This window comes from Gilvimarinus algae (assembly GCF_030518215.1).
Classification (GTDB): domain Bacteria; phylum Pseudomonadota; class Gammaproteobacteria; order Pseudomonadales; family Cellvibrionaceae; genus Gilvimarinus; species Gilvimarinus algae.
On the sequence record NZ_JAULRT010000059.1, the window covers coordinates 57,672 to 173,014 of the forward strand.

The 115,343-nt window shown below is 55.6% G+C and carries 106 protein-coding genes and 1 pseudogene (2 of these 107 cut by a window edge); 59 read left to right on the forward strand and 48 right to left on the reverse strand.

Translation table 11 applies throughout. The features are described 5' to 3' along the window. From ftsZ to QWI16_RS11615, 6 genes are all read left to right on the forward strand, one after another. Positions 1-592, forward strand: partial view of a cell division protein FtsZ gene (ftsZ, locus tag QWI16_RS11590; protein ID WP_302713303.1) — the 3' portion only. It extends 566 nt beyond the left edge of the window; the window shows 592 of its 1,158 coding nt (coding positions 567-1,158); its start codon lies off the left edge, out of view; it ends in the stop codon at positions 590-592. Between the two features lie 280 nt (positions 593-872). Next, positions 873-1,784, forward strand: a complete 912-nt coding sequence (gene lpxC, locus QWI16_RS11595) for a UDP-3-O-acyl-N-acetylglucosamine deacetylase (RefSeq protein ID WP_302713305.1) — start codon at positions 873-875, stop codon at positions 1,782-1,784. Positions 1,785-1,954: 170 nt separating this feature from the next. Beyond that, complete coding sequence (locus QWI16_RS11600; protein ID WP_302713307.1) at positions 1,955-2,887, forward strand: M23 family metallopeptidase; 933 nt, start codon at positions 1,955-1,957, stop codon at positions 2,885-2,887. Positions 2,888-2,982: 95 nt separating this feature from the next. After that, positions 2,983-5,718 (forward strand): preprotein translocase subunit SecA, encoded by a 2,736-nt coding sequence (secA, locus tag QWI16_RS11605; protein ID WP_302713309.1) that lies wholly within the window; start codon positions 2,983-2,985, stop codon positions 5,716-5,718. A 14-nt stretch (positions 5,719-5,732) separates the two neighbouring features. Continuing rightward, positions 5,733-6,953 (forward strand): bifunctional glutamate N-acetyltransferase/amino-acid acetyltransferase ArgJ, encoded by a 1,221-nt coding sequence (gene argJ, locus QWI16_RS11610; protein WP_302713310.1) that lies wholly within the window; start codon positions 5,733-5,735, stop codon positions 6,951-6,953. Beyond that, positions 6,934-7,902 carry a Nudix family hydrolase gene (locus QWI16_RS11615; protein WP_302713311.1) on the forward strand — a complete coding sequence of 323 codons (969 nt, stop codon included), beginning with the start codon at positions 6,934-6,936 and terminating at the stop codon, positions 7,900-7,902. Before argJ ends, QWI16_RS11615 begins: the two co-directional genes overlap by 20 nt. A gap of 1 nt (position 7,903) precedes the next feature. Here the strand turns inward: QWI16_RS11615 and yacG are convergent, their stop codons facing one another. From yacG to pilB, 5 genes are read right to left on the reverse strand one after another with little or no spacing between them, the layout of a single operon-like run. Beyond that, the gene (gene yacG / locus QWI16_RS11620; RefSeq protein ID WP_302713312.1) at positions 7,904-8,089 is read right to left on the reverse strand and encodes a DNA gyrase inhibitor YacG; all 186 of its coding nucleotides are present in this window, start codon (positions 8,087-8,089) and stop codon (positions 7,904-7,906) included. Continuing rightward, complete coding sequence (gene coaE / locus QWI16_RS11625; RefSeq protein ID WP_302713313.1) at positions 8,086-8,709, reverse strand: dephospho-CoA kinase; 624 nt, start codon at positions 8,707-8,709, stop codon at positions 8,086-8,088. Before coaE ends, yacG begins: the two co-directional genes overlap by 4 nt. A 6-nt stretch (positions 8,710-8,715) precedes the next feature. Further along, the gene (locus QWI16_RS11630; RefSeq protein ID WP_302713314.1) at positions 8,716-9,570 is read right to left on the reverse strand and encodes a prepilin peptidase; all 855 of its coding nucleotides are present in this window, start codon (positions 9,568-9,570) and stop codon (positions 8,716-8,718) included. 6 nt (positions 9,571-9,576) lie between these two features. Further along, positions 9,577-10,848: a type II secretion system F family protein gene (locus QWI16_RS11635; RefSeq protein WP_302713315.1), complete on the reverse strand. Its 1,272-nt coding sequence runs from the start codon at positions 10,846-10,848 to the stop codon at positions 9,577-9,579. A 3-nt stretch (positions 10,849-10,851) separates the two neighbouring features. Beyond that, positions 10,852-12,561, reverse strand: coding sequence for a type IV-A pilus assembly ATPase PilB (gene pilB, locus QWI16_RS11640; protein WP_302713316.1), 1,710 nt, complete (start codon positions 12,559-12,561; stop codon positions 10,852-10,854). A gap of 485 nt (positions 12,562-13,046) precedes the next feature. On the opposite strand from pilB, the pseudogene QWI16_RS18785 reads away from it, so the two are divergent. From QWI16_RS18785 to QWI16_RS11680, 8 genes and pseudogenes are all read left to right on the forward strand, one after another. Continuing rightward, positions 13,047-13,155 (forward strand): annotated as a pseudogene (locus tag QWI16_RS18785) (prepilin-type N-terminal cleavage/methylation domain-containing protein); the annotation flags it as partial. A 370-nt stretch (positions 13,156-13,525) separates the two neighbouring features. Beyond that, positions 13,526-15,262 carry a DCC1-like thiol-disulfide oxidoreductase family protein gene (locus QWI16_RS11650; RefSeq protein WP_302713319.1) on the forward strand — a complete coding sequence of 579 codons (1,737 nt, stop codon included), beginning with the start codon at positions 13,526-13,528 and terminating at the stop codon, positions 15,260-15,262. 59 nt (positions 15,263-15,321) lie between these two features. Then, complete coding sequence (locus QWI16_RS11655; protein ID WP_302713320.1) at positions 15,322-17,175, forward strand: hypothetical protein; 1,854 nt, start codon at positions 15,322-15,324, stop codon at positions 17,173-17,175. A 76-nt stretch (positions 17,176-17,251) separates the two neighbouring features. Continuing rightward, positions 17,252-19,117 (forward strand): hypothetical protein, encoded by a 1,866-nt coding sequence (locus tag QWI16_RS11660; RefSeq protein ID WP_302713321.1) that lies wholly within the window; start codon positions 17,252-17,254, stop codon positions 19,115-19,117. Beyond that, the gene (locus QWI16_RS11665; protein WP_302713322.1) at positions 19,114-19,974 is read left to right on the forward strand and encodes a glycosyltransferase family 2 protein; all 861 of its coding nucleotides are present in this window, start codon (positions 19,114-19,116) and stop codon (positions 19,972-19,974) included. The genes QWI16_RS11660 and QWI16_RS11665 overlap by 4 nt, the downstream gene beginning before the upstream one ends. 115 nt (positions 19,975-20,089) lie before the next feature. Next, positions 20,090-21,343, forward strand: a complete 1,254-nt coding sequence (locus QWI16_RS11670; RefSeq protein ID WP_302713323.1) for an oligosaccharide flippase family protein — start codon at positions 20,090-20,092, stop codon at positions 21,341-21,343. A gap of 15 nt (positions 21,344-21,358) precedes the next feature. After that, entirely contained in the window at positions 21,359-22,882 is a 1,524-nt protein-coding gene (gene asnB, locus QWI16_RS11675; RefSeq protein WP_302713325.1) for an asparagine synthase (glutamine-hydrolyzing), read from the forward strand. After that, positions 22,876-23,292, forward strand: a complete 417-nt coding sequence (locus QWI16_RS11680; RefSeq protein WP_302713327.1) for an FAD synthase family protein — start codon at positions 22,876-22,878, stop codon at positions 23,290-23,292. The genes asnB and QWI16_RS11680 overlap by 7 nt, the downstream gene beginning before the upstream one ends. Before the next feature lie 30 nt (positions 23,293-23,322). On the opposite strand, the gene QWI16_RS11685 is transcribed toward QWI16_RS11680, so the two are convergent. From QWI16_RS11685 to nadC, 4 genes are all read right to left on the reverse strand, one after another. Then, the gene (locus QWI16_RS11685; protein WP_302713329.1) at positions 23,323-24,483 is read right to left on the reverse strand and encodes a CDP-glycerol glycerophosphotransferase family protein; all 1,161 of its coding nucleotides are present in this window, start codon (positions 24,481-24,483) and stop codon (positions 23,323-23,325) included. A 10-nt stretch (positions 24,484-24,493) separates the two neighbouring features. Beyond that, positions 24,494-25,642: a glycosyltransferase family 4 protein gene (locus tag QWI16_RS11690; RefSeq protein ID WP_302713331.1), complete on the reverse strand. Its 1,149-nt coding sequence runs from the start codon at positions 25,640-25,642 to the stop codon at positions 24,494-24,496. Then, the gene (locus QWI16_RS11695; protein WP_302713333.1) at positions 25,629-26,948 is read right to left on the reverse strand and encodes a nucleotide sugar dehydrogenase; all 1,320 of its coding nucleotides are present in this window, start codon (positions 26,946-26,948) and stop codon (positions 25,629-25,631) included. The genes QWI16_RS11690 and QWI16_RS11695 overlap by 14 nt, the downstream gene beginning before the upstream one ends. A 107-nt stretch (positions 26,949-27,055) precedes the next feature. Continuing rightward, positions 27,056-27,928 carry a carboxylating nicotinate-nucleotide diphosphorylase gene (gene nadC, locus QWI16_RS11700; RefSeq protein WP_302713334.1) on the reverse strand — a complete coding sequence of 291 codons (873 nt, stop codon included), beginning with the start codon at positions 27,926-27,928 and terminating at the stop codon, positions 27,056-27,058. 279 nt (positions 27,929-28,207) lie between these two features. Between nadC and QWI16_RS11705 the strand changes: the two genes are divergently transcribed. From QWI16_RS11705 to QWI16_RS11720, 4 genes are all read left to right on the forward strand, one after another. After that, on the forward strand, positions 28,208-30,580 hold the full coding sequence (locus QWI16_RS11705) for a DUF1631 domain-containing protein (RefSeq protein ID WP_302713336.1): 2,373 nt from the start codon (positions 28,208-28,210) through the stop codon (positions 30,578-30,580). Between the two features lie 164 nt (positions 30,581-30,744). Continuing rightward, the gene (gene ampD / locus QWI16_RS11710; protein WP_370659927.1) at positions 30,745-31,317 is read left to right on the forward strand and encodes a 1,6-anhydro-N-acetylmuramyl-L-alanine amidase AmpD; all 573 of its coding nucleotides are present in this window, start codon (positions 30,745-30,747) and stop codon (positions 31,315-31,317) included. 39 nt (positions 31,318-31,356) lie between these two features. Then, entirely contained in the window at positions 31,357-32,259 is a 903-nt protein-coding gene (gene ampE / locus QWI16_RS11715) for a regulatory signaling modulator protein AmpE (protein WP_302713338.1), read from the forward strand. A gap of 13 nt (positions 32,260-32,272) precedes the next feature. Further along, positions 32,273-32,755 (forward strand): YajQ family cyclic di-GMP-binding protein, encoded by a 483-nt coding sequence (locus tag QWI16_RS11720; protein WP_302713339.1) that lies wholly within the window; start codon positions 32,273-32,275, stop codon positions 32,753-32,755. Here the strand turns inward: QWI16_RS11720 and cysZ are convergent. From cysZ to gatC, 5 genes are read right to left on the reverse strand one after another with little or no spacing between them, the layout of a single operon-like run. Further along, positions 32,745-33,497 carry a sulfate transporter CysZ gene (cysZ, locus tag QWI16_RS11725; protein ID WP_302713340.1) on the reverse strand — a complete coding sequence of 251 codons (753 nt, stop codon included), beginning with the start codon at positions 33,495-33,497 and terminating at the stop codon, positions 32,745-32,747. The two genes, QWI16_RS11720 and cysZ, sit on opposite strands and share 11 nt — an antisense overlap. Then, complete coding sequence (locus QWI16_RS11730; RefSeq protein WP_302713342.1) at positions 33,498-33,794, reverse strand: PA4642 family protein; 297 nt, start codon at positions 33,792-33,794, stop codon at positions 33,498-33,500. It abuts the gene before it with no gap. After that, complete coding sequence (gatB, locus tag QWI16_RS11735) at positions 33,791-35,254, reverse strand: Asp-tRNA(Asn)/Glu-tRNA(Gln) amidotransferase subunit GatB (RefSeq protein WP_302713654.1); 1,464 nt, start codon at positions 35,252-35,254, stop codon at positions 33,791-33,793. Before gatB ends, QWI16_RS11730 begins: the two co-directional genes overlap by 4 nt. Beyond that, positions 35,255-36,709 (reverse strand): Asp-tRNA(Asn)/Glu-tRNA(Gln) amidotransferase subunit GatA, encoded by a 1,455-nt coding sequence (gatA, locus tag QWI16_RS11740; protein ID WP_302713344.1) that lies wholly within the window; start codon positions 36,707-36,709, stop codon positions 35,255-35,257. It lies immediately after the preceding gene. 52 nt (positions 36,710-36,761) lie between these two features. Further along, positions 36,762-37,049, reverse strand: coding sequence for an Asp-tRNA(Asn)/Glu-tRNA(Gln) amidotransferase subunit GatC (gatC, locus tag QWI16_RS11745; protein ID WP_302713345.1), 288 nt, complete (start codon positions 37,047-37,049; stop codon positions 36,762-36,764). 336 nt (positions 37,050-37,385) lie between these two features. Between gatC and QWI16_RS11750 the strand changes: the two genes are divergently transcribed. The 6 genes from QWI16_RS11750 to QWI16_RS11775 all read left to right on the forward strand — a co-directional run bounded on the left by QWI16_RS11750 (position 37,386) and on the right by QWI16_RS11775 (position 45,959). Then, entirely contained in the window at positions 37,386-38,420 is a 1,035-nt protein-coding gene (locus tag QWI16_RS11750) for a rod shape-determining protein (RefSeq protein WP_302713347.1), read from the forward strand. A 98-nt stretch (positions 38,421-38,518) separates the two neighbouring features. Beyond that, positions 38,519-39,352: a rod shape-determining protein MreC gene (gene mreC / locus QWI16_RS11755; RefSeq protein ID WP_302713656.1), complete on the forward strand. Its 834-nt coding sequence runs from the start codon at positions 38,519-38,521 to the stop codon at positions 39,350-39,352. A 3-nt stretch (positions 39,353-39,355) separates the two neighbouring features. Beyond that, positions 39,356-39,853, forward strand: coding sequence for a rod shape-determining protein MreD (gene mreD / locus QWI16_RS11760; protein ID WP_302713348.1), 498 nt, complete (start codon positions 39,356-39,358; stop codon positions 39,851-39,853). An 8-nt stretch (positions 39,854-39,861) separates the two neighbouring features. Then, entirely contained in the window at positions 39,862-40,464 is a 603-nt protein-coding gene (locus tag QWI16_RS11765; RefSeq protein WP_302713349.1) for a Maf family protein, read from the forward strand. A gap of 52 nt (positions 40,465-40,516) precedes the next feature. After that, entirely contained in the window at positions 40,517-41,986 is a 1,470-nt protein-coding gene (gene rng, locus QWI16_RS11770) for a ribonuclease G (RefSeq protein ID WP_302713351.1), read from the forward strand. A 52-nt stretch (positions 41,987-42,038) separates the two neighbouring features. Then, positions 42,039-45,959 carry a YhdP family phospholipid transporter gene (locus QWI16_RS11775; protein ID WP_302713353.1) on the forward strand — a complete coding sequence of 1,307 codons (3,921 nt, stop codon included), beginning with the start codon at positions 42,039-42,041 and terminating at the stop codon, positions 45,957-45,959. A 2-nt stretch (positions 45,960-45,961) separates the two neighbouring features. Here QWI16_RS11775 and yjgA read toward each other — a convergent pair whose 3' ends face one another. The 12 genes from yjgA to QWI16_RS11835 all read right to left on the reverse strand — a co-directional run bounded on the left by yjgA (position 45,962) and on the right by QWI16_RS11835 (position 54,484). Further along, positions 45,962-46,471: a ribosome biogenesis factor YjgA gene (yjgA, locus tag QWI16_RS11780; protein WP_302713355.1), complete on the reverse strand. Its 510-nt coding sequence runs from the start codon at positions 46,469-46,471 to the stop codon at positions 45,962-45,964. Between the two features lie 2 nt (positions 46,472-46,473). After that, entirely contained in the window at positions 46,474-46,749 is a 276-nt protein-coding gene (locus QWI16_RS11785; RefSeq protein ID WP_302713357.1) for an HPr family phosphocarrier protein, read from the reverse strand. After that, positions 46,750-47,628: an RNase adapter RapZ gene (gene rapZ, locus QWI16_RS11790; RefSeq protein ID WP_302713359.1), complete on the reverse strand. Its 879-nt coding sequence runs from the start codon at positions 47,626-47,628 to the stop codon at positions 46,750-46,752. It abuts the gene before it with no gap. 21 nt (positions 47,629-47,649) lie between these two features. After that, positions 47,650-48,099, reverse strand: a complete 450-nt coding sequence (ptsN, locus tag QWI16_RS11795; RefSeq protein WP_302713361.1) for a PTS IIA-like nitrogen regulatory protein PtsN — start codon at positions 48,097-48,099, stop codon at positions 47,650-47,652. 5 nt (positions 48,100-48,104) lie between these two features. Continuing rightward, entirely contained in the window at positions 48,105-48,395 is a 291-nt protein-coding gene (gene hpf, locus QWI16_RS11800) for a ribosome hibernation-promoting factor, HPF/YfiA family (RefSeq protein ID WP_302713363.1), read from the reverse strand. Between the two features lie 81 nt (positions 48,396-48,476). After that, a complete protein-coding gene (locus QWI16_RS11805) occupies positions 48,477-49,988 on the reverse strand; it encodes an RNA polymerase factor sigma-54 (RefSeq protein ID WP_302713365.1) in 1,512 nt (503 codons plus the stop codon). Positions 49,989-50,139: 151 nt separating this feature from the next. Continuing rightward, the gene (gene lptB / locus QWI16_RS11810; RefSeq protein ID WP_302713367.1) at positions 50,140-50,865 is read right to left on the reverse strand and encodes an LPS export ABC transporter ATP-binding protein; all 726 of its coding nucleotides are present in this window, start codon (positions 50,863-50,865) and stop codon (positions 50,140-50,142) included. 1 nt (position 50,866) lies between these two features. Beyond that, complete coding sequence (gene lptA, locus QWI16_RS11815; RefSeq protein WP_302713369.1) at positions 50,867-51,388, reverse strand: lipopolysaccharide transport periplasmic protein LptA; 522 nt, start codon at positions 51,386-51,388, stop codon at positions 50,867-50,869. Next, entirely contained in the window at positions 51,375-51,953 is a 579-nt protein-coding gene (gene lptC / locus QWI16_RS11820) for an LPS export ABC transporter periplasmic protein LptC (RefSeq protein ID WP_302713371.1), read from the reverse strand. The genes lptA and lptC overlap by 14 nt, the downstream gene beginning before the upstream one ends. 2 nt (positions 51,954-51,955) lie before the next feature. Then, positions 51,956-52,492, reverse strand: coding sequence for a KdsC family phosphatase (locus tag QWI16_RS11825; RefSeq protein ID WP_302713373.1), 537 nt, complete (start codon positions 52,490-52,492; stop codon positions 51,956-51,958). Positions 52,493-52,505: 13 nt separating this feature from the next. Next, on the reverse strand, positions 52,506-53,474 hold the full coding sequence (locus QWI16_RS11830; RefSeq protein ID WP_302713374.1) for a KpsF/GutQ family sugar-phosphate isomerase: 969 nt from the start codon (positions 53,472-53,474) through the stop codon (positions 52,506-52,508). A 47-nt stretch (positions 53,475-53,521) separates the two neighbouring features. Beyond that, positions 53,522-54,484 carry a calcium/sodium antiporter gene (locus QWI16_RS11835; RefSeq protein WP_302713375.1) on the reverse strand — a complete coding sequence of 321 codons (963 nt, stop codon included), beginning with the start codon at positions 54,482-54,484 and terminating at the stop codon, positions 53,522-53,524. A 168-nt stretch (positions 54,485-54,652) separates the two neighbouring features. Between QWI16_RS11835 and QWI16_RS11840 the strand changes: the two genes are divergently transcribed. From QWI16_RS11840 to QWI16_RS11865, 6 genes are all read left to right on the forward strand, one after another. Then, positions 54,653-55,273, forward strand: a complete 621-nt coding sequence (locus tag QWI16_RS11840; protein WP_302713376.1) for an MlaC/ttg2D family ABC transporter substrate-binding protein — start codon at positions 54,653-54,655, stop codon at positions 55,271-55,273. Between the two features lie 103 nt (positions 55,274-55,376). Beyond that, the gene (locus QWI16_RS11845) at positions 55,377-55,619 is read left to right on the forward strand and encodes a BolA family protein (RefSeq protein WP_302713377.1); all 243 of its coding nucleotides are present in this window, start codon (positions 55,377-55,379) and stop codon (positions 55,617-55,619) included. Between the two features lie 10 nt (positions 55,620-55,629). Continuing rightward, positions 55,630-56,892: a UDP-N-acetylglucosamine 1-carboxyvinyltransferase gene (murA, locus tag QWI16_RS11850; RefSeq protein WP_302713379.1), complete on the forward strand. Its 1,263-nt coding sequence runs from the start codon at positions 55,630-55,632 to the stop codon at positions 56,890-56,892. A gap of 11 nt (positions 56,893-56,903) precedes the next feature. Then, positions 56,904-57,539, forward strand: a complete 636-nt coding sequence (gene hisG / locus QWI16_RS11855; RefSeq protein WP_441294562.1) for an ATP phosphoribosyltransferase — start codon at positions 56,904-56,906, stop codon at positions 57,537-57,539. A gap of 47 nt (positions 57,540-57,586) precedes the next feature. Then, the gene (gene hisD / locus QWI16_RS11860) at positions 57,587-58,879 is read left to right on the forward strand and encodes a histidinol dehydrogenase (protein WP_302713381.1); all 1,293 of its coding nucleotides are present in this window, start codon (positions 57,587-57,589) and stop codon (positions 58,877-58,879) included. Between the two features lie 114 nt (positions 58,880-58,993). Next, the gene (locus tag QWI16_RS11865; RefSeq protein ID WP_302713383.1) at positions 58,994-59,608 is read left to right on the forward strand and encodes a LysE family translocator; all 615 of its coding nucleotides are present in this window, start codon (positions 58,994-58,996) and stop codon (positions 59,606-59,608) included. 40 nt (positions 59,609-59,648) lie between these two features. On the opposite strand, the gene QWI16_RS11870 is transcribed toward QWI16_RS11865, so the two are convergent. Next, entirely contained in the window at positions 59,649-60,791 is a 1,143-nt protein-coding gene (locus QWI16_RS11870) for a trypsin-like peptidase domain-containing protein (protein WP_302713385.1), read from the reverse strand. Between the two features lie 31 nt (positions 60,792-60,822). Then, positions 60,823-61,317, reverse strand: coding sequence for a Z-ring associated ZapG family protein (locus tag QWI16_RS11875; RefSeq protein WP_302713387.1), 495 nt, complete (start codon positions 61,315-61,317; stop codon positions 60,823-60,825). Positions 61,318-61,451: 134 nt separating this feature from the next. Here QWI16_RS11875 and QWI16_RS11880 point away from each other — a divergent pair, with 134 nt between their 5' ends. The 16 genes from QWI16_RS11880 to QWI16_RS11955 all read left to right on the forward strand — a co-directional run bounded on the left by QWI16_RS11880 (position 61,452) and on the right by QWI16_RS11955 (position 78,269). After that, positions 61,452-62,123 (forward strand): alpha/beta hydrolase, encoded by a 672-nt coding sequence (locus QWI16_RS11880; protein ID WP_302713389.1) that lies wholly within the window; start codon positions 61,452-61,454, stop codon positions 62,121-62,123. Then, a complete protein-coding gene (gene zapE, locus QWI16_RS11885; protein ID WP_302713391.1) occupies positions 62,120-63,226 on the forward strand; it encodes a cell division protein ZapE in 1,107 nt (368 codons plus the stop codon). The genes QWI16_RS11880 and zapE overlap by 4 nt, the downstream gene beginning before the upstream one ends. A gap of 159 nt (positions 63,227-63,385) precedes the next feature. Further along, positions 63,386-63,814 carry a 50S ribosomal protein L13 gene (rplM, locus tag QWI16_RS11890; RefSeq protein ID WP_302713393.1) on the forward strand — a complete coding sequence of 143 codons (429 nt, stop codon included), beginning with the start codon at positions 63,386-63,388 and terminating at the stop codon, positions 63,812-63,814. A 14-nt stretch (positions 63,815-63,828) separates the two neighbouring features. Continuing rightward, positions 63,829-64,221 carry a 30S ribosomal protein S9 gene (gene rpsI / locus QWI16_RS11895; RefSeq protein WP_302713395.1) on the forward strand — a complete coding sequence of 131 codons (393 nt, stop codon included), beginning with the start codon at positions 63,829-63,831 and terminating at the stop codon, positions 64,219-64,221. 267 nt (positions 64,222-64,488) lie between these two features. Next, on the forward strand, positions 64,489-65,082 hold the full coding sequence (gene petA / locus QWI16_RS11900) for a ubiquinol-cytochrome c reductase iron-sulfur subunit (protein WP_302713397.1): 594 nt from the start codon (positions 64,489-64,491) through the stop codon (positions 65,080-65,082). Position 65,083: 1 nt separating this feature from the next. Beyond that, a complete protein-coding gene (locus QWI16_RS11905; protein WP_302713399.1) occupies positions 65,084-67,135 on the forward strand; it encodes a ubiquinol-cytochrome c reductase in 2,052 nt (683 codons plus the stop codon). A 61-nt stretch (positions 67,136-67,196) separates the two neighbouring features. Then, complete coding sequence (locus QWI16_RS11910) at positions 67,197-67,835, forward strand: glutathione S-transferase N-terminal domain-containing protein (protein WP_302713401.1); 639 nt, start codon at positions 67,197-67,199, stop codon at positions 67,833-67,835. Between the two features lie 62 nt (positions 67,836-67,897). Then, positions 67,898-68,293, forward strand: a complete 396-nt coding sequence (locus QWI16_RS11915; RefSeq protein ID WP_302713403.1) for a ClpXP protease specificity-enhancing factor — start codon at positions 67,898-67,900, stop codon at positions 68,291-68,293. 157 nt (positions 68,294-68,450) lie between these two features. Then, complete coding sequence (locus QWI16_RS11920; protein ID WP_302713405.1) at positions 68,451-69,068, forward strand: Yip1 family protein; 618 nt, start codon at positions 68,451-68,453, stop codon at positions 69,066-69,068. A 190-nt stretch (positions 69,069-69,258) separates the two neighbouring features. After that, the gene (locus QWI16_RS11925; protein WP_302713407.1) at positions 69,259-70,227 is read left to right on the forward strand and encodes a PstS family phosphate ABC transporter substrate-binding protein; all 969 of its coding nucleotides are present in this window, start codon (positions 69,259-69,261) and stop codon (positions 70,225-70,227) included. Between the two features lie 130 nt (positions 70,228-70,357). Beyond that, positions 70,358-72,637 (forward strand): ABC transporter permease subunit, encoded by a 2,280-nt coding sequence (locus tag QWI16_RS11930; RefSeq protein WP_302713409.1) that lies wholly within the window; start codon positions 70,358-70,360, stop codon positions 72,635-72,637. A 21-nt stretch (positions 72,638-72,658) separates the two neighbouring features. Continuing rightward, the gene (gene pstA, locus QWI16_RS11935) at positions 72,659-74,326 is read left to right on the forward strand and encodes a phosphate ABC transporter permease PstA (RefSeq protein WP_302713411.1); all 1,668 of its coding nucleotides are present in this window, start codon (positions 72,659-72,661) and stop codon (positions 74,324-74,326) included. Between the two features lie 139 nt (positions 74,327-74,465). Continuing rightward, positions 74,466-75,236 carry a phosphate ABC transporter ATP-binding protein PstB gene (pstB, locus tag QWI16_RS11940; protein WP_302713661.1) on the forward strand — a complete coding sequence of 257 codons (771 nt, stop codon included), beginning with the start codon at positions 74,466-74,468 and terminating at the stop codon, positions 75,234-75,236. 59 nt (positions 75,237-75,295) lie between these two features. After that, positions 75,296-76,015 carry a phosphate signaling complex protein PhoU gene (gene phoU, locus QWI16_RS11945; protein ID WP_302713663.1) on the forward strand — a complete coding sequence of 240 codons (720 nt, stop codon included), beginning with the start codon at positions 75,296-75,298 and terminating at the stop codon, positions 76,013-76,015. A gap of 127 nt (positions 76,016-76,142) precedes the next feature. Next, positions 76,143-76,697 carry a thioredoxin family protein gene (locus QWI16_RS11950; RefSeq protein ID WP_302713412.1) on the forward strand — a complete coding sequence of 185 codons (555 nt, stop codon included), beginning with the start codon at positions 76,143-76,145 and terminating at the stop codon, positions 76,695-76,697. A gap of 3 nt (positions 76,698-76,700) precedes the next feature. Next, positions 76,701-78,269: a mechanosensitive ion channel family protein gene (locus QWI16_RS11955; protein ID WP_302713414.1), complete on the forward strand. Its 1,569-nt coding sequence runs from the start codon at positions 76,701-76,703 to the stop codon at positions 78,267-78,269. A gap of 42 nt (positions 78,270-78,311) precedes the next feature. Here the strand turns inward: QWI16_RS11955 and purD are convergent, their stop codons facing one another. From purD to QWI16_RS12005, 10 genes are all read right to left on the reverse strand, one after another. Next, the gene (gene purD / locus QWI16_RS11960) at positions 78,312-79,598 is read right to left on the reverse strand and encodes a phosphoribosylamine--glycine ligase (protein WP_302713415.1); all 1,287 of its coding nucleotides are present in this window, start codon (positions 79,596-79,598) and stop codon (positions 78,312-78,314) included. 71 nt (positions 79,599-79,669) lie between these two features. After that, positions 79,670-81,247 carry a bifunctional phosphoribosylaminoimidazolecarboxamide formyltransferase/IMP cyclohydrolase gene (purH, locus tag QWI16_RS11965; protein WP_302713416.1) on the reverse strand — a complete coding sequence of 526 codons (1,578 nt, stop codon included), beginning with the start codon at positions 81,245-81,247 and terminating at the stop codon, positions 79,670-79,672. A 100-nt stretch (positions 81,248-81,347) separates the two neighbouring features. Next, on the reverse strand, positions 81,348-81,650 hold the full coding sequence (fis, locus tag QWI16_RS11970) for a DNA-binding transcriptional regulator Fis (RefSeq protein WP_302713417.1): 303 nt from the start codon (positions 81,648-81,650) through the stop codon (positions 81,348-81,350). Then, positions 81,647-82,636, reverse strand: a complete 990-nt coding sequence (dusB, locus tag QWI16_RS11975; protein ID WP_370659928.1) for a tRNA dihydrouridine synthase DusB — start codon at positions 82,634-82,636, stop codon at positions 81,647-81,649. Before dusB ends, fis begins: the two co-directional genes overlap by 4 nt. Positions 82,637-82,835: 199 nt before the next feature. Further along, entirely contained in the window at positions 82,836-84,149 is a 1,314-nt protein-coding gene (locus tag QWI16_RS11980; protein ID WP_302713419.1) for a DUF3426 domain-containing protein, read from the reverse strand. Between the two features lie 88 nt (positions 84,150-84,237). Continuing rightward, complete coding sequence (prmA, locus tag QWI16_RS11985) at positions 84,238-85,119, reverse strand: 50S ribosomal protein L11 methyltransferase (protein ID WP_302713421.1); 882 nt, start codon at positions 85,117-85,119, stop codon at positions 84,238-84,240. Positions 85,120-85,161: 42 nt separating this feature from the next. Beyond that, positions 85,162-86,505, reverse strand: a complete 1,344-nt coding sequence (gene accC, locus QWI16_RS11990) for an acetyl-CoA carboxylase biotin carboxylase subunit (protein ID WP_302713423.1) — start codon at positions 86,503-86,505, stop codon at positions 85,162-85,164. Between the two features lie 35 nt (positions 86,506-86,540). Beyond that, a complete protein-coding gene (gene accB, locus QWI16_RS11995) occupies positions 86,541-86,999 on the reverse strand; it encodes an acetyl-CoA carboxylase biotin carboxyl carrier protein (protein WP_302713425.1) in 459 nt (152 codons plus the stop codon). A 39-nt stretch (positions 87,000-87,038) separates the two neighbouring features. After that, positions 87,039-87,479, reverse strand: a complete 441-nt coding sequence (gene aroQ / locus QWI16_RS12000; RefSeq protein ID WP_302713427.1) for a type II 3-dehydroquinate dehydratase — start codon at positions 87,477-87,479, stop codon at positions 87,039-87,041. Positions 87,480-87,814: 335 nt separating this feature from the next. Further along, entirely contained in the window at positions 87,815-89,614 is a 1,800-nt protein-coding gene (locus QWI16_RS12005; protein WP_302713428.1) for a protein-disulfide reductase DsbD family protein, read from the reverse strand. A gap of 218 nt (positions 89,615-89,832) precedes the next feature. Between QWI16_RS12005 and QWI16_RS12010 the strand changes: the two genes are divergently transcribed. The 6 genes from QWI16_RS12010 (at position 89,833) to QWI16_RS12035 (ending at position 96,290) form a co-directional block, all read left to right on the forward strand. Continuing rightward, positions 89,833-90,543, forward strand: coding sequence for a hypothetical protein (locus QWI16_RS12010; protein WP_302713429.1), 711 nt, complete (start codon positions 89,833-89,835; stop codon positions 90,541-90,543). Positions 90,544-90,553: 10 nt separating this feature from the next. Next, complete coding sequence (locus QWI16_RS12015; RefSeq protein ID WP_302713431.1) at positions 90,554-91,015, forward strand: copper chaperone PCu(A)C; 462 nt, start codon at positions 90,554-90,556, stop codon at positions 91,013-91,015. Positions 91,016-91,029: 14 nt separating this feature from the next. Then, positions 91,030-92,094: a DUF2333 family protein gene (locus QWI16_RS12020; RefSeq protein ID WP_302713433.1), complete on the forward strand. Its 1,065-nt coding sequence runs from the start codon at positions 91,030-91,032 to the stop codon at positions 92,092-92,094. 13 nt (positions 92,095-92,107) lie between these two features. Then, complete coding sequence (locus QWI16_RS12025) at positions 92,108-94,471, forward strand: DNA polymerase II (protein WP_302713435.1); 2,364 nt, start codon at positions 92,108-92,110, stop codon at positions 94,469-94,471. Positions 94,472-94,722: 251 nt separating this feature from the next. Next, positions 94,723-95,124 (forward strand): SMI1/KNR4 family protein, encoded by a 402-nt coding sequence (locus QWI16_RS12030; RefSeq protein WP_302713437.1) that lies wholly within the window; start codon positions 94,723-94,725, stop codon positions 95,122-95,124. Positions 95,125-95,240: 116 nt separating this feature from the next. Beyond that, positions 95,241-96,290 carry an SPM autocatalytic domain-containing protein gene (locus tag QWI16_RS12035; protein WP_302713439.1) on the forward strand — a complete coding sequence of 350 codons (1,050 nt, stop codon included), beginning with the start codon at positions 95,241-95,243 and terminating at the stop codon, positions 96,288-96,290. Between the two features lie 44 nt (positions 96,291-96,334). Here the strand turns inward: QWI16_RS12035 and QWI16_RS12040 are convergent, their stop codons facing one another. The 7 genes from QWI16_RS12040 to QWI16_RS12070 all read right to left on the reverse strand — a co-directional run bounded on the left by QWI16_RS12040 (position 96,335) and on the right by QWI16_RS12070 (position 104,914). Further along, positions 96,335-98,461 carry an FG-GAP repeat protein gene (locus QWI16_RS12040; RefSeq protein WP_302713441.1) on the reverse strand — a complete coding sequence of 709 codons (2,127 nt, stop codon included), beginning with the start codon at positions 98,459-98,461 and terminating at the stop codon, positions 96,335-96,337. 153 nt (positions 98,462-98,614) lie between these two features. After that, positions 98,615-100,501 (reverse strand): hypothetical protein, encoded by a 1,887-nt coding sequence (locus tag QWI16_RS12045; RefSeq protein WP_302713442.1) that lies wholly within the window; start codon positions 100,499-100,501, stop codon positions 98,615-98,617. Positions 100,502-100,629: 128 nt separating this feature from the next. Continuing rightward, a complete protein-coding gene (locus QWI16_RS12050; RefSeq protein ID WP_302713443.1) occupies positions 100,630-101,196 on the reverse strand; it encodes a PA14 domain-containing protein in 567 nt (188 codons plus the stop codon). Further along, complete coding sequence (locus tag QWI16_RS12055) at positions 101,196-102,701, reverse strand: phospholipid carrier-dependent glycosyltransferase (RefSeq protein ID WP_302713444.1); 1,506 nt, start codon at positions 102,699-102,701, stop codon at positions 101,196-101,198. The genes QWI16_RS12050 and QWI16_RS12055 overlap by 1 nt, the downstream gene beginning before the upstream one ends. Before the next feature lie 147 nt (positions 102,702-102,848). Continuing rightward, complete coding sequence (locus QWI16_RS12060; RefSeq protein WP_302713446.1) at positions 102,849-104,012, reverse strand: glycerol-3-phosphate dehydrogenase/oxidase; 1,164 nt, start codon at positions 104,010-104,012, stop codon at positions 102,849-102,851. 9 nt (positions 104,013-104,021) lie between these two features. Next, complete coding sequence (locus QWI16_RS12065; RefSeq protein ID WP_302713448.1) at positions 104,022-104,465, reverse strand: DUF2214 family protein; 444 nt, start codon at positions 104,463-104,465, stop codon at positions 104,022-104,024. Positions 104,466-104,587: 122 nt separating this feature from the next. Next, positions 104,588-104,914: a DUF1820 family protein gene (locus QWI16_RS12070; RefSeq protein WP_302713450.1), complete on the reverse strand. Its 327-nt coding sequence runs from the start codon at positions 104,912-104,914 to the stop codon at positions 104,588-104,590. A 173-nt stretch (positions 104,915-105,087) separates the two neighbouring features. Here QWI16_RS12070 and miaB point away from each other — a divergent pair, with 173 nt between their 5' ends. The 5 genes from miaB to lnt all read left to right on the forward strand — a co-directional run bounded on the left by miaB (position 105,088) and on the right by lnt (position 110,503). Beyond that, entirely contained in the window at positions 105,088-106,449 is a 1,362-nt protein-coding gene (gene miaB, locus QWI16_RS12075) for a tRNA (N6-isopentenyl adenosine(37)-C2)-methylthiotransferase MiaB (protein ID WP_302713452.1), read from the forward strand. Positions 106,450-106,581: 132 nt separating this feature from the next. Beyond that, on the forward strand, positions 106,582-107,613 hold the full coding sequence (locus QWI16_RS12080; protein ID WP_302713454.1) for a PhoH family protein: 1,032 nt from the start codon (positions 106,582-106,584) through the stop codon (positions 107,611-107,613). A gap of 1 nt (position 107,614) precedes the next feature. After that, positions 107,615-108,121, forward strand: a complete 507-nt coding sequence (gene ybeY / locus QWI16_RS12085) for an rRNA maturation RNase YbeY (protein WP_302713456.1) — start codon at positions 107,615-107,617, stop codon at positions 108,119-108,121. After that, positions 108,118-108,972: a CorC family transporter gene (locus QWI16_RS12090; protein WP_302713457.1), complete on the forward strand. Its 855-nt coding sequence runs from the start codon at positions 108,118-108,120 to the stop codon at positions 108,970-108,972. Before ybeY ends, QWI16_RS12090 begins: the two co-directional genes overlap by 4 nt. Continuing rightward, entirely contained in the window at positions 108,959-110,503 is a 1,545-nt protein-coding gene (gene lnt / locus QWI16_RS12095) for an apolipoprotein N-acyltransferase (protein WP_302713459.1), read from the forward strand. The genes QWI16_RS12090 and lnt overlap by 14 nt, the downstream gene beginning before the upstream one ends. Before the next feature lie 170 nt (positions 110,504-110,673). Here the strand turns inward: lnt and QWI16_RS12100 are convergent, their stop codons facing one another. After that, positions 110,674-111,582: a DUF2971 domain-containing protein gene (locus QWI16_RS12100; protein ID WP_302713460.1), complete on the reverse strand. Its 909-nt coding sequence runs from the start codon at positions 111,580-111,582 to the stop codon at positions 110,674-110,676. Positions 111,583-111,802: 220 nt separating this feature from the next. Between QWI16_RS12100 and QWI16_RS12105 the strand changes: the two genes are divergently transcribed. Continuing rightward, a complete protein-coding gene (locus tag QWI16_RS12105; RefSeq protein WP_302713461.1) occupies positions 111,803-112,819 on the forward strand; it encodes an aspartate carbamoyltransferase in 1,017 nt (338 codons plus the stop codon). A 6-nt stretch (positions 112,820-112,825) separates the two neighbouring features. Here the strand turns inward: QWI16_RS12105 and QWI16_RS12110 are convergent, their stop codons facing one another. Beyond that, positions 112,826-114,088, reverse strand: coding sequence for a diguanylate cyclase domain-containing protein (locus QWI16_RS12110; RefSeq protein WP_302713463.1), 1,263 nt, complete (start codon positions 114,086-114,088; stop codon positions 112,826-112,828). Between the two features lie 93 nt (positions 114,089-114,181). Then, positions 114,182-114,586, reverse strand: a complete 405-nt coding sequence (locus QWI16_RS12115; protein WP_302713464.1) for a YchJ family protein — start codon at positions 114,584-114,586, stop codon at positions 114,182-114,184. Between the two features lie 129 nt (positions 114,587-114,715). Here QWI16_RS12115 and QWI16_RS12120 point away from each other — a divergent pair, with 129 nt between their 5' ends. Beyond that, a protein-coding gene (locus tag QWI16_RS12120; protein ID WP_302713667.1) for a 1-acyl-sn-glycerol-3-phosphate acyltransferase crosses the window boundary here: on the forward strand, positions 114,716-115,343 show its 5' portion. The gene runs 542 nt beyond the window's last position; the window shows 628 of its 1,170 coding nt (coding positions 1-628); its start codon is at positions 114,716-114,718; its stop codon lies beyond the right edge, outside the window.

The following is a 115,343-nucleotide window of genomic DNA, read 5'->3' on the forward strand; positions in this document are numbered from 1 at the left end:
GTTGCAGGGCGCTGTGCAGGGGATTGCCGACCTGATTATCCGCCCGGGTATGATCAACGTCGACTTTGCCGATGTACGCACTGTGATGTCGGAGATGGGTATGGCGATGATGGGTACCGCTCATGCGCGCGGTGAAAATCGCGCTCGAGAGGCCGCCGAAGCGGCGATTCGCAGTCCGCTGCTTGAAGACGTCAATTTGCAGGGCGCTCGCGGCATTCTGGTTAACATCACCGCCGGTATGGACCTGTCGCTGGGTGAGTACGGTGAAGTGGGTGAAACCATCGCCGAGTTCTCCTCCGACGATGCCACAATAGTGGTGGGAACCGTTATCGACCCCGAGTTGTCGGATGAGCTGCGCGTCACCGTTGTTGCCACCGGCCTGGGGGCCGCCGAGCAAATGGCCAAGGCCCCGACCAAAGTGGTGGTAGACAACACTCGCCGCTCTGATGGGCAGGTGGACTACGCGGCTCTGGATCGCCCCACCGTTATGCGTAACGGTTCGGGTGGTCAGGCAGCCGCTGCGGCACCCGCCGCAGACCGGGACATGGAGTATCTGGATATCCCGGCGTTTCTGCGCCGTCAGGCGGATTGATGCTGGCAGGTCCGGGTCACCCGCCGTGCGTGTCAGCGGTGGCGGGTCGGCCTGGCGCTGTTTTGGCTATTTGCACCAGAGTTGGGCGATAAACGCGCAATAACTGGTGGACTTCGCGTTTTTTTGCTATAGTCCGCCGTTTTATACAGCCGTATTTCGGGCGATGTCGCTGTGCCGTGCGTTCGCTGGGCCCATGAGGCCGTAGTGCTGGCAAATGAGAAGTCACGCCTGCCCAAAAAGATGTTTGTCCAAACCATCGATAGTAGAGCCAAATTCAACAATGATCAGACAGCGTACGCTTAAAAATGCCATTCGCGCCACCGGCGTCGGCCTGCACACCGGCCAAAAAGTCTATTTAACTCTTTTGCCAGCCGCCGTGGATACCGGCATTATTTTCCGTCGTGTGGATCTCGATCCTGTGGTGGAGATTGAGGCCAAGGCGGAAAATGTCGGTGACACCACCCTCTCAACCAGCTTGGTTAAGGATGACGTCAAGGTGTCGACTGTTGAGCATTTGCTCTCGGCGATGGCTGGCCTAGGTATTGATAACGCGATCGTTGAGGTCAGCGCGCCCGAAGTCCCCATTATGGACGGCAGCGCCGGGCCATTTGTGTTTTTGATCCAGTCCGCAGGCATTCAGGAGCAGGCTGCAGCGAAGAAGTTTATCCGTATCAAGCGACCAGTGACGGTCGAGGACGGTGATAAATCTGCCAGTTTTATTCCCTTTGACGGCTTTAAGGTGACCTTCTCAATCGAGTTTGATCACCCTGTGTTTCAAGGGCGCGCCCTTGAAACCTCAGTAGACTTCTCCAGCACCTCCTTTGTGAAAGAGGTCAGTCGTGCTCGGACCTTTGGTTTTATGCACGAAATCGAGTATTTGCGCTCCAAGGGGCTCGCAAAAGGTGGCAGCGTGGATAATGCCATTGTCGTGGATGAGTATCGGATTCTCAATGAAGACGGCCTGCGCTATGAGGATGAGTTTGTTAAGCACAAGGTATTAGACGCCATTGGCGACTTGTACTTGCTGGGCAACAGCCTGATTGGTGAATTTAAAGCGCATAAGTCAGGTCATGCGCTCAATAATAAGTCCCTGAGGCAGTTGATTGCCCAGCCGGACGCCTGGGAAGTGGTGACTTTCGACGACGAAACGGCTGCCCCTATCTCCTATATGAAGCCGCTACTGGCGGTTTAAAACGATAAAATTCAGGCCTGCAGATTGTACTCTGCGGGCCTTTTTACTATAGTTGGCGGAATTTCCTGCGATTTAGTCGCTATAAAAATTGAGTCTGGTTATACATTCAGACCTTAAAAATGCTAGTTAGTTAGCACTTATTAACGGGTGATTCAGCTAAAATTCGCGGTATGAAGATCATTCTGGTCAGCAAGCGTCACGGTCACGCGCGCAGCATTACGCTGGGCGGCTGGACCCGTGCGGTCTTGTCAGTGTGCATTCTCGGTCTGCCGGCTGTTGCCGGTGTGCTCGGGTATCACCTACTGGTAGCTCAAGCGGGCCATGAGATGTTCACCGCCGAATCGCGTCGGGCTTGGGAAGTCGCCCTTGCCGAACAAAAAGAGCAGGTAACCGAGAGCCGTAAGCGTGCACGGGCCGAGGTGGCGGCGCTGACCCTCAAAGTGGCTGAACTGCAGGCCAGGCTGGTGCGCCTGGATGCTTTGGGCGAGCGCCTGACTACCATCGCCAAGCTCGATTCCGGTGAATTTGACTTCAGCCAAAGTCCGGCAGTGGGTGGCCCCGAAGGCGATGCCTTGGGAGAGGCCTATTCTCCCCCTGACTTTCTTACCGCTATCGATGAGCTCTCCCGCCAGATTGAAAATCGTGAGCAGCAGCTCGAAACCCTAGATACCCTGCTGGTCAATCGCCGACTAAAAGAAGACATCTTCGTGGCCGGCCGACCGGTAGAAAAAGGTTGGATGTCATCCCGCTTCGGCCGACGAACGGACCCTTTTACGGGTAAGGTTGCCTGGCACGGCGGTGTAGACTTCGCAGGCAAGGACGGCTCCAATATCATAGCCGTAGCATCCGGGGTGGTAACTTGGTCGGGCGATCGCAGCGGCTACGGGCAGATGGTTGAAATCAGCCACGGTAATGGATTCAGCACTCGCTATGCCCACAACAAGGAAAACTCCGTCGATGTGGGCGATGTGGTAAAAAAAGGTCAGGTAATCGCCCTGATGGGCTCGACCGGCCGCTCGACGGGGCCGCACGTGCACTTCGAGGTGTACAAAAATGGCCGAGCGGTAGACCCCTCTTCGTACATTCATCGCACCCTGCGATAGTTCCTCTCCCTGACTTTCCGACTCTGTGAGTCTCCCGCAGCGTAGCTTGGCTTTGTTGCGGTTGCGTCTTTTGATGTTTTCTATGGATTAATACGATGTTAGGCAAGATTACCAAACTGGTTCTGGGTTCAAAAAACGATCGCGTTCTCAAAAGGATGCGCAAAACAGTCGCGCGCATTAACGCTCTCGAGGAGCAGCTACAGGCGCTTCCCGACGAACAGCTAGCGGCAAAGACCGCTGAGTTTCGCGAGCGCTACCAGGGCGGAGAAACACTGGATGCTCTGCTGCCGGAGGCCTTTGCTACTGTGCGCGAGGCCAGCCGGCGTACTTTAGGCATGCGTCATTTTGATGTTCAGTTGATCGGTGGTATGACCCTGCACGAAGGGTGTATTGCCGAAATGCGCACCGGTGAAGGTAAAACCCTGATGGCGACCCTGCCATGTTATCTGCGGGCAATCACCGGCCTGGGTGTTCATATCGTTACGGTCAACGATTACCTGGCCAGTCGTGATGCCGCCTGGATGCAGCCTCTATACGCCTTTCTCGGTATGACCGTAGGCGTCATTCAGTCAGGACAGGACCCTGCAAGTAAGCGCCAAGCCTACCAGGCCGATGTGACCTATGGCACCAACAATGAATACGGTTTTGACTACCTACGCGATAACATGGCCCTGTCGAAAGCAGACAAGGTGCAGCAGCCTCTGCATTTTGCCGTTGTCGATGAGGTTGACTCTATCTTAATTGACGAGGCGCGCACGCCTTTGATCATTTCCGGACCGACGCAAAACAGCTCGGAAATGTATCAGCGCATGAACAAGCTGATCGGCAGTCTGTCCCGTCAGAATGAGGGCGAGGACGATGGCGACTACTATGTCGATGAAAAGAGTCGCCAGGTGGAATTGACCGAGCAGGGTCACCAGCATGTGGAAGAGTTGTTAATTCAGTCGGGCTTGTTGTCCGATGAAGACAGCCTCTACTCCGCGGTAAACTTGAGCCTACTGCACCATGTGAATTCAGCGCTGCGTGCTCACGCGCTTTTTCATCGTGATGTCGAGTACATTGTGCAAAACAATGAGGTGGTGCTGATTGATGAGCATACCGGGCGCACCATGCCCGGGCGGCGCTTGTCAGAAGGCCTTCATCAGGCGATTGAGGCCAAAGAGGGCGTTCGCATTCAAAGCGAAAGCCAAACCTTGGCATCGACCACCTTTCAGAACTACTTCCGGCTCTATCCAACCCTGTCCGGTATGACGGGTACGGCGGATACCGAAGCGTTTGAGTTTCGCGAGATCTACAGCCTGGATGTGGTGGTAATCCCTACCAATCGGCCGACGCAGCGCGAGGACAAAAACGATCTGGTATACCTTTCCATCGAAGAAAAATTTGATGCGATTGTCCGGGATGTTGAAGAGTACCGAAGCAATAATGCTCCAATATTGGTGGGTACGGCCTCTATTGAAACATCCGAGGAGATGTCCAAACGCCTGAAAAAGGCCAAGATTCCCCATCAGGTTCTTAACGCTAAGTACCACGAAAAAGAGGCCGAAATTATTGCACAAGCAGGCCGCCCCGGTGCGGTGACCATCGCCACCAATATGGCCGGTCGCGGTACGGACATTGTGCTGGGTGGTAATTGGGAGGCCGAAGTCGCGCAGTTGGAGAATGCGACTCCCGAGCAGGTTGAGAAAATCAAAGCAGACTGGAAGCTACGTCATGAAACCGTTTTGCAAGCCGGTGGCTTGCATATTATCGGTACCGAGCGACATGAATCCCGCCGAATTGATAATCAGCTGCGCGGTCGCGCCGGTCGCCAGGGGGATCCGGGTGTGACCCGTTTTTACCTCTCCCTGGAAGATAACCTGATGCGGATTTTCGCCTCAGACCGCGTGCGTAACTTTATGCAGGCGCTCGGCATGGACAAAGGCGAGGCCATTGAGCATCGCATGGTAAATAATGCAATCGAGAAAGCTCAGCGCAAAGTTGAAGGGCGCAATTTCGATATCCGCAAACAGTTGCTTGAATTTGATGATGTGGCCAACGACCAGCGCCAGATCGTATATCATCAGCGCAATGAGTTACTTGAGGCGGAAGATATTTCTGAGACGATTACCAATGTGCGCGCGGATGTGGTGGATGATCTAGTCAGCGCTCATGTGCCGCCTCAGTCTATTGAAGAGCAGTGGGATATCACCGGCCTTGAAAAGCAAATCGAGGCAGATTTCGGGTTGAAGCTGCCTGTGCAGCAATGGCTCGATGAAGACGACAATCTGCACGAGGAGAGCTTGCGCGCGAAAATCCTGGCGGAAGTGCAGGGCGCCTATGACGCCAAGTGCGAGCGTATTGGCGGCTCTGTCGGTGATGCCAATGCCATGCGGGAAATCGAGCGGCAAATTATGCTGCAGGTTCTCGACAATGCCTGGAAAGAACAGTTGTCCAGCATGGATCATCTACGCCAAGGGATTAACCTGCGTTCCTATGCCCAGCGCAATCCAAAGCAGGAGTACAAGCGCGAGGCCTTCTATTTGTTCCAGGAAATGCTGCAAACGGTAAAACGCGAATCGATCAACCTTTTGGCGCGCGTGGAGCCTGTGACCCGCGAGCAAATGGAAGAAATGGAGCGCCGTCGTCGTGAAGTTGAAGAACGCTCGCGCCAGCAAATGCAGCTTCAGCACGAGCAGGCGTCTGCCATGGGCGAGCAGGCCCAAGCCCCAGAGCCGGGACAGCCAGGGGCCTCGCCCTACACTCGAGATGGCCGCAAGGTCGGACGCAACGATCCGTGCCCCTGTGGCTCGGGTAAAAAGTTCAAGCAGTGTCACGGGACGTTAAGTTAACAGAGAGCACAAACATGGCCGTAGGTGATTACCCTTTCCCTGAAATGCCGGCGATTGCCGGCGTTGCTATTGGTGTTGCTGCCGCTGGTATAAAAAAGCCGGGCCGTAACGATGTTTTGTTGTTTGCCCTGGCTGATAAAGGCTGTGCGGCGGGGGTGTTTACTAAAAATGCCTTTTGCGCTGCACCGGTGACGATCTGCCGTGAACATCTGGGCGCCGAGAAGACGCGCTACCTAGTGATCAACTCCGGGAATGCCAATGCCTGTACGGGCGAGCAGGGCCGCGTGGATGCGCTGACGGTTTGTTCCGCTGTGGCAACTGCTGGTGGTGCGCAAACTGCACAGGTGTTGCCGTTCTCTACGGGGGTTATTGGAGAGCCTCTGCCTGTCGGAAAAATTGAGGCGGTGATTCCTGCACTCTTTGACAGTTTGCAGGAGTCAAATTGGGAGGCTGCCGCTCGAGCGATTATGACGACCGACACTCGCCCTAAAGGAGCTACACGACAAGTGGATATTGAAGGGGTGACGGTCACGGTCAACGGTATCAGCAAAGGTGCTGGTATGATCAACCCAAATATGGCGACGATGCTCGGTTTTATCGCGACTGACGCTGCGGTGGAACAGGCTGCTCTGCAGGGGATTGTGCGCGAAGCCGCGGGACTCTCGTTTAATCGCATAACGATTGACGGCGATACCTCGACCAATGATGCCTGTGTCATCATGGCCTCAGCCGAGGCGGGCAATCCTGTGATCAGTGACACTCGATCGGCGGCGTTTGAGAGCTTAAAGCAGGCGGTGACGGAAGTGTGTACCGAGCTGGCACAGATGATTGTGGCCGACGGGGAGGGCGCCACCAAGTTTGTCACTGTGGATGTCACCGGCGGTGCCAGCCATGATGAATGCCTTAAAGTGGCCTACGCCGTTGCGCACTCGCCCCTGATCAAGACCGCGCTTTTCGCTTCAGACCCAAACTGGGGGCGCATTGTCGCTGCGATTGGCTACGCCGGAGTGGAAGATCTTGATCCTACAACGGTAACCGTCCATCTGAATGATGTGTTGATTGTTAAAAACGGCGGGAGGGCCTCTTCTTACACCGAGGCCCAAGGCCAGGCCGTCATGAGCGGTGATAGGATCGGCATTTACATTGATCTTGGGCGGGGTGATTGCCGCGAGCTGCTCTGGACCACAGATTTGTCGTATGAATATGTGCGAATAAATGCCGACTATCGCACCTGAGCGCGCGAAAACAATTCATGTCGCTGTGGGTGTAGTGACCGACGGCGAGGGGCGGGTGCTGATTGCCAAGCGTCCGGAGCACGCCCACCAGGGTGGCCTATGGGAGTTTCCCGGGGGCAAAGTGGAGGCGGGAGAAAGCTTGTTCACAGCGCTCGATCGGGAGCTCTTCGAAGAGCTGGACATTCGAGTGTTGGCGACCGAGCCCGTCATTGAAATAATCCACGATTACGGCGCCAAAGTTGTACGACTCGATGTTCATCGGGTTTCCCGGTTCAGCGGTGTACCGAGGGGTAAGGAGGGTCAGCCCCTGCTCTGGGTGAGGTGCGATGACTTGCCCGGCTATGACTTCCCAGCCGCCAATGCGCCCATCTTACAAGCGCTGTCCTTACCCGATACCTTATGCATAACCGGATCTTTTGCGTCGGAAGAGGTGTTTATCGAGTGCTTACAGTCGGCACTGGGTAAAGGCTTGTCACTGGTTCAGTTGCGGGCACATGAGCTATCGGATGAGCAATATCTGGTTCTTGCACAAAAGTCGCTTGATCTTTGCGATCAAGCCGGTGCGCGTCTGCTATTGAACCGCCGCTGTTTGCCTGAGAGCCTGAGGGAGCGCGTCAGCGCCCATGGTTTGCACTTGGATAACACTTCGCTCGCAAACCTGGCAGAGAAGCCTGAGGCGGGCTTAGTGGGGGCATCCTGTCACAGTCTTGAAGATTTGCAGCGCGCAGCGGCATTGGGGCTCGATTACGCCACACTATCACCCGTCGCTGCGACAGCTTCACATCCGCAGGCGGCGCCTATGGGTTGGGCGCGCTTTGCCGAGTTAGTCAGGCAGGCAAAGTTGCCGGTGTATGCCTTGGGCGGCATGAAACAAGAGGATCTCGGCAAGGCGAAAGCGAGCGGCGCCCAAGGTATTGCTGCCATCCGGGCCTTCTGGGCGGCCCCCTAGGCTATTGCTCGTCGTTTTGCGCCAATGCGTCCTCTCCTGGGATGCGGTGCCCTTCGGTCGCCCACTCCCCCAGGTCAATCAACTTACAGCGTTCACTGCAAAAGGGTCGGAAAGGAAAGTGCTCGGTCCAGGCCACCTGCGCCTGGCAGGTGGGGCATTGCAGCATAATAGGCTTGTCTTCACTCATAGGGCAGTATGTTTGGCAAGGGAGGTGTAGGTCGCGTGCAGAGTTTGCACCTGCGCCTGAAGCTCTTCTAGCGAGCCGTGATTGTGCAGAATGTCATCCGCTCTTGCAAGGCGCTCCTGACGATTTATCTGGCTGGCGATTATGGTTTGTATCTGCTCACGTGACGCTGTGTCGCGCAGCATGGCTCTATAAATTTGGTCCTCCTCAGGACAATCCACCACCAAGATGCGGTTTGTCAGGGTGTGTTGATCGGTTTCGAGCAGCAGGGGGGATACCAGCAGGCAGTAATCGGAGCTCGCGGCGTGAAGCTCTTGGATCAACTGTGTCCGAATAGCCGGGTGAAGTTGAGACTCTAACCAGGCTTTCTCGGTGGGGTCGGAAAAGATAATCTCTCTCAGAGCCCTGCGGTTGAGCGTACCATCGCCTTGCAAAACCACTTTGCCATAGCGCTCGGAAATCGCTGTCAGCGAGGGCTGGCCGGGTTCAACAACGGCCCGTGCGGCAAGGTCGGCATCGGCAACGGTTACGCCTTGGTGGGCGAAAAATGCCGCTGCCGCGCTCTTTCCGCTGCCGATACCCCCCGTCAAACCAACGACGAAGGGTCTTCTGATCGTCGCCATGACTTGCTAGCCGATGTTGGCAAGCTGAAGATAGCGCGCTGTGATCTCATCGCCCCACAAGAGCGCAATCCAGCCGGCAATGGCGAGGTAGGGGCCAAAGGGAATGGGGATATTTTTGTCGCGCCCTTTAATCAGAATCAAACCAATACCGATGACGGCCCCGACAAGGGATGAGAGGATGATAATCAATGGCAGCATCTGCCAACCCATCCAGGCACCAAGGGCCGCGAGCAACTTGAAATCACCGTAACCCATACCCTCTTTACCGGTCAGCAGCTTAAACAGCCAAAAAACCGACCAGAGCGACAAATAACCAAAAATAGCGCCCCAGAGGGCGCTAGGCAAATCGGTAATCAGGCCGAAGTAATTAACAATTAGCCCGAGCCAGAGCAGAGGCAGGGTGATGCAATCGGGTAATAGCTGAGTGTCAAAATCGATGACCGTCAGTGTTAACAGTGCCCAAGTTAACACCAAAACAGCCGCTGACGTCCACGTTAAGCCAAACAGGTATACTGCGGTAACTGAGAGAACTGCTGTGGCTATTTCAATAATTGGGTAGCGTGGTGATATCCGGGTTTTGCAGCTCGCGCATTTCCCGTTTAGCAGCAGATAACTTATTACTGGTATGTTGTGCCATGCCTTAATGGGCGCTTTGCAGACGGGGCAGTGTGAGGCTGGAAATGCCAGGCCCAGTTTTTCCTGCTGAGGTGCATCCTGCTCAAGAAGCTCACAGCATTGAGCACGCCAGCTCGCCTCCATAATTTTGGGGAGCCGCAGTATTAAAACGTTTAGAAAGCTGCCTAAAGTAAGTCCAAATAGTCCTGCAAATAGAAAGATAAACCAAGAAGGTAGCTCCGACATCGCCTGTTATCCCACCACATTGCCGAGTTGGAAAATCGGTAGATACATTGCAATGAGAAGCCCGCCTACTAGAACGCCCAAAATCGACATAATCATGGGCTCTAGCAGTGCAGATAGGCTATCGACTTTGTTATCAACCTCTTCTTCATAGTAGGTGGCTACCTTGTCCAGCATCTCGTCTAGGGCGCCAGACTCTTCGCCAATCGCGGCCATTTGAATGAGTAATGGTGGAAAAATACCTTGGTTTCTTATGGCGGTGTTTAGCTGAAGACCGGTTGATACATCCTCTCGGATCTTTATAACAGCCTCACTGTATATTTTATTACCGGCTGATCCCGCTACAGAGGTCAGGGCGTCGATTAACGGCACCCCGGCAGCGAAGGTGGTAGAGAGCGTACGAGCAAATCGAGCGAGAATTGACAAATATAGTATGTCACCAATCACCGGGATTTTAAGAGAAGTTCGGTCTAAAAAATACACAAATTTGGGGCTTCTAAGTTTGAGCTCGCGAAAGACAAAGCCGAAAGCTATAATTCCTACCAGAACGTGCAGCCAGTATGCCTGTGCCAAGTCTGAAAGGTGCAAAACAAATAGGGTAAACGCTGGAAGCTCTGCCCCAAAACCTCCAAATGTGTCTGCAAACTGAGGAACGACTTTGATTAGCAAAATCGCCGTTACGATTAGGGCGACAATTACAACGGCCGTTGGATAGGTCAAAGCTTTTTTAATTTTCTTCTTCAGTGCTTCTGTTTTCTCTTTGTAAGTGGCAATTCTATCAAGCATGGTTTCCAGGGCACCGGATTGCTCACCTGCTTCTACAAGGTTACAGAATAGATCATCAAAGTACCTTGGATGATTACGTAGTGCTGGCGCGAACCCTCCTCCTGCCGCTACGTCTTCTCGAATTTTGAGGATTAACTCTTGCATGGATCTATTCTCTAGACCATCGGCGACAATCTCAAAAGACTGTACAAGAGGCACGCCTGCTTTCATCATTGTTGCCATTTGTCTTGAGAACACGGCAATATCACTGGGCTTAATTTTCTTTTTGCCACCACTTAACAAAGGCTTCGGCTTTTTTTTGATCGATTTTACTACTAGACCTTGTTTCTGAAGCTGAGCACGAATGATAGCAGGATTTGTACCGCTCATTTCGCCCTGTAAAGTCTTCCCCTTTTTGTCTTGCACTTTATAGGTATAAATACTCGCGGTAGAGCTCTTGGAGCGATTCGTTGCCGAACTGTTTTTGCTGGATTTTTGAGCAGTTGCAGTGGCCATAAGTTAGTCCTTAGTGACTCGGTTGGCTTCTTCCAGGCTGGTTAAGCCCTGTGCAGCTTTTCGCAGTGCTGAAGTCCGCAAATTGTTGAAGCCAGCCGCTTTAGCCGCCTTGGCAATTTGCAGAGAATTTCCCCCTTCCATTATAAGGGAGGCTATCTCGGGCGTGATGCGAACTACTTCATATACGCCTACCCGGCCCTTATAACCTTTTAAGCAGACGTCACAGCCTACAGGATGATATAACTCAAACTCCTCCCTGGGAATGCCGATATCGTCAAAGCCTTCCTGGCTGAGAATTTCGTCTGGTATATCATCTGCCGGCCGTCGGCACTTGGTGCACAGTCGTCTTGCAAGCCGCTGGGCAATGATCAGGCTAACGCTGGTGGCGACGTTGAAAGCCGGTACGCCCATATTGAGGAGGCGGGTAAGGGTTTCAGGCGCGCTGTTGGTGTGCAGCGTAGAGAGTACCAAGTGCCCTGTTTGTGCAGCCTTAATAGCAATTTCGGCGGTTTCAAGATCGCGAATCTCCCCGACCATCACGATATCTGGATCCTGTCGCAAAAACGAACGAAGTGCTTCCGCAAAAGTCAGCCCTACCCTGGTGTTCATTTGCACCTGGTTGATGCCTTCCAGGTTGATTTCTACCGGGTCTTCCGCGGTGGAAATGTTGCGCTCTTCGGTATTGAGAATGTTAAGGCCTGTATACAGAGATACCGTTTTACCGCTGCCGGTAGGCCCGGTCACCAAAATCATACCTTGAGGCTGTTCTAGGGCAGAAAGGTACATTTGCTTTTGTTCGTCCTCATAGCCTAGTGCATCAATGCCCAGCTTGGCGGAGCTGGGGTCCAGAATCCGCAGTACGATCTTCTCGCCAAACAAAGTCGGCAGCGTGTTGACCCGAAAGTCAATCGCTCGCGTTTTTGACACTTTCATTTTTATGCGCCCATCTTGAGGTACTCGGCGCTCGGAGATATCCATTTGCGACATAACCTTCAGGCGCGCCGCGAGGCGTGTAGCAAGGCTGGTCGGTGGTTTGGACATTTCCCGCAAAATTCCGTCAGTCCTGAATCTAACGCGGTAGGTTTTTTCGTAAGGCTCGAAGTGTATGTCTGATGCCCCGATTTTGATGGCATCCAAAAGAATTTTATTAATAAAGCGCACGATAGGAGCTTCGTCGGCCTCGTTGGCCTCTTCCTCTGCATGTACATCAGCAGAGTCGGCCTCAAGCCCCTCGAGACCTTCGTCGTCGAGCCCTCCAAGAGCATCGCTGAGGCTCTCTTCATTTGCATTGATATAGGCTTCAATCGCAATGCTCAGCTTATCGGCCTCTACCAGAACAGCTTCTGTGTTAATGCCGGTGTTGAACTTGATTTCATCCAGAGCGCGCAAATTGGTGGGATCCACCACACCGACAAACAGGCGGTTTCCACGGCGCATCAGCGGCAAGGCGTGATGCTTTTCAATTAGCTTTGGGTCGACAAGCTTTTTTGGTAGGGAGAGAGGGCTGATCGCCTTAATGTCGAAGACGGGTGTTCCGAATTCGTCCGCAGCGATCTGGGCAACAGTTCTGGCATCTAGCAAATCATTTCGCACGAGATACAGTGCGAAGGGTAGCTTTTGCTTATTAGCTTCCGCCTGGCTGTCGGCGGCCAAGGATTCATCGAGAACTCCGTCGCTCACCAGTCGCTTTGCCAAACCTGTCAACGCTGCCATGAGTGCCCCAGTATTAGTTGTTTTGGGTATAAATTAGTAAAATTCAGAACGTTGAACCTACAGAGCAGCGGGTTAGAGCCTCATCCTGCCGCAGCTATTGGCCTCGCCCAAGTATCGGGGGTCGCCTATGCCTTTGGCATGACTTCAATAAAGTCCTGTAACATATTGTCTGCAAAGGCGAAAGTTCTTTTGTCAGGCCTTACTTTATTCGTTAGCGCGTGGTAAGGCAATGCCTTGGCGTTTTAATCCCTTTTTTTGGTTCGCGAAAATACGACCTTATCGGATAAGGTGTGACAGAATTTGTCACATTTTGCTGCTTAAGGGCTGCCATGCTGCAGGGCAATAGGTAGCAAAGCCAATTCAGGGCTAGTCTGCGGTCGAACTGAGGGTTGGCCTTTTTTTTGCTTCCTGTTGTGTAGGTTGGTGGCAAACTAACCCTAACGTTAAAAATGGTTGTCAAACAGTGAGCGTTTCTGGAGGCTCTAATGAAAAAGCAACAAGGTTTTACATTGATCGAACTGATGATTGTTGTAGCAATCATCGGTATTCTGGCGGCTATCGCACTGCCCCAGTACCGAGACTACACTCAGCGCTCAGCAAACGGCGCTTGCCTGGCAGAAGCTAAAGCGTACATGAGTGCTGCTGTATCCGATGCGGCAGATAACAGGGCGCCGACTGCGTTTACCGCTAGTGCTTGTACTACGGGCGCGACAATGTCTGTGGCAGATTACAATGCCGGCAATAGTTTGACGTTTGCCGCAAAGACACAAGGTAACGCGTCCATCAAGCAAGACACAACTTGCGATGCTGGTAAAGGCTCTTGCGAGCTGGCTGCAGCTGGCGGTGGCGGTGGTACCTGAGTTTAATCTAACGCGGGTCCCTCAAAGGCGTGCTTTGCACGCCTTTTTTATATGCTGTCTGTGATTTAACTACACATTATGTATGCCTCTATAAGGTGTGAGCAGTGTCGATAAAAATCTATTACGATGGCAAGTGTCCGTTCTGCCGCTCCTACACCCAGTATCTGCGCTTAAAAGAGTCTCAGGGGGAGCCTCAGCTTATCGATGTGCGGATCGACGAAGCGTCTCGGTTGATGCTCAGGAGCGAAGGATTTGATTTGGATCGAGGTATGGTCGTTGATGTAAAAGGGCGGTTATACAGCGGTGAAAAAGCTGTTGCTGTACTGGCTGGTTTGAGTAGTAAATCAAACCTGTTCAATCGTATTAATGGTTGGCTGTTCTCTTCAGTATATCTCGCTGCAATATTTTATCCGGTGTTAAGGCTTGGGCGAAACTTGGTATTGCTGGTTTTGGGGGTTCGCCCTGTCAACGAAAATCCTGAAAATCAAAATTTAATACTTTTTTCATGTTGCTGGGGCTTCTTTAGTGTTTTGCACGTTCTGGTTTACTCCTACCAGTACGGGGTTGACCTATTTTGGTCTACCTATTTGGTGGCTGCTGCCGGCTTTCTACTCTTTGTTCGGCCGGATAAGGTTCTTTTGCTTCTTGCGTTGTTGTTGCTTGGCGTTTTTGACGCTTGGCTACAAATGCCATCTTTTTCTAATCACACGATTATAAAAAACTTTTTTTTGTTGGCAATAATTTTCTCTGGGTTGACCTGCGCGTGGCGGGGTGACTCTTGGTCCGACTGGTTTGAGGTGGTTGCGCCAGTAGGTCGAGCTCTTTTGCTAATGATGTATGTATTCGGTGTGTTCCATAAGTTGAATAGTGGCTTTTTGGATCCGTCAGTCAGTTGTGCCGTGGAGTTGTGGCGTAGCATGCCTTGGCCATTGTACTTGGTCGATTGGGGCTGGGCTAGGTATTTATTTATATATGGCACTTTGATTGCAGAGGTGGCGATTCTAGTTTTCTTATTGGTGCCGCGGTTTCGCCATTGTGGCGTCTTGCTTGGTATAGCCTTTCATATGATGTTGGCGTTAAGTAATTACGCCATGTATACCGCCTTTTCGATGTTATCCGTAGTCTTACACATATTATTTATATCGCGGGCAAGTGCAAAAGCAATTATCGAGGACCCGTTAAGTCGACGGTTTTTATCGTTGTCTCGCTCTTGGAGGGGCTGGATTATAGCAGCTGCCTATCTTTCCGTGATTCGGGTTTTGGCGTGGATGAATGTATTTTGGGCGGTGACATTAGTTTGGTTCTTTTGGGTGGTGCCGTTTTTGTGGATTGTATTTAAGTATGGGAAAGACAAGCGTGATCATAGAGTCTCAGCTGTATTTTTTTCTAAAAAGCCGCTGTTGAATGTAATATCTCTGCTGTTTTTCGTTAATTGTATTACCCCTTATCTGGGATTAAAAACCGCGCAGTCCATTAATATGTTTGCAAATCTTCGCCTGGAAGACGGGGTCAGTAATCACTTGGTTCTCTCGTCGCCGCCCGGTCCATTTCTCTACCTCGAAAATGTAGTTAGAATTGTAAGTAGCACGGGAGTCGATTATTTCAATTACGTAAAGGCAAATCAGCTATATATAACATACTACGACTTTTTAAATCGCCTTGAGCAGCATCCTGCTGCAATAGTAAGTTATGAACGGGAAGGCCATATCTACTTGGATAAGACGGCCGAAGACCTTAGTGTGGAGATGGAAAAAGTGTTACACCCCGAATGGGTGAGAAAGTGGTTTCACTTTATTCCTGTTGATTTAAATACACCGAAAGCTTGCGCTTTAGATAGGTAGGCTAGCCTAAGTATTCTCCCAGAGCAGTGTAATTTTCCTATTAACAAATGGTTACCCCTGTGGATTTTTCTGACAAAGAGTTCTTAAGTTTGAGATCTGTCCAAGTATTAAGCATCAGTTTGGCATTGCTTCTTGCTATTGCTGTATTTGTCCCGGGCCTAGGGGGGGAATTTATTCTGGATGACGGCATAAACATTATTCAAAATCGCCTTCTATACCTGGAAACACTGAGCGTGGATGGTTTGCGGAATGCGGCTTTTAGTTTCCACGATGGGCGGGGAAGCCGGCCGATACCGATGGTGAGCTTTGCAATGGATTACTGGCGCGCTGGAGGGATGCATGCGTCGACCTTTAAAGCAACTAATTTGGCTTTTCATGCGCTAACGACTTTCATTCTTATTTTTTTCTTGAGGCGCTTACTGCTGTTAATGGGTTGGGATTCGAGTCGTGCGTTCTGGGTGGGTCTAGGTTTGGCTTTAGCATGGGCTGTACATCCGTTGCAAGTGTCATCAGTTCTCTACGTTGTACAGCGTATGCAGACTATGGCTACGCTCTTTATACTGCTCGCAATGTGGTGTTATGTGGCTATGAGGCAGTTTCAGATAGATGGCGTCGGCCGCGGACGCCTGCAGGGCGTGGGTGTTATTATCTTTGGTCTACTGGCATTAGCATGTAAAGAAGATGCGCCTTTGCTTTTTGCGTACGTTTTGGCTCTTGAGTTGTCACTTCTGCGCTTTCAGGCTGCTGACGAAAAGGTATCTAGAGGACTAAAACAAAGCTTCATAGTGCTTTCTTTCGTGGTTCTGTTTGGATACTTTTTTATCTTATTGCCCCAATACTGGCATTGGGCTGACTATCCTGGTAGAGAGTTCTCTTCCTGGGAGAGATTGCTGACGCAAGGGAGGGTTTTGATTATGTATTTAGGACAAATTATTGTCCCTCTACCGGATAATATGCCGTTTCTATACGACAATTATGTCGTTTCAAGGGGCTTGCTGAAGCCATTAACGACTCTCCTTTCAATTTTACTAATTGTCGGAATACTGCTCTTGGCGTGGTTGTGGCGCTGTTATAGACCCTTGTTTTCCTTCGGTGTGCTCTTATTTCTATTTGGCCACTCCATTTCAAGTAATGTGATCCCACTGGAGTTGGTTTTCGAGCACAGGAATCACTTTCCGCTTATTGGAGCTTTGATAGCAGTTTTTGAGCTACTAAAATTAGTCTGCGATCGCTTGACAGTAGAGAAATTTTCCAGACTGGCTTGCTTTGGTGTGGTGCTTATGTTGTTGATGTTTCTTACATTGCTGCGCTCCTTCACCTGGGGAGATCCCGTCCGACATGGCGAGAAGCTAGTTGAGCTGGCAGCTCAGTCCCCTAGGGCTTGGGCGCAACTTGGTGGCGCGTACTACGACAAATACAAAGAGTTAAGGGAAGAACGTTACTTGATTAAAGCAATTGAGGCAAATGAGACTGGGCTAGAGCACGTTCAAGCCCCATCATTGGCCACCAATATCGTAGTATACAAATCCATCTTAGGTCAGCCTGAGAGGGATGACTGGAATCTTCTATACCGGATGCTTCGAGAGGGGACTTCTGAGTTGCAGAGCAAGCTGGCGGTTTGGACTTTGCTGGACAATGTGCGAAGAGGTACAAATTTAAGCGTTGAGGAGGTCGTTAACGCTATCGAAATTCTTGCGGAGAGTTTCGAGCTTGGGGCTGCGGAGTATTTGCAGTTGGCCGTTTTTGTGTTTAAAAGTGCCGATGCGGAAAGGTCGCTCCCTCTTTTTCTGGAATTTTCTCAAAGTGCTGAGGCGAATGATCCTAGGGTGGCGCGTATCGCTAAAGAGCTAGAAGGCGTCGGTAAGCTGGATTGGGCTAAAGAAATTTTGGCTGTAAATGTAGGCAAAATGTAGCTACGGTCACCGTAAAAGGGGAAGGTTTGATGTGCAATTATAAGCGCCAAATTAAACTACTGAAAAGGTGAAGTCCTTGCACTTAAGTATTTGTTGGAATAGGTATTTATACGTATCCCTAGGCTTTACGATTGCAGTGGTTGCAGCAATTTTGCTGTCGATAGGCATAAATGGTGGTTTCTTTTTTGATGACCATTCAAATATCGTAAACAATACGGCGTTGAATGTGAGCGACTCAAGCAGTCTGAAAGACGTTATACGAGCTGCTTACAGTTTTGAAGCGGGCGGTGGGTCTCGCTCTCTAGCGATGCTTACTTTTGCTTTTGATTCGTGGCGATCTGATATGAATCCGGCTGCTTTTAAGGCAACCAATATTATCATTCATTGTCTCACCTGTCTTGTCCTATGCCTGTTTGTCCGGCAGCTACTTTTGCTTTCTGGTTGTAGTGTTAAGCGCTCTGAAATTTCAGCACTTGCGATCACTGCGGTATGGGCGATACATCCATTGCAGGTTTCATCTGTTCTGTATGTCGTACAGCGAATGCAGACCCTCGCCACATTGTTCACGCTACTTGCTCTGTTTCTATACCTTCGGATGCGGAATGCGCAGATGAAAGACCTGCATTGCCAAAGATATGGCATTTTGGCAGCACTTTCTGCGCTGCTTGCCTTCGCCTCAAAAGAGGATGCTGCATTAATACCTCTGTATTTGTTGGTTTTGGAAATAACAATTTTAAAGTTTAGGGGGAGTAATGGTTTGGACTTGGAAGGGATGCGCCGAATCTATTATTTTTTGACTTTTATCGGCATCCTCATATATTTATTTGTTGTGATTCCCTATTTTTGGAGTTGGGAAAACTATTCTGGCAGAGATTTTAATAGTGTTGAGCGTCTATTGACTCAGGCTAGGGTTCTTACAGTTTACCTGCAGCAGATACTATTTCCCTGGCCAGACTGGATGACATTTTTCTATGATCATATTTCCGTCTCCAGAAGCCTTCTGAACCCTCCGAGTACATTTTTTTCGATAGTGTTAATACTTATTGTTTTGGTGAGCGCTTGGTGTCTTCGTATCGTGCAGCCCGTATTCTCATTCGGGTTTTTGTTTTTTTTTGCAGGCCACTTCATGACAAGCAATGTCATAAGCTTGGATTTGGCCTATGAGCATAGAAATCATCTACCTATGGTCGGTGTATTCCTTGCAGTAGGAGATATTCTGTCGACAGTTGTCAGGCGCTATGGTTGGTTTTGTAGGAGTTCTCTGTTTTTTCTCTGTATTGTATTGTGTGTTGAAGGTCTGGCTACCGCTCGAAGAGCACACTATTGGGGGGATGATTTGCGGTTGGCTGAATACCATAAACGCATAGCTTTGGAGTCTGAGCGCGCTTGGTTATCACTTTGCACCGCTCATTTTGAGAGGCATGGTATAAATAAGGATGGCAAACACCTCGCTTTAGCCATAGATGTTTGTCAAGAAGGGGCTAATCGTTTATCTCGATCTGCCATTTTGGTGAGTAACTTAGTTACCTACAAGGCAATCAATGGAACAGTTTCCTCGTCAGATTGGAAGCTATTAGAAAAGCGTTTGAGAGACGCCCCTATGAACATTCAGAATCAAGGGATTTTGTGGGCAACTCTTTTAAATGCCGAGCGAGGGCTTTTTAGTGAAAAAGATGAAAATGGTGTGCTCCAAACGATTAATATAATTGCAAGTAGAATTGAAATCCCCCCTGAGTCGTTGTTACGAATCGCTGTTTTTATCTTCAATGAAACGTATCAAACAGAAATGGCGCTCCCATACTTGAAGCGCGCTGCTTCTCAAATTCCTAAAGAGGATCCACTCATGGAGCTTATTATTAGTAGGCTTTCTGAAGCTGGGAAGGATGATTGGGTGGAGCTTCTAAGAAATGTTAATCAGAAAAGTGTTAGGGGTAGTACATGAAGGAAATTTCTGTGATCCTCCCAGCGAAGAATGAGAGTGCTTCCGTGGGCCAAACAGTTTCACTGATTAAGAGTCATTGGGCTGGTGCTGAAATAATTGTTGTCGACGATGGCTCAACTGACGACACCGCCTGTGTTGCTGAGAGTTCTGGTGCGAGAGTTGTAACTCACCCCTATAGTAAGGGCAATGGTGCTGCGATAAAAACTGGTTTGCGCGCGGCGTCGAATAATATAGTTGTCTGTATGGATGCTGATGGACAGCACCGCGCTGAAGATATACTGGTTCTGTTGGAAAAGTTAGAGGCCGGCTTCGACATGGTAGTTGGTTCGCGCAGTAGGCAGGGGCAGGCTGGGTTTCACCGATCGCTTGCGAATGGATTTTACAATCGATTTGCCAGCTGGATGGTAGGTCACAAAATTGAGGATCTTACTTCCGGTTTTCGTGCTGTAAGGAAAGACAAATTCATGGAGTTTATTAGTTTGTTGCCTAATAAGTTTTCGTATCCAACGACTATTACCATGAGCTTTTTCCGGGCTGGATACTCGGTTGGTTACGCTCCTGTAAATGTTTTGAGTAGGGCGGAGGGGTCAGCTAGTCATATTAGCCCGTGGAAAGATGGTGTTCGCTTTCTTTTGATAATTTTCAAGATCGGAACTTTGTTCTCGCCCTTAAAACTGTTTTTTCCAATTTCGTTGGTGCTAGGTTTAAGTGGGATTTCTTATTATGCTTATACTTATTTGACTGATGGAAGGTTTACTAATATGGGTGCGCTGCTATTCACTACGGCTATTCTCGTGTTTTTAATGGGGTTGGTTTCGGAGCAAATAACAGCGCTAATGTATAAGGGTAAAAATTAAGGGATCTCTTTCGCTGGGGGAAATGTGTCGCGGCGAATGGTCTCTTAGATTTTCGTTTAAGGTCATTTGCTTGAGAGCTTTTAATGGTATGTTTTAATGAAAATACGCGGCTTTCATGACTAGTGGTGCTGTTGCTACAGCTACAATTCGAACTGGCTTGGTTCTTGGCGTGCGATTGCTCGTGCTGGCGGGAACGCTATTGCTTGTTGCGAGAATGCTTGGTTCTCAACAGTTCGGTGTTTTTGCTGGGGCGTGCTCTTTGGCGCTTTTTCTCGGCTCGCTTTCTTCATTTGGATCCCAGCTAATGATGCTGCGTGCAGTTTCAAAGAATGCAGAAAGTAGTGAGGAAATATTGTCCTATGCTATTCCCCTTGTGCTGCTCCTCGGCGCCATCGCTTTAGTCTGTTTCTTGGTCGTCATGTCGTGGGCTATTCCTTCCGCTCAAATTTCATTTGGCGTGCTATTGGCTATTGGATTCGCAGAAACCATTCTTCAGCCTTTCTTGGGATTGATGTCGGCCGAGCATCACGGTTTAGGGAGGGTTGCCAGGTCCCAAGCTTTGCAATTTTCTCCCTTAGCTTTAAGATTTATTTTTGCGTTGTTAGTATCCTTTATTGGCTTTCAGGATGTTCTGAGTGCTTATGCATTGGGCTACTTCTTGGCATCAGTTGCGGCGTTGGTTTTAGGTGCATACTATCTTCCTAAGTCCTGGCCAAATTGGAGAAAATGGCGTGTTGTAACGCTTACTTATATCAGCGCTTCTTGCTCTTATGCTGCCATTAATTTCTGCAAATCTGGTTCCGCTGAGCTTGACAAAGCGGTTGCTTTAAAGCTCCTTCCGGTTGATCTGGTGGGTCTGTATGCGGCGGGGTCTCGTGTTTTGGGAGCGCTAATGCTTCCAGTTTCTGCTATGGTCGTTTCCGCAGTTCCTTATATATTTCGGTCTCAGGATGCCCATTTGCACGATACTCGTCGAATGGTTTTCTATATGTCTGGTGTCTCTTTTGCCTATAGTCTGTTTTTGCTGGTCGGGCTATGGATAGCTTCTCCATTCATAGAAATAATTTTCGGAGATGGTTTCAAGGGGCTTTCGGAAATACTGCGCATATTTTGCTTTGCTATTCCTGGATTGTCGTTACGATTGGTTTCGGGGAATGCTCTAATGGCGATTGGAAGGCCTTGGCTAAGGGTTGGCCTAGAGGTGATCGGGCTGGTTACTTTGGTGGCATCAAGTATATGTTTTGTTATTTTTGTTGGTGAAAAATACATGCCTTTTGCTGTCATTCTGTCTGAAAGCATTATGGGCGTTTTCGGCATCTTGATTCTTAGGTCTGTTCTGTATAAAAAGAGCATCCCCTCCTGCTTCTAGTGCCGAGGTTCTATTATGTGTGGTTTCATCTTTCAGCTAAGTCAAAGGGCGAAATGTGCTGATGATTTTGGCAGGGCTTTAGAGCGAATTTCTTGGAGAGGGCCGGATGCTCAACGGATTGTCCGGTACAATCAAGGAAAAGTTCTTTTAGGCCACTGCCGATTGGCCGTAGTCGATTTGAGTGATGATGCCAACCAACCAATGGAGTCCGTTTGCGGGCGATATGCTATTGTTTTCAATGGTGAAATATACAACCATGATTTTATCAGGAAAAAACTCAATTTAAAGTGTAAGACTAAGTCGGATACCGAGACTATTCTTGAGGGATACTCATTGGTTGGAGATGATATTTTCTCGCTCCTCGATGGAATGTTTTCTTTGGTCATTTATAATCGAGCTACAGGCCAATGGACCGCTGCGCGAGATGCTTTTGGTATCAAGCCGCTGTTCATGTGGCGAAAAAATCAAGAGATAATTTTTTCTTCGGAGGCTTCAGTTGTTGCAAGCCTAGCAGGAGCCATTCCATGTCCTATTGCTTTAGCCGAATGGAGGGTGATTCGCCGACCGCTACCAGGGGCAAGTTTTTTTCAGGGTGTAGAGGAAGTTACCCCTGGCCAGGTCGTTAAATCGTCGGGAGAGACCTTTTTTCATTGGAAGTGGGCGGCGGCAAATGAGTCCTTCGAGCAAAGTGCTTTTGAAGAAAGGGTCAGGCGCAGCGTTGATTTGCATGGAATGAGTCATGTTGAAAACGTTTCTCTGCTAAGCGGAGGGTTAGATAGTGCTATTGTTGTTTCCTTGGCTGGCACCAGCGCTGCATACTCAGTAGGGCTTGAGTATAATAATGAGTTCGAAGGGGCGCAAGAGACCGCTGATCTGGTGGGAGCCTCTTTAAAGAAAGTATCGGTGTCAGAAGACGAGCTGGTCTCTACTTGGAAGTATCTGACCCGTCTTCGTGGTGAGCCGCTCAGTTTGCCAAATGAAGGATTAATTTACAATGTTTGCCGGAAAATGACCCCACAGCAAAAAGTTGTTCTTACCGGAGAGGGGGCGGATGAAATATGTTTTGGGTACGATCAGATATTTCGTTGGGCCTCAGGCTTGAATGAGCTTGACACGCATGCTTTTCTTGATCTGTACGGTTATTCTGCTGATTGTCGATCTGAACGTTTGGAGTCATTTGTAGATCTCCTGAAAAGAGGTAAAAGCCCCATAGAGTTTGTTGAGGATTTTTTCCTCTTAGTTCATTTGCCATGTTTGCTTAGACGAATGGATTTTGCGTCAATGGCCGCCTCTAAAGAGGCTAGAGTTCCGTTTGTTTCTAAATCACTCATAGGGTATTGCTATCGCCAGCCGTCATCGTTAAAAATCAATTCGCTAGAGTCTAAGCTCCCAATTCGAAAATTCGCAGAGAGGCTTGGTTTATCTGGAGCATTACAGCGAAAAAAAATTGGATTTTCTGCTCAATTTACTTCTAATGCTTCTAGAAAGGAGTCTTACAGAAGTTTTCAGGATATAGTTTTGGGGGAATTGAAATGGTGATTGGTTATACGGCGGGAGTTTTTGATTTGTTTCATGTTGGGCATGTAAATGTTCTAAGGAACTCAAAATCATTATGTGATAGGTTAATAGTTGGCGTGACAGTTGATGAGCTGGTTGCATATAAGTGCAAAAAGCCTGTAATTCCCTACGAGGAACGGGTCGAGATAGTGAGGTCGTGCAAGTACGTTGATTTGGCTGTGCCTCAGTTGTCTATGGATAAATTGGATGCGCACGATAGGTATGGGTTCAATCTTATGTTTGTGGGCGATGATTGGTATAAGACAGAGAGATGGAAAGATATTCAAGAAAAATTATCTAATAGAGGAGTTAAAATCATATATTTTCCTTATACTAGGACGACGTCATCAACGCTAATCAACTCTACTTTAGAGAGTCTTCGTTTGCTTTGAGAGTTGTTTTTTGAGTTTAAGGCCAGAGGCTCAAATTTTCTCGAGGATTCTTTGCGTGCACCTTTTGCTGGCATTGCCGTCGGCATAACTTGAATAAAGCTTGTTTTTTATTGATGCGCGTAGTGTTGAGCTGGCGTTTAGTGACTTTTCTGGGTTGCCTAAAGCAGTGTTCATCAATTCAATCATTTCGCTCGTGTTTTTTGCGATACTATCGAATCTAAACTCTGGACCGAGGAAGAACCCTTCTTTGAAAGGTGGTGGAACATCTAAAAATATCGTTGGGCGGTCGAGTAGCAGCCAATCAAACGCGATGGAAGACCAGTCGCAAATTAGAAGGTCGCAAATTAGCAGTAGTGATTCAGTGTTTGGATACTCTTCGAAAGATCTAAATATAATCCTATCTGAGTGGTATGAGGTTTTTTCTCTCGAGTTTAGGTGAGCTCTGACAATAATCACTGATTCTGATTGTTTTGCGAAGCAGTCTAGTTTAGAAAGCAGCGATGCTTTATGCTCCTCAAAAGGGAAGATGCTTCTATGTTTTGAATCTTGTTGCCAGGTCGGCGCAAATAATACGATTTTTTTCGACTGTGGAATTCGGAAATCGCTTTTAATTTTTTTTGTGTTCTCGCTGTTGTTGATCAAGATATCTGTTCTTGCGTAGCCTGTTATTTTAACTTTGCTGGCGTTGAAGCCAAATTTTCCTGTATATAGTTGAGCTATATAAGGCGAGGTTACCCATGTTTCATCGTACTTATGTTGTATTGAAAAGTTTTTTGGTTTGAATCCCTTGAAGGGTATTCCGTGCCAAACATCAAAAAATTTTATGCTGCTGAGAGTTGTCAATATGCTCATCGAGTGCAGTCCGTGACTGCTTACAATTGCGCTCGCTTGGCTGAGGAGAATGGCGGTCTTTGGGTGATAAGCTAGGTAGCTATTGTAGCCGCCTTTCCTAAGCACCCTATTATAGTTTGCGTCTAAAGTTAAGAATATGGGCTTGGTTGTTTTTGAGTGGTGATTTTCTATATCTGTATAGATCGCGAGTAGGTTTCCGCAAAGTTTATGTCCATAGAAAACGATAACTTTTCTATTGCTTTTTTTTTGTCTGATTCTTAGGGGTAGCGACAGAAAGGCGTTGATTGCTAGCGCTGCCAACGATAAAAGATGAAGAGGGTTTTTTTTATCTACCTTCATTGTTTTTGGCTTATTTGGCTATCGCTGCGCTAATGCGATCTTTAAAATTATCCCAAGAGAAAGATTCTGCAAACTTAAGGCAATCTCTTTTATTTGTCGGGTTCTTCAATATTGTCTTGATGATTTCTGATAAGGCCTGATAGTTTCCTTGGCTTGCCAAGTGTCCGGAAACAGATTCGGCTACTGAATCAACGGTGCCCCCGGTTGAGAATCCCGCTGTGGGTGTTCCGCACGCTGCCGCTTCAATCGCGACCATTCCAAATCCCTCCGGGTCTCCTTGTATCTCTCTTACAGGAAAAACATGCACGTCGCTAGCTGCATAGGCGATTTGTAGTGTTCTAAGGTCAGTTATGTTGCCCGTGAACACTAGGTTTGACGTTAGACCATGTTTTCCGGCTTCTTCTAAAATTTCTGATTTGGTTTGAGCTTTAGCGTAAAGAGAGTTTTGAGGGGTTTCGCCGACAATTAATAATTTTACGGTCGGAAACTCTCTTGCAATATCGGCTAATGATTTCGCGACAAATTCTTTGAGTCCCTTTCTTGTAGTTAGGCGCCCCACGGATAGCAATACCGGTCCTCCTTGCAAGCCATACAGCTGTTTGAAACTATTTACTTCCATTGCGCTTGGTTGCTGCTCAGGTATATCTACCCCTGGGTGAATAACGACGATTTTGCTTTCCAAAATTCCGCGCTCTACTAGTAAGGCTTTTGTTGGTTTGCTGTTGGCGATTACCGTATTCATTCGTCTTAGGCTAGGAATCCAGAAGCGTTTGTATAGCGGGTGTGCAACAGCCACATCCAGCCCATGTGTGTAGGTGATCGCCTTGGCGCCAATAAGCTTTGCGCAGACTAGAGCAATGGGAGCCGTTAGTCCGCTTCCGGCGATTATGTGTGTCGGGCGAAGTTTAAACGTGTGGAAGATTGCATTGAGCTGGGCGTATAGTAAAAAAAGCCAAATGGGCGTTAAGGGCGCGCCTGAAAATTGGACATTCGCGGGAAGACTGTCTCTCGAGATGCTCGGTCCGATTACGGCGACCTTGTTATGTTTCGCCAACCCTTTTGCCATATTCAAATTCAGTCTTTCCATTCCCCCGATCAATGGCGGCAGATTGCGGGTTACAATTAGAATCCTATTGTCTGAAGTCTTAGGCTTTGACAACGTTTTCACCATCAAGTCGGTTACGTGTGTCAACAATCGTCAAGCTGTGTTCTTGAAGCTGAAAGTAATCGAAATCATCGTGGTCTGTGGCCAAGACTATGCAGTCGTATGACCGTAATCTCTCCGGTGTTAATGCCACGCTTGATAGGTCAAAGTGATAGTCTCGCTTATTTGGAAATGTGGGCACATATGGGTCTGAGTACTCAATAAGTGCGCCCTTGTTCTGTAGCTGCGCCATTATTTCCACTGCGGGAGACTCTCGTGTGTCGTCTATATTCTTTTTGTACGCGAGACCAAGCACCAAAATCCGACTGCCGTTTATTGATTTCTTTCGCAGGTTGAGCGCTTCCGATACCTTGTTCACCACCCACTCCGGCATCTGGTGGTTTACCTCGCCGGCTAATTCAATAAACCGTGTATTTATGCCGAATTCTTTGGCCTTCCAGGTTAGGTAAAAGGGGTCTATGGGAATGCAGTGCCCTCCCAGACCAGGGCCGGGAGTGTAGGGTACAAAGCCGAAGGGCTTAGTGGCGGCAGCTTCTATAACCTCGTGTATGTTTATACCCATTTTATCGGCGACTATTTTCATTTCGTTTACCAGGCCGATGTTAACGGCCCGGTGTATGTTCTCCAGAAGCTTAGTCATTTCTGCCACTCTGGTGTCACTAACGGGTACAAGGGTGTTGATGGCGTGGGCGTAAAGGGCTTTCCCTAGTTTTAAGCAGTTCGGTGTCATACCGCCAAGAACCTTGGGTATCGTGGCCGTTGTATAGTTGGGGTTGCCTGGATCTTCGCGCTCAGGGGAGTAAATCAAAGCGCAATTTTTGCCGGCAGTAAAACCTTGCTTCTTCAATCTGGGGTGCAACAACTCTTCTGTTGTGCCCGGCCATGTTGTGCTCTCCAAGGAGAGTATTTGTCCGGCACGAAAATAAGGTAATATAGAGTCTACTGTGTTGGTGACGAACGATAGGTCTGGTTGGTGGTGTTGATCCAATGGCGTAGGCACGCAGATAATCTGCGCGTCCACCTCTGTACTTTTGCTAAAGTCGGTGGTGGCGTAAAACCCATTGTTGAGGGCAGCGGTTATATCGCCTCCACTTATGCGCTTTATATAGCTCTTTCCCGAGTTTAGCTGATCTACTTTGTTCTGATCGATGTCAAAGCCGGTGACTTTTACCCCTGCCTCGGTAAAGCGCAAGGCCAGAGGTAGACCCACATAGCCCAGGCCGTAGATTCCCACATGGAAGTCGCCCGACGCCAGTCGTCCTTCTAGTTGCTTAAGGGGGTTATTGTCTTCGACTGACATATTTTGCTCTTTGAGGCTTCAAGTTTTGGTTCAATTCGATCATCGCAGAAGTTCGTGGGAGGAGCAAGCAGTGTCACGGGCTACCTGGCTGTTGCATATTTGAAGCGTTAATCAAATGATGCGATGACTCTCATGGATAAATCTACGGCCTTACAGTGTTTGGTCAATGCCCCCACTGATATGCGGCTGATGTTTTCAAGCACTGCTCTCTGGGTTTCCAGTTGGGAGATGTTCAAACCGCCGGATAGCTCGAGGTGGGAGGTTAATCCGCGGCCTTGTAAATGTTGATTAATCTCTGTTAGCTCCATTTCATCCAGCATAATAATTTCGGCGCCTGCAGCGATGGCCCTATCCAGCTCATCCAGAGTTTCCACCTCTACCTCCACCGGTTTACCGGGTGCTAACTCGCGAGCCTTCTTGATCGCTTGGGCGATGCTGCCTGCCGCTGCGATGTGGTTTTCCTTGATTAAAAAAGCGTCGTAAAGCCCCAGTCGGTGGTTGTGGCAGCCTCCGCAGGCGACGGCGTATTTTTGGGCGCTTCGCAGCCCGGGTATGGTTTTACGCGTGTCGAGTATTTTGATGGGCAGGTCTTTGACCAGGTCGGCGTATTGTCGGGCCGTGGTGGCTGTGCCGGAGAGTAGTTGGACGAAGTTGAGCGCGGTTCGCTCGCCGGTTAATAGGGAGCGTGCCCGGCCCTGGAGTTCAAAAAGTACACTGTCGGCGGCTGCCTTCCCGCCATCGTCGATGTGCCAAGTGATTGTGACCTCGGGGTCCAACTGGCGGAAGGTTTCCTCTACCCAGTCTTTACCGCAAAATATGCAGTCTTCACGGGTGATGACCTCGGCTTTGGCGAGTTGCTCGGCTGGAATCAGTTGAGCGGTGATGTCGCCTGAACCCACATCCTCTTCCAGGGCGGCTGTCACGTTCTTGATGATGTCGCGGCGCAGGTTGGGGATGGTATCGGCATAAAGCTTGATCATGGGGCTCTCTCTGGATGTCCGGTGTGTGACGCTATTGTACTCAAGGCGGCGGAGGCCTGCCCGAACTTCCGCTTGGCACATTAAGTTACCTTGTTGGTCGCGGCGACATTTTATATAACCTGGATTCTGGGTTCTCAGTGGATCAATAGCTTTCAGTTATTTTCCTTACGGCTTTTTAGCGGCAAATGTGATATTCCGCTCATTGTGTCAAACTCTGGCTGTGCTTGCCGATACAGATACCTATACTAGTCAGTGAAAGGTTCCCATTGGGTTGTCATCATGAACAAATCTCGATCAAACGGCCACGAAAACGTCGTCCATCTCAACCCGGAGCACAAGCGTCCGGCCGAGGTGGCCTTGGCTCGTATGCCTGCCGCTATGCATCAGTTGCGCGAGAAGGCCCGGCTGAAGCTGCAGGCACTGCTGCGTGGGCTGTTTGATAAGGCCGATGACGCGCTTTTTGAGCTGGCAGACCAAGCGACCAACAACCACGAGCAGAACCTGTATTTTGATTCGATGCGCCAAGTACGCCTGCGCCGCAAGGAGACAGAAACCGAGTTTTTCCGTCAGCTGGATATCGGCTTTGCCCGGTTGGTGGACCCGGCCGCTTTTCCTGTGAAAGACGAGCAGGACGACGAGGCCCCTGAGAATCTCGCGCTCGTGGGTAATGATGAGCTTGAGGAAATGGTCGCGAGCGAAACCATGATCAACCGGGCTAACGAGCAGTTTGCAGAGCAGGTGCAGCACCTCACCTTGCGCATGGACCAGCTCGTGCCCGTGAAGGTGTACCAGAAAAACAACCCTGTTGGCCCCGACGTTGTCTGCCACGCCTTTGTTGAAGCTGCCAGTCAGATTGATGTCGACGTCAAGGCGCGTCTGGTAGTGTTTAAGCTGTTCGACCGTATGGTAATGAATCAGCTGGCCGAACTCTACGCTCTGCTCAACCAGCAGCTCATCGACGCCAATATCCTGCCCTCACTGCGTGGTAATCCGGGTATCTCGCGCCCAGCGCGTCCCTCGAGCATGGCGGCGCCACACAAGTCGCAGGAGCGCTCCGCGACCAGCCAGGAGCGTGCGCGTGAAGAGGGCGCCGATGAAGGTGCCCAGCAGCTGCTGGGGACGCTGAGGGAGCTGCTCGGTAGTCAGCGCGGCGATTCAGCGGTCTCTGCAACTGATGCCTCCTCGGCTCCGAGTCTGTCGTCTCAGGATTTGGTGAGTGTGCTGACGCTGGCACAGCAGCGTGGTGGGGCTTCAGCAGAGTCGGTTGCCTCGCCGGAGCAAGTGAAAGCGCTGGTCTCGAACCTGCTTCAAAGAAGCGGCAATGGCGAGCGGGATATCAATCAAGTCGATGAAGATGTGATCAACTTGGTCAGCATGATGTTCGAGTTTATTCTCGAGGACCGGAGTTTGGCCGCTCCCATGAAGGCCTTGCTGGCCCGCTTGCAGATACCCATGATCAAAGTGGCGATTGCCGATAAGTCCTTTTTTGGTAAGGGCGGCCACCCAGCCCGTCGTCTGCTGAACGAAATGGCTACCTCGGCGCTCGGCTGGCAGGATACCGGGGAAGAAAACCGCGGCAGGGATGCGCTCTACAAGAAAGTGGATGAGACCGTTAGCCGCGTGCTTACTGATTACACCAAGGACGTGTCGATTTTTGAAACATTGTTGCTGGACTTTCGCGCTTTTCAGGAAAAGGAAAAGCGTAGGGCGAAAATCCTGGAACAGAGAACCATCGATGCCGAAGACGGCAAGGCCAAATCCCAGCGCGCCCGAGCCGAGGTGGACGCCGCTCTGGCAGAGATTTCTGCAGGCGTAGAGGTTCCACACGCGGCTGCGCAGCTATTAGCGGCGGCTTGGTCCAATGTGTTGTTTATCACCTGCCTGAAAGAAGGACCGCAGAGCGAAGTGTTTGAGTCGCAACTGCAGACGGCCCGGGATCTGGTGTGGAGCACCACGACGACCATGGATGTCGAAAACCGGCCTAAGCTTTTGAAGCTGGTGCCAAGGCTGCTTGCCAGCTTGCGCAAGGGGCTGGAAGACATTGCCTTTAACCCCTATCAGATGGGGCAAATGTTCAAAGCACTGGAAAAGCTGCATCTGGATATTTTGCGGGGTAAGGCGCAAGACGCTGTTGAGTCCTCGGGCGTTGAGGCGGCGGAGTCTGTGGTTCAAGCGGCACCCGTTCAGGCCCCGGAGCTCGAGGCTCAGCCGACATCACCTCCCGTAGCTGCTACCCCGGATGTAGCTGCTACTCCGGCAGAGGCGCCAGCGAGTAATGCGCCGGCTCCAATTCCAACACTGGCTGAGCAGGCACACGAGCAAGCTCTGGTTGTGCCAGAAGCGGCTGCTGGCGAGGACGATGAGGTGAGTGGGCAGCATATGGCGTTGGTGTCAAACCTGACGCAGGGCTCCTGGTTTGAAATGACCGCAGAGGGCGGCGAGAAGTGTCGCTGCCGCCTAGCGGCGATCATCAAGCCTACCGGCAAGTACATTTTTGTTAACCGCACCGGGATGAAAGTGGCCGAGCAGACCCGGGAGGGCTTAGCGCGCGCCTTGCGCGATGGCCATATGCTGCTACTGGATGATGGTATGTTGTTTGACCGGGCTCTTGAGTCCGTGATTGGCAACCTGCGCCAGTCTCGGGGTCACTAGCGATAGGCTTCATCGCTTTCTCGTTCGTTACGCCGGGTCTGGTCACCCGGCGAGTTTGTTGCTGCCGAAAAAATCATCGCTTGGCAGCCCGCCTGAGATCGGCTTTCTCCTGACATTGCCCTCCCGTTATACTGCTTGAGCTTATATCAATCAGGAAGGCGCTTTTGTCATTTAATTCGCAGGCGGTCAGCATCGAACGCGGGTGGGTCTCTACGGCGAGATCTTGCCCCTCTCCTAATTGTGGGCCCCGTCCAGAGGGGGCGCTCGTCAGTTTACTGGTGATTCACAACATCAGCCTGCCTCCCGGGCATTACGGCGGCGGTTGGATCGAACAATTCTTCACCAACCGGCTGGATCCCGCGGCGCACCCCTATTTTACCGAGATTGTCGACTTGAAAGTGTCGTCACACCTGTTGGTGACCCGTGAGGGTGAGCTGGTGCAGTTTGTCAATTTGGATGATCGGGCCTGGCACGCAGGCGCCTCTTGCTTTGAGGGTGTTACTGAGTGCAATGATTTCAGCATCGGCATCGAGCTGGAGGGTACCGACACTGAGCCCTACACGGATGCGCAATATCGCACGCTCGGTGAAGTCAGTCGGGCTATAATGGCTCAATATCCCGCCGTCACTGCCGGGCGAATAGCCGGTCACTGTGATATTGCGCCGGGGCGGAAAACGGACCCAGGCCCGGCTTTTGACTGGTCGCGTTATCGGCAGATCATTAACTCAGAGGCTTGAGTAGCGGCAGTATCAACGACAACAGGAGGTGGTGCGACTATGACATTTTTGAGCCTGGTGATTGTCCTGCTGTTGGTCCAGTGGTGGGGCTCTGGCAAGCCACTGCAGAGAGACGAATGGTTTTACCGTTGGTGGCAATGGTTGCAGGCCCACGCCGGTGAGCGCCTTCCCGCTGGCGCCGTTGGCTTTCTTGCCGTAGCCTGTCCGTCATTGGTGCTTTTGGGGCTCGTGTTGGTGATTGGCTGGTATCTGCCGGCAGTTTGGCTGTTGTTGGTGAATGTCCCGGTGCTGCTCTACAGCCTGGGGCGCGGAGAGTTCAGTCAGTCTCTGCAGAAATACCTAGAGGCCGCCCGAGCTGACAATTCCGTTCGTGCCGCTCAAGTGCTGGATGAAATGAATTTGGACCCTGGCTTGCGCTGTGAGCGCGAGGGCGATAACTGGATGCAGCTTCACCAAGAGGCGTTGCGTGTTTTCAGTTATCGCGGCTTTGAGCGAATGTTCGCGGTACTGTTCTGGTTTTTGGTTGCCGGCGCTGTTGGGGCGCTGGTGTATCGGCTGGTGGTGCTTTTAAGGGCGCACCTGCTTGAGCAAAATGATCCGGCTGCGCGCTCTGTCAATTGCGCCGCCCATTGGCTGGAGTGGCCCGCGGCACGCCTTATGGGTGTGTCATGGGCATTGGTGGGAAATTTTGAGGCCTGTATCAAGCCCTGGCGACAGTATTGCTTGGATACCCGTGTCTCTACCCCGGTTTATCTTGCGGCCGTATTGAGCGGCGCTCTGGGCGATGAGCGACACTGGCCCGACAGTGACGCCGCTACAACGCAGGGGGCTCGTATCGAGCCTGCTTACAGCTTGCAGCTCGTGGCACATACAGGGGCGATGTTTTCCCGGGCGCTCCTGCTGTGGGTTTTTGCGGCAGCGCTGATAATATTGATTGTGTAAGGAGTCGTTATTCATGCCATCATTCGATGTAGTATCCGAGGTGGATAAGCACCAGCTGACCAATGCCGTCGATCAGGCCAGTCGGGTGATCGTCAATCGTTATGATTTTAAAGGCGTTGATGCCAGCTTTGAGCGCAAGGATTACTTGGTCACCATGACCGCCGAGGCCGAGTTTCAGCTACAGCAAATGCTGGATATTCTGCAAAGTGCGGTGCATAAAAACCAGATTGATATTGCCTGCCTGGACGTCAAGCCCTGCAGGATGAGTGGTAAGCATATGACTCAGGAAGTGGTCGTCCAAACCGGTATTGAAACCGAGCTGGCCAAGAAACTCGTCAAGATGATTAAAGATGAAAAATTTAAAGTCCAGGCGCAAATTCAGGGGGATCAACTGCGGGTAACGGGCAAGAAGCGCGATGACTTACAGGCAGTGATCGCTTTTCTCAAAAGCGCCGATGTTGGGCTGCCCCTGCAGTTTTCCAACTTCAGGGACTGACAGTGGTGGGTTGAGGGCGCAACTCCTCAACCCAGTAAACGGTAGCACCAGCGACGGCGATTGGCATTACAAAAATATTGACTATCGGAACAATGCTGCCAAGCATCACCAGGGCGCCGAACGGGTAGCTGGTAAGAGGGCGCCGTCCGAGCTTTTTGCGAAGCGCCGGGAAGGGAGTTTGGTGATTGTCGGCCGGGTAGTCCACATACTGCACCGACATACACCAGGCTGCCCATAAGCCTGATATCAATAATACCAGCAAGTTGATTCCAGGGATAAACCAGCTAAAAACAATCAGCACCAAAATCAATAAGCCGCGGGTGATAAAGTACCAGAGTTTGATCAGTTCTCGCCCCAATGTGCGGGGAATGAGCTCGCCCCAGCTCTCTGGTGGCGGCGCTGCTCCGGTTAGGTGTTGCTCGATCTTTTCTGCCAGAACGCCATAAAACGGTGCTGCAATCAGATTGGTTATGAGATTGAAGCTGTAGCCATAGACAAACAAAACCGCGATAGCGAAGATGACCCACAACACCCAGGCGAGAAATTCCAACCAGCCCGGCAACCAATCCATCATTAGCGCGAGGAAATCACTGAACAGGTGCACCAGCGCCACGGTGGTGAGCACAAAAACCAGCAGGTTGGCTACAAGGGGAACGACGATAAAACGCTTGAGCCCCGGGGCGGTAATGATATGCGCCCCGCGGCTCAAGTATTCAAGAGCCTTGGCCGGGTTGCCCTGCATTTAGTGAGCGCCGGCCTGTTCCAGCGCCGCAACATAGTCGTCTGCGTGCCGGTGCGCTTTGATTGTCTGCAGAAAGGTCTTGCCGTCCGGACCGGTGGCATTCAGGTCACGGCCTTGCTCCACAAAAAAGCGCACGAAGGTTGCAAAGTTTTCTTCCCGCATTCCCCGGTATGCCTTTTCCAGCAGGTGGTAGTCCTGATTTACGCCATCTGGCGCGGGATACAGGAAGAAACTCTTGATGCGTTCGTCATCAAACACCTCTCCCAATACTTTTTGCTTGTCTTTTTTTACGGTCATTGTTCGTCCAACTTCTTCAGTAGAATCTCGTTCACAGCTTGAGGGTTCGCCTGCCCCTTGCTCGCCTTCATGATCTGGCCGACGAAAAAGCCCAGCATTTTCGGCCGTTTTTTCTCATCGGCCGCTTTATAATTGTCCACTTGGCTCTGGTTGTTGGCGATAACCTCATCCACCATTTTTTCCAAAGCCCCGGTGTCTGATACCTGCTGCAAGCCGCGTTTGTCGATGATCTGATCAGCGGAGCCTTCGCCTTCGGTCATGGCCTCAAAGACTTGCTTGGCAATTTTCCCGGAGATGGTGCCGTCTTTGATGCGGCTGATCAGCCCGGCCAGGTGTTCGGCGCTCACTTTGCAGTCGGCTAGTGTTTGCTCGCTTTTGTTGAGGTGCGCGGCCAAGTCTACCATCACCCAGTTGGCTGCCAGCTTTGGTTCGCCGGAGGTTTTGGCGACGGTTTCGTAGAAATCCGCCGTGGCCCGATCGGCGGTCAATACGGCCGCATCGTAGCTTGAGAGCTGATATTCGCTGACAAACCGATCGCGCTTGGCATCCGGCAGTTCGGGCAGTGACTGTCTGATCTGCTCAATGTAGTCGTCGTCCAGGATCACCGGCAGCAGGTCCGGGCAGGGGAAGTAGCGATAGTCGTTGGCCACTTCTTTACTGCGCATTGAGCGGGTTTCGTTTTTCTCTGAGTCGTAGAGACGGGTTTCCTGTACGACCTTGCCGCCATCCTCAATCAGGTCAATTTGGCGCTCTGCCTCGACTTTAATGGCTTTTTCGACAAACTTAAACGAGTTGATGTTCTTGATTTCGCAGCGTGTGCCGAGGGTTTCATCGCCCTTCAGGCGCACCGACACATTGGCGTCGCAGCGCATGGAGCCCTGCGACATTTCGCCGTCGGAAATGCCGAGGTAGGTAATGATGGAGTGAATTTTCTTTAAATAGGCCACCGCCTCTTCGGCTGAGCGCATATCCGGTTCGGAGACAATTTCAATCAGAGGCGTCCCTGCGCGGTTCAAGTCAATGCCGCTCATGCCGTGATAGTCTTCGTGCAGCGACTTGCCGGCGTCCTCTTCCAGGTGCGCATGATGCAAGCGGATAGACTTGCGCTCGCCGTTACCCAGCTCAATCTCTATCACCCCTGAGCCAACAATGGGCTCAGCAAGCTGAGTGGTCTGGTAGCCTTTGGGCAGGTCGGGGTAAAAATAGTTTTTACGCTCGAACACTGAACGCTTGCCGATCTCGGCGTTCATCGCCAGGCCGAACATAACGGCAAAGCGGAAAGCCTCTTCGTTGGCCACGGGCAAGGTTCCGGGCATGGCCAGGTCAATGGCGCAGGCCTGGGTATTTGGCGAGGCGCCAAAGGCGGTGCTGGCACCGGAAAATATTTTCGATCGAGTGGCGAGCTGTACGTGAATTTCCAGCCCGATAACGGTTTCCCATTCCATGTTCGCTACCTCTATTTACGCTGTTTCCGGGGCCAGCTGCTGATGAAAGTCAGTGGCGAGCTGGAATTGATGGGCGGCATTCAACAGTCTACTTTCGGCGAAGTAATTGCCAATCAGTTGCAGGCCCACGGGTTTGTTGTCGACCAGGCCGCAGGGAATGGAGAGTCCAGGCAAGCCGGCCAGGTTGGTGGCGATGGTGTAGATGTCTTCCAGGTACATGGCCACGGGGTCGTCGCCTTTGGCGCCAAACTCAAACGCTGGATTGGGAGCGGTCGGGCCGACAATCACGTCGACGTCTTTGAAGGCCTCGACAAAGTCCTGTTTGATCAGGCGACGCACTTGCTGAGCCTTGTTGTAGTAAGCGTCGTAGTAACCCGCTGACAAAGCGTAGGTGCCAACCAGTATGCGGCGTTTTACCTCGTCGCCGAAAGCTTCGCCGCGCGAGCGCTTGTAGAGGTCGGCAAGGTCTTTCGGTTCGGCGCAACGGTAGCCGTAACGTACGCCATCAAAGCGTGACAGGTTGGCCGAACACTCGGCTGGTGCGATCACATAGTAGGCTGGCACCGCCAGGTGAGTATGAGGCAGGCTGATGGCTTTCACCTTGGCGCCGAGTGATTCATACACCTTGATAGCGGCCTGCACCCGCTCGGCCGTCTGCGGGTTGAGTCCTTCGCCGAAATACTCTTCGGGAATGCCGAGGGTGAGTCCGTCAAGTTTGTCGCCCAGTGGCGCTGTGTAGTCTTCCAGAGGCTGATCAACACAGGTTGAGTCCTTGGCATCAAAGCTTGCCATGGCGTTGAGCATTATGGCGGCGTCTTCGGCGGTGTGGGTGAGCGTGCCCGCCTGGTCGAGGCTTGAGGCAAAGGCAATCATACCCCAGCGCGAGACCCTGCCGTAGGTGGGTTTGATTCCTGTCAGCCCGCACAGTGCCGCCGGTTGGCGAATCGAGCCGCCAGTATCGCTGGCGGTGGCGGCCGGCGCCAATAGAGCGGCTACCGCCGCGGCTGAGCCGCCGGAGGAGCCGCCGGGCACGCACTGGGTGTTCCACGGGTTCTTTACCGGACCGTAGTAGCTGGTCTCGTTCGACGAGCCCATAGCGAATTCGTCCATGTTGGTTTTGCCCAGCATGACCGCGCCAGCACGTTGGTAATTCTCGACGATGGTGGCGTCGTATGGGGCAATAAAGTTATCCAGCATTTTTGAGCCACAGCTGGTGCGGACACCCAGGGTACAGAATATGTCTTTGTGGGCAATGGGAATGCCGCAAAGGGGTGAAGCGTCGCCTGCCGCCAGACGTTGGTCGGCCGCCTCGGCCTGCGCGAGGGCGATATCATCGGTGACGGTGACGAAGCTGTTGTACTTACTGTCCAGTGAGTTGATCCGGTCTAGATAGTGACGGGTCAGTTCAACACTGGAAAAAGCTTTACTGCGCAACCCCGAGACGAGCTGGGCAATGGTTTTGGTATGCATGAACAGTATCCTTGGTAGGAGGGCTGTAAAAGTAGCTCAGGTGTCGCCGGGCCTATTCGACCACTCGCGGAACCAGATATAGACCGTCTTCAATGGCCGGTGCCATGGCTTGCAGGGAACTGCGCTGGTCGGTTTCTGTGACTTCATCGGCGCGCAACCGCTGTACCGCGTCCAGAGGGTGCGCCATGGGAGTTACGCCAGAGGTATCCGCTGCCTGCAGCTGGCCGACCAGCTCCAGTACCTGAGATATGCTTTGCGCCGCAGCGCTGGCCGCCTCTGGGGAAATCTCCAGCCTGGCCAACTCTGCCAGTTTTTCAATGTCTGATTGATCTACCGCCATGGGTCTCGCTCCAATATTACCTTTGGCCCTGGTGGGCAAAAGCGCGATTTTAAGGGGAATAAGGCAAGTGCACAGCACAAAAGGTGCAAAAATGCCGATATTGCCTGAAAAGGCGCTAAAGTTATCACATTTGCGCCTTGCCCTAAATCCCTGCCATTGATAGAGTGCCAGCATTGCCGAGAGGTCTGTGGTTAGCGACTCTAAACCCTGGCGCAGACGGTTAGGCTCAAGAATTCATAAGGCCCGCTTGAGACGGGCTTGCGAAACAGAACAGTCGGCTCGGGTTTCCCTCTTGGGTGACTCGAGCACTCTTAGTATCTAAGGCCAGCAACACACATGTTTAAATATCTTCGCGGCGCTTTTTCCAACGACCTTTCCATTGACCTGGGTACAGCAAATACACTGATTTACGTGCGCGGCCGGGGCATTGTGCTCGACGAGCCGTCGGTGGTCGCCATTCGCCATCACAACGGGCAAAAAATTGTCGAGGCCGTCGGTACTGAGGCGAAGCGCATGCTGGGGCGGACCCCCGGCAATATTACCGCCATTCGCCCCCTTAAAGACGGTGTAATCGCCGATTTTCAGGTTACTGAAAAGATGCTTCAGCATTTTATTCGCAAGGTTCATGAGAACAGCTGGTTTGCCCCTAGCCCCCGGGTACTGATCAGCGTCCCCTGCCTGTCCACAGAAGTGGAAAAGCGGGCCATTCGTGAGTCAGCGCTCGGCGCCGGTGCGCTGGAGGTCAGATTGATAGAGGAGCCCATGGCGGCGGCCATAGGTGCCGGCTTGAAAGTCGCGGAAGCCAGTGGCTCCATGGTGGTGGATATCGGCGGTGGGACCACCGAAATCGCCGTTATCAGCCTCAACGGTGTGGTCTATTCCGATTCCGTTCGCATTGGTGGGGATCGTTTTGACGAGGCTATTGTCAATTATGTACGTCGGCACTACGGCAGTATTATTGGCGATGCCACGGCTGAGCGCATCAAGCAGGAGGTGGGCTGTGCCTACGCCAGCTCTGAGGTGCGCGAAATTGACGTTCGGGGCCGCAACCTCGCCGAGGGTGTTCCGCGCAGCTTTACTCTGAACAGTGATGAGGTGCTCGAAGCGCTGCAGGAGCCCCTGGCAGGTATCGTTCAGGCGGTGAAAAGTGCGCTGGAGCAGTCTCCCCCGGAGCTGGCTTCGGATATTGCTGAAAGCGGTGTGGTGCTGACCGGTGGCGGCGCCCTGCTTAGGGATATCGATCGGCTGCTGGCGAACGAGACAGGTTTGCCTTTTGTCGTGGCTGAAGACCCCCTGACGTGCGTTGCGCGCGGCGGCGGCATTGCCATGGAAATGAACGACAAGCGAAATATTGACCTATTGTCCTCCTGAGGCCCCCCCGGCCTGTCAGCGTGCCGGGTTGAGTAAGATCGAGTCCGCCGGCGCTGGGGCCTGCGGACCACTTTGCCGGTTACGTCGGAGCAAGAGCCATTAAAACGCTTTTTACCAAAGGCCCCGCCGTCAGTTCTCGCTTTGCTCTGTTCAGCCTGATAGCGCTGTCACTGGTGTTGATGTCCCTTTATACCGACTGGTTGGATGAACCCCGCCGACAGTTGAGCGCTGTTGCCAAACCCCTTTATCAAGTCACTGATTGGCCCCGCCGCATCAACGAGTGGCGCGAGGAGACGTTCGTCTCCCGAGCGACCCTGCTGCAGGAAAAGCAGCGGCTTGAGTCCGAGTTGTTGATTCACCAGCGTAAGTTGCAACAAATGGCGGCACTGGCGGCGGAAAATGTGCGCCTGCGGCAACTGCTGAATGCTACCGAGTTGCTGGAAGATGACGTTCTGGTGGCCGAGTTGATAGGGGTGTCGCCAAATCCACTGAGCCACACCTTGGTGCTTAATCGCGGTAGCGATGACGGTGTCTATGAAGGCCAGCCGGTATTGGATGCCAAGGGTCTTATGGGCCAGGTAATTGAAGTCAGCTCTGCCAGTGCCCGGGTGCTCTTGCTGACCGACCCCTCTCACGCACTGCCTGTGCAGGTTAATCGCAATGGCGTCAGAACCATCGCTGAGGGCACGGGTGATCTCTCGCGCCTTAAGCTCAGACATGTGTCCAATACCACGGACATACGTGAAGGCGACTTGCTGGTCAGCTCCGGGCTTGGCCAGCGTTTTCCCTCGGGCTATCCGGTGGCGGTTGTGGAGCAGATTATTCGCGACCCGGGGCAGCCGTTTGCGGAAATCATCGCACGGCCGATGGCGCAAATGGACCGGGCCCGCAACGTTCTTCTGGTGTTCGATTCGCCGCTGGCAGGGCGTTGACAGATGGGGGGTGACCGGCCTGTCACATACGCGTTGGTGCTGGCGACAATCCTGCTGGCCACGCTACTTGATATCTACCCGCTAGAATTCGAGCATCAGATCTTCCGTCCCCAATTTGTGCTTTTGGTGGCCATTTACTGGATTTATGTGCTACCTCAGAGTACCAGCATGACGCTGTTACTCATTCTCGGGCTGCTGCAAGACGTTATTGTGGGCACGCCGCTGGGCCAACATCCGCTTATGCTGACACTGGTGGGTTATCTCTGCCTGCGCTCCTACCGTCGAATGCGCCATTTTGCCCGCTGGCAGGAAGCGTTGTGGGTGTTCGTCCTTGTCGTGCTGGCCCAGCTGGTGGCCTACTGGGTGCAATCGCTTGCCGGCAGGGAGTTTGCCGGGCTCGAATTTATGATGCCGGCTCTGGCCAGCGCCAGTGTCTGGCCCATGCTGGCGTTGATTCTCGATGCGGTTCGTCGGCGTTATCGTATATCGCGGCAGATATAGGAGCCAATATGAATTCCAGCCAGGTCACACCACCCCCTCTGTATTTGGCCTCCGGCTCTCCCAGGCGCCGGGAACTGCTCAGTCAGATAGGCGTGCGGTTTGAAGTGCTTAGGGTGGACGTGCCCGAGGTACGCGCCGCCGCTGAAACGCCTGAGTCCTACGTCCAGCGACTGGCTCTGGATAAGGCGCGCGCGGGCCGTGCGCGGCTAGCCGGTCAGCCGGGGGTGGTACTCGGTGCCGATACCCTGGGCGTGCTCGACGGTGAAGTGTTGGAAAAGCCGCATCATCGCGACGATGCCCACCGCATGTTGAGTGCCATGTCCGGGCGGGAGCACACGGTGCTGACTGCCGTCGCACTTACCGATGGGCGTCTCGAAGCTCAGGCTGTGGTTGAAACTCGAGTTAGGTTCCGTACTCTGGACGCTGGCGAAATAAACCGCTATTGGGATACCGGAGAGCCGGTCGATAAAGCGGGGAGTTATGCCATTCAAGGTCTGGGCGCCGTATTTGTCAGCCGTATTCAGGGCAGTTATTCTGCGGTCGTCGGTCTGCCGCTGGAGACGACAGCGCAGCTGCTGTCGCAGTACAATATCCCGGTGTGGCAGGTATGAGCGAGTGTCAACAGGCCCGAATCCGGTGATCCCGAGTTAAGAGAGCGTGGCGGTGAGCGAAGAAATTTTGATCAATGTGTCGCCGGTAGAGACCCGGGTGGCCCTCGTGGACAATGGCGTCTTGCAGGAGCTTCACGTCGAACGTATTCACCGCAAAGGCTTTGTCGGCAATATCTATAAGGGCAAGGTTGTGAGAGTGCTGCCGGGTATGCAGGCGGCGTTTGTCGATATTGGTCTAGAGCGAACGGGCTTTATCCATGCTCAGGAACTGACCCCGGAGCTGGTGGAGGGCGAGCCAAGACGCACAGAGCTTCCCGACATTCGCACACTGGTGCGCGAGGGGCAGACCCTTTTGGTACAAGTCAGCAAAGACCCCATCAGCACGAAAGGTGCGAGGCTTACCACCCACATCACTCTTTCTTCCCGGTATCTGGTGTACATGCCCAACAGCCCTCATATTGGGGTGTCCATTCGTATTGATGACGACAAAGAGCGCGAGCGCCTGCGCACAGCGGTGGAGTCCTCTGTCAAAGAGGGAGGTGGCCGTGGCGGGTTTATTGTCCGCACTGTCGCCGAGGGCATCGAAGAAGACGCTGTGGTGGCCGACATTCCCTTTTTGCAAAAGCTCTGGCAAGACCTTAACGATAAGCTCTCCGCTGTGGAGGCGCCGGCGGTTATCTACGAGGATATGCCGCTGACTCTGCGCTCGCTGCGCGATCTGGCGCGATCTCCGATTGAAAAAATCCGCGTCGACTCACGTCAGAGTTGGTCGCAGATGCGCGAGTTTGCCAACGAGTATTGCCCTCAGCTGATCAATATTATCGAATGCTACCAGGGAGAGCGGCCGCTGCTTGATCTCTATGGTGTGGAGGACGAGATTGCCAAAGCGCTCGATACTCGTGTCGCGCTCAAATCGAGTGGCTATCTGATTATCGAACAGACCGAGGCCATGACCACCATCGATGTCAACACCGGTGCCTTTGTCGGGCGTCGCAATCTTGAAGAGACAATTTTCAAAACCAATATGGAGGCGGCGGGGGCGATCGCCCGGCAGCTTCGGGTGCGCAATATTGGTGGCATTATTGTTCTCGACTTTATCGATATGCAGGACCCAGAACATCAGCGCCAGGTGCTGCGCACCCTAGAAAAGGCGCTGGAGAAAGATCACGCCAAAACCAAAATTACCGGTGTGTCTGAGTTGGGTCTGGTGGAAATGACGCGTAAGCGCACCCGAGAATCGCTGGGTCAGATGCTCTGCGAGACCTGTCCTGTATGCCGCGGCCGGGGCGAAGTGAAGTCGGCTGAAACCGTTTGCTATGAAGTCTTTCGCGAAATTTTGCGCGAAGCCCGGGCCTACGATAACGAAAAGTTTTTGGTGTTGGCCGCCTCGGTGGTGGTTGACCGTCTGCTCGATGAAGAGGCCGCCTATGTGGCCGATCTAGAGGCTTTTATAGGCCGTACCATCGAATTTCAGGTTGAACCTCTGTTCAATCAGGAGCAGTACGACATTGTCTTGGTGTGACGTCTTTTCTACTGCTCACTTTTGCTTGAGCGAATGCGCGGGGAGCTGATTGATGCGGCGGCTGCTCCGGACTCTTCTGAGAACCTTCTATCTAACTCTTGCCTTTGCGGTCATTCTGCTAGCGGTGGTTGTGCAACTCGGCCGCAGCTTTACCTATTTGGTGTCCGACTATAACGAACAGCTTGCAGCACTGTTGTCCGAGCAGACGGGCACACGGGTCGCACTGGGCGCCCTAGAGGGGCACTGGGACGGTTTGCAGCCACTGCTCGATGTCGACGATATTGCTGTGTACGGCGAGCAGGGCGAGTTGCTCATTGCTCTGAAGCACGCTCGCCTAAGGCTTGATTTGCTGTCCAGCGCCATTGCCTTTACGCCAGTGTGGAGTAATGTCACCTTGAACGGTGGCAGCATGAGCCTGATTGAGGACGAGACGGGCCGCTGGCGCATTCGCGGGGCCAACACTGGCGATGAGGCCATGGCGCCGCAGATGCAGGAGAAGCTGGTGGACATTCTCCTGGCGGCCCGTCGTATCGGCTTCGAGCGCACTCAGCTCGATGTGCGGTTCCAAAGCGGTGAGCGCCTGAGTCTCGAGTCGCCCAGTTTGCTGTTGGAAAATCGCGGCGACTTCCATCGTCTGCTGCTGCACTTGGATGTGGAAGAACGCCCCAATGCGCTCTTCTTGCTGCTGGAGTCCAATGGCGATCCGCGTCTGGCTCGCAGTGAGATAGACGGGTATCTGCAGCTTCGAAAACTCCCCTTTAGTCAAACCACCTTTGCTGAATCTTCGGTGCAGGGCGCGGTGGATGCCAGTATCTGGTTGCATAAACCCCGCGGCGGTGAGCCTTACCAGTTGAGCGGAGAGCTGGCTCTGACTGATCTTAGCCTGCCTTCGCCGGCAGGGCGTCTTAATGTGGATCAGCTGCGCGCCGAGCTCTCCGGCACGCTCAGTGGGTCGCAGCACTGGCAGATTGGCACAGACTCTTTGTTTGTCGCGCTCAAGGGGCGTTCTCGCGGTGGGTTGAGCCTATCTATTGAGCGCGATGGCTCTGAGGCTCCGATGATCGCGCGTATGGCTCAACTGGATCTCGCCTGGCTCAGCGACTGGCTGCTCGGCGCCGGCGTGTTTGCCGAAGGAGGGCGCCTAGAGGCCCTGGTACAAGACCTAAACGCGCGCGGGGCGCTGACTCATGTGGCCGTGTCGTTCCCCCCTGCGGAACCTCGTGCGTGGGAGCTGCGGGCGCAGATCGCCGATGTGAGCCTGGACAGCTGGAATCGGGCGCCTGCGTTTGAGCATATTCATGGCTATCTGCAAGTGGGAGCGACACAAGGGCAGGTGCAGATTGATCGTCAGGGGCCCTTCGCAATGATTGTCGAAGAGGTCTACGATCAGCCCCTGAACTTTGACAGTGCCAGCGGGCAGGTGGCTTGGCTGTTGCGCCCGGAAGACAATCAGGTGGATGTTTATTCCGGGCCGCTGACGTTGAGCGACGGTGCCGAGCGCGCCCGCGGGCAGTTTCATCTGTCGCTTCCGTTTGAGCGCAACACCGGCTCCATTGATCTGACCATCGCGCTGGCGGCAATGGATGTGAGGGCAACTCAGTATCGCAAGTACCTGCCAGCTATAGTCCCTGAGTCACTGCGCGAGTATCTCGATCGCGGTATCGGCAGTGACAATCCGGGGCGGGCCACGCGCGGCAGCTTTGTCTATCGCGGTTCACTCAACGATCAAAGCGCACTGGCGCGCAGCGTCGGGCTGGATCTTACCGTGACCGATGGTTCGTTTATTTATCACGATAACTGGCCTCGGGTGCACGACCTGCAGGGACGACTCGTTATTGATGATGGCGATGTGCACGGGCGTTTGCGCCAGGGGCGCGTATACAACAGCCGCGTTTACGATGCCAGGATTGCGATGACAGACAATCCGAGTGACGAGGGACGTCTGCTCGAAGTGGCGGGGCTGGTCGATGGCATCGCCAGCGACGGGTTGCGGATATTGCGCCAGAGCGTCCTGCGCCAATACGTGGGCAGCCATATGGACAGCTGGTACCTGCACGGTGAGTTGTCTGCTGCGATTGATCTGGCGATTCCGCTAACGGAAGGTAGTCGTGGCGGCCATCAAAAGCTGGCGTTCGATATCGATGCCGAAACCTTTGCTTTGGATAACTTTCGGCTGGAGCTCGCTGATTTCAGCGGTCGTGTGACCTATGACAATACCAGCGGTATTCGCTCAGAGAAATTACGCGCGAGTATGTTTGGTCATCCGACGACTATTGCCCTCAGCTCAAAACAAGGGGCTGATCAAGAAAACATCACAGTGATTGATGTAAGGGCGCAGGCCAGTGCCGAGCAGCTCGCGATCTGGAGCCGCCAGCCGGCACTGCTGTTCGCTCAGGGTGAGTTGCCACTGGATGTCCATGTCGAGCTCAATCATACCTCCTCGGCTGGGAAGGGTGCCTCGTCGGACCGGCGAGTGGCCGCCGTGGCCGTCAACGCGGATTTGGCGGATGTGGCGGTGGATTTGCCCGAGCCGCTGGGCAAGGTGGCCGGAGAGTCCGGGGTGCTGGCTGCCAATTACATCCTCGGGGCGCAGACCGCCCTGGTGGATGTCCATTATTTGGATGAGTTGCGCGCGCTATTGCACCTTAAGGGGGGCAGCGGCGAATTGCTCAACGGCTCGCTAAGCCTTGGCGGTGAACCTGAGTTGACTCTGGCTCCGGAGTTCCATATTGCCGGTGAGCTGGAGTACCTGCAGCCAGAGCGCTGGTTGGATGTCATAGACCGCTATCGGCAGCAGCACGAGTCCCTTGGCAGTGACGGCGAAGCCGCGGGGCTCGGCGGCGGGCAGCTCGACGTCCCTCTGAGCGTGGATCTTGTGCTCGCGCGCCAGCCATTGGGGCCGATGGCGCTGACCAATTTGCGTCTGCGGGCGCGCCAACTCGAAGGTGGCTGGGACTTTTTGTTCAACAATCAAGCCGTGTCCGGCGAACTTTTCTGGCCTGCTGACAGCGCTGAACCTTTGCGCCTGTCTCTCGCTGAGCTGGATATACCCGAGTCTTTGTTGCCGGTTGAGAACGCCGATGAGCAGATAGGCGGCGATTTTGATGCCAGCCGCCTGGCGGGCTGGCGCGCCGCTGATGTGACCATCGAGAGTTTAAAGCTCGCTGGCGGCGATTATGGTCGCTGGGCGTTTGCCTTCCGTCCCGCGGCCGATCGCCTGCAACTGGCCGACATCATTGGTGATATTCGCGGCCTGCGAGTGGCCGGGCAGGGCGAAGCGCCCGGCGCGAATTTGACCTGGTTGTTGAGCGACATCAATCGCACCGCCTTCAGTGGCGAGGTCACTACCGATGATATGGCTAAAGTGCTCAGGCTTTGGCAGGCCCCGCCTAACATTGAGAGTGATTCGGCCGAGTATCAGCTGGATCTCAGTTGGCCCGGCAGTCCTCTGGAGTTTGACTTGGTGACTCTTTCCGGGGTGATGGATACCCGGCTCGGTCGGGGGCGGTTTATTCGCGACGGTTCGGGTGCTGGGGAAGGCCTGTTGCGTTTAATGGGGTTGTTTAATTTCGACTCTTTAGCGCGGCGGTTGCGGCTGGATTTTTCCGACTTATACAAAAGCGGGCTAACCTTCGATAGCATAACCGGCACACTGGTTTTTGATGAGGGGAGCCTGCACATTAAAAACCCGATTCAAATGCGCAGCCCCTCAAGCCGTATGCAATTGACAGGTTCCGTCGACTTGGTGGAGCAAACGCTGGATACACAGCTGGTGGCTACCTTGCCCATGGCGGGTAATTTGACGGTGATTGCCGCGTTGGCGGCCGGGCTGCCCGCCGCCGCCGGCGTCTTTGTCATCAGTAAACTGTTTGAAGAGCAAATGAACAAGGCCACTAGTGTTAGCTACCGGATCAGTGGGGATTGGGATGATCCGGTCAGCGAGTTTCAAAGCGCCGCAGAGGCCGGCGACTAAACTCAGTCGCGAGCGGCCAAGGTGTCTCGAAGGTAGCGAAACAGTTTGCGGGCGTGAGCGGGGGCTTTTTGTTGTGATTGCTCTTTTTGCGCCAGGCGGACAAGCTGTCTCAAGTGCTGAATATCCACCTCGGGGTACTGGCTGATAAACTCTGACAAGGCATCATTGTCGCTGAGCAGCCGATCGCGCCACTGCTCAATCAGATGTTGGCGCTGCACGCTGAGGGTGCCGGCGGACTTAATAGCATCGATGTCCGCTGCGACACGCTCTCCATCGACATTGCGCATCAGCTTGCCGATAAATTGCAGGTGCCGTCTCTTAGCCTCATTCTGTCGGATGCGCTGCATTTCTCTGACTGCGGTCAACACCTCTTCCGGCAGCTCGATGCTGGCCAGCTGGGATTCCTTGAGCTCGGTCAGTTGTCGGCCGAGCTCTTGCAGGGCGTGCATCTCGCGCTTGCGTTGGGTTTTACTCGGGCCCAGATGTTCTTCGTCGTCGTAATAGTCGTTCATTTTCAGTCTTCTTCGCTCTCTTCAAAACCGGACTCGATCAGGGCGCAAACCGCGTCCAGTGCCGCCTCGGAATCTTCGCCGTTGGTGTAGACGCAAATTTCGGTACCGAGGCCGGCGGCGAGCATCATCAGTGCCATCATGCTGGCACAGTCAGCACTTTTCTCCGGCAGGCGCAGCTCAACGGCGCAGTTGTACTCGCGCGTTAAGGCCACCAGCTTGGCGGCTGAGCGCGCGTGTAGCCCCTTGCGATTGACAATGGTAACCGTTCTTTCGGGCATTTAATGGTGCTCGGTATGATCCTGATTCAGTTCGCGGTGACGTACCTGAACATTGTCCAGTTCTTGACTAAAGTGGCTCTGTAGTTTTTCGCACAAGTAGACAGAGCGGTGTTGGCCGCCCGTGCAACCGATGGCAATGGTTATGTAACTGCGATTGTTGGCCTGGTAGTGCTTCCACCAGCGTCCCAGAAAACCTTTAATATCTTCGTACATTTCCTGTACGAGCTTTTCGGCATCGAGAAAATCGATAACATCTCTGTCCAGACCTGTCTGCGTTCGCAAATGGTGCTCCCAGTGCGGGTTAGGCAGGCAGCGGGCGTCAAATACCAAATCGGCGTTACTGGGCGGACCATGCTTAAAGCCGAAGGATTCGAAGAGCACAGCCATACCGTCGGCGTGGGGCTCGGCCACTCTGGACTTAATCAGTTCGCGTAGCTGGTGGAGGTTTAGCGCTGTGGTGTCGATCACCAGGTCGGCACTGTCGCGCATGGGTTCGAGCAGCTGGTGCTCGGTATTAATCGCTTCGGTCAGGTGCCGATGTTTATCGCTTAAAGGATGTTTGCGGCGCGTCTCGCTAAAGCGCTGGACAATTTTTTTGGTGTCTGCGTCGAGAAACAGCACGGTGAAAGGCAGGTGGGCGTCTTTCAATGTGCCGATCATGGACGGGAAAATCCCCAAGTCCTGCCAAGCATCGCGAATATCAATGCCTATGGCAAAGTTTTGGTTCTCGGCATCTTTGTGAATTTGGATCTGGGCGATCAGTGACGGTAGGAGGCTAACCGGTAAGTTGTCGATGCAGTTGTAACCCGCATCTTCCAGAGCGTTGAGCGCGGTACTCTTTCCCGACCCGGAGAGGCCGCTGACAATCACTAAATGCATAGGTGACTTTCCCGGTCAGTGTCAGTGATCGATGGCTGTCTGGTAGAGCACCGCGGCCGTATCGGCGCTGCGCAGCGCCTGACGAAATCCGTCGTCGTTAAGTGCACTGGCAAGCGATGCCAGGGTCTGCAAGTGCTCATCGTTGGCTTGCTCTGGCACCAGCATGGCAAAAAGTACGTCCACCGGCTCCCCGTCGACCGCATCGAAATCAATGGGCTCTTTGAGGGTGATCAGTGCCCCCAGAGTGGCGGCGCAGCCGGGAATGCGACAGTGGGGAATGGCCACGCCGTGACCAATGCCGGTGGAGCCCAGTCGCTCGCGGGCAATCAGACGACGGAAAATGTCGTCCGCATCCAGTCCCTGCTCCTGCTCAGCAATGGTGTTGGCAAGAATTTCCAGAGCCCGCTTTTTACTGACCCCTTCAATATGGCTCAGTGTTCTTTGGGGCGCGAGTATTTGCTCAATGTGCATGGTGATCAGCGATGGCTTTTGAGTTTTTCTTTGTGCTTGATCAGTTGGCGATCAAGCTTGTCGGTCAGGGCGTCGATGGCCGCGTAGAGATCTTCTGACTCGGCATCTGCAAAAATATCCTTGCCATTGACGTGAATCGTCGCTTCGGCTTTTTGCACCAGCTTTTCAACCGTCAAAATGACGTTAATGCTGGTAATAAACTCACTGTGATGGGTCAGGCGCTCAAGCTTGCTGTCCACATAGTTGTGAATGGCTTCGGTTACGTCGAGATGATGGCCGCTGATATTGACTTGCATAATCTGTCCTCTTGTCAGGGTGGTTTGCCCTTTTGTCCAGTAATTGCCTGTCTGCTATTCAGAGTACAGGCTCTGACTCACTCACACCAGAGCCTTGCGCTCATTGGAAGGCGGTATGTTCAGAGACTCGCGGTACTTGGCGATGGTGCGGCGAGCAACCTGAATGCCCTGCTCCGATAGCATTTCGGTGATCTTGCTATCGCTGAGGGGCTTTTTCGGGTTCTCGGCGGCGACGAGCTTTTTAATAATAGCCCGGATTGCCGTAGACGAACACTCGCCGCCCGAGTCGGTACTGACGTGTGAGGAGAAAAAGTACTTGAGCTCGAAAATCCCCTGAGGTGTGTGCATGTACTTTTGCGTCGTTACCCGCGAGATGGTCGATTCGTGCATTTCCACCAGCTCGGCAATGTCGTGCAGAACCAGCGGTTTCATGGCCTCGGCACCGTAATCGAGAAAGCCGCGCTGCTTTTCTACGATGCAGGTGGCAACCTTGAGGAGTGTCTCGTTACGGCTCTGGAGGCTTTTGAGGAACCAGCGCGCTTCTTGCAGATTGTTCTTCAAAAAGGTGTTTTCTCGGCTGGAGTCGGCGCGCTTGACCAGCGATGCGTAGCCCGAGTTGATGCGCAGCCTCGGTGCGATATCCGGGTTGAGCTCAACGGTCCAACGTCCATCGCGCTTTTCGACAAAGACGTCCGGAACCACGTATTCGGTCTCACGGGTGTCGATAATTTCGCCCGGGTGGGGGTTGAGCGTTTTAATCAAGGCTACCGCCTGGGCCAGTTCCGGCTCCTTGAGGCGGGTCTTGCGCATTAGTTGGCGATAGTCGCGGCTGCCCAGCAGCTGCAAGTGGTGCTGAACAATTTGCCGTGCGGCATCCAGGTATGGGGTGTCTTTGTCGAACTGGGCCAGTTGTACCAGCAGGCAATCCACTAGGCTCTCACTGCAGACGCCACAGGGGTCGAACTGCTGAAGCCGATGCTGGACGGCCTGTACTTCGTCCAGTTCCAGCTCTTCCAGGCTGTTGGCCAGCCCTTCATAGATGTCTTCAACGCTGGTGCTGAGCAGACCGCTTTGCTCTACCGCATCGATAATGGCCATAGCGATGATTTCATCGCGCTCCGACAGGGGGGTCAGGTTCAGCTGCCACATCAAGTGGTCGTAGAGTGATTCGGTGCTGCCCCGGCGGCTTTCGAAGTCCGAGTCGTCGCCCTCGTAGTTGCTGGCCGGAAGTGTCGGACCGGAGGTGTCGTAGACATCGTCCCAGCTGGTGTCCACGGGCAAATCCTGGGGGATAGCCTCGCTCCATTCACCGTCAGCCGTGTCGCCCTCGTCGTTGCGCTCCTCCCGGGTTTTTACGGTCTCGCCATTGCCAAGGTCGGAGCTCTCGTCGTTACGGGTGTTGTCGTCACTGGCGGATTTGTCAACTTCGCCGTCGAGGTTTTCCTCTACTTCCAGCATTGGATTGGAGTCCAGCGCTTCCTGGATTTCCTGCTGTAAGTCCAGCGTTGACAGTTGCAGCAGGCGAATAGCCTGTTGCAACTGAGGCGTCATGGTCAGTTGTTGACCCAGCTTGAGCTGTAGCGATTGCTTCATAGTTAACCGATCAATTCGACACGATGTAACCGCAGAGTTTAGTCAGCATACCGCTTGCAAGCAATACTGTTAAGCAAGCTTTGTGCCTATGAACGTAGAATTTGCAAATGTCAAGATGTTGGCGGCAGATGGGGCCGCTTATTTGTGCCGCTTAGAGAACAAAGTGTTCCCCGAGGTAGACTTTGCGAACCTTGGCGTTACTCAACACCTGCTCGGCGCTGCCCTCGGCGATAATGTGTCCCTCAGAGACGATATAGGCCTTCTCACAGATGCCCAGGGTTTCCCGTACATTGTGGTCGGTGATTAAGATGCCGATATTGCGGTCCTTCAGGTGGCGCACAATCTGCTGAATGTCGCTCACGGAGATGGGGTCCACCCCGGCAAAGGGCTCATCAAGCAAGATAAACGCGGGTTCTGTGGCCAGTGCCCGGGCAATTTCCACACGCCGTCTCTCACCGCCGGACAGGGCCATACCGAGGCTGTCGCGTATATGGGTGATGTGAAACTCCTGCAGCAGGGACTCGAGATGCTGCTCGCGAGCGCTGCGATCCAGGTCTTTGCGGGTCTGCAAAATGGCCATGATGTTGTCGGCGACGGACAACTTTCGAAACACTGAGGCTTCCTGAGGCAGGTAGCCGATGCCGGCGCGGGCGCGACCGTGAATCGGCATGCGTGTCAGGTCTTTGTCGTCCAGGGACACCTTGCCGCGATCGGCCTGCACGAGACCTGCGATCATGTAAAAACAGGTGGTTTTACCGGCGCCGTTGGGGCCGAGTAGGCCGACAATCTCGCCGCTCGAAACGCTCAGCGAAACGTCGATGACGACTTGCCGACCCTTGTAACTCTTGGCGAGGTTGCTTGCGTTCAGTGTCGCCATACTACTGCTCAATGACTGCCGGTGGAATGACCATTCTGATCGGCTCGCTCGATTCGCCATCGCCCTCGGCGCTCACCAACTCGCGGGTCAAGTCATAGTGAATGCTGTGGCCTTCCATTACCGCACCATCCTGCTCTAGGCGGGCCTTGACGCTCATGGAGACGGTATTTTTCTCGCTGTTATAGACAATCTCTTGAGCTTGGGCGGTGACGATGCCGCGCTCGAGGCTGGGCTGCTGTTGAAAGTGAGCCGGTGAGCCAGTAGCGGTAATTTGTTTGACGCTGTTGTCGGCGGCAAACTCAACGACGATTTGATCGGCGTTGATGATCAGCGAGCCCTGTTGCAGGCGCGCCGATCCGGTATAGGTGACCCGGCCATTTTTTTGGTCAAAAGTCTGCTGATCGGCCTGCAGCTGGAAGCTCTGTTGTCGGTCTTCCGGCAAAGCACTGGCGCCGGCCGCGGCCAGTACCAGTAGCAGTGCGAACAGCCTGCGTGGCGCGCGGCGCCATTTACTGGGGTTCATAGATACCTTGTACCTCGGATAACAACTCCACGCGGCCGCTTTCGAGTTCGGCGTTCAGGCCCACCGCGCTGGTGATCCCGCGGGCGCTTCGCATGGTAACAGGTTTATCGGTCTGGGCGAATTGCCGCACCGTGTCGATCAGCAGGTCGTCAGTATCCACGGTAATGCGGCCAAATTCCGGGTGATCGCTGTAAGCGGTAACATTGTTTTTCAGGGTCAGGGTGTTGCGCTGGGTGTCCGCGACGCCGCGCTCGGCCCTAAGGTGCCAGGGGGGGCTATCGCTCTGAGCAAAGAACACCAAATGGGGCTGTTCGACGAAGCCTTTGGTTTGTCCCTGTTCGGTGTAGTAGATCACCCGCTCGGCATTCAGGGTGTGCCTGAGCGTGCCGGTGTCCGCGTAGGCCCGATCGCTCATGCCTTCGATGTAGGTTTCGGGGTAGCGCGCTTGGCTGTCCTCGGTATCCGGCCCCATCAGATCGCGGGGCGAGTACTGCAGCGCGACATAGACCAGTGCGCTGCACAACGCAATCAATAGGATCCAGGATTTGGGCTGGCGCGGACGCATGTTCAGTCGTCCTGCCCGAGGTAGGGCGCCAGAGCGGTGGCATAGGTCTCCTGAGCCTGCATAATCAGGTCGCAGGCGTCGCGCACGGCGCCCTCGCCACCGGCGTTGTGGCTAACCCAGTGGGCGCGCTCGGCTACCGCACTGTGCGCGTTCGGTACGGTCAGTGCCAAGCCGACGCGGGTCATGACTGACAGGTCCGGCCAGTCGTCGCCCATATAAGCGATGTCTTGGGGGGCGAGCTGCAACTCGGGGAGCAGCTCCTGCAGCGCCTGCCATTTATCTTCGCGGCCCTGAACCAGCAGGCCGATGCCTAGATCGCGGGCGCGTCGTGCGACCAGCTCACTGGTGCGCCCAGTGATAATGCCCACCCTTACGCCACTCTTTTGCAGAGTTTTGATACCGTGGCCGTCGAGGGTGCTAAAGGCTTTCATTTCATTGCCGTTGTTGTCGAAGTAAAGTCGTCCGTCGGTGAGCACACCGTCGACGTCCAACAACAGCAGTTTGATACGGCGCGCCAGCGCCAAGGTTTGTTCGGTCATAGACGATTCCGTATTACATCACGCCGGCGCGCAGCAGGTCGTGCATGTGCAGAACTCCGACCACGGCACCGTTATCAGATTCCACGACCAGAGCGGTAATTTTGCGATCTTCCATGATTTTCAACGCTTCGGCTGCGAGTGTATCTTGCTGAATGGTTTTTGGGGCCGGCGTCATAACATCGCGAATGTGCGCCGTGCGAATGTCGACATCGCGATCAATGCTGCGGCGCAGGTCTCCGTCGGTGAAAACGCCCAGTAGCCGGCCGCCCTCTTGCACCGTGGTCATGCCAAAACCTTTGCTGCTCATCACCAGCAGGGCGTGCGAAAGGCTGTCCGAGGGCGAGACCACTGGCAGCTCGGCCCCGGTGTGCATTACATCTTCAACTTTTAGTAGCAGTCGCCGCCCGAGCGCGCCACCCGGGTGAGAGAAGGCAAAGTCTTCGGCGGTAAATCCCCTCGCTTCGAGCAGGGCAATGGCCAGCGCATCACCCAGCACGGTAGTCACGGTAGCGCTTGAGGTGGGTGCCAGTGCCAGCGGACAGGCCTCACGCTCAACGGCAATAGAGAGGTGGACATCCGCCGTCTTCGCCAGTGTTGAGTTGGGGTCGCCCGTCATGGCGATCATGGCGACGCCCATGCGCTTAATAAGCGGCAGCAGGGTGATTAACTCGGCCGAGTTACCGGAGTAGGAAATGGGGATCAGCAGGTCGTCGCGCGTGAGCATGCCCAGGTCTCCATGGCTGGCTTCGCCGGGATGCATAAAGAACGCCGGTGTCCCTGTGCTGGCCAGTGTGGCCGCGATTTTCTTGCCCATGTGTCCGGACTTGCCCATGCCAGAGACGATAACCCGGCCTTTACACTCGAGAATACGCTCGCAGGCGTGGGTAAAGGCTCCGTCAATACGCTCGGCTAGGGTGGCGACGGCCCGCGACTCAAGCTCGATGGTGCGCCGCGCGGAGGCTGTAAAGTCAAATGAACTCATAGGCGTTGTGTTCGTCCGGGCCAGTCATTATACGCAATGATAGGCAATCAACCGAGCAAGAGTACGTAGTAGCCAGCATAGAGTGCGAGCAGCAGCAAGCCTATGGCCTTGCCAAGCCTCGCGCCGCCGCGATGGCGGTGCAATAAGCCGCTGGCATAGAGAGCCAGTGCCAAGAGCGCCGTCAGTCCGCCCATGGCCAGATAGTCGCGGCTGAACACGTCTGTCTCCATGGTTAGCGGCTGGATGATGCCGGGAATTGCCATCACCGCCAGCAGGTTAAACATGTTGGAGCCGATTACATTGCCAATAGCGATGTCGTGATGCCCCTTGATAGCGCTCGCCACCGAGGCGGCCAGCTCCGGTAGGCTGGTGCCTACCGCTACCACCGTTAGGCCGATGATCAGTGGGCTGACCCCAAAAGCCAGTGCCAGCTCGCTGGCGCCGCGCACAAGCAGGTCAGAGCTGATGATGAGTAGTACCAAACCAAGAGCAAACCAGAAAAAGGCTCTGCCGCGGGTCATGGTGGGGATCTCTTCGTCCACTTCTTCAGGGTGGTGGCGCTTGCTCCAGATGATGATGCCCATGGCGCAGGGCAGCGTCAGAAGCAAGAGCCAGCCCTCAAGCCGGCCCAGTTGGGCGTCAAAGAGGAACCATCCGGCCAATGCGGTGACCAATAGCAGCAGAGGCACTTCCACTTTTAGCAAATGGTTTTGTACGGGCAGGGCGGCAATCAGGGCGGTCACGCCCAGTACCAGGCCGATGTTGGCCAGGTTGGAGCCCAGCGCGTTGCCCACGGCCAGATCGCCGGCCCCGCGCAGGCCGGCGTTAATCGAAACGATCACCTCGGGAGCGGAAGTGCCAAAGGCGACAATCGTCAGGCCAATGATGAGCTTTGAAATGCCAAAGTTACGCGCCAACGCTGCGCTACCCCCGACAAAGCGATCGGCACTCCATATGAGGCCGACAAAGCCAATCAGGACAAGCAAAGCGGGAAACCAGAGGTCGGTCATAGAAAACTCTCAGGGTGTGGAACGAATCTCGGATTGTAACGGTCAGAGGCAGCTCAAATAGTATCGACCGGGCGCAAATGGTATAGTGTTACGCCTCACGCAGCAATTGTCCGCGCCGCTCCCGGTGCACAGATCACTGTCAACTTGGTTCAGCAAAAGGAAAGAAAGATGAAGAATTCGGGCTTTGTGGCTGTTGCCGGCCGCCTGTGGGTAATGGTGCTTTTGGCGTTGCCGATCAGTGGTGTCTTCGCCCAGGAAGCGGACCCCTACAAGGTGGTCAGCCAGGTCACCGATAAACTGGTCAGTGCGGCGCGTGCCCACAACAGCGGCGGCGATAAAGCCGCCTACGATGCTCAGGTGCTCCAGGCGCTGGAGCCAGTGGTGGCCTTTGATTACATTGCCCGGGTGGTTATGGGCGACTATTACAAAGCCGCCTCCGAGGAGCAGCGCAAAGCGTTTGCCGAGAAATTCAAGACCGGGCTGGTTTCTACCTATGCCAAGGGCATTGCTACCTATGCCGACAGCGATATTCGCGTGCTGCCGGCCAGCGAGTCCGTGGGTGATAAGCGCCGGGTGACCGTGGATCAGGAGGTCAAGTATCAGGGGGCGACCCACAAACTCTCCTACACCATGGGGAAAAACCGCGAGGGTCAGTGGAAGCTGATCAATCTGGTGCTCAATGGCGCCAACCTTGGCAGCTCCTTCAGCAGCCAGTTTGAGCAATTGGCGAACAAGTACAAAGGCGATGTGGCCAAAGTCATTGACCACTGGGACGCCGATAAAGCCTGATCTCCCCTCGCCGGGGTGCGCCGCAAGGCGCAATCCGGTAAGATTCCCACCCTCAGATTGAAACCGCCCGCACTGGTTGCGGGCCTTGCCCTATGGGGATTCTATGCAAGCCGAACAGCTACAGGCACTCATTGAAAACGCCGTACCCGACAGCCAGGCGCAGGTGCAAATTGAAGGCAATCACGTGCACGTGCGGGTTGTCAGCCCGGCTTTTGCCGGCATTAGCCCGGTGAAAAAGCAGCAAATGGTGTACGCCGTGCTTAACGACCGCATCGCTAGCGGTGAAATCCACGCGGTGCACATGCAAACGCTGACGCCGGAAGAATCTGCCAGCAGCAACGGGTAACAGGCACTCCATGGATAAACTGATGATCAACCGGGCCGGGCCGCTCAAGGGCGAGATCCGTATTTCCGGCTCAAAAAACTCGGCGCTGCCGATTCTGGCGGCAACCTTGCTGGCCGATAGTCCGATTCATATTTCCAATTTGCCGCATCTGAACGACATCACCACCATGCTCGCGCTGTTGCGCTGCATGGGGGTGGGGGTGACTGTGGACGAGCGTATGTCGGTGGAGATTGATGCCAACGCCATCAACGACTTCACCGCCCCCTACGAGCTGGTGAAAACCATGCGCGCTTCGATTCTTGTACTCGGGCCCATGCTGGCGCGTCACGGGGTGGCCAACGTTTCCTTCCCCGGTGGCTGCGCCATTGGTTCACGGCCGGTGGATATTCACCTGCGCGGCCTAGAGGCCATGGGCGCCAGTATCGAGGTGGACGAGGGCTACATTCGCGCCCGCAGCGATGGTCGCTTGAAAGGTGCGCACATTCTCATGGATACCGTGACCGTTGGTGGCACCGAAAACCTGCTGATGGCGGCTGTATTGGCCGAAGGCCGCACCATACTGGAAAACGCTGCCCGTGAACCCGAGGTGGTGGATTTGGCCAATTGCCTAGTGGCCATGGGCGCGCAGATCGAGGGCATTGGTACCGCCACTTTGGTCATCAATGGAGTAGAGCGCCTCAGTGGCTGTCACTACAACATCATGCCCGATCGCATTGAAACCGGTACTTATTTGGTGGCAGCGGCTGCCACGCGCGGCAGCATCCGCATCAAGGACACCCGCGAGGACATCCTCGAGGGAGTGCTTCTTAAGTTGGAGGAGGCGGGTGCCCACATAGAGACCGGTCTCGATTGGATCAGCCTGGACATGAAAGGCAATCGTCCACGCGCTGTAAGCCTGAAAACAGCGCCATACCCGGCCTTTCCCACGGATATGCAGGCCCAGTTTACGGCCATGAACGCCGTCGCCGAGGGCTCGAGTTCGGTGACAGAAACCATTTTTGAAAACCGGCTGATTCAAGTGCACGAGCTCAATCGCATGGGGGCCAACATCTCTTTGCAGGGCAATACAGCGCTGATCACTGGCGTCGAGACGTTAAAGGGCGCGCCTGTGATGGCCACGGACCTGCGCGCCTCGGCCAGCCTAGTGATTGCCGGTCTGGTAGCCGATGGCACCACCTTGGTCGATCGTATTTACCACATCGACCGCGGTTATGAATGTATTGAAGAGAAACTGCAAATGCTCGGGGCCAATATCCGCCGGGTGCCCAACTGACAGAGACCGCCATGAGTGAAATGATCACCATCGCCCTGACCAAGGGCCGTATCCTCGAAGAAACCCTGCCACTGCTGGCGGCGGCCGAGATTCATCCGGAAGAGGACATCGATAAAAGCCGTAAGTTGGTCTTTGCCACGAACCAACCAGATGTTCAGTTGCTGGTGCTGCGCGGCGCCGATGTGCCCACCTATGTGCAATTTGGCGCAGCGGATATGGGTATTTCTGGCAAGGATACACTGATGGAGAACGGCGCCGACGGTCTCTACGAGCCCCTGGATTTGAACATCGCCCGCTGCAGACTGATGACCGCGGCAATCAAGGGTGCACCGCCCAAACACGGGCGTATTCGTGTGGCGACCAAGTACGTCAATATCGCCAAGCAGTACTATGCGGCCCAGGGCAAGCAGAGCGATATCATCAAGCTTTACGGCGCTATGGAGCTTGCGCCTATTATGAGCCTGGCCGATGAGATTGTGGATATTGTCGACACGGGCAATACCCTCAAGGCAAACGGTCTGGAACCGCGCGAACACATCGCCGACATCAGTTCGCGTTTGATCGTGAACAAGGCGTCTATGAAGATGAAGCATGTGCGTATTCAGGCTATTATCGATGGTATAGCGGCCGCCGTAACGGCTGGCTGAAGCTAAATCAAATTCCCTTTTGTAGAATGTGTAACGAGCGACACGCAATGATCAGCCGACTCTCAACCCTGGATGCCGACTTCAGCCAGCGCCTCAATGCGCTATTGGCCTGGGATTCCGTGTCGGACCATAAAGTGGCTGAAATCGTCGCCGAAATTATTGAGGCGGTTAAAAGCCGCGGCGATGCCGCCGTGGTGGAATACACCAACCGCTTTGATCGCCGCCAGGCCGGCTCTCTATCAGAGTTTGTGATCAGTGCTGCTGCCTTGAGAGAGGCGCTCGGTGCCATCGCCCCCGAACAGCGCGTCGCGCTGGAAGAGGCGGCCCGGCGCGTGCGCGCCTATCACGAGCATCAGAAGCAGGATTCCTGGCAGTACACCGAGGCCGATGGCACAGTGCTCGGGCAAAAAATTACGCCCATGGAGCGCGTCGGTTTGTACGTTCCCGGAGGCAAGGCATCTTATCCGTCATCGGTGCTGATGAACGCGATACCCGCTAAAGTGGCGGGTGTGGATGAGCTAACCATGGTGGTGCCCGCCCCCGATGGCGAATTGAACAACATGGTGTTGGCGGCGGCGGCCATTGCCGGAGTGGATCGGGTGATCACCATCGGCGGCGCCCAGGCGGTAGCCGCGCTTGCCTATGGCACTGAAACGATCGCCCGTGTGGACAAAATTGTCGGGCCGGGCAACATTTTTGTGGCCACCGCCAAGCGCGCCGTATTTGGTCAGGTAGCCATCGATATGATTGCCGGTCCCTCGGAGATTCTCGTGTTGTGCGATGGGCTGACCGACCCGGACTGGATTGCCATGGACCTGTTCAGTCAAGCCGAACACGATGAGCAGGCGCAGTCGATTTTGATCAGCCCGGACGCTGAATTTCTCGATAAGGTCGAGGCGGCAATGAGGCGCCTGCTGCCCGGTATGTCGCGCCAGGCTATTATCCAGCAGTCGCTTGCCGGGCGCGGCGCATTGATTCTCGCCCGGGATATGGATGAGGCTGTGACTCTGTCAAACCGTATCGCGCCCGAGCATCTCGAAGTGTCCGTCGCTGAGCCCGAGGCGCTTTTGCCTCGTATCCGCCACGCCGGAGCCATTTTTATGGGCCGCCACACCCCCGAAGCGCTCGGTGATTACTGTGCAGGCCCCAACCATGTGTTGCCCACATCGGGCACAGCACGCTTCTCTTCACCACTGGGTGTTTACGACTTCCAAAAGCGCAGCTCCATTATTTTTGCCTCACCCGAGGGTGCCTCTATATTGGCCGAGACTGCCTCGGTGTTAGCCCGCAGCGAAGACCTGGAAGCTCATGCCGTTTCGGCAGAGTATCGCAAGCGATAAGCGAATGAGAGTTGGCCGCTGATGTTTGTTGTCGGGCTTAGGCGCTGGCAGGCGCAATAGGCCTGTCGTCCAACCAAAACTAAAAAGGAAAGACCGTTCGGAGGGGGCAGGGCTGTGGTGGCTGGTTACTTATTGTACATTTGTGTGGCGCTCGCGACCATTGCCCTGCCTGGGCCTGCGGTGATGCTGACGTTAAATAATGCCGTCCAGCGTGGGTTGCCAAAAGCGCTTGCCGGTATATTTGGTATCTCACTCGGAGTTCTTCTGGTGGCCCTAATTTCCGCCTCGGGGCTGGGCGTGATTATTGAGACTTCGGCCATGGCATTTACGGTGATTAAAATCGCCGGCGCTGCCTATTTGATCTATCTCGGTCTCAGAATGTTGCGTGTGAAATCGGTTCATACTAGCCCGTTGTGTGATCACGGGAGCTCTTTTGCAAAGTGTTTTGGTGAAGGTTTCCTAGTTTCAGTAACTAACCCCAAGGCGGTGGTTTTCTTTATTTCTATACTGCCCCAGTTTGTAACGCCCACTGAATCGCACAGTGATCAGCTGGTGGTGCTGTCACTTACATTTAGTGTTTTGGTTGTCTTGGTGCATACAGCGTATGCTTTGCTGGCATCGGTGATTAAATCACAATTGATGTCTTCAGCAGTTAGGTTGGTTTTCAGTCGAATCAGTGGTGGTCTGTTTATTAGTTTTGGCCTCGCGCTTGTTGGAGCCAGTCGTTAGGCTTGTCGAATTTTACCCGTGGGCGCAAGGCGGTTAACGCCTAAGTCCTGACGCTGCCATCCAGTGGCCGTTCGGCCACAGTCACTTCAAACTCCAGTTCCAGCGGTGCGCTGCCGGGTCTTGGGCGCAGTACGCGCACATTGACCTTGGTGCCGGGGGCGAGATCGGCCACTTCGTTCAGTCCTTGGCGTTCGGTACCGATGGGCTGACCGTCAATGTGGGTGAGAATATCGTTGCGGCGAATGCCGGCGTTAAAGGCCGGGTCGCCGGGGCTGGATTGGGTCACCAGTACCCCGGCAATGCTGCCAAGGCCAAGCTCGCTGACGATGGCGGGGTTGAGGCGCTCAACGGTTAAACCCAGCCAGCCGCGCACAACGCGACCGTATTGAATAATATCTTTGAGTGATTTCATGGCATCGTCCACCGGGACCGCGAAGCCGATGCCGACGGTGTCGAAAATAATAGCGGCGTTGATGCCGAGCAGATTGCCCTCGGAGTCGATGAGCGCGCCACCGGAGTTGCCGGGGTTAATCGCTGCGTCCGTCTGGATATAATTTTCGTAAACGCTGATGCCTAAACCGTAGCGACTCAGGGCGCTGACAATCCCCTGTGTGACCGTTTGCCCCACGCCAAAGGGGTTGCCGATGGCCAGCACGACATCGCCCACTCGTATCTTGTCCGGGTTGCCCAGCGCGATGGGTGTAAGGTTGTCCAACTCAATTTTCAGCACTGCCAAATCGCTTTCCGGGTCGTTGCCAATAAATGTGGCGCTGGCGCGCCGTCCGTCGTGCAGCAAGACAAGAATTTCATCGGCGCCGTCAATGACATGGTTGTTGGTGAGCAGGTAGCCCTCTTCATTGACGATCACCCCTGACCCCAGTGCTGACTGGATGCGCTTTTGCTGATCCGGGTTGCGGTAAAGCTGCTCGTAGAGTGGGTGATTGGCCAGTGGGTGGCGCCGGGTCTCAATGACTTTGCGCGAGTAGATGTTCACCACCGAGTTGGTAGCCTTGTCTACCGCATCGGCATAGGAGGTCACCAGCTGCGGTGCGGGGCGGGGGAGGAGTTTTTCTCCACCACTGCCGGGCAGCAACTGGGGAAAAAAGGCGAACACAGCCAGTGCGACCACCAGCCCGGCCAGTGCTGGCCAGGCGAGAAATTGCAGCAGGCGTATGAGGGGCATGAGCGTTTCCGTGTTGTTATTGTGTGGTATGTCAGCGCGCTTGCGGTGGATCTTTCTCTTCAGCTTCTTCAACGCTGGCAAAATTGCCGGTATCCCCATCGTGCAGGCCGTAATCTTCGCTCAGGGTACCCTTGCTGCCCTGGCGCTTGGGCGCCCAGTCACGCGGAGCCTCGACACTGGGTTGATCAATCTCCTGGCCCTTGTGGCCGGGCAGTTGGTGCCGGGCATCGGCCAGCAGTTGGCGGCTGATCTCCGGGGTGCTCAGCTTGAGCGCGCTTGAGGCCAGGTGCTCGTGCATGTCCCGGTAGCTTTCGTTGAGGCTATTGACCAGCTCGGTGGTGCGGGCAAAGTGTTCGGTGACATCGCGCTGATAGTTGTCCAGCGCTTGCTCGGCATCGGTGAGCCGCTTTTGCAGATCGCTGCTTCGGGTGCTGCTGGCACCGGCGCGCGATAACATATAGCCGGCGGCGCAACCGACGAGCAGGGCGATAAGAGCGGTGACAATAACCGTGGTTAATTCAAACACAAACACATCTCCTGAAAATGGACAGCATCCAGAGTCTTGCATGTTAGGTGGGTATACCGTGCGTGTAAAACTCTGAGCCGTTATTATACGGCCTTTTCCCCACTAAAGAGAGGCCGAGTGCCCAGTAGTGATTCATGAGTGATTTGTTTTACCATTCCGGCTCCCATGTGATTGAAGGTCCCGTCGGCCCTCTGGAGGTGGCGGCTATGGCTGGCGGCGCCGAGGCGCCATACAGCGGGCGACACGCCTTTGCCCTAATCGCGCATCCGCACCCCCTGCACGGCGGCACCATGGACAATAAAGTGGTGACTACCCTGGCGCGCGCCTACCGGGATCTAGGGTTGCCAGTGCTGAGGTTTAATTTCAGAGGCGTGGGCCAAAGCGGCGGTGAGCACGATCACGCCCGCGGTGAGGTGGACGATCTGCTGGCCGTGGCCGCTGCTGGTTTTGAGGCTTTGCCTGGCGCGCGCGTGCTTCTGGCAGGGTTTTCTTTCGGCTCGTCGGTGGCGGCGCGTGCCAGCTACCGACTCGATTGCCCGCATTTGACCTTGGTGGCGCCGCCAGTGCCGCGCTACGAGTTTACCGAGGGCAAGGGGTTTGCCATGCCCGTATGCGTACTGCAGGGGGAGGCCGATGAGCGGGTGGAGGAGGCTGCGGTGCGACAGTGGGCGAAGCAATTGCAAGGGGATGTGTCCTATCACCGCTTCGCCGACACCGGCCACTTCTTTCACGGTCGTCTGCCTGAATTAAAAGAGCAGCTTGGCGCGACCCTGCGGCGTCAATGTCCACCGGAGGCGCTGCAATGACGGCGAATGCGTTCACGCCCGAACAGCGCTACCGTCGCGACCTGGAAACAGAGGGCTTCCAGTACGACCCGGCGCAGGAGCGTGCCGTTGCCGAGCTTCAGGCTCTCTACCAGCGCCTTCTGGCGCCACCGCCCAAAGTGGGGCTGTGGGCCCGACTTACGGGTCGTCAGGCCATCGAGCCGGTGCGTGGCCTGTATTTTTGGGGCGGTGTCGGGCGCGGCAAAACCTACTTAATGGACAATTTCTACGAAAGCTTGCCTTTCGAGCAAAAAATGCGGGCGCACTTTCATCGCTTTATGCGCCGGGTACACGCCGACCTGAAGAGTCTTGCCGGTCAAAAAAATCCGCTGGAGCAGGTGGCGGCCGGTATCGCCGCTGAGGCTCGGGTGATTTGTTTTGATGAGTTTTTTGTCAGTGATATCACCGATGCCATGATTTTGGCGGGGTTGCTGGACGGGCTCTTTCGCCGTGGGGTGACCCTGGTGGCGACCTCTAACATCGAGCCCGCCGGCCTCTATAAAGACGGCTTGCAGCGCGCGCGTTTTCTGCCCGCCATCGCTCTGCTGGAAAAATACACTCAAGTGGTGAATGTCGACGGCGGGGTGGATTATCGGCTCCGGGCGCTGGAGCAGGCCGAGCTGTACTACTCGCCGCTGGACGACTCGGCCCGTGAGGGCTTGCAGGCGGCGTTTGAGCGCTTGTGTCCGCCGGGGGCCGAGGTGCGTGAGGCGCCTCTGCTCGAGGTGGAGGGGCGGTCGATCCGGGCGCGGCGCCTGGCCGATGATGTGGCCTGGTTTGATTTTGCCGAGCTGTGCGATGGTCCGCGTTCGCAGAATGACTATATAGAGCTGGCCCGGGAGTTTCACGCGGTTCTGGTCTCGGATGTGCCGGTGCTGGGGCGTGAGCGCGACGATCAGACCCGGCGCTTCATCAATCTGGTGGATGAGTTTTACGACCGCCATGTCAAGTTGGTGCTTTCCGCTGCGGTCGGACTGGATCAGCTCTATGCTGGGGGCCGGCTCAGCTTTGAGTTTCAGCGTACCGCCAGCCGGCTGCTGGAAATGCGCAGTCATGAGTATTTGGCGCGGCCGCACCGCCCCTGAGCATTTGCCGGCAAGCCCCGTGGCGCGCGGGTTCTCCAGGTTAGCAAAGGAGATTTGCGGCGCTTAAAAAAACCGCATAAAAGGCTTGAAAAGCCTTGCCGGCTTATGTAGTATTCGCGCTCTTTTGTGGGAAGCACCACCCTAGTAGGCAGGTATAACATGAAGACATATAGTGCTAAAGCAGAATCGGTCGCTCGCGACTGGTTCGTGATTGATGCAGAAGGTAAGACTCTGGGCCGTATGGCTGCGGAGATCGCTACTCGTCTGCGCGGAAAGCACAAGCCTGAGTACACTCCCCATGTGGACACCGGCGACTACATCGTAGTCATTAACGCGGAGAAAGTGCGCGTTACCGGCAACAAAGCGACTGACAAGATGTATTACCACCACACCGGTTTTATCGGTGGCATCAAGTCAATCAGCTTTGAGAAGCTGATCGATAAGGCCCCAGAGCGCGTTTTGCAAAATGCTGTTAAAGGCATGTTGCCGCGTGGCCCGCTCGGTCGAGCTATGTTCAAGAAGTTGAAAGTGTACGCAGGTAGTGAGCATCCGCACACTGCTCAGCAGCCGCAAGAACTGAATATCTAAACGGAAAGCTGATTATGGCAGTTACTCAATATTACGGTACCGGCCGTCGTAAGACCTCGACCGCTCGAGTGTTCATTACCCCCGGCACAGGTACAATCACCATCAATGGTCGTCCGCTGGATCAGTATTTCGGCCGCGAGGTTGCACAGATGGTTGTGCGCCAGCCGCTGGAAACCGCCGATCTGACGGACAAATTCGACGTTAAAGCCACTGTTGCAGGTGGTGGCAGCTTTGGTCAGGCGGGCGCCATTCGCCACGGTCTGACCCGCGCGCTGATAGAATACGATGAGACCTTGCGTCAGTCTCTGCGCGCCGAGGGTTATGTGACCCGCGACTCGCGTGAAGTAGAGCGTAAGAAAGTCGGTCTGCGTAAAGCCCGTAAGAAGCCGCAATTCTCCAAGCGTTAATTTGGCTTGTTGCTGCCTTATGGCAGGATCGATCGAAAGCGCTCAGGGTGCTCCCCTGGGCGTTTTTTGTATGTACCGCCAAATGACCCGAATGTTTTTTGTGCCATTGGCTCGCAGCCCTTACAGGGCGCGGGTTTGCGCCCTTATTCTTGTAAGAGGCGCGTAATTTCATTAAGATTGGCCAATTTTTAACGACAATAACATCAATCTAAATCGTTGAAATTCAGTGATTTTTAAGCCGTCGATGCTGTTAGGGGAGAAGTCGTCATGACCAATGACGTTGTCAACAAGACTCGCCGTCGCGTGCTCACCGGCGCCACCACTGTGGTGGGCGCAATCGGTGCAGTGGGTGCTGCGGTTCCTTTTGTCGGGTCCTGGAACCCGAGCGCAAAAGCCAAAGCGGCCGGTGCTCCGGTCCAGGTGAACATCAGCAAGATTGAACCCGGTGCCATGATCACCGTAGAGTGGCGCGGTAAGCCGGTGTATATCGTCCGTCGCAGCGAGCAGGCCATCGCCAACCTCGACAAGACCGATGAACTGGTCAGCGACCCCAACTCTGAAAATCCTCAGCAGCCCGCCTACGCTCAAAATCACACCCGTTCGATCAAGCCCGAAGTGCTGGTATTGCTGGGTCTGTGCACGCACCTAGGCTGCGCACCGATGTTTCGCCCAGAAGTGGGCGCTCAGGACCTCGGTGGCGACAAGTGGCAGGGCGGCTTTTTCTGCCCGTGTCACGGCTCCAAGTTTGATCTGGCGGGCCGGGTGTACAAAGGTGTACCGGCTCCTGTCAACCTCGAAGTGCCGCCTCACAAGTATGACAACGATAATCTGCTAACCATCGGCGTGGATCAGGAGGCGTAACATGAAGTGGATGAAAGGTCTGTGGAATTGGGTTGACGCCCGCCTGCCGGTTCAGCGCGCCTGGGATACCCATATGGGTAAGTACTACGCGCCGAAAAACTTTAATTTCTGGTATTTCTTTGGGGTTTTGTCTCTGCTGGTGCTGGTCAACCAGCTGCTTACCGGCATCTGGCTGACCATGAACTATACGCCCAGCGCCGAGGAGGCCTTTGCCTCGGTTGAGTACATCATGCGCGATGTCGATTACGGCTGGATTCTGCGCTATATGCACTCCACAGGTGCCTCGGCTTTCTTTGTGGTGATTTATCTGCACATGTTCCGCGGCTTGATGTACGGCTCCTATAAGGCGCCACGAGAGCTGGTCTGGATCTTCGGTATGACCATTTATTTAGTGCTGATGGCTGAGGCCTTTATGGGCTATGTGCTGCCCTGGGGCCAGATGTCCTATTGGGGTGCACAGGTGATTGTTTCGCTGGTCGGCGCAATCCCCGTCGTAGGTGAGTCGTTGGTAGAGTGGATTCGCGGTGATTACCTGATCTCCGGTATTACCCTTAACCGCTTCTTTGCCCTGCACGTTGTCGCCTTGCCGATTGTGCTGCTGGGCTTGGTGGTATTGCACTTGCTGGCTCTTCACGAAGTGGGTTCCAACAACCCCGATGGCGTGGAAATCAAAAAGAACAAAGATGAGAACGGCGTACCCAAAGACGGCGTGCCTTTCCATCCCTTCTACACCGTGCACGACTTAGTCGGTATTACCGTCTTCCTGTTCGTGTTCTGTTTTGTGATGTTCTTTATGCCGGAGATGGGCGGTTTCTTCCTCGAATACGCCAACTTTGAAGAAGCCAACAACCTGAAAACCCCGGAGCATATTGCGCCCGTATGGTATTTCACGCCTTTCTACGCCATCTTGCGGGCGATTAACTTCCCCATCGGGCCGCTCGATGCCAAGTTCCTCGGCCTGGTGGCCATGGGCGCTGCGATTGCGATTCTGTTTGTTCTGCCCTGGCTGGATCGCAGCCCGGTGCGGTCGATTCGCTACAAAGGCAACTTCAGCCGTATTGCGCTGATCGTCTTTGCCGCCGCTTTTGTGATTCTGGGTTATCTGGGGGTGAAATCACCTACTCCTGGGCGTACCTACCTGGCCCAGGCGTGTACCTTCCTGTACTTCGCCTACTTTATCGGTATGCCGTTCTGGACCAAGCGGGAGAAAACCTTGCCTGAGCCTGAGCGGGTGCAGATGAAGGGTCTACCATTGCGCTTGGTACTGGGTGGCTTTGCGCTCTTCGCTATCCTGGTGGTGGTACCGATCAAGGCCGTGGGCGCCGAGAGCCACTTTGCCTGCGGCTCCATCCCCTGCGATACCATGGAGCCTGACCTGGAAAACAAGGCCTCGCTGCAGCGCGGTGCCAAGTATTTCGTCAACTACTGCATGGGGTGCCACTCGGCGAAATTCTCCCGCTATGAGCGCGTTGCCGATGATCTGGGTATTCCCCACGATCTGATGATGGACAACATGGTCTTTGGCGATAAGCGTATCGGCGATCTGATGGACAACGCCATGAGCGCCGATCACGGCAAGCAGTGGTTCGGTGCCGCACCGCCGGATTTGACGCTGGTAGCGCGTGCCCGTTCGCCTGAGTGGCTCTACACCTACCTGCGTAACTTCTATAAGGATGAGTCGCGCCCCTTGGGTGTGAATAACCGGGTGTTTGCCAATGTGGGTATGCCCCATGTGATGATGGAGCTGCAGGGTCTGTACGAGTGTGGTGCCGGCCCGAAGCTTGACGCTCACGGCCATGCTGAGCGTGATAACCTGGGCAACCCGGTAATGGATGAGCACTGTGGTGCGCTGGTCGAGGGCGAAACCAAGGGCAGCATGAGCGCGGAGGAGTTTGATCGCGCCATGTTTGATCTGGTGAATTTCCTCGAGTATGTCGCCGAGCCCTATCAGTTGGATCGCAAGCGCATTGGTGTTTTTGTTCTCCTGTTTCTCTGTGTGCTGTTCGTCTTTACCTACCTGTTGAACCGTGAGTACTGGAAAGGTATTCACTGACAATCGAGCGGGCAGTAACGCTGCCCGCTCTCTGTAATTGTATTGATATTGAGGTGACCCAATGGGTGTTGTGACCAAGCGCTCATCCATGACGTTTTTTTCTGATTCAGGCGATCACTACAGTCATCGGGTGCGTATCGTTCTGGCCGAAAAAGGTGTTTCGGTGGATATGGTTGAGGGCAGTGCCGGCAACAAGCCCAGTGAATTGGCAGACCTGAACCCCTACAATTCATTGCCCACACTCGTGGATCGCGATTTGTCCCTGTATGAGTCCAAGGTCATCATGGAATATCTGGATGAGCGCTTTCCTCATCCTCCACTACTGCCCGTTTATCCTGTGGCCCGCGCGCAAAGCCGGCTTTGGATGTACCGGCTGGAGCGCGATTGGGCACCTCTGGTGGATATCATTGTCGCCAGCGACGACGCCAAACAGGTGGAGCGGGCACGCAAAGAGCTGAGCGACAGCCTGCTGACCATCGCGCCGATTTTTACTGAAATGCCGTTCTTTATGAGCGAGGAATTCACGATTGTGGACTGCTGTCTCGGGCCCATTCTCTGGCGTCTTGAGGCTCTGGGCATTACCCTGCCCAATACCCGTCAAAGCCAGCCGCTCAAGCAGTACATGGAGCGGCTCTTTTCGCGTGACTCGTTTCAGCAAAGCCTGACCGAGCCCGAGCGAGAGATGCGTCCGCAAGCCTGAGGGCTTGCCAATCCACAGGCCGGAGTGTGATGCCGGCCGCTGCCGATATCAGGAGCGCCACAATGTCGATGAGTTCGAGCCGCCCCTATATGATTCGCGCTCTGTACGAGTGGATCGTAGACAACCAATGTACTCCCTATATTCTCGTTAATGCGCACGCCAGAGGCGTAGAGGTGCCGCAGGAGCACATCAACAAAGAAGGCCAGATCATTCTCAATGTCTCCCCGACCTCGGTGGTGGGGCTGGAGATCGGTTTGGAAAGCATTGTGTTTAGCGCTCGCTTTGGCGGTATTCCTAGAGATTTATTTATCCCCACCTACGCGGTGCTGGGCATCTATGCCCGCGAAAACGGCCAGGGCATGGTGTTTGAAGCCGAGCCTGAGCCGCCAACGCCACCAGAGCCCCCCAAGCCGGAGGGCAGTGATGACAAACGCCCCAGCCTGCGGGTGGTTAAGTAACGGGGTGTTACCCCGTTGCTACCTCATATTTCCTAGTATATTTACCGAATGCTTTTATATAGCAATTACTTATTTGTGACGCTCTTAGTGCGCTTGTTATTGTTAAGACTGCAGATCCGTGCATTCCATAATAAAAACACAGCAGTAGGAGAAGTATATGGCGATGTTCCAGCACACACTGGGTATTTTCACTAACCCTGATCGCGAATGGCAGCGCATTCGCAACGAAGAGCAAAGCTTCTTCAAGGTCTATTGGACCCACGTCCCTTTATTGGCCCTCATCCCGGTTATATGCGCCTATTTTGGGGTCACACAACAGGGCTGGAGTATCGGTAGTGGCGGCGTGGTCAAGCTTACCGCCGACAGCGCGCTCATTCTTTGCGCCTTTGCTTATCTGGCCCAATTGGCGGCCATCTATATCCTTGGTGAATACATCAACTGGATGAGCCAGAGCTTTGGTGTTGCCGACGAGGCGAAAAAGCGCCACTACGAGGGTACGGCACTGGCGGTTTATTCGGCAGCGCCCATGATGCTGGCCGGTGTTGTACTGCTGTGGCCTGAGTTGTGGCTGGTGGCCGGTGTGTTTATCGTCGCGGCTTGTTACTCGGTGTACCTGATCTATGAAGGTATTCCGATCTTGATGAATATCCCTAAAGAGCGCGGGTTTATTTACGCCAGTTCTGTGATTACTGTGGGATTGGTATTGGCCGTGGTGGTCATGGTTGCGACGGTGATTGTCTGGAGCTCAGGGATGGGTCCCATCTACGTCAGCTGAGGCTTTTAGCTTCCGGTATCAAGGGCGGCCATGGGCCGCCCTTTTTTGTCTGGGCCCGCTGCCCAAGGGCCCCAAGCGGATTATGTCTTTTTTGTGACAGTTTGTTTACAGGCTGTCACATAATTGTCATATAGGACCGATAGAGTGCGCCCGAGATTCACCAATATTGGAATCAATCGAGGAGCGCTCCATGAAAGCCAACAAGATTCTTCGCGGTTTGACGCTGGCAAGCTCACTGCTGTGTGCGGCGGTGTTTGCCGAAGTCGACCCCAAGTTGCCGGGCTACGAAGCCACTTCCGGTGTATCGGGTAATGTAAATAGCATCGGTTCAGACACACTGAACAACCTGATGACCCTCTGGGCCGAAGAGTTCGCCAAATACTACCCCAACGTGAACATCCAGATTCAGGGCGCTGGCTCTTCTACCGCGCCGCCGGCGCTGACCGAGGGCACCGCCAACTTTGGCCCCATGAGCCGCGAGATGAAAGCCTCGGAAATTCAGTCGTTTGAGGCTCACTTTGGCTACAAGCCCACCGCCGTGCCGGTGGCTATTGACGTGGTGGCGGTCTATGTCAACAAAGACAACCCGATTGAGGGCCTGACCATGGCTCAGGTGGACGCCATTTTCTCCGCCACTCGTCTGTGCGGCTTTGGTGAGGACATTACCCGTTGGGGGCAGGTGGGGCTAACGGGCGCCTGGGCGAACCGCGATTTCACGATCTACAGCCGTAATGCGGTATCCGGCACTTATGGCTTTTTCAAGGATGTTGCCCTGTGTGGGGGCGACTACAAAGCCAGTATTAACGAGCAGCCCGGTTCTGCCTCGGTGGTGCAAGGTGTCAGTGAATCCATCAACGGCATTGGCTATTCCGGTATTGGCTACGTGACCTCCAGCGTGCGAGCGCTGCCTCTGGCCGCAGAAGCCGGTATGCCCTATGCGCCTGCCGATGCCGAGCACGCGGCCGATGGCAGCTACCCGATGGCGCGCTTTCTCTATGTCTACATCAACAAGCACCCCAACCGCCCGCTGGACCCGCTGCAGGCTGAATTTTTGAAAATGGTGATCTCAAAGCAGGGGCAGGAAGTGGTTGTCCGTGACGGTTATATACCGCTGCCCGCCAAGGTGGCCGAGCGCGTCACCAAAGAACTGGGTTTGTAATCAACGCTGACAAGGGCCAGGGCTCCAGCCTTGGCCCCCGGTAGTACTGGCCTTAACAATGCCTGCCCGGCTGTAGGGTGGGTATCAGGCAGGGGCCTTTGAATACTTTTCCACACCAGGAATGACGACTATGAGTGAAGCACCTCCCGCCACCGCCGAGAGTTTGATGCCGGATGCTCAGGAGCGGGCCAGATTGCGCCGTGTGCGCCGCCTGAAAGATCGCTTTTCCCGCTGGGGCGTGGCCTCTGCCGGTTTGGCAGTGGTGGGTGCTCTGGGGTTGATTTTCTTCTACCTGTTCTCTGAAGTGGCGCCTTTGCTCAAAGACGCCGATGTGGAGCCAACGCAAAATTACTCTATCGCGCGAACTGGCGTTACAGCACCCACCAGGCATTTGGTGCTCGAGCGTTACGAGCAGCTTGGTGCCAGCGTCACTGAGGCAGGTGAGGTGCAGTTTTTCGCCGCCGATTCTGGTGAGCCCCTCACTGACTTTACCGTGCAGGGCCCGGATGGTGCCGGTTTTAGCGCGCTGGGCGTGAGTACCCCGATTGAGGCGCTGGTGGCGTTTGGCTATGATGCCGGGCAGGTGGTCCTGACACAGCTCAGTTATCAATTGAGCTACCCCAACGACACGCGCAAGATCACTCCCGAACTGCTCTATCCTCTGGGCCGTGAGCCAATCGCTCTGGATGAGCGCGGCCAGCCGCTGACGGTCCTTGCCGTGCAGGCCACCGCCAGGGGCCACGTGCTGGCCGCGGCAACGCAGGACAAGCGTCTGTTGCTTGGCAGCTACACCTCGCGCGAAAACCTGATGACCGGTGAAGTGACCTCCACCGGCCGGGTTTTTGAGTTGCCGCCTCTGCCCAATGGCGCTGAGGCGCGGTTTATCCAGATTGATCGGACAGCGAGTCATTTGGTGGTCGCGGACGATCAGGCCCGCCTGCATTTGTACGCCGTGTCCACACCGGCCGAGGCGCGGCTGACTGAGTCTGTACCGACCGAGCGTGGTCAGGTGACCGCCATGACCTACTTGGTAGGCACCGGTTCTCTGGCCATAGGAACTGACAGCGGCAGTGTCAGTCAGTGGTTACTGGTGAGGGATGAAAAAAACGTCTATCACGTGCAGCCGGTACGTGACTTTGACGCCCTGGCCGGTAGTGTCACTACCATTACCCCCGAGTACGCACGCCGTGGCTTTCTGGTGGGCGATGATCAGGGTAACCTCGGGATTTATCACGGTACGGCCGCGCGTACTTTGCTGACTCAGCAAGTGGACAACGCGGCGTTGAGTCATCTGGCGATATCCCCCATCAACGGCAAGATGCTCATGTTGAACTCGCGCGACGAGGTCCAGGTTGCCGATGTCTGGAATGAGCATCCGGAAATTTCCTTCAGTTCACTGTGGCAAAAAGTCTGGTACGAAGGGCGTGCCGAGCCGGAGTACGTCTGGCAAGCCTCCTCGGGTGGCGACGAATTTGAATCGAAAATGAGCCTGGTGCCCCTGTCGCTTGGAACCCTGAAGGCGGCCTTGTTTGCCATGCTGTTTGCCATTCCGCTCGGCATCATGGGCGCGCTCTATACCGCCTATTTTATGACGCCGAAAATGCGTGGCTTGGTTAAGCCGACCATCGAGATTATGGAAGCCTTGCCGACGGTGATTCTCGGCTTTCTTGCCGGCTTATGGTTGGCCCCGTTTTTGGAAAATCATCTGCCTGCCATTTTTAGTATTTTGATTTTCATGCCTTTGATGATGGTGGCCGCGGGTTTTGCCTGGTCGCGCTTGCCGCAGGTGGTACGCTCGCACATCCCCGAGGGTTGGGAGGCGGCGATTTTGATCCCGCCAATCCTGTTGACCGGGTGGGTGTGTATTGCCCTGAGCCCTCAGGTCGAAGTCTGGTTTTTTGACGGCAGCATGCGTCAGTGGTTTACCGATAATGGTATCAACTACGACCAGCGCAACGCCTTGGTAGTCGGTATTGCCATGGGCTTTGCCGTCATCCCCACGATTTTCTCCATCGCCGAGGATGCTGTATTCAATGTGCCGCGCCACCTGACTCAGGGCTCTCTGGCTCTGGGTGCGACGCGCTGGCAGACAGTGATGGGAGTGGTTCTGCCAACCGCTAGCCCGGGGATTTTCTCTGCGGTCATGATGGGTTTTGGCCGCGCGGTGGGTGAGACCATGATCGTGTTGATGGCCACGGGTAACAGTCCGGTGGTGAACTTCAACATCTTTGAAGGTATGCGTACGCTCTCGGCGAATATCGCCGTGGAATTGCCGGAAACGGCGGTCGACAGCACTCACTTCAGGGTTCTTTTCCTGGCCGCACTGGTGCTCTTGGCGCTGACCTTTATCGTCAACACCTGCGCCGAAATCATTCGTCAGCGCCTGCGCAAGCGCTACAGCAACCTGTAATTGATGAGAGGCGACACGACAATGAAAGACTGGTTTAAAAGTGGCGCACCCTGGATCTGGCTCAATGGTGGGGCGGTGGCGCTGTGTATTGTAATGGTGGTGGGGCTTTTGGGTTTGATTGCCATTCGCGGTTTTGGTCATTTCTGGCCTGCCGATGTGCTGCAAACCACCATTATTGATAAAAATGGCAATGAGCACCGCATTCTCGGGGAAGAGGTGCGCTCCGAAGTCATTCCCTCCGCTGTTGCCCGCGATGGCGGCTACCAAGTCCCCGACGATGTAGAGCTGGTCACCCGCTACCTGATTAAGCAGGGCAATCGCGATGTCAGCGCCCGGGACTTTAACTGGTACTTGGAAACCGGTATGGGGGAATGGGAATACCCGGCCGATGCCATGGTGATCGAACGGCGCGAGTGGGGCAATTTCTACGGATTCCCCCTCGAGCTCAAGGAAAATGGCGAAACCCTGGTGACCACCAGCTCACCTGAGTTTTGGCAGGAGTTGTCTGAGCGGGTCGAGCGCAGCGTGGAGCTGCACCATGAAATCAATCACATTGAAAAAGTCGATATCGGCCGGATTAACCACAGCCTGGAGCGGATACGCCTGGAGCGACGCCGGCTGCAGTTGCAGGGCGCGGACTCGGCCACTATGGCTGAGGCCGAGGCGCAGTTTGCCGAGCGCCGCGCTGAGCTGGACGCGCAGTATCAGCAGGTAAAAGCTGAGCGCGATGCACTCTACGAGCAACTGGAACGCGATGCGTTGGTCGCACGGGTAGCCTCGGGCACACAGGTCACCATTGCGCTGCACAACATTGTGCGCGTCACAAGGCCAAACGACATGGGCGTGTTTGCCAAGCTGGGACAGTATCTGGAGCGCTTCTGGGAGTTTCTCACCGATGAGCCGCGCGAGGCCAATACCGAAGGCGGTATTTTCCCGGCGATCTTCGGCACGGTCACCATGGTGATGGTGATGTCGATCATAGTGACCCCTTTCGGTGTGCTGGCGGCCATTTACTTGCGCGAATACGCCAAACAGGGTCCGGTGCTGCGCCTGATTCGTATCTCTGTCTATAACCTCGCGGGTGTACCGTCGATCGTTTACGGGGTTTTCGGGCTGGGCTTCTTTGTCTATTTTCTCGGCGGCAGTATCGATGAGCTGTTTTACCCTGAGTCGCTGCCCGCGCCGACCTTTGGTACCCCGGGGCTGTTCTGGGCCTCGCTGACCTTGGCGCTGCTGACCCTGCCGGTGGTGATCGTCTCCACCGAAGAGGGCCTGTCCCGAATCCCGACTACCATTCGTCAGGGTTCACTGGCGTTGGGGGCAACCAAGGCCGAGACGCTCTGGAAAGTGGTCGTGCCCCTGGCGACGCCGGCCATGATGACAGGCTTGATTCTCGCCATTGCCCGCGCCGCGGGTGAGGTGGCGCCCCTGATGCTGGTGGGGGTGGTCAAGCTGGCGCCGTCTTTGCCCATCGATGGCAATTACCCCTATCTGCACCTGGACCAGAAGATCATGCACTTGGGCTTTCACATCTACGACGTTGGGTTTCAAAGTCCAAACGTCGAGGCGGCCCGGCCGCTGGTGTATGCCACGGCGCTGACCCTGGTGCTGCTGATTATTGTGTTGAACCTGACCGCGATCCGGATCCGCAACAGTTTGCGTGAAAAGTATCGTAGCGCATCCGATTGATAACGGGAGTTGAATCATGTTAGAACCGACCGACGTCGTGGAGCGCAGTGACGCCACCGCCAAGGCAAAGGACACTGCCAGGACCCCAAGCATCGAGGCGACTCAGGGCGACAACCGCCCCTTTGACCAGGCAGAACCTATGGCTATGGAAAACGAATCTATTAAACTGGAGGTGTCGGGCCTCGAGCTTTTCTACGGTGCCGAGCGCGCTTTGAAAAACATCAGCCTGCAAATCCCCGAAAAGAAAGTAACGGCTTTTATCGGCCCATCCGGTTGCGGTAAGTCCACGCTTTTGCGCTGCTTTAACCGTATGAACGATCTGGTCGACAGCTGCCGAATCGAGGGCAAGATACTGCTCGACGGCGACGATATCTACGCCCCCGGCGTGGACGTGGCCGAGCTGCGCCGCCAGGTGGGAATGGTGTTTCAAAAACCCAATCCCTTTCCCAAGTCCATTTACGAAAACGTCGCCTACGGCCTCAGGCTGCAGGGGGTGAAATCCAAGCGTATACTGGATACGGTTGTAGAGAACTCGCTGCGCGGGGCGGCCCTGTGGGATGAGGTGAAAGATCGTTTGCACGACAATGCATTTGGCCTGTCCGGTGGTCAGCAGCAGCGCCTTGTGATTGCGCGGGCTATCGCCATTGAGCCCGAGGTGATCCTGCTTGACGAGCCGGCCTCGGCGCTCGATCCCATCTCGACCTTAAAGATCGAAGAGCTGATCTACGAGCTCAAGGACAAATACACCATTGTCATCGTTACCCACAATATGCAGCAAGCTGCACGCGTGTCCGATTACACGGCGTTTATGTACATGGGGGATCTGATTGAGTTTGGCGATACCGACACACTCTTTACCAACCCCACCGAGAAACAGACAGAAGATTATATTACCGGTCGCTACGGTTAATCGGTGCGCATCGCCCGCCCGCTGCCTTAGCGCCTGTTATTGGAGTCCGCCTTATGGCCATGGATATCAGCAGTCATACACAGCACATCTCTCAGCAGTTTAATACCGAGCTGGAGGACATCAAGACACACCTAGCCGAAATGGGCGGCATGGCCGAGCGCCAGGTTAACGATGCCATCGCCGCCATGATCGAGGTGGATGTCGAAAAAGCCGAGCAAGTCGTGCGCGGGGACCACAAGGTCAACTCCATGGAGGTCTCTATCGATGAAGAGTGCGTGCGTATTCTGGCCAAGCGCCAGCCTGCCGCCGGGGATTTGCGCTTGGTGATCGCCGTGACCAAGGCCATTACCGATCTGGAGCGCATCGGCGATGAGGCGGCCAAAATTGCCCGTCAGGCCATGGCACTGAGCCGCGATGGCGCCGCGCCGCGCGGTTATGTCGAGGTCAGGCACATCGGCGAGCACGTCTCGCGCATGCTGCACGACGCACTCGACGCCTTCGCCCGACTGGATATGGATGTGGCGCTCAAAGTGGTACAGACTGACCGCACGGTGGACATGGAATACAGCACGGCCATGCGAGAAATGATCACCTACATGATCGAAGATCCGCGCAGCATTACCCGGGTACTCAATATTATGTGGTCTCTGCGGGCGCTGGAGCGCATAGGCGACCACGCCCGCAACATCGCCCAATACGTCGTCTATTTGGTAATGGGCGAAGACGTGCGCCACGGCAGCTACGAAGAAATCGAAGAGCAGATCCACCAGGAAGAGTGACACCGGGCCCGAGGCGATAAAGTCCTGCCAGGAGTCGAGTTTCGCGCTTGATTGCCCTGACGGGGTTTTACTTTGAGCGGCGCACGCGGTTAAATGACCCCACTGTCACAATAATACAGGAGGTTTTATGGCCCGTACCCCGTCCAATATGCTGCCGCTGGGCACCGAGCTGCCCGCCGTGCAACTGCCCGATGGCGCTGGGGATATGTACGACATCCGCCACAACCTGAGAGACAATGGGCTGCTGGTGATGTTCATTTGCAATCACTGCCCGTTTGTTCTCCATGTGGCGGATTTCCTTGGTCCCCTGGCACGTGAGCTCGGTAAACTGGGTATTGGCAGTGTGGCCATCAGCTCCAATGATGTGGCGAACTACCCGGATGACGCGCCGGACAAGATGGTCGCCTTTGCCGCCCACCATAACTTTCCCTTTCCCTACCTCTATGACGAGACCCAAGAGGTCGCCCGAGCCTTTGACGCGGCCTGTACACCGGATTTTTACCTCTTTGACGGTGCCGGAAAGCTGGTTTATCGCGGCCAGATGGACAATGCCCGTCCCGGTAACGACGAGCCGGTCGATGGTGCGGACCTACTGAGCGCCGCAAGAGCGCTGGCCGATGGCCTGCCTGTAGCCCAAGCGCAGCGGCCGAGTCTCGGCTGCAATATCAAGTGGAAGAGCTGACACTTGAAGCCGCTTCTGCGCCTGCTGCTGTGTGTGTGCCTGATGGGCCTGGCACTCGCGGCTGTGGGTCAGGAGTTCACCCTCAAGGACGTGGTGGAGTCGGGCTCCGCCGAGGTCCAAAGCCAGCGGCGTGAACAGCCGCTGGCCTCGCCGTTAGCCGCTGCCCTGGCACTGAGAGAGGCGGGGCAGCGCCAGGACTGGGCCCAGATGGCCCAGTACGCCGATTTTCGCTATCTACCCGATGACGTGCTCGAGCAGGGCCAGGCCAGCCTTATGCGCAAGCTGGCACTCATTTGGGAGCAGCACCAGATTCTCGATCTCACCAGCCTGAGCGACGATAAAACCGGGCGCCTCAACGACGGCTTGCCCGAATTCCGCGAGCGTCTCGGCACCTTGCGCCATGGGCAGGAAGTGTTTGACGTGCTCTTGCAGCGAGTGCCGGACGGTGATGGCGCTCAGGTGTGGAAAATATCCAATGCCACAGTGAGACAAATCCCGCGCCTGTGGGACCTGTTTGGCTATCACCCGAGCCTGGAGAAGCTGGAGCGCTGGCTGCCCGAGTTTCGCGTTTTCCATATGCATAACTGGCAGTTTGTCGCGCTTTTATTGTTGTTCGTCGGTGCCTGGTTGCTGAGTGGCCTGGTCAAATGGTTGTTACTACGGGTGATAGCGCGCCTGTCCATTTACCGCGATACCATGCAGCGGTTGATTCGCCGCCCCCTGCGGTTGTTTGTGTTTTTCTCCACGCTCAACTGGGGGATCTACCAGTTGGGTCTGCCCCTGCGGGCGAGAGTGTTGTTCGACTCTGGAATATTTATGTTCCTCGCCGGTCTTTTTCTGGTGCTGGGCGTTATTGAGTTTATCCTGGCACTGTATATCTCCAGAGCTGTCGCCAAAGACGAAAACTATTCGCCGGGATTTGTCAGGCCGCTGGTGACCATCGTTAAAATCGTCGTGATTATCCTCGCCATACTTTTTTGGCTGGACAATGCGGGTTATAACATGGCGACCATTCTTACCGGTCTGGGTATTGGCTCGCTTGCCGTGGCTCTGGCGGCGCAAAAAACCCTGGAAAACGTTTTTGGTGCCTTTACCCTCTACATTGCCCGGCCCATTAAGCCGGGGGACTTTTGTCGATTTGGCGATGTTCTCGGCGTTGTCGAAGAAATCGGCTTGCGCTCAACCCGTATGCGCAAATTAGATCGTACCGTGGTGAATGTGCCCAATTCGGTGTTCTCTTCGCGCGAGCTGGAAAACTTGTCCGAAATAGACCGGCGGCTCTACCGACAAAAATTTTGCCTCGATACCGCGACCGAGAGCGAGACGCTTTCGGCTTTGCTCGAGGACATGCGTGAAATTCTCGGCGCACACGAGCGGGTGTTGGAGTTGGCGAGGCGCGTTCACTTTGAAGAGATCTTGCGTGAGGGGTTTGTCGTGCAGGTCAACGCCTACATCGATACTGCGGACTTTGCCGAGTTTTTGCAGATTGCCGAGGCACTTAACGTAAAATTGCTGGCCGCGATCGAAAAACGTGAAATTGCTCTGGCTCGCTGGGTGCCGGCCGCTGGGTGAGGGGCATCAACCGCTCACCCAACCGACGCCAAACCTTAGGTTCTATGATTGTTCGCGGGCGATGGCGCGATAGGCGATATCCCGGCGCATGTAGACGTCTTGCCAGCTGATCTGGTCGGCCAATTGATAGGCGCGCTTTTGCGCTTCGCCGACGGTTTCTCCCAGTGCGGTGGCGCACAGTACCCGACCGCCATTGGTTACCACCTGGCCGTCTTTATCGGCGGTGCCCGCATGGAAGACTTTTTCCCCGGCGGTTTCTGTTGTCGGTAGCCCTGAGATCACATCGCCTTTGTTGTAGTGGCCGGGGTAGCCGCCAGCGGCAAGAACAACGCCAACGGCTGCGCGCGAATCCCACTTAGCCGATACAGTGTCGAGTTCGCCGCGGATAGCGGCCAAGCACAGCTCGACCAAGTCGGATTGCAGGCGCAGCATGATAGGTTGGGTTTCCGGGTCGCCAAAGCGGCAGTTATATTCAATAACCTTGGGTGCGCCCTGCTCGTTGATCATCAGACCTGCGTAGAGAAATCCGGTGTAGCGGTTGCCTTCGGCGGCCATGCCCTCGACGGTGGGCTTGATCACCTCACTCATAATGCGCTGATAGACACTCTCGGTGACCACCGGGGCAGGGGAGTAGGCACCCATACCGCCTGTGTTCAGGCCTGTATCGCCGTCGCCAGCGCGCTTGTGGTCTTGGCTGGTGGCCATGGGAAGAATGTTTTCCCCGTCCACCATCACGATAAAGCTGGCTTCTTCACCGGTGAGAAACTCCTCGATCACTACGCGGCAGCCAGCATCGCCAAAGGCGTTGCCCGAGAGCATATCGCGCACGGCCTCTTCGGCCTGCTCCTGGGTTTCGGTCACAATCACGCCCTTGCCCGCGGCCAGGCCGTCGGCCTTGATGACAATCGGCGCGCCTTTTTCACTCAGGTAGGCCAGCGCCGGTTCCACCTCGGTAAACGTTTGGTAGTCAGCGGTAGGGATCTTGTGGCGGGCCAGGAAGTCTTTGGTAAATGACTTGGAACCCTCTAGCTGTGCGGCGCCTTTCGTGGGACCAAAGCAGGCCAGGCCGCGCTCGGTAAAGTAATCGACTACGCCTTCAACCAGAGGCACCTCTGGGCCGACAATGGTCAGCTCCACTTGCTCTGCCTTGGCAAACTCAACCAGCTGGGGGAAATCGCAGACATCGATATCGACATTTTTCAGCTTGTCGTCCAGTGCCGTGCCGGCGTTGCCCGGCGCCAAAAACACGGTATCCACTTTCTTGCTCTGCGCGGCCTTCCAGGCCAGCGCGTGTTCGCGGCCGCCGCCGCCAATAATGAGAATGTTCATAGGAGTCTTGGTTCTGTGGACGTTAAATGTTTATGCGCTCGTCGGACGTGAGAGGTCCGACGAGCTGCGTCTTAATGACGGAAGTGCCGCATTCCGGTAAACACCATGGCAATGCCCGCTTCGTCAGCGGCGGCGATGACTTCTTCGTCGCGCATGGAGCCACCCGGTTGAATCACCGCGGCAATCCCGGCTGCAGCGGCGTTGTCGATGCCATCGCGGAAGGGGAAGAAGGCATCGCTGGCCATGACCGATCCCGGAACTTCCAGCCCGGCGTGCTCGGCTTTAATACCGGCAATACGCGCTGAGTTCACCCGGCTCATTTGGCCAGCGCCGACACCGATGGTCGCGCCGTCTTTGCCGTAGACAATAGCGTTGGACTTGACCATTTTGGCCACTTTCCAGGTAAACAGTAGGTCGCGCATTTGCGCTTCGGTCGGGACTTTTTTGGTGACCACTTTCAGGTCAGTCTCGGTCACGGTGCCGTTATCGCGATCCTGTACGAGGAGCCCGCCGGCCACACGCTTATAGTCGAACTCGGCAGGCGTCGGTCCCCACTGACCGCACTCGAGCAGGCGGACATTTTTCTTGGCGCTGACCGCTTCGACGGCGGCGGCATCGATACTCGGGGCGATGATCACCTCGACAAACTGTTTATCGACGATCGCCTGGGCCGTGGCGGCATCCAGTGGGCGGTTGAAGGCAATAATGCCGCCAAAGGCTGACTCGGGGTCGGTGGCGAAGGCACGTTCGTAGGCGCTCAGCAGGGTTTCGCCACTGGCAACCCCACAGGGGTTGGCGTGCTTGACGATCACACAGGTGGGCTCGTCAAACAATTTGACGGTTTCCAGTGCGGCGTCGGTATCGGCGATGTTGTTGTAGGACAGCTCTTTGCCTTGCAACTGTTTGGCGGTGGCGATGGTGCCTGCCACCGGGTTTTTCTCAATGTAAAAAGCGCTTTTCTGGTGCGAGTTTTCCCCGTAGCGAAGGGTTTGCACCTGATGAAACTGGCTGTTGAACGTGCGCGGGAAATCCTCGCTGCCGCCCTCGACCATGCGGCCAAAATAATTGGCGATGGCACCGTCATAGGCGGCGGTGTGTTCGTAGGCTTTGATGGCAAGATCAAACCGGGTTTGGTAACGGGTGTTGCCATTGTTGGCTTTCAGCTCGCCGAGCACCGTGTCGTAGTCGCTGGCGTTTACCACAATATTGACCCAGGCGTGGTTTTTTGCCGCAGCGCGAACCATGGTTGGACCGCCGATGTCGATGTTCTCAATGGCGTCTTCCAGGGAGCAGTCCGCCTTAGCAATGGTATTTTCAAAGGGGTAGAGGTTGACCACCACCATATCAATGCCGCCGATGCTATGCTCGTTCATGACGGCATCGTCCTGCCCGCGACGGGCCAGAATGCCGCCGTGAACTTTCGGGTGCAGGGTTTTTACCCGGCCGTCCATCATTTCAGGGAAGCCAGTGTAGTCGGACACTTCTACGGCGGGAATGCCGTTGTCCTTAAGCAACCGGTAGGTACCGCCGGTAGAGAGGATTTCCACGCCCTGCTGGTGCAGGGCGGTAGCGAATTCGACGATGCCGGTTTTGTCCGATACGCTGATCAGCGCGCGTTTGACAGGAGCCAGGTCGGTGACAGTGCTCATGTGGTCTCAAGTCCCCAGTAGCCATTTGTGAAAGGGTAAAAAATAAAAAGGGTGGTTTGTACCACCCTGTTTACGGACGCCTCGGCGCCTGCAGTAAGGCTTAGAGTAAGCCGTATTGCTTGAGTTTTTTGCGCAGTGTGCCGCGGTTTAGCCCCAGAACCTGGGCGGCGCGGGTTTGATTGTGGCGGGTGTACTTCAATACCACTTCCAAAAGCGGCGCTTCCACCTCAGCCAGGACCATGTCGTAGACATTGCTGACGGACTGACCGTCCAGGTGCTGGAAATAATTTTCCATGGCCTGCTCAACACTGCCGCGCAAGGACTGGCCTTGTGCCGGTTGCTGGGCAAACTGTTCCTGGGGGGCGATGGGAGCATCGGTGATAAAGGTTTCTGCTGAATTCATGCCGCTTTTTCCTCTCTTTCTATCAGCGGTTCGAAGTAATCGCGAACGCTGGCATGTTGATCTTGGGTCGTTTCCAGCCGGTTGAATCTGGCGCGAAAATCTTCACTTTCGGGTATGGTTTTTAGGTACCAGCCCAAATGCTTGCGGGCAATCCGCGGACCCATAAGTGGGCCGTAAAAAGCTGCCAGTTCACCCAGATGGGTACATAGAATGTCCCTGATGTCACTCAGGGCCGGCTCCGGCAAATGTTGTCCAGTGCGCAGATAGTGGTCGATCTGCCGGAATATCCAGGGGCGTCCCTGAGCCGCGCGTCCAATCATCACGGCTTGGGCGCCGGTGTGGTCGAGTACCTGTCGCGCCTTTTTCGCGCTGTCGATATCGCCATTGCAAAACACCGGTATGGAGATGGCCTGGGCGACTGCGGCCATGGTGTCGTACTCGGCCTGACCTTCGAAGCGGCAGGCGCGGGTGCGACCGTGAATGGCCAGAGCGGCAATGCCCGAGTCCTCGGCGATGCGCGCCACGGTCAAGGCGTTGCGCATCTCGGGGCTCCATCCGGTGCGTATTTTCAGGGTGACAGGCACACTCACGGCGGCAACCACCGCATTGAGAATATCTGCCACCAGTGTTTCGTCCTTTAACAGAGCTGAACCCGCCGCCTTTTTACAGACTTTTTTTGCCGGACAGCCCATATTGATGTCGATGATCTGGGCGCCGTTATCGACATTCAGTCGAGCGGCGTCGGCCATCATCTGCGGGTCGCCACCGGCAATTTGTACCGAGATCGGGCCCGTTTCCCCGCTGTGATCAAGCCTTTGACGACTCTTGCGGCTGTGCCACAAAGACGTGTCCGAGGTGACCATTTCGGAGACGACCAATCCCGCGCCCTGGCGACGGCACAGCTGGCGAAACGGACGATCCGTCACCCCCGCCATTGGCGCTAAAATAACCTTAGAGTCGATCTGATAGGGTCCGATTTGAAACACAATAGCTACCTTACCGACTTGCAACACCGTCGCTGGAATTGGTCTTCCCCAACCGGCCGGGCCGGTCGAAAAAGGCTGGCTATGATACCTTTTTGAAACAGAATTGGGAACGCAGAAATCGCACAGATTGGTTTTTTTTTAGCCGATTTTGGGCTTGACTTTGAGGGCAATAATTCCACCCAAAAGGCGGTTGTCGTCCCTAGCGAATGTCCAGTCGATAGTTGACGGCTTCCGGGCCCGGGTCCAGCAGCTCCAGTGACAAATGGATGGGTTGATTGCGTGGCATAATCTTGCTGCCGGATAGCTCGCCACGCAGATATTCCTTGGGGGTAAAGCGTCGCGAAGCCACGGGTTTGCCGTCGATGTCGGTAAAGGTCAGCTGCAGCTGGGGGTAGGCCTGGGTGAAGGCCGCGTTGTTGAGAATAATGGCGTCCACCATCAATGCACCCTGGGTCTCCGGGTGGTTGCGCACCACCAGATTAAAGGCGCGAATACGCGAGGGGTCGCTCATGGCCGGCAGTTGGCAGCCAAGCAGGTTGCAGGCCGTTTGATAGTAATCGCGGTACGGTTGGGTCCGGCTCAGGCGGTCGAACTGCAGCCAGGCAATTTGGCTGATCAACACTATCACCGCCAGCAGACTGAGTCCGCCCCATAACAAATGGCGCCGCCACCCGCCTGCGCCCGCCTCGGTCATTTCCACCGGCTCCGGATCAATGCCCATGAGCATTGCGCTGCGCTCTGTGTCGTAGGCTCTCAGCCGCTCGGTGTAGCTGGGTTGCTCGTCGTCATCGCCGCTCAGGTGAAAGCGCGGCTCGGGAGCGGTGATGCGTTGCTCCTCGTCGTGCGCCATTTCCGCCTCATCGATAGAGGCGTGGTCATCCATTGACGGGGCCGGGGGCAGCTCGTCATCCGGCTTGGCGCTGACGATGCTCAGCGGGTTGTCGTAGGCGGTAGGGCCTGTCTTAGCTGAGCTGACAGACGGTGTCTTGGGGTCAGTGTCTTCTTCCAGCAGACTCTCAGCCCAGGACTCGTCACTGTCGTCGACAAACTCTTCGCGCTGCTCTTTGATTTCCCGGTCAAACAGGGAGCGGCCCTGGGGCTTGGCGTCGATAAACAGGGCGTTATCGGCTTGCGGGCCCTCACTGGCGTCGCTGTCCATGTTGTCGCTGATTAGCGTGTCGTCGTCGATTTCGCTCTCGCGGTCGATTTGCGCCTGATCAAAGTGCAGTTTTTGCTTCGCCGCTTGCGGTGGTTTTACCGGTGGGCGCGCCTGGCGCGCTTCTTCTATAGCGAGACTCGCTTGCTGGGGTTTGGGTTGGGCTGGCTTGGGTTTGGCGGCTGTCTTGGACGGCGTTTTGGCGCCCGCAGGCTTGCCTTCGATCAGGTGCTTTTCCGCGTTGAATATGTGCAGGCAGGAACCACAGCGCACAGCGCCGCGCGCTTTTTGAATCTGCGCGGCGGTGATGCGAAAAGAGGTTCTGCACTGAGGGCAGCGAGTCACCATTTCAGCCATGGATCAGCCAGTCCTTGTTCGGCGCCCGAGGGCGCCCTATGTTGCCGAGTGTAGCGGTAAAGCGTCAGTCGGTAAATTTTGCGCCATTTTAACGGGTTTTGCGCCCTGTAAGCCGAACCCATTCGTCTTTTTGCGCAATCGGGTCAAAGTCAAAGTGCTCCGCGTAGGCGGCCATTACCGTTTGGGCTTGGCTGGCGAGTATGCCGGACAGACACAGGCGGCCGCCTGGCCGGGTGAGCTGCGTCAGCGTTGGTGCCAGCTCTGCCAGGGGGCCGGCGAGAATGTTCGCAAGTACCAGATCGGCGCTGGCGGTGGGCGCGTCCTTGGGCAGGTACACTGGCATGGCATCAGCCGGCAAGTGATTGCGCGCCGCATTGTCGGCGGTGGCCAGCAGAGCCTGAGGATCAATATCCACACCGATGACCCGCCGGGCGCCGAGTTTGAGCGCGGCAATGCCGAGAATGCCCGAGCCGCAGCCGTAGTCGATCAGCGTTTTGCTGTCCAGCTCCGCGCCAGCGAGCCATTCGAGACACAAAAAAGTGGTCGGGTGGGTGCCGGTGCCGAAGGCCAGCCCCGGATCGAGCAGGATGTTCACCTTGTCCGGCTCCGGTGGTTCGCACCAACTGGGGCAAATCCAGAGGTTTTCGGCGCAGCGAATAGGGTGATAGTTATTCATCCATTCGCGCTCCCAGTCTTTGTCCTCGAGCTGCTCCCAGCGATGCTCGGGCAGCGGGTCGGTCAGGTTCTGGGCAATTGCGGCAGTGGTGGCGTGGGTATCTATATCGGCCTCGTAAAGACCGGTGATTTTAACTTGGTCCCACAGCGGTGTTTCACCCAGCGCGGGCTCGAGTATGGGCTGATCGGCGTTGTCTTCCAGAGTAACGGAAACGGCGCCGCTGTCGAGCAGGGCGTCTTCGACGGTTGCGGCGTTGCGCCGGGAGGTGGTCAGTTTCAGTTGCAGCCAGGGCATAGTGTTGGCTCGAGCCGCCCGCACGCGGGCGGCTTGCGGGAGTTAACCGTCGAGCTTTTTCTCCAGATAGTGAATATTGACGCCGCCCTCGCGGAAGGCTGGGTCGCGCACCAGTCGCTGTTGCAGCGGAATATTGGTGCGAATGCCGTCGATAATGGTCTCTTCCAGCGCATTGCGCATACGGTTGAGCGCCTCCAGGCGGGTTTCGCCGTGGGTGATGATCTTGGCAATCATGGAGTCGTAGTTGGGCGGTACGGTGTAGCCGCTGTACAGGTGCGAGTCCACGCGCACGCCAAAACCGCCCGGCGGGTGATAGTTCTTGATGGTGCCCGGGCAGGGCATAAAGGTTTTTGGGTCTTCGGCGTTAATCCGGCATTCAAAGGCGTGGCCGCGAATGACAATGTCGTCCTGGGTGATCGACAGTTTCTCGCCCGCGCAGACCCGAATTTGTTCTTTGATGATGTCCACGCCGGTGACCATCTCGGTCACTGGATGCTCTACCTGAACCCGAGTGTTCATCTCGATAAAATAGAAGCGGCCGTCTTCGTACAAAAATTCAAAGGTACCCGCGCCCTTATATTTGATGTCAATGCAGGCCTGGACACAGGCTTGCGCAGTGGAGGCGCGCACATCTTCCGGGATTCCCGGTGCCGGCGCCTCTTCCAGAACTTTCTGATGGCGCCGCTGCAGCGAGCAGTCGCGATCCCCCAGATGAATGGCGTTGCCCTGGCCATCGGAAAGTACCTGAATCTCCACGTGACGCGGGTTTTGCAGAAACTTTTCCATGTAGACAGTATCGTCGCCAAACGCGCTTTTGGCTTCGCCCTGGGTGATGTGAATGGAGCTCATCAGCGAGGCTTCGGTGTGAACCACGCGCATACCCCGGCCACCGCCGCCAGCGGCGGCTTTAATGATGATGGGGTAGCCAATGCGCCGCGCGATTTCCTGGCACTTGTCGCGGTCTTCCGTCGGCAGCGGACCATCAGAACCGGGCACGGTCGGCACGCCGGCTTGTTTCATGGCAGCGATGGCCGAGACCTTATCGCCCATTAGGCGAATGACGTCAGGGTCCGGGCCGATAAAAACAAAACCGCTTTTTTGCACCTGTTCGGCAAAGTCGGCGTTTTCCGCCAGAAAGCCATAGCCCGGGTGCACGGCGACCGAATCGGTGACTTCCATGGCGCTGATGATCGCTGGAATGTTCAGGTAGCTCTTGGGCGACGGATTAGGGCCTATACAGACAGACTCGTCTGCCAGGCGTACGTGTTTCAAATCGCGATCCACTTGCGAGTGGACCGCGACGGTCTTGATGCCCATTTCCTTACAGGCACGTAGAATCCGCAGCGCAATTTCGCCGCGATTGGCAATCAGAATTTTCTCAAACATAAACCAACTCCTCGATATCTATCGGCACAGGGTGCTTAAACGATGGTTACCAGGGGTTGGTCAAATTCCACAGGTTCGCCGTCTTCTACCAAAATAGCCTCGATAACGCCGGCTTTGTCGGCTTCAATCTGGTTCATCATTTTCATGGCCTCGATGATGCAGATGACATCGCCGGCCTTAACATGCTTGCCCACTTCGACAAACGACGGAGAGCCGGGGCTGGGAGAGCGGTAAAAGGTGCCAACCATGGGTGAGGTGACAACATGGCCTGCCGGTGCTGCCGGCTCCGGCGCGCTGGCGGCTTCACTTGCGGGCGCCGGTGCCGGGGTGGGCGCTGGGGCCGGCGCGGGCGCATAGGCCTGCGGGGCGCTCATGGCGACGTGACCGGAGTTGCGGCTGATGCGCACGGACTCTTCGCCCTCTTTGATCTCCAGCTCGCCGATATCGGACTCTTCCAGAAGTTCTATCAGTTTTTTAATTTTACGAATATCCATCCTGCCCTCACTTTGTGGGTGACTATTTGTTTCAGGGGCTCAGCTTTTGCAGCGCGCCAAAGCGGCGGTCAGCGCGAGCTGGTAACCGTCGGCGCCGAGGCCGCAAATAACGCCCTCGGCAATATCGGAAAAATAAGAGGTGTGGCGAAACGGTTCGCGCTTGTACACATTGGATAAGTGCACTTCGATAAACGGAATGTCTACCGCCAGCAAAGCGTCGCGCAGCGCCACGCTGGTGTGGGTGAAGGCAGCCGGGTTGATGATAATAAAATCCACGCCCTCACCGCGTGCCTCGTGAATACGCTCTATCAGCTCGTACTCGGCATTGCTTTGCAGGCAAAGCAGGTGATGTTCCAGTTCTCGGCAGCGCTCGGTCAATTGGCGGTTGATGTCTTCGAGCCCGGTAGCGCCATATAGGCCGGGTTCGCGAGTGCCCAACAGGTTGAGGTTGGGACCGTGCAACACCAATATGCTCGCCATGCTAGTGTCCTTTTGCCTGTCGTTTCTGTGGGTGCCCTGCAGCGTTTGCCACACCTGAGCCCGGATCTATTGGCTGATCAGGGGACTCAGGCCGGGAGTTTGCCGCAAATTATCACGCCTGTCCATGTCAGCGATGGGTTTTTCTTAAAATCCTGAAAAATGCCTGCACGTTTGCGTCCGTTCGAATGATTTTTGTCGCACCTTCCAAATTGCCTGCCTAGTTTAAACAGCGTTTTCCGGCATTTTCCCTGCTATTTTTATGGGATTGTCTACACGATAGCAGAAAATGCAGAAAATTCCATGATATTGCTCCCATCGTCGGCAAAAAACAGGCTTTACGGTTTATAGCTCTGTTCAAAGGCCCGCAATAGGTGCTCTTTGCGCAGTAGTTGGGGCAAAATCTCCGCAGGCCCCTCTTTGCCGGGAGCGAACCAGAGGTACAGCGGGACACCGCTGCGGTTGTACTCATCCAGTAGCTGGGTAATGGCCGGGTCGCGGTTGGTCCAGTCGCCCTTCAGTGTGGCTACTTGGTAGCGATCAAATGCCTGTTCCACGGCATCGGTGTGCAGGGTAACGCGTTCGTTGGCCAAGCAGGTCAGGCACCAGTTGGCGGTGAGGTTGACCAGTACTCCGCGGCCGTCGGCGCGAAGCTCAGCCAGCCGCGAGGCGCTGTAGGCCTCCCAGCGGGAGAGTTCAGAATCGCGCTGCTCTAGGCTGGTGTAGGGCAGGGCCAGGGCCAGCACCACGCAAGCGCCCGCGGCAATGCTGACCAGAGCCTTGGCCACGCGTCCGGCCGGTTTATGGCTGGTGAGCCAGAGGGCAAAGGCGAACGCCAGCGCACCGAGCAGCAGGGCGATGACCGAGTCGCTGCCCGCCTGGCGGCCGAGTACCCATAGCAGCCAGATGGCGGTCAGGTACAAGGGGAAGGCCAGAGCCTGTTTGAGGCTGTCCATCCATGGCCCCGGCTTTGGCAGGTAGTGAATCAGGCGGGGGAAGTAACACAGCAACAGCAGTGGCAGGGCCATACCGAGCCCCAGAGCGGCAAACACGCTCAGAGATACGCCGGCAGGCTGGGTCAGGGCGAATCCGAGGGCCACACCCATAAAGGGCGCGGTGCACGGGCTCGCGACCACAGCGGCCAGCACGCCGGTAAAAAAGGAGCCCGAGAGCCCGTCGCGCTGAGTCAGCCCCTGGCCGACACCCATCCAGCCGGCGCTCAGATTAATGACGCCGGACAGTGCCAGCCCCATCAAGACAAACAGATACACCAAGGCGGCGACGAGTAGCGGCGATTGCAGCTGAAAACCCCAGCCAATGGCTTCGCCGCCAGCGCGTGCAATCAGGAGAATACTGGCAAAGGCGATAAAGCAGAGCACAATACCGGCGGTATAGGCCCAGCCGTGGCGGGCCAGGCGCGAGCGGTCGGCGCTGGCCAGGCTCATGACCTTGATGGAGAGCACCGGAAAGACGCAGGGCATAAGGTTGAGAATAACCCCGCCGATCAAGGCGAACAGCAGCGCTGTGGCCAGTTTCACGGCACTGGCGGTCGGCGCCGGCTTGGTGAGTCTCGGTTGCGATGTGAAGTCTTCAGCGTCAATGATTTCGGTGGTGCCCGCGGCCGGATCGATATAAAAATAGTCGTCGTGAGGCGGGTAGCACAGACCAGCATCGGCGCAGCCCTGTGATTGCACCTTGAGGGCAAAGGGCGCGCTCTTCTCGGCGAGCGCTACTGTCAGGGTGGCGCTGGTGTAATGGACCGCCATGTGTTTTTCAAAGTACTCGTCGTACTTCTCAATGCTCTCGGAAAAGTTTGGCGTCAGTATGCTGCCATCGGTGCGAGTCAGCTTGAACTGTTCCTGATAGAGGTAGTAGCCGGGTTCGATATCCCAATGAACGGTCAAAGTGCCATCTTTCAGCCAGCTGGAAACCAGATAGGCCTCGGTGACGGGAAGGAATTCCGGTTCCGCGCCTGTAGAGCTGCCCAGAGCTGGCTTTGCTGCCGGGGAGGCCGGTCCCGATGCGGGGGGCAGCAGCTGCAAACCGGCGTTTTCTTCGGCCAGGGCGTCGAGACCGGCGGTGAAGAGAGTAGTAAGCAGGCCGAGGGTGAGCAGGCATCTGAAGCAGTATCGGGTCATAGTCTCGTATCTGATGTTTTAGGATCGGCTATTTTGGCGTCCCCGGCGGCGCTTTACAAATGCTCTTGCCTGGGGGCGATGCCTGAGACTTCTGCCTCAGAGCGAAGTTCAGCGCGTTGCCCGCCAGTCCTCGCTCGCGATAGACTGAGCGATTAGTCGCTGTCGGCGGGACAGTCGGGCAATCATGACACGGGGGCAAGCTTGGTTTGGCACAGACAATGATTCGATGGGCGGTATTGAGTGTGTTGGTTATGCTGGGCGCCTGCAGCAATCAGCCTCCGGCGCCGGCCGAGGCAGGTGGGTCACAGGCTCAGGTTCAGGCGCAGCCGCCGCTGAGTAAAGCCGAGCGGCGAGAGCGTCAGATCGAGCACCTCCTCGATCGGGCCGAGCTGGCGCTGTCGCGAGACCGGTTACTGATGCCCGCCCACGACAATGCCTACGACCGCTATGCCTCGGTTCTGGTGCTTGAGCCTGGCAACGAGGCGGCCCGCCTGGGGCTGCAGGCGATTGTCCTGCGGTATCTGGACATGGCCCGCGATGCCGCTCAGCGCAGCCGCTTTGCCGAGGCGGAGACTTATCTTGATCGAGCCGCTGGGATCCTGCCGCAGGATGAGGGTGTGCAGAGCTTGATACAGCAGCAGCGCGAGGCCATTGCCCGACCGCAAGAGCGCCCTGCGGCTGACAATGTCACCCTGCTCGATGCCAGGGCACTCGGCAGCCGGTCGGACGGCATTAAAACCGAATTGGTACAGCTTGCCCGGCGCGCGAAGCAAACCGATCACATGGTGCTGATTGTGGCTGCCAGCGACGCTCAGGGCCGCTGGATTTACCAAACCATGCGCGAGGCGGTGAAGGGCTATCTCTTGCGCGGCGATATTCAGGTTGGTTCGCCGGCGAGAATTGAGTTTTTACCGCCACTGGAAGAATAGGAGAGTTCTTTTGCCTTTACGACTGACTGTTGTCATTGTCCTTGTGCTAGGTTCTTTACAAAGTCTGGCCCAGTCTCCCGCCGATGTACTGAGCAGTGATGCCTATGTGCGCCTGCCGGTGCCCGGGCAGAAAAATGCAGCCGCTTTTATGACGCTGCGCAACCGAGCAGAGAAAGACCGCGTCTTAACCTCGGTGAGCTGCAGCTGCGCCGCGAAAGCAGAGCTGCATTCGCACCGTAACGAGGGCGGTGTGATGAAGATGCGTCGCGAGGCATCGGTTAAGCTGCCTGCGGCGGGCTCGTTTGAGTTTGCGCCGGGTGGCTGGCACATTATGCTGCTCGATTTTAATCGTGCCCTGCGTACCGGAGACGCCGTGGACATCACCTTGTCGTTTGCCAATGGCGACACTCTGCAGGTGCCTGCTGTGACGAAGAGTGTTTTTGACAGCAGCGACCACCAGCACCATCACTGAAACGGAGGCGGACAATGGAACGGCTAAAGCAAACGTGGCATCGATTGACAGACCGGACAGCGCGCCCGCAGGCCGACGGCGGCGGCTCGTCCGGGCGCATCTCTTTTGCCTGGCTGGCGATTCCCTTGGCGCTTTTGCTCTTGTTTCTACTGGTGTTGGGGTGTTTCTGGAGCTACACGCCGGGGCTGTTTAACGTGCAGGCTCGGACCGAAAGCGTCCTCGCGCAGCGGGATAAAAAGCCCGTTACGGGCGCGGCGACAACGGTGAGCCTGATTGCTGTTGCCAGTACTTTGCTGGATAAGCCCGGCGGCTACCTGAGCAATGATGTAACGCCGCCCAGCTTGTGGTTGGACAACATGCCCAACTGGGAGTACGGGGTGATTATTCAGGTGCGCGATATGAGTAAAGCCATGCGCGAGGCTTTCAGTCGCTCTCAGTCCCAGTCGCTGGAAGACAAGGATCTGGCACTGGCCGAATCTCGCTTTAACTTCAATAACGACAGCTGGCTATTTCCGCCTACCGAGCGCCAGTATCGCGAGGGCATCAAAAGTCTGGACCTTTATCTCGACCGGCTGCTGGACCCCGCGCAGAAAAACGCTCAGTTTTTCGCAAGAGCCGACAACCTGCGCTACTGGTTGGCGACGGTGGAAACTCGTCTCGGCAATTTGTCGCAGCGCCTGAGCGCTAGTGTCGGGCAACAGCGTATCAATACGGATCTCGCGGGCGAAGCGGGAGCGGTGCAGGCAACGCCGACGCCGGGTGAAGACTTCGTCAAAACCCCCTGGCTGGAAATCGATGATATTTATTTTGAAGCCCGCGGCTCCGCTTGGGCTCTGATTCACTTTTTGCGGGGCGTCGAGCGTGATTTCGCCGACGTGCTGGAAAAGAAAAATGCCCTCGTGAGCTTGCGGCAAATCATCCGCGAGCTGGAGGCGACCCAGCACCGGATCTACAGTCCTATGATTCTAAACGGCAGCGGGTTTGGCGTGCTCGCCAATCACTCTCTGGTCATGGCGTCATACATTTCACGGGCCAACGCCGCTATTATCGATCTGCGCGAGCTTTTGGCCCAAGGGTAATGTGAGCAAAGGTGTGCGTGAAGGTTTTTTGCTGACGCGCGCCTGGCGCGATACTCCCCGAGGGCTGGAGCTGGATTTTTGGTGGGCGACGGCCTCGGGGCCTGTGCGCACGCGCCATACCCAGCAGGAAGCAATATTCTTTATTCCTGCCAAAAAAAGCGCCGAGGCCGAAACGATTTTGCGCGATCTCAGTGGTTGGCGCAGCCGCTTGTTACCCATGAAGACCCGCGAGGGCAAACCGGTAGCGGCTCTTTACTTTCAGCGATTGTCCCTCGCGCGCGAAGCGGAAAAGCGCCTGACCTCCCATACCATTCCCTGCTGGGAGGCCGATATTCGCCCCCCTGAGCGTTTTTTGATGGAGCGCTTTATCACCGCGGGGGCCCTGATAGACGACAGTGCCGGGCGTGCGGCGATGTCGATAGACCCTAAGCTGGCGCCAGCCGACTACCGCCCGACCCTGAAGCTCGCCTCGGTGGATATCGAAACCTCCATGGATGCCAAGCGGCTGTTTTCCATCGGCGTCTGGTCGGCCGAAACACGCTGTGTTTTTATGGTAGCCGACAAGCCTGGACGCCAACCACTTACAGATGAAGACGGTGCGGAGCTCATCTACTGCACCGACGAAAAGCAGTGCCTGCAATTGTTTTTGCAGTGGCTCCAGAGCGAGGACCCGGACGCCCTGATTGGCTGGAATCTGGTGCAGTTTGATCTCTGGGTGCTGACAAGTATCGCGGAAAGGCTACGCATGCCTCTGACGCTGGCGCGCGCTGGTGAGCGTATTCACTGGCGAGAAGAAAAAGGCGAGGGAGGGCGACGTTTTATCAGCGTCCCCGGGCGCGTGATGCTCGACGGCATAGAGCTGATTAAGGCGGCGAACTACCAGTTCGACAGCTACGCCCTGGATGCGGTGGCCGGCGAGCTACTGGGACAGGGCAAGTTACTGCATGGCGCCTCACGAGGAGAAGACATTGCCCGCCTGTTTTGCGACGATAAGCCGGCACTGGCCCGCTACAACCTCAAAGATTGCCAGCTGGTGTGGGATATTTTTGCCCAGCAGAAACTGCTGGATTTTGCCATTGTCCGCAGTCAACTCACGGGTCTGCTATTAGACCGGATCGGCGGCTCTGTAGCGGCTTTTGAATACAGTTACCTGCCCCGGCTGCACCGCGCCGGCTTTATCGCTCCCAATCTCGGCGAACTGCGCTCAGACATTGTCAGCCCCGGAGGCTATGTCATGGATTCTGTGCCGGGAATCTATGACCACGTTTTGGTATTGGATTTCAAAAGTCTATACCCGAGTATTATTCGTACTTTTTACATCGATCCCTGCGCTTTTTGGAGCGCTGGGCTGAGCCAGGGCTCGGGGCAGCGCTTTGTGCCCGGCTTTAACGGTGCAGAATTCGACCGAAAACAGGCCCTGCTTCCGGAGATGATCGAAAAGCTCTGGCAGGCGAGAGACAAAGCAAAGGTGGAGGGGGATCAGCCCCTGTCTTACGCGATTAAGATCATTATGAATTCCTTTTACGGGGTCTTGGGTTCCACAGGGTGTCGCTTTTTCGATCCCCGTATCGCCAGTTCCATTACCCTGCGTGGACATGAAATTATCCAGACCAGCAAACAGTGGATTGAGCAGCAGGGGTATCGCGTTATCTATGGCGATACAGACTCCCTGTTCGTCTGGCTGTGCGAGAACGACAGCAATCTCGAGACTCAGGCCGCTTATGACATTGGTCGCGAGCTCGCCCGGCAGTTGAATCATTGGTGGCGGGAGACGCTGGAGAAGAAATACAAAATCGATAGCGCACTGGAAATCGAATTTGAAACTCACTATCGCAAATTTTTAATGCCGACCGTGCGCGGCTCGGAGGAGGGCAGCAAAAAGCGCTACGCCGGTCTTGCGTCCAGACCGGACGGCGAGGAGCTCGTATTCAAGGGTTTGGAGTCTGTGCGCACGGATTGGACTCGTCTCGCTCGCGAGTTTCAAACCGAGCTCTATCGTCGGGTTTTTGCCGGTGAGAGTTACCGTCAATATATTCTAAACGCCGTGGAAGAGTTGGTGGCGGGATCCTGTGACGACAAACTGGTGTACCGCAAGCGGCTGCGGCGCAGGTTGGACGACTACGAGAAAAACATTCCTCCTCATGTCCAGGCGGCGCGTAAATGGCGGGATTGGTCGGGAGAGAGTTTGCGTCGTGGCGATTGGGTCAGTTATCTGATCACGGTGAATGGCCCCGAGCCTGCCGAGCAGGTGCGCAGCCCCATCGACTATGAACACTACCGCGAGCGGCAACTGGCACCGGTGGCCGACGGTATCCTGTATTTTGTCAATGACTCCTTGGCGGCGATTACCGATCAGCAAATGTCGTTGTTTGGTTGAGTGCAGTCACCTTGCCAGTTATTGACTTTTACAGAGCACCTTTGAAGGTGCTGCCTTGCCCAGACGCGTGGCGAAACAATCGCGGTTGCGAGTGTCTACTCAATTCTGGCTCAATTAGCATGCGGCACTGATATGCTGCCCACGACAAGGCGCTTGTCACTGGCGGGCCGAGGGGGTAGTCTAGCCGCTTTCTACTTTCTGAAGTGCGCCAATCTATCTATGCCAATGCTCGCCCTAATAGAGATGCACCCATGGACGATGTGATCGACGAGCTGCGAGACAGCAGCATTAGTGTACCCGTGCCGCTTGAGCTGCCGGATGAGGATACCCTGGTGGTGGTAGAGGAAGAGCTCTTGCTGCCGCTGCCGCGAGAGATGCGCGAATTCCTCCTCAGGGTCAGTGATGTGGTCTACGGCTCTATGGAGCCGGTAACAGCTGCCGATCCTTATGCTCACACCTATCTGCCCGAAGTGGCAGCGCTCGCCTGGTCTCAGGGGGTGCCCCGGCATCTGGTCCCTCTTTGCGAGATCAATGGCCATTATTATTGCGTTGAGCCCGAGGGCGAAGTGGTCTTCTGGCGCGATGGTGATTTGACCGACGAGCGCTGGCAGAGCGTCTGGCAGTGGGCGCAGGAAGTCTGGCTCGAAAGCTGACCGCACACTTAGACAGTTTTGGCGTAAGAATACTCTTTCATTAGCGCTTTTTAACCTTAACCTTCCCAGCCGAATAGCCGATAGCCCACAGGTAGAATTGCCTGTGAGGTTTTACGATGATTGTTGCCGATTCGCGCATCAGCTTTGCCGTTGCGCACCAAAAGCAAGAGACGACCCACACCTTCGAGCGCCTTGAGCTGCGCTTTTCTGAGCCGGGTGTGGCACCGCAGCGCAGGGTAATGCCAGACGCGCCCGAAACAGGCCCCGACCTGTCCCGCGCAGGGTCGCTGTTGCGCCTGGAGCGCCAGTCGCTGGATTTTACTGTGCCGCTCAGCTCGGACGATCAATTGCAAATCCTGCTGCTTAAAGAACTGTATTACCGCCTCACGGGCAGACGCTTGCGCCTTAATGCGCCGGAGTTTGACGCCGGCCCGGTAACCGCCACACTGGAGATGCCCATTGCGGTAGCCCCCAGTGCGGCTGAGGCCGGTGGCCAGGGGTTTGGCATGCTCTATGAACGCCACCAAGTGTACCGAGATAGCGAGTCCTTGAGCTTTCGGGCTGAAGGCGAGGTGACCACCGCCGATGGGCGGGTGTTGGATATCGCAGCTGCTCTGAATATGAGCCGCGAGTACATAGAGCGCACGTCTTTCAGCGTTCGGGCGGGCGATGCCGCACTCATTGACCCGCTGGTGATCAATTTTGATGGTCGCGGTGCGCGCCTGAGCGATGAGCGCTTCGAGTTTGATTTGGATGCCAACGGCGAGGCGGAGCAGATCGCCGCGCTCGCCCCAGGCAGTGGCTACCTCGCCCTCGATCGCGATGGCGACGGTCGTATTGCCAATGGCAAGGAGCTGTTTGGCCCCCAAAGTGGCAATGGCTTTACCGAGTTGGCCGAGTTTGACGAAGATGGCAATGGCTTTATTGACGAGGCCGATGCTATCTACCGCCAGTTGCGCATTTGGCGGCGCTTTGAGGATGGTTCACAGCAGTTGATCGCTCTGGGGGACGCGGGCGTCGGCGCCATCTATCTGGGCCATGTGAGTAGCCCCTTCACGCTCAAGGGGGCGGGTAATGAGACTTTGGGGGAGGTTGCCTCCAGCAGCGTTTACTTGCGCGAAGACGGCACCACCGGTCTGGTGCAACAGGTCAATCTCGCTGTCTAGCGCAGCCGGGGCTGATCTTTCTCGATCAGCCCCGCTTTACGTCATTAGTAGAGCAGTGCGGCACCTGCGGCGGGCGCTGAATTGTCGGCGGAGTCGCCTGCGAGAATTTTGCCGCTACCGGCTTCGCGGTGAGCCGATACGGCCAGGATGTCACCATCGCCGGATAGACTGACGGCGCGGCCGAAACGGTCGTTTTCATCGGCGGCTTTGCCCTTGATGTAACGGCTCTGGCTCCAGCTGTCGTTAACCTTTTCAAACAGATACACAGCGCCGGAGCGGGTTGCGCTGTTATCGCTCTGGTTGCCGTCCACACCGATGGCGCTGCTGTCCTCAAAGTAGGCGCTGACCGCCAGGGTATTGCCGTCGGCTGTGAGGTCAAGGGCATAGCCAAACTGATCGTTGACTTCGGGATTGCTCGCCTTGAAGTAAGTGGTCTGTTGCCAGTTACCCAATGAACGCTCGAACAGAAAGGCAGCGCCGGAAAAGCGCGCCGAGGCGGGTCGCTGTTCGCCCTCGGCCACTTCCGCCAGCTCGGCGTAGTCTTCGGGGTCGCCATTAACGCCGGTCGCCATGCTGCCTTCGCCGTAGGCGCCCACCGCCAGGGTATTGCCATCGCTCGACAGCGCCAGTGCCTGACCAAAATAGACGGTCTCAAAGGCGAACGAGGGCTTTAGATACGCTTCCTGGGCCCAGGTCTGGTCGGTTAGCCGGAAAACATAAGCCGCGCCTATGGCACCGTTGAAGACGCCGTCGTAGTAAGAGCTGCGTCCGGGTGTCAGTTGATTGTCGGGTATTTCGCCGTCTACGCCGGTGGCCATAAGATCTTCGCCGATAGCGCCTACCACCAAGGTGTCACCGCTGTGAGAGAGGGCGACGCTGGAGCCAAACAAATCTCCGTTACGAGGAGTTTGCGCTTTCACGTAGGCATCTTGAGACCAGCCGTCGGCTTTGCGCGAAAAAACATAAACGGCGCCGGAGTTCGAGCCTGTTTGTACGTTCAGGCTCTCGTCGCCGTTGATGCCGCCATCATCGCTGTCCTCGCCGACAGCGCCGACCGCCAGGGTGTTGCCATCGCCCGACAGCGCCAGCGAGTAGCCGAATCGATCTCCCGCTGTGTCGGTGTCCGGGTCTTCGCTGCTGGAGCTCGAGCTGGAACTGCTGCTCGACGATGAGCTGCTGCTGGAAGACGAGCTGCTTTCCTCTTCCGGGGTATTTGAGGCCTTGACGTAGGCCGTCTGAGTCCAGCTGCCCTCGCTGCGCTCAAACAAGTAAACGGCGCCGGCGTCACTGGCGGCATTATTGTCTTCCTCGCCGTTCACGCCGCGGGCGTTGCTGTCTTCGCGCAGGGCGCTCACCGCGAGAACATTGCCGTCATCCGACAGGTCGAGGGCATAGCCAAATCGATCCTGGGTGATGTAGTAATCGATGTCTTCGCCATCGCTGTTTTCCGCGGTACGTTTTTGTTCGGTGTTCGAGGCTTTGATGTAGGCTTGACGCTCCCAGCCAGCGTCTGAGCGATAATAGACATAGACGGCGCCGGTGGCAAAGTTGGTGTTGTCCTCTTCGTCGCCATTGATACCGCGTGCCAGAGAGTCTTCCTGGGTGGCACTGACGGCGAGTGTTTTGCCGTCGCTTGAGACCGCCAGATCCCAGCCAAACCAGTCTTGCTCTTCAGTGTTGAAAGCCTTGAGGTAACCTATGGCATCGACCATGGCATCCAGGGCGAGGGTTTCATTGGAGTTGCTGCAGTCATTGGCGCTGACGCAGGCCTCCACCATATAGCGGGCCTCGCTCCAGTCGGTCTTGTGCACGCTCACTTCATCCAAGGCTTCTGGTGCGGTGAGATCGCCGCCGATCTGGGTATAGCCGCTGCTGCCGTCGGGGTCCTTGTAGAGGCGGTAGAAACTCGCGCCCTCAACCGCATCCCAGTAAATGCGCAGGGTTTTCGGTGCACTGCTTTCAACATTCAGGTCGGGCCAGGCGGCGTTGCCGCCAGCGCTGCTGCTACTGCTCGAGACGGATGATGCGCTGCTGCTGGAGGAGCTGACCGAGCTGCTGGAGGCGGAGGAGTCGCCGTCATCATCGCTGCCGCAGCCGGCCAGGGTGAGGGCGGCAATCAGGCCGGTAACCAGGTTCAGTCGCTTAAAGGTAGGGTGAAACGGGTCTCTCATGCAGCAGCTTCCTGAATTATGGTGTGAGCCGGGGATTCTGTCCGCCCCGGCCGGGTGTGTCAACGCCTAGAGCGGCAAAGGCCGCCATCAGGCAGCCTAAGACCGTGAAATCTTCAGAGAATTCCCGTGGGCCTCGCCCGCGGGCTGGGCGGGCTAGTAGAGGTAGACAGCGCCAGTGGCATCGCCGGTGTCATCGGCTTGGTCACCGTTCACACCCGTGGCTCGGCTGTCTTCACCAGTGGCAGCCACCGCCAGGGTGGCGCCGTCGGCTGATAAGGTCAGAGAACGGCCGAAGGTGTCATTGGCGTCGGTGTTGCTTGCCTTGACATAATTGCCCAATGTCCAGGCTTCTCCGGTGAGGTTGCGGTATACGTAGGCGCCGCCAGCCGCCGGGTCGCTGCCATTACTCCAAAGCTCGGAGATGCCCCGGGCTTCAGAGTCGTCCCGTGGAACCCCTACGGCCAGAATCTTGCCCTCGGCATCCAGGCTAATGCTAAAACCAAAAAGGTCATTTTCATCGGCGTGCTGCGCTTTTATGAAGCTGGTCTGCGCCCAGTTGGATCCATCGAAACTGAACAAGTAGGCAGCGCCTGAGTCCTGCTCTGTTTCTTGTTCATTGGTGAAGTCGAGATTATCCAGTTGGCTCTGTGCTGTAACGCCTGTGTGAAGGCTGTCTTCATAGGGGGCTCCCACGGCCAAGGTATTTCCATCGGCTGAGAGGGCGAGGCTGTACCCAAATTCGTCATCAATATCGGGATTGGACGATTTGATGTAGTCGGTGTGCTCCCATACCCCCTGATCTTTGCGCAGAATAAAGACGGCCCCGGAGTTTTTTCCGCGGTAGTCGTCCATGCTGCCATTGATGCCCGAAGTGATAGAGCCGTCACCTGGAGCCCCAATGGCCAAGGTGTTGCCATCGTTGGATACGCCAAGGCCATACCCAAATCGCGAAGGAGCCCTCTCGTAACACTCATTGTTTCCGGGGCGAGGGTCAAAGCAGAATCTCTCCGGCTGCGAGGGTATGGCTGGCTTTATGTAATGAGTTTGTGCCCATTCTCCATTGGCGTTTTCAAAGGCGTAAACAGCCCCGGCCTGTGGAATGCTGTTGTCGTCTTGATTACCATTAATACCCGCGTCATTGCTGGCTTCAAAGGGAGCGCTGACAAGGGCTGTATTCCCGTCTGGCGTCAATATCGCCCGAATACCAAAGTAATCGTCTGTATCAGCGTTCGAAGCTTTGAAATAAGTAGTTTCTTGCCACTGACCGTTGATGCTTTCGTACAAAAAAGCAGCGCCAGAATTTAATCTGCCTTTGCTGCGATCAGGTTCATTGATTGTTCTGCCGCCGCCATCTTCTTGAGGAGCGCTGATAAGAAGCTTAGTGCCATCTGCCGATAGTGACACTGAGTAGCCAAAGTAATCGCGCGCGCTGTCCTCCGCCGCTGGATTTTTAAACTGATGCCTGAGCACCCAGTCGCCATCTTCGCGTGCGTATAGATAGACGGTACCTGAGTCATCGGCAAGAAAGTCACTTTCGGAAAGATCATATCGTGGTGAGCCAACAGCAAGCGTGGATCCGTTTTCTGAAAGGGCGAGACTAAACCCGTAAGCGGCGTCGTTATCTGCCGACGCCGCTTTAAAATAACCAATCGCATCCAAGACAGCATCTTCAATAAACAGATCGCCACTGGGCGTGCAGCCGGCGCTGTTGCAAGCCTCTACTACAAATCGTCCGTCCTCCCAATCCGTCAAGTGGGCGGCGAGCGATACCTGATATTCGGTGCCGGAAAGAGCGCCGCTGATGTCGTCGAGGCCAGAGCTGCCGTCCGGATCGTGATAAACGCGGTAGGAGTCCGCGCCGGCGACCGGATCCCAGGATAGGGTAAGGCTCTTGGTGGAAACCTCGGTGGTGACGCTAGCGGCCCCGGGCTTTTGAGCGGAGGCGCCATTGTCGTCATCGTCACTGCCGCAACCGGCGAGTGATGTGGCGAGAAGACCGCCGAGCAACCAGCTCCCCAGTTTGAAAGTGCTATTTGCCATTATCGTGCTCCGTAACCAATCTGTGTTACGGTAAACTTAACAGAGTGGTGGAGAAAATGATGTGGGGAATTTGTTAAAAATGTTTATTCCTTGCACAGCTCCGAACCCTGCCTGAGCTGTGCAAGGGTTTAAGGTTTGCCGCTGACAGGCAGGTACTCTATGCCGGCGATGGCGTCGCCCCAAAACACCGGTTTGTCCCCGCTATCTCGGCCGGCCTCAAGGGTCAGGCCGGCATTGCCATAACCTTGAAAGTAGCTGAGGCTCAATTGATACTCTCCTTCCTCGAGGGTCTGGTAACAGGACTGCTTGCGAAAAGGACGGTCTTTGACGTGTTGGCACAGCAGCTTGCCGTCGATGCTCAGGCGGAAACCGTCGTCGCTTCCCACCATAAACCGGTAGCGTGCTTTTTCGGCAACGCGAAAGCGGGTTTCGATATCGGCAAAAAAATGTTCCGACCAGCCCAGCGGGCCGAGCACCGAATGACCGAAGCGATTGTTGTGGTTGAGTTCCACCTTGTCGATCATCAGGGTTCTGGTTTCAGTGATGTTGCGCGCCTGGGTGATGGCTGTAATGTTCTCAGCGTTTTTGCTGAGCGTCATCTCCAGAATTTCATCCACGGAGGGCGGAATCAAACGAATGACAACGAGCACGGCAAAGCCGATCAGCAAGAGTGAGAGCAGCGAGTTCTTGGTCATTAGCGCACCAGCTCCAGTTTCCAGAATTCAAACCAGTTGCGCATGGCAAACTGGGCTTCGGTCAGCTCCCAGCTGTAGGTAAAGGGGGCGAAGACGAAAAAAACACCGGTCACGAGCGCTACAAAGCCCGCCAGGTTGGCATAGGTGTGCCGCGAGCCTTTCTCGAACTCCTCGTAAAACAAGTATTGAAAGATCAGAGCTAAATTGAGGCAGCCGAAAACCAGTGGCACTAAATAGTGGTACAGGTACATGACCCGCTCAATTTGCAAGATCGCAAGCATGTAGCTGAAGTACAGAACCGTAAAAGCCAGTATCCAGTAGAACAGGGCGTTGTTCTTGACCGGTTGTTGATAGACGTAGCGACTGATGATCAAGCCGCTGGAAAGGATGATGCCCGCGAGCACGGAAAACCACACCGCCGGATTGGCCACCAGATTGTGGTAGCGCACATAGGTGGTGCCGTCCGTTGTTTGTTTTGACCAGCGATAGTTAATGGTTTTGGTTCCCAGCGGCCAGCCCAGCGCGTAGCTGCCGTTTTCGCCGTCTTTGCAGACATCGAGTCGGGGGACACCGTCAGCGTACTTGGACATGTAGCGGCTGTTGTCCTGAAGCCCGGTCCAAAAAGTGGCTGGTGACCAGCTCTGGCCATTGTTAATCTGCTCGCGGTACTCCGGGCTGGCATCGTAGTCTTTATGCGTCGGCATCTCGCCACCAAGGCCAATATGCAAATAAAATATGCTGAGAAAAACCGCAATGAGAGGAAGAACTCCTGCCGGGACGGTGCTCAGCAAACGCTTTAACAGCGTTGCTATGCGCAGCCCCCTGATGGCCTGCCACTGGTCCGCACCGTAGAGCATGACAAACAGCAACAGCAACACCGCCCCGTTAACCTTGACGGAGATCGCCAAGCCTATCCACACGCCAAGCAGCGCATAGTCTGGAAGTCGAATAGTACGGTCTTTCTGGAAGTGGCTCGTGATCACACGCACGCACTGATAGATTGCGCCCAGAATAAAAAACAGCTGTATGCCCTCGAGCATGGCGGAGCGCGCGTGTATCACCAGCGCGTTATCAAAGATGAGTAAAAAACTAAAAGCAAACGCCAGGTGGCTGTTGTTGCTGACGCGTCGTACGATGCCGTAAAAGAACAGTACCGCGAGTACCATCAGCAGCGCAGAGGGCAAGCGGAAAGCGAAGTAATCAATGCCGCCCTCAGGAAGATGATTGTCGCGCAGGTAATCGGTTTCGGAAAACTTTGATTTGTCTTTGTCACTGTTCAGGCCGAGAGCCGCTTCGCTGCCTGCCATAAGCAGTTTTCCGAGCGGTGGGTGAGGCTCCATGTACATGACGCTGTCGATGTACTTTTGCGCTGAGGCGATGTGATAGTTCTCATCCCAGAACAGGGCGTTTGGATGGCCAATGCCGACGGTGTAGACACTCAAAGAGCACACCAGCAAAAGGCCGATGTAGACTTTGTGCAAATGTTTGATGACGAACTCGCGCATGGGGTTTCAGTCGCTGTTGTTATTCATGCGCGAAGATCATACCCGATTGCTACAGTCTTGCCCAATGCCCAGGATCTATCCAGGTGGACTATAAGCGGGCGTCACTCCGCATCCAGATGCTCGCTGCACTTTTGTAAGCTCTGATTATCAGGGACTGAGCGGCAGCTGCGCGGTGTCGGCGATTCCCCGGGCCGCAGGGAGTGAAGGGTAAACTCGTTCTATCACCTGGCGCGCCGTGGCTCGGTAAGTGGTGAGTTTACCGCCCATAACAGTCAGCACCCGCGGGGTGGTCTGATTGTCGGCGATCATCATCACCTCGCGACTGCGACCAAAGGCTGCTGCATTACTGTGGGGCAGTACGCGCAAGCCGGCAAAAGTCTCGGCGCTGGAGGGCAGTATATGAAGCTGCGGGAAGTAGTGCTTCAGCACATTAATCAGGTAGTGCATTTCCTGGGGGTGGCACTCAGCCGCCTCCGGCGCGCCTGTGTGCGGCGTCTCGGTGGTGCCCACAAGCAGCTGCCCCCGCCAGGGCAGGGCAAAGACCGCCCGGCCATCGGTTGGCGACTCAAGGTAGTAGTGATGCTGTAGCAAAGGGGGCAGCAGCAGATGGCTGCCCTGCACCAAATCGATGCCGGGCAGCTCGGGAGCCGGGTCAATCAGGCCGTTGACCTGCGCCGCCCAAGGGCCAGCGCAGTTGATCAGCACCCGGGTGCGAAGATGGTGGTGTTGGCTACTTTTGACATACTCCAGGTCACAGCCAAAGGCGTGGCGTGCAGCGCTTGTCAGCCGCGCTCCGGTTTGGAGCTCGGCACCGAGTGAGCAGGCAGAGGCGACCACGGCGCGCGTCAACTGGCGATCGTCCGTCTGGGCCTCGTAGTAGCGGAAAACGCCTCTGAGCCCCTGAGTGTTGATGCCATCAAGAGCCTCCCACTGCGAGGGCTTAAGCTGAGTAAAGCGGGTGCTAGGGTCCCAGCCCGAGAGCAGGCGGTATAGGCTCAGTCCCGCAAAAATAGTGGCGCGTGAGCGCGAGCTGCTCTCGTAGACGGGAATGTGCAGCGGTGCGAGCTTGACCAAACCGGGAGCCAGCTTCAGGAGCAGCTCGCGTTCGTGGAGTGATTCGCGCACCAGCGAAAGCTGCGCCGATTCCAGATAGCGCAGGCCACCGTGAATGAGCTTGCTGGATTTACTCGAGGTGGCATGGCCGACCTCTCCCGCTTCCAGCAACAGCACTTTATAGCCGGCCGCAGCCCCGGCTTGGGCGACTCCGGCACCGGTAATACCGGCACCAATGACGGTGAGATCGTAGTCCACAGCTGGCTCCTAGAGGGGGTAGCGCACCATGAGTGCGGCGAGAAGAGGGATCAGCAGCACACCGGCCAGTTGCATCCGTTGCAGGTGCGCGATTGCACCGGGCAGCGACACCGTTGCGCTCGGCCCGGCGCTGTTCGCCTCGCGGCGGGCTCTGACAAACCTCACAGTGGGCCAGGCAGAGAGCAAGCCGGTGAGTACAAAGACGCCGACTTTGGCATGAAAGAAACCGTTGGCCAGATAAAATTCAGCTGGGGTGCCGACCGCGAAGACTTTCAGCAGTCCTGTCATCAGCACCACGAGAGCGCTCGCCCCGTAAAGACCATCGATCCGTGCCAAGCGGATAACCTCAGCTGGGCTCAATTGGCGTGAAAACAGTAAGTGCTGAGCGAGCAGAGCGGCGAACAGGGTCATGAAGCCGATATAGTGAAGGTAACTGACAATGGTTTCGAGCACGGCAAGCTCCCTTGGCTCAGTGCGTATATACCAAGGATGCTAAAAGATTGTACTGCGGGAGTAAATGCCAGCTCTGATCCGGCCTATCGCCAAAGCGGCCGAGCGCCAGTGGCGGCTCCGGGTTAAGAGTCGCCCGGCATCATACCGCCGTAGGGAAAGGGGGTGACCTTGTCGCCTTTGAATTCGCTGACCTTGGCAGAGCCCTCTTTCTCGACCTCGTCGATACGTACAATCGCGTGCATGGGCACGTAGGAGCGCTTGACCCCGGCAAACTCATTCTTGAGCTTTTCCTCGCCCGGATCGACCACGACCTGGCTGCGCTCGCCAAAGACGAACTCTTCGATTTCGATGAACCCGTACATCTCGCTCTGGTAGATGGCTCGGGCGAATACCTCAAAGATCTGTCCTTGATTGTGGAAGATGACTTTGTAGATAGGTTTGCCGGTCATAGATCCTCTGCGAAAGGGGCTGGAAAAGGGCGCGAAGAATAGCATATCCAGCTGGCTATGGAAGATTCTTGCACAAAAAACAGTCGATTTTTGTGGTTGGAGTATGGGATTTGAGCGGTGAGATGGCTATAATGCGCGGCCTTGAATTTCCGTCCCACAGCAGGTCCTGTTTTATGTCCGCGACCGAAACACCGGTGAAAAAGCTCTACATCAAGACCCACGGCTGCCAGATGAACGAGTACGATTCGTCGCGCATGCGTGATCTTCTGGGCGAATCCCACCAAATGGTGGCGACCGAGGACCCCGAGGAGGCAGATGTGGTGTTGATCAATACCTGCTCGATCCGCGAAAAGGCCCAGGACAAGCTCTTTCATCAGCTCGGCCGTTGGAAGCAGCTGAAGGAGAAAAAGCCGGGCATGATCATTGGCGTGGGCGGCTGTGTCGCCAGCCAGGAGGGGGCCGCCATTGCCGAGCGCGCGCCCTACGTGGACTTGATCTTCGGCCCGCAGACACTGCATCGCCTGCCTGAAATGATCGAACAGCCACGGGAAAACGGCGCCGTGGTGGTGGATATCAGTTTTCCTGAAATCGAGAAATTTGACCGTCTGCCGCAGCCGGACGCCGACGGTGTCAGCGCCTTTGTCTCCATCATGGAAGGCTGCTCGAAGTACTGCACTTTCTGCGTGGTGCCCTACACCCGCGGTGAAGAGGTCAGTCGGCCGGTGGCAGACGTGATGGCTGAGGTGGTGCACCTGGCGGGTCAGGGCGTGCGCGAGATCAACCTTTTGGGACAGAACGTCAATGCCTACCGCGGCGAGTCGGACAGCGGCATTGTCGACCTAGCGGAGTTGATCACCTTTGTCGCCGCCGTTGACGGTATCGATCGCATTCGCTTCACCACTTCTCACCCGGTGGAGTTTTCGGACGCGCTTATCGATGTCTACGCCGAGGTGCCCGAGCTGGTCAGCCATCTGCATCTGCCCGTGCAAAGCGGCTCGGATCGCATTTTGATGGCCATGAAGCGCGGGCATACGGCTCTGGAGTATAAATCCAAGATGCGACGTATCCGCAAGTTGCGCCCGGATATAAGCTTTTCCTCGGACTTTATCGTCGGTTTTCCCGGAGAGACGGATGCCGACTTTGAAAAGACCATGGACCTGATCGCCGATATTGGATTCGATACCTCCTTTAGCTTTATCTACAGCCCGCGTCCGGGAACTCCGGCCTCGGATCTGGCCGACGACACCCCGATGGCTGTGAAAAAGCAACGGCTCCAAATCCTGCAGGCGCGTATCACCCAGCAGGCCCAACAGATCAGTCGCCGCATGGTTGGCAAGACCGAGCGGGTACTGGTAACCGGCTACAGCAAAAAAGACCCGGGGCAGTTATCCGGCCGCACGGAAAACAACCGGGTGGTGAATTTTCGCGCAGACAATCCGGCGCTGATTGGCCGCTTTGCGGACATCCGTATTGACGAGGCCCTGCCCAATTCGCTGTTGGGCACGCTCATCGGTTCAGAGCTGGATGAGATGTAACACTTACCCTATAACCTGAGGTTTCATGCTGGCTATTGGTAATAATCAATTGACCGGTTGACAGGCTTCCCCCTTCGGGAGGAATGGTTTAGGCTTTCACTGACATATCGCAATAAGAGTACTGATTCGTCCTTGAATAAACACGTCGTCCCCGATGCCTCACAGGTCACCTGTGAGCTTACCCTGGAACCCAATGACAATCGTCGCCTCGCCAGCCTCTGCGGTCAGTTTGACCAGCACTTGCGCCAGATTGAGCAGCGCCTGAACATTGAAATTAGCAACCGCGGCAACCAATTTTCCCTGGTGGGTCAGCCGCAATCGGCAACAACCGCCGCCCAGGTATTGCGCGAGCTCTACCGGGAGACCGATACCACCGAACTGACGCCCGACGAAATCCATCTGGCGTTGCAAAGTGCAGGAATTGAACAGCTGATGCAGGATAACTCCGAGGCCCAAAGCGATGACGCGCCCGTGCCCGCCGGAACCGTATTGATTCGCACCAAAAAGTGCACGATCAAGCCCCGCGGTCTTAACCAGCTGCGCTACGTGCGCGCGGTGCAGACCAATGATATCAATTTTGGCGTGGGTCCCGCCGGGACCGGTAAAACCTATTTGGCGGTCGCCTGTGCGGTCGAAGCCCTGTTGCGCGACGACGTCGAGCGAATTTTGCTGGTGCGCCCGGCGGTAGAGGCCGGTGAAAAGCTGGGTTTCCTACCGGGGGATCTGGCTCAGAAAGTGGACCCCTACCTGCGACCTCTGTACGACGCGCTCTTTGAAATGCTCGGGTTTGAAACCGTGGGCAAGCTGCTTGAGCGCAATGTGATCGAAGTGGCGCCCCTGGCCTACATGCGTGGGCGCACTCTGAACAACTCTTTTGTCATTCTCGATGAGAGCCAGAACACCACCTGCGAGCAGATGAAAATGTTCCTGACCCGGATTGGCTTTGGCTCCACAGCGGTCATCACCGGGGATCCGACGCAGATCGACTTGCCACGCGGGCAGAAGTCCGGTCTCAGGCATGTGGTGGATGTGCTGGATAACGTCGAGGGCATCAGCTTCACTCACTTTGGTGCCAAAGACGTCGTTCGTCACCCGCTGGTGCAGCGAATCGTCGAAGCTTACGACGCCTACGAAGCCAAAAACCCCGACGGGCGGGAGCGCTGAGATGGCCTGCCAGGTCGACATCGAAATACAGGTTGACGACGAGAGCCTGCCCTCCGACGACGAGGTACACCGATGGGTGGCGGCGGCGGTGGCAGACCGGCGGCCCCAGGCCGAGGTCAGTGTCTGTATCGTCGACGCCAGCACCAGTGCCGAGTTGAACGGCCGCTATCGCGGCAAAGATTCGCCCACCAACGTCCTTTCCTTTCCCGCTGACCTGCCCGAAGAGCTCGGACTGGCGCTGCTTGGCGATCTTGTGATTTGCGCCGAAGTGGTGGCCCGCGAAGCCCGCGAGCAGGGCAAGCCTGCCGCCGCCCACTGGGCGCATATGCTTGTGCATGGCACCCTGCATTTGCTAGGTTACGACCACATTGACGAGCACGAGGCCGAGCAAATGGAAGCGCTGGAAACTGACATTATCACCGGGCTGGGCTTTGCGCCGCCCTATGCGACAGCGCCTGACAGCGCATCGGATCAGCCACACACCACACAGGACCTATCAGTGCCATGACGGACGACCCCTCGAGTAGCAGCGCGTCGCGCCCCCAGGAAAAATCCTGGCTGGACCGGTTGTTAAACGCCTTTTCCGGCGAACCGAAATCCCGCGACGACCTGCTGGAAATCATCAAAGACGCCGCCGAAAATAAACTGCTGGACCAGGAGGCGCTGAGCATCATCGAAGGTGCGTTGGATGTTTCCAGCCTGCAGGCGCGCGAAATTATGATTCCGCGTACCCAGATCGTCGCCGTCAAAATTGACGATAAACCCAAGGACTTTCTGCCCAAGATTATCGAGTCGGGTCACTCCCGCTTCCCGGTGATCGGAGACTCCATCGACGATATCAAGGGCATACTGCTGGCGAAGGATTTGCTGCGCATGATGCTGGAGGGAACCACCGATTTCAGCCTCGATAGCATTATCCGCACCGCCAATATCGTCCCCGAGAGCAAGCGCGTAAATGTGCTTTTGCGTGAGTTTCGCGAGCAGCGCTACCACATGGCGCTGGTTATCGACGAATATGGCGGTATCTCCGGCCTGATTACCATTGAGGACATTCTCGAAGAGATCGTCGGGGATATCGAAGACGAGACCGATGAAGAGGTCTCGGACGAGTACATCAAAAAAGTCAGTGATACCGACTATGTCATCAAGGCCCTGACGCCCATTGAAGACTTCAACGATTATTTTGAAGCGGGCCTGTCCGATGAAGACTTCGACACCATTGGTGGCATTTTGATGCAGGCTTTCGGACACTTGCCCAAGCGCAATGAGACCACCGAGGTCGACGGTTTTACCTTCCGCGTGCTCTACGCCGATAACCGGCAAATTCACTTGGTGCGACTCACACTTGGTAACGACTGAAACCATTATCACCGGTCAGGTCAGCACCGGGCTTAACCGCTTGGGTTGGTATAACGCCGCCTCTTTAGCGCTTCTGGCCGGGGGGCTGCAACCCCTGGCGCTGGCACCTTTTAATCTCTGGCCACTGGCTATCCTTGGTCTGGCGGTGTTTGCGCTACTGATGTTTAAGGTCTCTGCCCGGCGGGCCATGCTGGTGGCCGGTTGTTTTGGTGCCGGTCTCTACGGCGTCGGCATTTCCTGGATTTACGTTGCCATCCACGAGTTCGGTAACGCCTCGGCGCTGCTGGCGGCAAGCTTGACCGCGCTCTTTGTGCTGTTTATGGCTCTTGTCTTTGCCTTGCCTTTTGTGGTGTGCCGTTCGCTGCTCGGCCACGGCCGGCTCGGGGTGCTCCTGGGCTTTCCCGCTTGTTATCTGCTGGGCGAGTGGCTGCGCTCTTGGCTCCTGACGGGTTTTCCCTGGCTGTATGTCGGTTATGGGCACCTTGAGAGTCCGCTGGCGGGTTGGGCTCCGTTGCTCGGCGTCCTGGGCGTCGGGTACATCGCCGTTTTCAGCGCCGCTACCTTGGCCTCTTGGGCGTTTTTTGTTCGCCCCTCTGGCAACCTGTGGATGGCGAGTGTCTCGGTGGTGGCCTTTTGGCTGGTCGGTTGGGCGCTGGCTGATGTGCACTGGACGCGTATTAATCACGATCACCCGGTCTCGGTGGCGATGGTTCAGCCCAATGTGCCCCAAGAGGTTAAGTGGGACCCAGCACAGGCCGAGCCTACCCTAGACCGCCTGATGGCCCTGAGTGAGCCCCACTGGAATGCCGACTGGTTGATATGGCCCGAGGCGGCCGTGCCCCTGACCTACCACAATGCCCTGGACTTTCTGAACGAACTCACCCGCCAGGCCAGCCGTTCGCAAACGGGTGTGATCACCGGCATTATCTACGACGATCATGCCCAGCGGAAATTCTACAATTCGCTGGCGGGTTTTGGCGACGCCCTGGGCATTTACCACAAGCGTCGGTTGGTGCCTTTTGGCGAATATGTACCGCTGGAAGACTGGCTGCGCGGGACCATCGAGTTTTTCGATTTGCCCACCTCTTATATTCACCCGGGGCCCGATGAACAAAGTGGCCTGCAAGTGGGTGATGTCAGTATTGCTCCGACCATCTGCTATGAGGTGGTCTATCCATCGCTGGTCGCCAATAGCGCCCATCACCGCAATGTTTTGCTCACGGTCAGCAATGATGCCTGGTTTGCCGATTCGATTGGCCCCCTGCAGCACCTGCAGATGGCCCGGATGCGGGCACTGGAAACGGGGCGTTACCTGCTGCGCAGCACTAACAACGGTGTCAGTGCTATCATCGGGCCCAAAGGGCAGGTGTTGGGTCGTACCGAGCAGTTCGTCAGTGCCACGCTGACAGGGCGCGTTTACCCGGCCTACGGTGACACACCGTTTATGCGTTGGGGCAGCTTGCCGGTGGTGGCACTGGGGTTTGCCTTGCTGCTGGGCTTGTTGGCGGCAAGGCGCAAATACCAATACTAGCGGTTGCCATTACTGGCTATCCCCATTTTTGACCAAGTCAGAAAAGTCGCACGCTTATTGATCTGGCCTAGGACGAAGCACCAAGTATTGATGTGGGCCTTTGGCAATGACGGCTTCAGCCTCAAACCGTTCGTGTCCGGGGCGATTTAGGGTCTTGTAAGCGGTGAGTCTTACCTGGCGGGGTTAACCCGGGAAAAGCTGATCTCGTACTTGCCGGGGACCGCTTCGGCCTGAAACACCTTGGTACCCGGGTAGCGCTTTTGCAGTATTTCTAGCAGCGTTTTTTTGTCTTCCACGCTCATAAACGCGCCCAGATAAACGGCTTTGAAGTGCTCCGGTTCAAAAGTGACCTGAGAGTACCAGTCTTTTTCATCGGTGGATTTGCCCGCTTCAGCGGCGTCAACATTAAAAAAGCAGCGCCACTCCTGCTCGCCCTTGGCGGCCGGCTGTTTGCTGAGAAACTTGTCCTGAAAAAACTCCTGGCTTTGCAGCCGCTCGTTATGGAGTACTACGTTCAGTTGCTCCTTGAGGGTGGTGATCTCCGGGCGGGCGGGGTTGTAGTGCACCTGGAGCGGATTCTTTAAAACTGTATTTTCGCCGCACTGAAAGCGCAGCACTGCGCCGGTGTGGCTGTCGGCGTAGTATTGCCAGGCAATCAGGTTGTCTGCTTTCGCGCTAAAGCTGCAAATGCGCAGGCTGCGGGTATAGCGCCGCCAGTCGCTCATCATTGCGTCGATTTCGTCCTGGCGCTGGTCTACCATTCGCGCCATCAGCTCATTGAGCACCTCCTCTGCCTCCTCGGGAGAGGCGAAGCGCTCTTCGTCCCGCCAGCGACGGATCACCGTCGACAGTGGCGAGGCGCCGCGAGGCTCTTCGCGGGCGAAGATCATGCCGCAGGCGGTGCGAATCACGCTCTGCAGCAGGGTTTGAGGATCGAACGAGAGCGGGGTGCGGTGATTGAGCTCAAACGGGTCTACATACAAGGCCGGCGCGCTAAAGCGCAGCGCCTGACTTTCGAGCAGTTCGCGAGCCGTGGCGGCCGTGGCGTACTTGGCCAGTGTATCGGGGTGATCGGGCACTTGTTGTCCTTGTTAGTCCTATCGGCCTGAGAGTTATCGGCTAGGCCGCCGATTTATAAAGTGTTTTGTGCCAGCCGGCAAGCGCTGTTGCGCAATATTCAACGTTGGCGTCTCTGTCTATTTAATAGCGGTTCGGAGGGAAATGTGCAACTTTCGCCATTTCGCCGAGCGCTTTTGGGCGTTAAAATAGCGCCACTTGCCAACCGCCAAAGGATTCACCGTGATATTCACAGGCTCGCACATCCTCTCCGTTGAACAGTTTGACCGCGCCGACATCGAACGAATTTTTCAGGTGGCCGATGCCATGGCGCCTTACGCCCTGAGGCGGCGGGTAACCCGGGTGCTGGAAGGCGCCATTTTGGGCAATATGTTCTTTGAGCCCAGTACCCGTACTCGCATCAGTTTTGGCTGTGCTTTTAATTTACTGGGTGGCGAGGTGCGTGAAACCACCGGCTTTGAGAGCTCGGCCATCACCAAAGGGGAGTCGCTCTACGATACTGCCAGGGTGCTTTCGGGGTTCTCTGATGTGATTTGCATGCGCCATCCGCAGGAGGGTTCTGTGGCCGAGTTCGCCGAGGCCAGCCGAGTGCCTGTGCTAAACGGCGGGGACGGCGCCAATGAGCATCCCAGCCAGGCCCTGCTGGACTTGTACACCATCCGTAAGGAGCTGGTGTCAAAAGACCGGGGTATTGACGGTTTGCGCATCGCCCTGATTGGCGATCTGAAATACGGCCGTACCGTTCACTCGCTGTGCAAGCTGCTGCGACTGTTCAACAATATTCACGTTACTCTGGTCTCGCCGGTTGAGCTGGCAATGCCTGAGCACATCGTCGAAGAAATGCGCGAAGCGGGTCATAAGGTCGTGATTACCGAGGATTTGCCCCAGAGTATTTCCAGTGTGGATATCGCCTACTCCACTCGCATTCAGGAGGAGCGGTTTGCCACCAAAGAAGAGGCCGATTTATACCGCGGTCGCTTTCGGTTGAATCAGGCCATTTACACACAGTATTGCGAGCCCAACACGGTTATTATGCACCCCCTGCCGCGGGATTCGCGCGCTGGCGCCAATGAGCTGGACAATGACCTCAACCAGAATCCCAACCTGGCGATTTTTCGCCAGGCGGATAACGGTGTTCTGGTGCGCATGGCGCTTTTTGCCCTGGTGTTGGATGTGGTGGATCAGGTGGATAAGTGCTCGCGCGATGTTAACTGGTACAACTCGTTGCGCACCCTCTAGGACTTTTTAACCCCCCAGCAGCTGGCCCGCCATTTTTACCAGCTCCTCTGCTTCAAACGGCAGGTTGACGCTCGGGCGCTGAGTGGGCGGCGGCTCCTCGACATGGCCCAAATACAGTTGGGGCGTGGCCCTGGTACGCGGCGCCTGGGCGAGGCGATCGGCCAGAAAGCGTCCCCCGCTGTCGCGCATGTGTGGGCTTAAGATCAACAGGTCTGGGCGAATGTTCAGTGCCAGCTCCAGGGCCTCGTCGGCCGTGTCGGCGGTAATCAGGTTGTAGTGTGGTTGCAGGCAGGCGGAGGCGAGCTGCTGAACATCGTCATCCGGATGGGCGATGACCACGGTGCGATGGGCAGTCATTTCGTCGATCTTGTATTGGTTTCGCCCCGAGTGTTTCGCTCGGTAGAGCGCCCGGTCGGCCGCCTTGATAATGTCTTCCAGGGAATAGCCACTGGTTTGCGGGCAGCTGGCACCGCCGACCGAGACAGTGACCCGCTCGGCACTCGGGGACACCTCGTGCGCAATATCGGCCTTGGCAACGGCGTTTTTGATGCATTGGCTGACCCGTGTCGCGCCGGCGGTATCGGTGTCCGGCAGCAGCACCACAAACTCTTCGCCGCCATAGCGGCCCAGCAAGTCGTAGGGCCGGTGCAGGCAGCTTCTAATGGCCTCAGTGATGGATTTCAGGCAGCGGTCGCCCGCCGGGTGGCCGTAGTGATCGTTATAGAGCTTGAAGTGGTCGACATCAATCATCAGCACACTGGTGTGCGTCTGCTTGCGCCCCGCCAGCAGCCACTGCTTTTGCGCCTCTTCGTTGAAGGTTCGGCGGTTGAGAATCTGAGTGAGGCTGTCGAGCTGGCTCAGTGCCTCAAGCTCCTGGTTCAGCCGATTGAGTTGGTCGCGCATGTCGGCGATTCGTTCCATGGCGCGGATCTTGGCGGTGATAATCATTTTGCTGACCGGTTTGATCAGGTAGTCGTCACCACCGGCTTCGATACCTTTGCGGTAGTCCTCGTCGTCGCTCATGCCGGTCACAAAGATAATCGGTATCCAGTGGCTACCGAGCCACTCGCGGATCAGGGTAGTGGTTTCAAAACCGTTCAGGCCAGGCATTTCCACGTCCATGATGATCATGTCCACCGGCGTGTCCTCGAGCAGCTGCAGGGCCTGCTCACCACTTTCGGCAACCAGCGCGGTGTGGCCGGCCTCGACAATATACTGGCTCATGGCGTGGCGCAGGGTGGCACTGTCTTCAACCAACAGGATTTTCATGGTGCGGGCACTACCTTCGGGACCAATCTTTGGCTAGTGTAACGAGTATTGGCGCCGAAAACATCTTTGTGCGTCACACTCCGAGTGCGAACCTCAGGCGCAGTGATCAACGTACCGCCACAGGCCGTTTTCGCGCCGAAACAAAGACTTTTCCAGGTGCTGGTGAGCCTGCTCGCCGAGGCGATAGCTGGCACTGAAAGTGACGGTGCCCTCATCGTCCGCCTCGCCGCCAGCTTGATGGTCCAAAATGTCCAGCCCGAGCCAGTCGCAACTGGCTGCCCACTCGCGGATCGCCTCGGGAGAGGTTCGGTGGCGAGTGCTCTCGCTCCAGGTGTTCCACAGGTAGTCAACGGCCAGCAGCACGTGAGCGCTGTAGCGCGAGCGCATCAACTCAAGGGCGGTTTTTGCCGCCTGGCCGTGAAAAATGAGTGCTGAGCAGCAGCTGGAGGAGGCCGTGCCCGAGCCGCAGGGGCAGTAATTGATAGCGGTGAGTGGCATTTTGCACCTCTTTTGGGTATGTTGTGCGCCTGTTTGATGCCGCCCTTCAGGCCGCCTAAGCGGTTGGCCGAGGTACTTCCCTGTAGTGTGCAGCCGGCGGCTGCCTTGATTCACGTAACGACCAAACTCATGACCGATTTTGACGACATTCGACCCTATAACGATGACGAAGTGCGCCCGGTGCTCGACCGCATACTGGCCGACCCGGAGCTGGCCGATGCGGTAGCCAGGCTCAAGTTTCCCCGGTTGGCGGGACCCTTTGGATTTATCCTCAGGCCCTTGGTGCGCTCGGTCATGACGCGCCAGCTGGCCGCTGTAGACAGTGTAGATAAATTTCAACTGGTTGTTGAGAAATACATGCGCCATATGATCGAGACCACCACCACCAGCCTGACGAACTCGGGCCTGGACAAGCTGGATCCGCAGCAGGCCTACTTGTTCGTGAGCAACCACCGCGACATCGCCATGGACCCCGCCTTTGTCAATTGGAGCCTCTATCACGCGGGTTTTAAGACCCTGCGCATCGCCATTGGCGACAACTTGTTGACCAAGGAGTATGTCTCCGATCTGATGCGTCTGAACAAGAGCTTTATTGTCAAACGCTCGGTCAAGGCGCCGCGGGAGAAGCTCAAAGCGGCCAAAACGCTGTCTGCCTACATCTTCCACTCCCTGACCGAAGACAAGGCCAATATCTGGATCGCCCAGCGCGAGGGCAGGGCGAAAGATGGTAATGATTCAACCAACTCTGCGGTGGTGG

Bases quoted from the DNA above. Each gene is read 5' to 3' on its own strand.
- lpxC (WP_302713305.1), top strand. From the start codon at position 873: ATGATCAGACAGCGTACGCTTAAAAATGCCATTCGCGCCACCGGCGTC.
- QWI16_RS11600 (WP_302713307.1), top strand. From the start codon at position 1,955: ATGAAGATCATTCTGGTCAGCAAGCGTCACGGTCACGCGCGCAGCATT.
- secA (WP_302713309.1), top strand. From the start codon at position 2,983: ATGTTAGGCAAGATTACCAAACTGGTTCTGGGTTCAAAAAACGATCGC.
- argJ (WP_302713310.1), top strand. From the start codon at position 5,733: ATGGCCGTAGGTGATTACCCTTTCCCTGAAATGCCGGCGATTGCCGGC.
- QWI16_RS11615 (WP_302713311.1), top strand. From the start codon at position 6,934: ATGCCGACTATCGCACCTGAGCGCGCGAAAACAATTCATGTCGCTGTG.
- yacG (WP_302713312.1), bottom strand. From the start codon at position 8,089: ATGAGTGAAGACAAGCCTATTATGCTGCAATGCCCCACCTGCCAGGCG.
- coaE (WP_302713313.1), bottom strand. From the start codon at position 8,709: ATGGCGACGATCAGAAGACCCTTCGTCGTTGGTTTGACGGGGGGTATC.
- QWI16_RS11630 (WP_302713314.1), bottom strand. From the start codon at position 9,570: ATGTCGGAGCTACCTTCTTGGTTTATCTTTCTATTTGCAGGACTATTT.
- QWI16_RS11635 (WP_302713315.1), bottom strand. From the start codon at position 10,848: ATGGCCACTGCAACTGCTCAAAAATCCAGCAAAAACAGTTCGGCAACG.
- pilB (WP_302713316.1), bottom strand. From the start codon at position 12,561: ATGGCAGCGTTGACAGGTTTGGCAAAGCGACTGGTGAGCGACGGAGTT.
- QWI16_RS11665 (WP_302713322.1), top strand. From the start codon at position 19,114: ATGAAGGAAATTTCTGTGATCCTCCCAGCGAAGAATGAGAGTGCTTCC.
- QWI16_RS11670 (WP_302713323.1), top strand. From the start codon at position 20,090: ATGACTAGTGGTGCTGTTGCTACAGCTACAATTCGAACTGGCTTGGTT.
- asnB (WP_302713325.1), top strand. From the start codon at position 21,359: ATGTGTGGTTTCATCTTTCAGCTAAGTCAAAGGGCGAAATGTGCTGAT.
- QWI16_RS11680 (WP_302713327.1), top strand. From the start codon at position 22,876: ATGGTGATTGGTTATACGGCGGGAGTTTTTGATTTGTTTCATGTTGGG.
- QWI16_RS11685 (WP_302713329.1), bottom strand. From the start codon at position 24,483: ATGAAGGTAGATAAAAAAAACCCTCTTCATCTTTTATCGTTGGCAGCG.
- QWI16_RS11695 (WP_302713333.1), bottom strand. From the start codon at position 26,948: ATGTCAGTCGAAGACAATAACCCCCTTAAGCAACTAGAAGGACGACTG.
- nadC (WP_302713334.1), bottom strand. From the start codon at position 27,928: ATGATCAAGCTTTATGCCGATACCATCCCCAACCTGCGCCGCGACATC.
- QWI16_RS11705 (WP_302713336.1), top strand. From the start codon at position 28,208: ATGAACAAATCTCGATCAAACGGCCACGAAAACGTCGTCCATCTCAAC.
- ampE (WP_302713338.1), top strand. From the start codon at position 31,357: ATGACATTTTTGAGCCTGGTGATTGTCCTGCTGTTGGTCCAGTGGTGG.
- QWI16_RS11720 (WP_302713339.1), top strand. From the start codon at position 32,273: ATGCCATCATTCGATGTAGTATCCGAGGTGGATAAGCACCAGCTGACC.
- cysZ (WP_302713340.1), bottom strand. From the start codon at position 33,497: ATGCAGGGCAACCCGGCCAAGGCTCTTGAATACTTGAGCCGCGGGGCG.
- QWI16_RS11730 (WP_302713342.1), bottom strand. From the start codon at position 33,794: ATGACCGTAAAAAAAGACAAGCAAAAAGTATTGGGAGAGGTGTTTGAT.
- gatA (WP_302713344.1), bottom strand. From the start codon at position 36,709: ATGCATACCAAAACCATTGCCCAGCTCGTCTCGGGGTTGCGCAGTAAA.
- gatC (WP_302713345.1), bottom strand. From the start codon at position 37,049: ATGGCGGTAGATCAATCAGACATTGAAAAACTGGCAGAGTTGGCCAGG.
- QWI16_RS11750 (WP_302713347.1), top strand. From the start codon at position 37,386: ATGTTTAAATATCTTCGCGGCGCTTTTTCCAACGACCTTTCCATTGAC.
- mreD (WP_302713348.1), top strand. From the start codon at position 39,356: ATGGGGGGTGACCGGCCTGTCACATACGCGTTGGTGCTGGCGACAATC.
- QWI16_RS11765 (WP_302713349.1), top strand. From the start codon at position 39,862: ATGAATTCCAGCCAGGTCACACCACCCCCTCTGTATTTGGCCTCCGGC.
- QWI16_RS11775 (WP_302713353.1), top strand. From the start codon at position 42,039: ATGCGGCGGCTGCTCCGGACTCTTCTGAGAACCTTCTATCTAACTCTT.
- yjgA (WP_302713355.1), bottom strand. From the start codon at position 46,471: ATGAACGACTATTACGACGACGAAGAACATCTGGGCCCGAGTAAAACC.
- QWI16_RS11785 (WP_302713357.1), bottom strand. From the start codon at position 46,749: ATGCCCGAAAGAACGGTTACCATTGTCAATCGCAAGGGGCTACACGCG.
- rapZ (WP_302713359.1), bottom strand. From the start codon at position 47,628: ATGCATTTAGTGATTGTCAGCGGCCTCTCCGGGTCGGGAAAGAGTACC.
- ptsN (WP_302713361.1), bottom strand. From the start codon at position 48,099: ATGCACATTGAGCAAATACTCGCGCCCCAAAGAACACTGAGCCATATT.
- hpf (WP_302713363.1), bottom strand. From the start codon at position 48,395: ATGCAAGTCAATATCAGCGGCCATCATCTCGACGTAACCGAAGCCATT.
- QWI16_RS11805 (WP_302713365.1), bottom strand. From the start codon at position 49,988: ATGAAGCAATCGCTACAGCTCAAGCTGGGTCAACAACTGACCATGACG.
- lptB (WP_302713367.1), bottom strand. From the start codon at position 50,865: ATGGCGACACTGAACGCAAGCAACCTCGCCAAGAGTTACAAGGGTCGG.
- lptA (WP_302713369.1), bottom strand. From the start codon at position 51,388: ATGAACCCCAGTAAATGGCGCCGCGCGCCACGCAGGCTGTTCGCACTG.
- lptC (WP_302713371.1), bottom strand. From the start codon at position 51,953: ATGCGTCCGCGCCAGCCCAAATCCTGGATCCTATTGATTGCGTTGTGC.
- QWI16_RS11825 (WP_302713373.1), bottom strand. From the start codon at position 52,492: ATGACCGAACAAACCTTGGCGCTGGCGCGCCGTATCAAACTGCTGTTG.
- QWI16_RS11830 (WP_302713374.1), bottom strand. From the start codon at position 53,474: ATGAGTTCATTTGACTTTACAGCCTCCGCGCGGCGCACCATCGAGCTT.
- QWI16_RS11835 (WP_302713375.1), bottom strand. From the start codon at position 54,484: ATGACCGACCTCTGGTTTCCCGCTTTGCTTGTCCTGATTGGCTTTGTC.
- QWI16_RS11840 (WP_302713376.1), top strand. From the start codon at position 54,653: ATGAAGAATTCGGGCTTTGTGGCTGTTGCCGGCCGCCTGTGGGTAATG.
- QWI16_RS11845 (WP_302713377.1), top strand. From the start codon at position 55,377: ATGCAAGCCGAACAGCTACAGGCACTCATTGAAAACGCCGTACCCGAC.
- murA (WP_302713379.1), top strand. From the start codon at position 55,630: ATGGATAAACTGATGATCAACCGGGCCGGGCCGCTCAAGGGCGAGATC.
- hisG (WP_441294562.1), top strand. From the start codon at position 56,904: ATGAGTGAAATGATCACCATCGCCCTGACCAAGGGCCGTATCCTCGAA.
- hisD (WP_302713381.1), top strand. From the start codon at position 57,587: ATGATCAGCCGACTCTCAACCCTGGATGCCGACTTCAGCCAGCGCCTC.
- QWI16_RS11870 (WP_302713385.1), bottom strand. From the start codon at position 60,791: ATGCCCCTCATACGCCTGCTGCAATTTCTCGCCTGGCCAGCACTGGCC.
- QWI16_RS11880 (WP_302713389.1), top strand. From the start codon at position 61,452: ATGAGTGATTTGTTTTACCATTCCGGCTCCCATGTGATTGAAGGTCCC.
- zapE (WP_302713391.1), top strand. From the start codon at position 62,120: ATGACGGCGAATGCGTTCACGCCCGAACAGCGCTACCGTCGCGACCTG.
- rplM (WP_302713393.1), top strand. From the start codon at position 63,386: ATGAAGACATATAGTGCTAAAGCAGAATCGGTCGCTCGCGACTGGTTC.
- rpsI (WP_302713395.1), top strand. From the start codon at position 63,829: ATGGCAGTTACTCAATATTACGGTACCGGCCGTCGTAAGACCTCGACC.
- petA (WP_302713397.1), top strand. From the start codon at position 64,489: ATGACCAATGACGTTGTCAACAAGACTCGCCGTCGCGTGCTCACCGGC.
- QWI16_RS11905 (WP_302713399.1), top strand. From the start codon at position 65,084: ATGAAGTGGATGAAAGGTCTGTGGAATTGGGTTGACGCCCGCCTGCCG.
- QWI16_RS11910 (WP_302713401.1), top strand. From the start codon at position 67,197: ATGGGTGTTGTGACCAAGCGCTCATCCATGACGTTTTTTTCTGATTCA.
- QWI16_RS11915 (WP_302713403.1), top strand. From the start codon at position 67,898: ATGTCGATGAGTTCGAGCCGCCCCTATATGATTCGCGCTCTGTACGAG.
- QWI16_RS11920 (WP_302713405.1), top strand. From the start codon at position 68,451: ATGGCGATGTTCCAGCACACACTGGGTATTTTCACTAACCCTGATCGC.
- QWI16_RS11925 (WP_302713407.1), top strand. From the start codon at position 69,259: ATGAAAGCCAACAAGATTCTTCGCGGTTTGACGCTGGCAAGCTCACTG.
- QWI16_RS11930 (WP_302713409.1), top strand. From the start codon at position 70,358: ATGAGTGAAGCACCTCCCGCCACCGCCGAGAGTTTGATGCCGGATGCT.
- pstA (WP_302713411.1), top strand. From the start codon at position 72,659: ATGAAAGACTGGTTTAAAAGTGGCGCACCCTGGATCTGGCTCAATGGT.
- pstB (WP_302713661.1), top strand. From the start codon at position 74,466: ATGGCTATGGAAAACGAATCTATTAAACTGGAGGTGTCGGGCCTCGAG.
- phoU (WP_302713663.1), top strand. From the start codon at position 75,296: ATGGATATCAGCAGTCATACACAGCACATCTCTCAGCAGTTTAATACC.
- QWI16_RS11950 (WP_302713412.1), top strand. From the start codon at position 76,143: ATGGCCCGTACCCCGTCCAATATGCTGCCGCTGGGCACCGAGCTGCCC.
- purD (WP_302713415.1), bottom strand. From the start codon at position 79,598: ATGAACATTCTCATTATTGGCGGCGGCGGCCGCGAACACGCGCTGGCC.
- purH (WP_302713416.1), bottom strand. From the start codon at position 81,247: ATGAGCACTGTCACCGACCTGGCTCCTGTCAAACGCGCGCTGATCAGC.
- fis (WP_302713417.1), bottom strand. From the start codon at position 81,650: ATGAATTCAGCAGAAACCTTTATCACCGATGCTCCCATCGCCCCCCAG.
- QWI16_RS11980 (WP_302713419.1), bottom strand. From the start codon at position 84,149: ATGGCTGAAATGGTGACTCGCTGCCCTCAGTGCAGAACCTCTTTTCGC.
- prmA (WP_302713421.1), bottom strand. From the start codon at position 85,119: ATGCCCTGGCTGCAACTGAAACTGACCACCTCCCGGCGCAACGCCGCA.
- accC (WP_302713423.1), bottom strand. From the start codon at position 86,505: ATGTTTGAGAAAATTCTGATTGCCAATCGCGGCGAAATTGCGCTGCGG.
- accB (WP_302713425.1), bottom strand. From the start codon at position 86,999: ATGGATATTCGTAAAATTAAAAAACTGATAGAACTTCTGGAAGAGTCC.
- aroQ (WP_302713427.1), bottom strand. From the start codon at position 87,479: ATGGCGAGCATATTGGTGTTGCACGGTCCCAACCTCAACCTGTTGGGC.
- QWI16_RS12005 (WP_302713428.1), bottom strand. From the start codon at position 89,614: ATGACCCGATACTGCTTCAGATGCCTGCTCACCCTCGGCCTGCTTACT.
- QWI16_RS12010 (WP_302713429.1), top strand. From the start codon at position 89,833: ATGATTCGATGGGCGGTATTGAGTGTGTTGGTTATGCTGGGCGCCTGC.
- QWI16_RS12020 (WP_302713433.1), top strand. From the start codon at position 91,030: ATGGAACGGCTAAAGCAAACGTGGCATCGATTGACAGACCGGACAGCG.
- QWI16_RS12030 (WP_302713437.1), top strand. From the start codon at position 94,723: ATGGACGATGTGATCGACGAGCTGCGAGACAGCAGCATTAGTGTACCC.
- QWI16_RS12035 (WP_302713439.1), top strand. From the start codon at position 95,241: ATGATTGTTGCCGATTCGCGCATCAGCTTTGCCGTTGCGCACCAAAAG.
- QWI16_RS12040 (WP_302713441.1), bottom strand. From the start codon at position 98,461: ATGAGAGACCCGTTTCACCCTACCTTTAAGCGACTGAACCTGGTTACC.
- QWI16_RS12045 (WP_302713442.1), bottom strand. From the start codon at position 100,501: ATGGCAAATAGCACTTTCAAACTGGGGAGCTGGTTGCTCGGCGGTCTT.
- QWI16_RS12050 (WP_302713443.1), bottom strand. From the start codon at position 101,196: ATGACCAAGAACTCGCTGCTCTCACTCTTGCTGATCGGCTTTGCCGTG.
- QWI16_RS12055 (WP_302713444.1), bottom strand. From the start codon at position 102,701: ATGCGCGAGTTCGTCATCAAACATTTGCACAAAGTCTACATCGGCCTT.
- QWI16_RS12070 (WP_302713450.1), bottom strand. From the start codon at position 104,914: ATGACCGGCAAACCTATCTACAAAGTCATCTTCCACAATCAAGGACAG.
- miaB (WP_302713452.1), top strand. From the start codon at position 105,088: ATGTCCGCGACCGAAACACCGGTGAAAAAGCTCTACATCAAGACCCAC.
- ybeY (WP_302713456.1), top strand. From the start codon at position 107,615: ATGGCCTGCCAGGTCGACATCGAAATACAGGTTGACGACGAGAGCCTG.
- QWI16_RS12090 (WP_302713457.1), top strand. From the start codon at position 108,118: ATGACGGACGACCCCTCGAGTAGCAGCGCGTCGCGCCCCCAGGAAAAA.
- QWI16_RS12110 (WP_302713463.1), bottom strand. From the start codon at position 114,088: ATGAAAATCCTGTTGGTTGAAGACAGTGCCACCCTGCGCCACGCCATG.
- QWI16_RS12115 (WP_302713464.1), bottom strand. From the start codon at position 114,586: ATGCCACTCACCGCTATCAATTACTGCCCCTGCGGCTCGGGCACGGCC.